118 protein-coding genes and 1 pseudogene (2 of these 119 cut by a window edge) are annotated in these 115343 nt (G+C 41.7%); 30 read left to right on the forward strand and 89 right to left on the reverse strand.

The features are described from left to right. From CVD23_RS00790 to CVD23_RS00830, 9 genes are all read right to left on the reverse strand, one after another. Positions 1 to 845, reverse strand: the 5' portion of a protein-coding gene (locus CVD23_RS00790; protein ID WP_180955487.1) for an aldehyde dehydrogenase family protein. It extends 652 nt beyond the left edge of the window; the window shows 845 of its 1497 coding nt (coding positions 1-845); its start codon is at positions 843 to 845; the stop codon falls past the left edge of the window. Between the two features lie 68 nt (positions 846 to 913). Continuing rightward, positions 914 to 1357 (reverse strand): hypothetical protein, encoded by a 444-nt coding sequence (locus CVD23_RS21740; RefSeq protein ID WP_180955463.1) that lies wholly within the window; start codon positions 1355 to 1357, stop codon positions 914 to 916. Between the two features lie 72 nt (positions 1358 to 1429). After that, positions 1430 to 2443 carry a phosphotransferase enzyme family protein gene (locus tag CVD23_RS00800; RefSeq protein WP_101664738.1) on the reverse strand — a complete coding sequence of 338 codons (1014 nt, stop codon included), beginning with the start codon at positions 2441 to 2443 and terminating at the stop codon, positions 1430 to 1432. A gap of 21 nt (positions 2444 to 2464) precedes the next feature. Continuing rightward, positions 2465 to 3727: a class-III pyridoxal-phosphate-dependent aminotransferase gene (locus CVD23_RS00805; protein ID WP_101664740.1), complete on the reverse strand. Its 1263-nt coding sequence runs from the start codon at positions 3725 to 3727 to the stop codon at positions 2465 to 2467. Positions 3728 to 3791: 64 nt separating this feature from the next. Next, positions 3792 to 4568, reverse strand: coding sequence for a DeoR/GlpR family DNA-binding transcription regulator (locus CVD23_RS00810; protein WP_101664742.1), 777 nt, complete (start codon positions 4566 to 4568; stop codon positions 3792 to 3794). A 75-nt stretch (positions 4569 to 4643) separates the two neighbouring features. Then, entirely contained in the window at positions 4644 to 5402 is a 759-nt protein-coding gene (gene fabG / locus CVD23_RS00815) for a 3-oxoacyl-ACP reductase FabG (RefSeq protein ID WP_101578732.1), read from the reverse strand. A gap of 547 nt (positions 5403 to 5949) precedes the next feature. Next, positions 5950 to 6561, reverse strand: coding sequence for a flavin reductase family protein (locus tag CVD23_RS00820; protein ID WP_101664744.1), 612 nt, complete (start codon positions 6559 to 6561; stop codon positions 5950 to 5952). A 10-nt stretch (positions 6562 to 6571) separates the two neighbouring features. Next, the gene (locus CVD23_RS00825; protein WP_101664746.1) at positions 6572 to 7660 is read right to left on the reverse strand and encodes a tartrate dehydrogenase; all 1089 of its coding nucleotides are present in this window, start codon (positions 7658 to 7660) and stop codon (positions 6572 to 6574) included. A 243-nt stretch (positions 7661 to 7903) separates the two neighbouring features. Further along, entirely contained in the window at positions 7904 to 8305 is a 402-nt protein-coding gene (locus CVD23_RS00830) for a VOC family protein (protein ID WP_308314909.1), read from the reverse strand. A gap of 138 nt (positions 8306 to 8443) precedes the next feature. On the opposite strand from CVD23_RS00830, the gene CVD23_RS21745 reads away from it, so the two are divergent. Then, positions 8444 to 8617, forward strand: coding sequence for a hypothetical protein (locus CVD23_RS21745; RefSeq protein ID WP_180955468.1), 174 nt, complete (start codon positions 8444 to 8446; stop codon positions 8615 to 8617). Positions 8618 to 8622: 5 nt separating this feature from the next. Beyond that, entirely contained in the window at positions 8623 to 9210 is a 588-nt protein-coding gene (locus CVD23_RS00835; protein ID WP_101664748.1) for a lysophospholipid acyltransferase family protein, read from the forward strand. 659 nt (positions 9211 to 9869) lie between these two features. Here the strand turns inward: CVD23_RS00835 and CVD23_RS00840 are convergent. The 7 genes from CVD23_RS00840 to CVD23_RS21750 form a co-directional block, all read right to left on the reverse strand. Further along, positions 9870 to 10895 carry a Gfo/Idh/MocA family protein gene (locus tag CVD23_RS00840; protein ID WP_101664750.1) on the reverse strand — a complete coding sequence of 342 codons (1026 nt, stop codon included), beginning with the start codon at positions 10893 to 10895 and terminating at the stop codon, positions 9870 to 9872. Positions 10896 to 10955: 60 nt separating this feature from the next. Continuing rightward, a complete protein-coding gene (locus CVD23_RS00845; protein ID WP_101664891.1) occupies positions 10956 to 11924 on the reverse strand; it encodes a sugar phosphate isomerase/epimerase family protein in 969 nt (322 codons plus the stop codon). A 32-nt stretch (positions 11925 to 11956) separates the two neighbouring features. Beyond that, positions 11957 to 13153 carry an MFS transporter gene (locus CVD23_RS00850; RefSeq protein ID WP_101664752.1) on the reverse strand — a complete coding sequence of 399 codons (1197 nt, stop codon included), beginning with the start codon at positions 13151 to 13153 and terminating at the stop codon, positions 11957 to 11959. Between the two features lie 211 nt (positions 13154 to 13364). After that, positions 13365 to 14342: a sugar ABC transporter substrate-binding protein gene (locus CVD23_RS00855; protein ID WP_101664754.1), complete on the reverse strand. Its 978-nt coding sequence runs from the start codon at positions 14340 to 14342 to the stop codon at positions 13365 to 13367. A 404-nt stretch (positions 14343 to 14746) separates the two neighbouring features. Next, entirely contained in the window at positions 14747 to 15664 is a 918-nt protein-coding gene (locus CVD23_RS00860; RefSeq protein ID WP_101664756.1) for an AraC family transcriptional regulator, read from the reverse strand. A gap of 415 nt (positions 15665 to 16079) precedes the next feature. Further along, a complete protein-coding gene (locus CVD23_RS00870; protein ID WP_180955470.1) occupies positions 16080 to 17312 on the reverse strand; it encodes an MDR family MFS transporter in 1233 nt (410 codons plus the stop codon). Between the two features lie 456 nt (positions 17313 to 17768). Further along, positions 17769 to 17939, reverse strand: coding sequence for a hypothetical protein (locus tag CVD23_RS21750; RefSeq protein WP_180955472.1), 171 nt, complete (start codon positions 17937 to 17939; stop codon positions 17769 to 17771). Between the two features lie 566 nt (positions 17940 to 18505). On the opposite strand from CVD23_RS21750, the gene CVD23_RS21590 reads away from it, so the two are divergent. From CVD23_RS21590 to CVD23_RS00885, 4 genes are all read left to right on the forward strand, one after another. Next, a complete protein-coding gene (locus CVD23_RS21590) occupies positions 18506 to 18793 on the forward strand; it encodes a hypothetical protein (protein ID WP_142382880.1) in 288 nt (95 codons plus the stop codon). Between the two features lie 11 nt (positions 18794 to 18804). After that, a complete protein-coding gene (locus CVD23_RS00875) occupies positions 18805 to 19758 on the forward strand; it encodes a sensor histidine kinase (RefSeq protein WP_180955474.1) in 954 nt (317 codons plus the stop codon). 581 nt (positions 19759 to 20339) lie between these two features. Further along, the gene (locus tag CVD23_RS00880) at positions 20340 to 20705 is read left to right on the forward strand and encodes a CidA/LrgA family protein (RefSeq protein WP_101664762.1); all 366 of its coding nucleotides are present in this window, start codon (positions 20340 to 20342) and stop codon (positions 20703 to 20705) included. After that, the gene (locus CVD23_RS00885; protein ID WP_101664764.1) at positions 20702 to 21391 is read left to right on the forward strand and encodes an LrgB family protein; all 690 of its coding nucleotides are present in this window, start codon (positions 20702 to 20704) and stop codon (positions 21389 to 21391) included. Before CVD23_RS00880 ends, CVD23_RS00885 begins: the two co-directional genes overlap by 4 nt. A gap of 75 nt (positions 21392 to 21466) precedes the next feature. On the opposite strand, the gene CVD23_RS00890 is transcribed toward CVD23_RS00885, so the two are convergent. Then, positions 21467 to 21898, reverse strand: coding sequence for a VOC family protein (locus CVD23_RS00890; RefSeq protein ID WP_101664766.1), 432 nt, complete (start codon positions 21896 to 21898; stop codon positions 21467 to 21469). A gap of 282 nt (positions 21899 to 22180) precedes the next feature. Further along, a complete protein-coding gene (locus tag CVD23_RS00895) occupies positions 22181 to 22360 on the reverse strand; it encodes a DUF3934 family protein (RefSeq protein ID WP_101664768.1) in 180 nt (59 codons plus the stop codon). A gap of 317 nt (positions 22361 to 22677) precedes the next feature. Between CVD23_RS00895 and CVD23_RS00900 the strand changes: the two genes are divergently transcribed. Next, positions 22678 to 22917, forward strand: a complete 240-nt coding sequence (locus CVD23_RS00900) for a hypothetical protein (protein WP_101664770.1) — start codon at positions 22678 to 22680, stop codon at positions 22915 to 22917. Positions 22918 to 22943: 26 nt separating this feature from the next. Here the strand turns inward: CVD23_RS00900 and CVD23_RS22235 are convergent, their stop codons facing one another. The 3 genes and pseudogenes from CVD23_RS22235 to CVD23_RS00910 form a co-directional block, all read right to left on the reverse strand. Beyond that, positions 22944 to 23486 (reverse strand): NADPH-dependent FMN reductase, encoded by a 543-nt coding sequence (locus CVD23_RS22235; RefSeq protein WP_101577146.1) that lies wholly within the window; start codon positions 23484 to 23486, stop codon positions 22944 to 22946. 18 nt (positions 23487 to 23504) lie between these two features. Beyond that, positions 23505 to 24488, reverse strand: a pseudogene (locus tag CVD23_RS22240) (NAD(P)/FAD-dependent oxidoreductase); the annotation flags it as partial. 67 nt (positions 24489 to 24555) lie between these two features. Further along, positions 24556 to 25176, reverse strand: a complete 621-nt coding sequence (locus CVD23_RS00910; protein WP_101664774.1) for a superoxide dismutase — start codon at positions 25174 to 25176, stop codon at positions 24556 to 24558. Between the two features lie 175 nt (positions 25177 to 25351). Here CVD23_RS00910 and CVD23_RS00915 point away from each other — a divergent pair, with 175 nt between their 5' ends. Beyond that, positions 25352 to 25984, forward strand: a complete 633-nt coding sequence (locus CVD23_RS00915) for a helix-turn-helix transcriptional regulator (protein WP_101664776.1) — start codon at positions 25352 to 25354, stop codon at positions 25982 to 25984. A 217-nt stretch (positions 25985 to 26201) separates the two neighbouring features. Here CVD23_RS00915 and CVD23_RS00920 read toward each other — a convergent pair whose 3' ends face one another. From CVD23_RS00920 to CVD23_RS00945, 6 genes are all read right to left on the reverse strand, one after another. Beyond that, positions 26202 to 26756, reverse strand: coding sequence for a nitroreductase family protein (locus CVD23_RS00920; protein WP_101664778.1), 555 nt, complete (start codon positions 26754 to 26756; stop codon positions 26202 to 26204). A gap of 113 nt (positions 26757 to 26869) precedes the next feature. Beyond that, the gene (locus CVD23_RS00925; RefSeq protein ID WP_101664780.1) at positions 26870 to 27736 is read right to left on the reverse strand and encodes a pirin family protein; all 867 of its coding nucleotides are present in this window, start codon (positions 27734 to 27736) and stop codon (positions 26870 to 26872) included. Between the two features lie 58 nt (positions 27737 to 27794). Then, on the reverse strand, positions 27795 to 28286 hold the full coding sequence (locus tag CVD23_RS00930; protein WP_101664782.1) for a DUF1189 family protein: 492 nt from the start codon (positions 28284 to 28286) through the stop codon (positions 27795 to 27797). Positions 28287 to 28301: 15 nt separating this feature from the next. Next, positions 28302 to 28547, reverse strand: a complete 246-nt coding sequence (locus CVD23_RS00935) for a DUF1450 domain-containing protein (protein WP_101664784.1) — start codon at positions 28545 to 28547, stop codon at positions 28302 to 28304. Between the two features lie 71 nt (positions 28548 to 28618). Beyond that, positions 28619 to 28930: a hypothetical protein gene (locus CVD23_RS00940; protein ID WP_101664786.1), complete on the reverse strand. Its 312-nt coding sequence runs from the start codon at positions 28928 to 28930 to the stop codon at positions 28619 to 28621. A gap of 735 nt (positions 28931 to 29665) precedes the next feature. Then, positions 29666 to 30169, reverse strand: coding sequence for a YbaK/EbsC family protein (locus CVD23_RS00945; protein ID WP_101664788.1), 504 nt, complete (start codon positions 30167 to 30169; stop codon positions 29666 to 29668). Positions 30170 to 30727: 558 nt separating this feature from the next. Here CVD23_RS00945 and CVD23_RS00950 point away from each other — a divergent pair. The 5 genes from CVD23_RS00950 to CVD23_RS00970 all read left to right on the forward strand — a co-directional run bounded on the left by CVD23_RS00950 (position 30728) and on the right by CVD23_RS00970 (position 34263). After that, a complete protein-coding gene (locus tag CVD23_RS00950; protein WP_257987816.1) occupies positions 30728 to 30931 on the forward strand; it encodes a thioredoxin family protein in 204 nt (67 codons plus the stop codon). A 529-nt stretch (positions 30932 to 31460) separates the two neighbouring features. Further along, positions 31461 to 32003, forward strand: a complete 543-nt coding sequence (locus CVD23_RS00955; RefSeq protein ID WP_180955476.1) for an NADPH-dependent FMN reductase — start codon at positions 31461 to 31463, stop codon at positions 32001 to 32003. Positions 32004 to 32220: 217 nt separating this feature from the next. Beyond that, complete coding sequence (gene cidR, locus CVD23_RS00960) at positions 32221 to 33111, forward strand: cidABC operon transcriptional activator CidR (protein WP_101664790.1); 891 nt, start codon at positions 32221 to 32223, stop codon at positions 33109 to 33111. 248 nt (positions 33112 to 33359) lie between these two features. Next, positions 33360 to 33878 carry an acyl-CoA thioesterase gene (locus CVD23_RS00965; protein ID WP_101664792.1) on the forward strand — a complete coding sequence of 173 codons (519 nt, stop codon included), beginning with the start codon at positions 33360 to 33362 and terminating at the stop codon, positions 33876 to 33878. A gap of 16 nt (positions 33879 to 33894) precedes the next feature. Beyond that, positions 33895 to 34263, forward strand: a complete 369-nt coding sequence (locus tag CVD23_RS00970) for a hypothetical protein (protein WP_101577133.1) — start codon at positions 33895 to 33897, stop codon at positions 34261 to 34263. Between the two features lie 221 nt (positions 34264 to 34484). Here CVD23_RS00970 and CVD23_RS00975 read toward each other — a convergent pair whose 3' ends face one another. The 3 genes from CVD23_RS00975 to CVD23_RS00985 are packed head-to-tail and all read right to left on the reverse strand — an operon-like array spanning position 34485 to position 37997. After that, positions 34485 to 35684, reverse strand: coding sequence for an iron-containing alcohol dehydrogenase (locus tag CVD23_RS00975; RefSeq protein WP_101664794.1), 1200 nt, complete (start codon positions 35682 to 35684; stop codon positions 34485 to 34487). A 16-nt stretch (positions 35685 to 35700) separates the two neighbouring features. Next, a complete protein-coding gene (ahlS, locus tag CVD23_RS00980; RefSeq protein ID WP_101664796.1) occupies positions 35701 to 36549 on the reverse strand; it encodes an AhlS family quorum-quenching N-acyl homoserine lactonase in 849 nt (282 codons plus the stop codon). Positions 36550 to 36563: 14 nt separating this feature from the next. After that, entirely contained in the window at positions 36564 to 37997 is a 1434-nt protein-coding gene (locus tag CVD23_RS00985; protein ID WP_101577130.1) for an aldehyde dehydrogenase family protein, read from the reverse strand. A gap of 202 nt (positions 37998 to 38199) precedes the next feature. Here CVD23_RS00985 and CVD23_RS00990 point away from each other — a divergent pair, with 202 nt between their 5' ends. After that, the gene (locus CVD23_RS00990) at positions 38200 to 39888 is read left to right on the forward strand and encodes a sigma 54-interacting transcriptional regulator (RefSeq protein WP_101664798.1); all 1689 of its coding nucleotides are present in this window, start codon (positions 38200 to 38202) and stop codon (positions 39886 to 39888) included. A 70-nt stretch (positions 39889 to 39958) separates the two neighbouring features. On the opposite strand, the gene CVD23_RS00995 is transcribed toward CVD23_RS00990, so the two are convergent. The 11 genes from CVD23_RS00995 to CVD23_RS01045 form a co-directional block, all read right to left on the reverse strand. Beyond that, positions 39959 to 40483 carry a 3-phenylpropionate/cinnamic acid dioxygenase subunit beta gene (locus CVD23_RS00995; RefSeq protein ID WP_101664800.1) on the reverse strand — a complete coding sequence of 175 codons (525 nt, stop codon included), beginning with the start codon at positions 40481 to 40483 and terminating at the stop codon, positions 39959 to 39961. Continuing rightward, positions 40480 to 41832 carry an aromatic ring-hydroxylating oxygenase subunit alpha gene (locus tag CVD23_RS01000; protein ID WP_101664802.1) on the reverse strand — a complete coding sequence of 451 codons (1353 nt, stop codon included), beginning with the start codon at positions 41830 to 41832 and terminating at the stop codon, positions 40480 to 40482. The genes CVD23_RS00995 and CVD23_RS01000 overlap by 4 nt, the downstream gene beginning before the upstream one ends. A 113-nt stretch (positions 41833 to 41945) precedes the next feature. Beyond that, positions 41946 to 43310: an MFS transporter gene (locus CVD23_RS01005; RefSeq protein ID WP_101664804.1), complete on the reverse strand. Its 1365-nt coding sequence runs from the start codon at positions 43308 to 43310 to the stop codon at positions 41946 to 41948. 316 nt (positions 43311 to 43626) lie between these two features. Then, positions 43627 to 44835, reverse strand: a complete 1209-nt coding sequence (pobA, locus tag CVD23_RS01010; protein WP_101664895.1) for a 4-hydroxybenzoate 3-monooxygenase — start codon at positions 44833 to 44835, stop codon at positions 43627 to 43629. Continuing rightward, positions 44835 to 45683 (reverse strand): extradiol ring-cleavage dioxygenase, encoded by an 849-nt coding sequence (locus tag CVD23_RS01015; RefSeq protein ID WP_101664806.1) that lies wholly within the window; start codon positions 45681 to 45683, stop codon positions 44835 to 44837. The genes pobA and CVD23_RS01015 overlap by 1 nt, the downstream gene beginning before the upstream one ends. Positions 45684 to 45819: 136 nt before the next feature. Further along, entirely contained in the window at positions 45820 to 46005 is a 186-nt protein-coding gene (locus CVD23_RS01020) for a 4-oxalocrotonate tautomerase (RefSeq protein WP_101577117.1), read from the reverse strand. Between the two features lie 22 nt (positions 46006 to 46027). Continuing rightward, positions 46028 to 46816 carry a 2-keto-4-pentenoate hydratase gene (locus CVD23_RS01025; RefSeq protein WP_101577116.1) on the reverse strand — a complete coding sequence of 263 codons (789 nt, stop codon included), beginning with the start codon at positions 46814 to 46816 and terminating at the stop codon, positions 46028 to 46030. 15 nt (positions 46817 to 46831) lie between these two features. After that, entirely contained in the window at positions 46832 to 47857 is a 1026-nt protein-coding gene (gene dmpG, locus CVD23_RS01030; RefSeq protein WP_101577156.1) for a 4-hydroxy-2-oxovalerate aldolase, read from the reverse strand. Positions 47858 to 47865: 8 nt separating this feature from the next. Next, a complete protein-coding gene (locus tag CVD23_RS01035) occupies positions 47866 to 48762 on the reverse strand; it encodes an acetaldehyde dehydrogenase (acetylating) (protein ID WP_101664808.1) in 897 nt (298 codons plus the stop codon). A gap of 22 nt (positions 48763 to 48784) precedes the next feature. Then, a complete protein-coding gene (locus CVD23_RS01040; RefSeq protein ID WP_101664810.1) occupies positions 48785 to 49561 on the reverse strand; it encodes a 2-keto-4-pentenoate hydratase in 777 nt (258 codons plus the stop codon). Positions 49562 to 49579: 18 nt separating this feature from the next. Next, a complete protein-coding gene (locus tag CVD23_RS01045; protein WP_101577113.1) occupies positions 49580 to 51043 on the reverse strand; it encodes an aldehyde dehydrogenase in 1464 nt (487 codons plus the stop codon). A 282-nt stretch (positions 51044 to 51325) separates the two neighbouring features. Here CVD23_RS01045 and CVD23_RS01055 point away from each other — a divergent pair, with 282 nt between their 5' ends. Both CVD23_RS01055 and CVD23_RS01060 read left to right on the forward strand, forming a co-directional pair. Then, complete coding sequence (locus CVD23_RS01055) at positions 51326 to 52105, forward strand: IclR family transcriptional regulator (protein ID WP_101664813.1); 780 nt, start codon at positions 51326 to 51328, stop codon at positions 52103 to 52105. A gap of 41 nt (positions 52106 to 52146) precedes the next feature. Beyond that, on the forward strand, positions 52147 to 53085 hold the full coding sequence (locus CVD23_RS01060; RefSeq protein WP_101664815.1) for an amidohydrolase family protein: 939 nt from the start codon (positions 52147 to 52149) through the stop codon (positions 53083 to 53085). A 372-nt stretch (positions 53086 to 53457) separates the two neighbouring features. On the opposite strand, the gene CVD23_RS01065 is transcribed toward CVD23_RS01060, so the two are convergent. The 7 genes from CVD23_RS01065 to CVD23_RS01095 form a co-directional block, all read right to left on the reverse strand. Further along, positions 53458 to 54183: an HAD family hydrolase gene (locus CVD23_RS01065; protein WP_180955477.1), complete on the reverse strand. Its 726-nt coding sequence runs from the start codon at positions 54181 to 54183 to the stop codon at positions 53458 to 53460. Then, positions 54173 to 55687 (reverse strand): CehA/McbA family metallohydrolase, encoded by a 1515-nt coding sequence (locus tag CVD23_RS01070; RefSeq protein ID WP_101664819.1) that lies wholly within the window; start codon positions 55685 to 55687, stop codon positions 54173 to 54175. Before CVD23_RS01070 ends, CVD23_RS01065 begins: the two co-directional genes overlap by 11 nt. After that, positions 55687 to 56934 carry an ABC transporter substrate-binding protein gene (locus CVD23_RS01075; protein ID WP_257987830.1) on the reverse strand — a complete coding sequence of 416 codons (1248 nt, stop codon included), beginning with the start codon at positions 56932 to 56934 and terminating at the stop codon, positions 55687 to 55689. The genes CVD23_RS01070 and CVD23_RS01075 overlap by 1 nt, the downstream gene beginning before the upstream one ends. Before the next feature lie 76 nt (positions 56935 to 57010). Beyond that, on the reverse strand, positions 57011 to 57916 hold the full coding sequence (locus CVD23_RS01080) for a carbohydrate ABC transporter permease (protein WP_308303552.1): 906 nt from the start codon (positions 57914 to 57916) through the stop codon (positions 57011 to 57013). Positions 57917 to 57930: 14 nt separating this feature from the next. Then, a complete protein-coding gene (locus CVD23_RS01085) occupies positions 57931 to 58764 on the reverse strand; it encodes a carbohydrate ABC transporter permease (protein WP_101664897.1) in 834 nt (277 codons plus the stop codon). A gap of 262 nt (positions 58765 to 59026) precedes the next feature. Further along, positions 59027 to 59785: a DeoR/GlpR family DNA-binding transcription regulator gene (locus tag CVD23_RS01090; RefSeq protein ID WP_308314910.1), complete on the reverse strand. Its 759-nt coding sequence runs from the start codon at positions 59783 to 59785 to the stop codon at positions 59027 to 59029. 331 nt (positions 59786 to 60116) lie between these two features. Beyond that, positions 60117 to 60491, reverse strand: a complete 375-nt coding sequence (locus CVD23_RS01095; RefSeq protein WP_101664825.1) for a hypothetical protein — start codon at positions 60489 to 60491, stop codon at positions 60117 to 60119. A gap of 216 nt (positions 60492 to 60707) precedes the next feature. Between CVD23_RS01095 and CVD23_RS01100 the strand changes: the two genes are divergently transcribed. The 3 genes from CVD23_RS01100 (at position 60708) to CVD23_RS01110 (ending at position 63867) form a co-directional block, all read left to right on the forward strand. Beyond that, entirely contained in the window at positions 60708 to 61487 is a 780-nt protein-coding gene (locus CVD23_RS01100) for a DeoR/GlpR family DNA-binding transcription regulator (RefSeq protein ID WP_101664829.1), read from the forward strand. Position 61488: 1 nt separating this feature from the next. Then, positions 61489 to 62364 carry a Cof-type HAD-IIB family hydrolase gene (locus CVD23_RS01105; protein WP_101664831.1) on the forward strand — a complete coding sequence of 292 codons (876 nt, stop codon included), beginning with the start codon at positions 61489 to 61491 and terminating at the stop codon, positions 62362 to 62364. A gap of 243 nt (positions 62365 to 62607) precedes the next feature. Then, on the forward strand, positions 62608 to 63867 hold the full coding sequence (locus CVD23_RS01110; RefSeq protein ID WP_101664833.1) for an MFS transporter: 1260 nt from the start codon (positions 62608 to 62610) through the stop codon (positions 63865 to 63867). A gap of 60 nt (positions 63868 to 63927) precedes the next feature. On the opposite strand, the gene CVD23_RS01115 is transcribed toward CVD23_RS01110, so the two are convergent. The 15 genes from CVD23_RS01115 to CVD23_RS01180 all read right to left on the reverse strand — a co-directional run bounded on the left by CVD23_RS01115 (position 63928) and on the right by CVD23_RS01180 (position 79809). Further along, positions 63928 to 65040 (reverse strand): alcohol dehydrogenase catalytic domain-containing protein, encoded by a 1113-nt coding sequence (locus tag CVD23_RS01115; protein ID WP_101575364.1) that lies wholly within the window; start codon positions 65038 to 65040, stop codon positions 63928 to 63930. Positions 65041 to 65074: 34 nt separating this feature from the next. Next, the gene (locus tag CVD23_RS01120) at positions 65075 to 66226 is read right to left on the reverse strand and encodes a CapA family protein (protein ID WP_180955479.1); all 1152 of its coding nucleotides are present in this window, start codon (positions 66224 to 66226) and stop codon (positions 65075 to 65077) included. 83 nt (positions 66227 to 66309) lie between these two features. Next, positions 66310 to 67152 (reverse strand): alpha/beta fold hydrolase, encoded by an 843-nt coding sequence (locus tag CVD23_RS01125; RefSeq protein ID WP_101664837.1) that lies wholly within the window; start codon positions 67150 to 67152, stop codon positions 66310 to 66312. Between the two features lie 17 nt (positions 67153 to 67169). Further along, positions 67170 to 68063, reverse strand: coding sequence for an ABC transporter permease (locus tag CVD23_RS01130; protein WP_101575361.1), 894 nt, complete (start codon positions 68061 to 68063; stop codon positions 67170 to 67172). 14 nt (positions 68064 to 68077) lie between these two features. Then, positions 68078 to 69031, reverse strand: a complete 954-nt coding sequence (locus CVD23_RS01135) for an ABC transporter permease (protein ID WP_101575360.1) — start codon at positions 69029 to 69031, stop codon at positions 68078 to 68080. A 68-nt stretch (positions 69032 to 69099) separates the two neighbouring features. Continuing rightward, positions 69100 to 70731 (reverse strand): ABC transporter substrate-binding protein, encoded by a 1632-nt coding sequence (locus tag CVD23_RS01140; protein ID WP_101664839.1) that lies wholly within the window; start codon positions 70729 to 70731, stop codon positions 69100 to 69102. Positions 70732 to 70757: 26 nt separating this feature from the next. Next, positions 70758 to 71978 (reverse strand): dipeptidase, encoded by a 1221-nt coding sequence (locus CVD23_RS01145; RefSeq protein ID WP_101664841.1) that lies wholly within the window; start codon positions 71976 to 71978, stop codon positions 70758 to 70760. Positions 71979 to 72030: 52 nt separating this feature from the next. Beyond that, complete coding sequence (locus CVD23_RS01150) at positions 72031 to 73101, reverse strand: ABC transporter ATP-binding protein (protein ID WP_101664843.1); 1071 nt, start codon at positions 73099 to 73101, stop codon at positions 72031 to 72033. After that, complete coding sequence (locus CVD23_RS22245; protein ID WP_257987832.1) at positions 73088 to 73603, reverse strand: oligopeptide/dipeptide ABC transporter ATP-binding protein; 516 nt, start codon at positions 73601 to 73603, stop codon at positions 73088 to 73090. The genes CVD23_RS01150 and CVD23_RS22245 overlap by 14 nt, the downstream gene beginning before the upstream one ends. Positions 73604 to 73609: 6 nt before the next feature. Next, positions 73610 to 74092 (reverse strand): ATP-binding cassette domain-containing protein, encoded by a 483-nt coding sequence (locus CVD23_RS22250; RefSeq protein WP_257987823.1) that lies wholly within the window; start codon positions 74090 to 74092, stop codon positions 73610 to 73612. Positions 74093 to 74125: 33 nt separating this feature from the next. Beyond that, the gene (locus tag CVD23_RS01160; protein ID WP_101664845.1) at positions 74126 to 74902 is read right to left on the reverse strand and encodes an IclR family transcriptional regulator; all 777 of its coding nucleotides are present in this window, start codon (positions 74900 to 74902) and stop codon (positions 74126 to 74128) included. A 294-nt stretch (positions 74903 to 75196) separates the two neighbouring features. After that, entirely contained in the window at positions 75197 to 76543 is a 1347-nt protein-coding gene (locus CVD23_RS01165) for a glucoamylase family protein (RefSeq protein ID WP_257987825.1), read from the reverse strand. A gap of 150 nt (positions 76544 to 76693) precedes the next feature. Next, a complete protein-coding gene (locus tag CVD23_RS01170; RefSeq protein WP_373270844.1) occupies positions 76694 to 77512 on the reverse strand; it encodes a carbohydrate ABC transporter permease in 819 nt (272 codons plus the stop codon). Positions 77513 to 77573: 61 nt separating this feature from the next. After that, positions 77574 to 78461, reverse strand: a complete 888-nt coding sequence (locus tag CVD23_RS01175; protein WP_101664848.1) for a carbohydrate ABC transporter permease — start codon at positions 78459 to 78461, stop codon at positions 77574 to 77576. Between the two features lie 79 nt (positions 78462 to 78540). After that, on the reverse strand, positions 78541 to 79809 hold the full coding sequence (locus CVD23_RS01180) for a sugar ABC transporter substrate-binding protein (protein ID WP_101664850.1): 1269 nt from the start codon (positions 79807 to 79809) through the stop codon (positions 78541 to 78543). A 533-nt stretch (positions 79810 to 80342) separates the two neighbouring features. Between CVD23_RS01180 and bglX the strand changes: the two genes are divergently transcribed. The 3 genes from bglX to CVD23_RS01195 all read left to right on the forward strand — a co-directional run bounded on the left by bglX (position 80343) and on the right by CVD23_RS01195 (position 86957). Further along, on the forward strand, positions 80343 to 82508 hold the full coding sequence (gene bglX / locus CVD23_RS01185; RefSeq protein WP_101664852.1) for a beta-glucosidase BglX: 2166 nt from the start codon (positions 80343 to 80345) through the stop codon (positions 82506 to 82508). A gap of 27 nt (positions 82509 to 82535) precedes the next feature. Beyond that, positions 82536 to 85859, forward strand: coding sequence for a GH36-type glycosyl hydrolase domain-containing protein (locus CVD23_RS01190; RefSeq protein WP_101664854.1), 3324 nt, complete (start codon positions 82536 to 82538; stop codon positions 85857 to 85859). Positions 85860 to 85991: 132 nt separating this feature from the next. Next, positions 85992 to 86957, forward strand: a complete 966-nt coding sequence (locus tag CVD23_RS01195) for a LacI family DNA-binding transcriptional regulator (RefSeq protein ID WP_101664856.1) — start codon at positions 85992 to 85994, stop codon at positions 86955 to 86957. 145 nt (positions 86958 to 87102) lie between these two features. Here the strand turns inward: CVD23_RS01195 and CVD23_RS01200 are convergent, their stop codons facing one another. The 3 genes from CVD23_RS01200 to CVD23_RS21755 all read right to left on the reverse strand — a co-directional run bounded on the left by CVD23_RS01200 (position 87103) and on the right by CVD23_RS21755 (position 88952). Further along, entirely contained in the window at positions 87103 to 87549 is a 447-nt protein-coding gene (locus CVD23_RS01200; RefSeq protein ID WP_101664858.1) for an SMI1/KNR4 family protein, read from the reverse strand. A 298-nt stretch (positions 87550 to 87847) separates the two neighbouring features. Further along, a complete protein-coding gene (locus CVD23_RS01205; RefSeq protein WP_101664860.1) occupies positions 87848 to 88264 on the reverse strand; it encodes an immunity 70 family protein in 417 nt (138 codons plus the stop codon). A gap of 13 nt (positions 88265 to 88277) precedes the next feature. Then, on the reverse strand, positions 88278 to 88952 hold the full coding sequence (locus CVD23_RS21755) for a hypothetical protein (RefSeq protein WP_180955481.1): 675 nt from the start codon (positions 88950 to 88952) through the stop codon (positions 88278 to 88280). A gap of 127 nt (positions 88953 to 89079) precedes the next feature. Between CVD23_RS21755 and CVD23_RS01215 the strand changes: the two genes are divergently transcribed. After that, positions 89080 to 89787: a YhfZ family protein gene (locus CVD23_RS01215; protein WP_257987834.1), complete on the forward strand. Its 708-nt coding sequence runs from the start codon at positions 89080 to 89082 to the stop codon at positions 89785 to 89787. A gap of 143 nt (positions 89788 to 89930) precedes the next feature. On the opposite strand, the gene cax is transcribed toward CVD23_RS01215, so the two are convergent. Continuing rightward, positions 89931 to 90971 carry a calcium/proton exchanger gene (gene cax / locus CVD23_RS01220; protein ID WP_180955489.1) on the reverse strand — a complete coding sequence of 347 codons (1041 nt, stop codon included), beginning with the start codon at positions 90969 to 90971 and terminating at the stop codon, positions 89931 to 89933. A gap of 253 nt (positions 90972 to 91224) precedes the next feature. Continuing rightward, entirely contained in the window at positions 91225 to 91959 is a 735-nt protein-coding gene (locus CVD23_RS01225) for a DsbA family oxidoreductase (protein WP_101664867.1), read from the reverse strand. 193 nt (positions 91960 to 92152) lie between these two features. Here CVD23_RS01225 and pepT point away from each other — a divergent pair, with 193 nt between their 5' ends. Beyond that, positions 92153 to 93385, forward strand: a complete 1233-nt coding sequence (gene pepT / locus CVD23_RS01230; protein WP_101664870.1) for a peptidase T — start codon at positions 92153 to 92155, stop codon at positions 93383 to 93385. 270 nt (positions 93386 to 93655) lie between these two features. Here pepT and CVD23_RS01235 read toward each other — a convergent pair whose 3' ends face one another. The 3 genes from CVD23_RS01235 to CVD23_RS01245 form a co-directional block, all read right to left on the reverse strand. Continuing rightward, complete coding sequence (locus CVD23_RS01235; RefSeq protein WP_101664873.1) at positions 93656 to 94426, reverse strand: SDR family NAD(P)-dependent oxidoreductase; 771 nt, start codon at positions 94424 to 94426, stop codon at positions 93656 to 93658. A 283-nt stretch (positions 94427 to 94709) separates the two neighbouring features. After that, positions 94710 to 95090, reverse strand: a complete 381-nt coding sequence (locus CVD23_RS01240; protein WP_101664875.1) for a Uma2 family endonuclease — start codon at positions 95088 to 95090, stop codon at positions 94710 to 94712. 94 nt (positions 95091 to 95184) lie between these two features. After that, on the reverse strand, positions 95185 to 95895 hold the full coding sequence (locus tag CVD23_RS01245) for a pseudouridine synthase (protein WP_101575326.1): 711 nt from the start codon (positions 95893 to 95895) through the stop codon (positions 95185 to 95187). A gap of 132 nt (positions 95896 to 96027) precedes the next feature. Here CVD23_RS01245 and CVD23_RS01250 point away from each other — a divergent pair, with 132 nt between their 5' ends. Then, the gene (locus CVD23_RS01250; RefSeq protein ID WP_101575325.1) at positions 96028 to 96252 is read left to right on the forward strand and encodes a hypothetical protein; all 225 of its coding nucleotides are present in this window, start codon (positions 96028 to 96030) and stop codon (positions 96250 to 96252) included. Positions 96253 to 96356: 104 nt separating this feature from the next. On the opposite strand, the gene CVD23_RS01255 is transcribed toward CVD23_RS01250, so the two are convergent. Continuing rightward, positions 96357 to 97973 carry a putative polysaccharide biosynthesis protein gene (locus tag CVD23_RS01255; RefSeq protein ID WP_101575324.1) on the reverse strand — a complete coding sequence of 539 codons (1617 nt, stop codon included), beginning with the start codon at positions 97971 to 97973 and terminating at the stop codon, positions 96357 to 96359. Between the two features lie 214 nt (positions 97974 to 98187). Here CVD23_RS01255 and CVD23_RS01260 point away from each other — a divergent pair, with 214 nt between their 5' ends. Beyond that, positions 98188 to 99456 carry an NAD(P)/FAD-dependent oxidoreductase gene (locus CVD23_RS01260; protein WP_101575323.1) on the forward strand — a complete coding sequence of 423 codons (1269 nt, stop codon included), beginning with the start codon at positions 98188 to 98190 and terminating at the stop codon, positions 99454 to 99456. Positions 99457 to 99688: 232 nt separating this feature from the next. On the opposite strand, the gene CVD23_RS01265 is transcribed toward CVD23_RS01260, so the two are convergent. From CVD23_RS01265 to CVD23_RS01285, 5 genes are all read right to left on the reverse strand, one after another. Beyond that, complete coding sequence (locus tag CVD23_RS01265; RefSeq protein WP_101575373.1) at positions 99689 to 99874, reverse strand: sporulation protein Cse60; 186 nt, start codon at positions 99872 to 99874, stop codon at positions 99689 to 99691. A 68-nt stretch (positions 99875 to 99942) separates the two neighbouring features. Further along, positions 99943 to 100452, reverse strand: a complete 510-nt coding sequence (locus CVD23_RS01270) for a hypothetical protein (protein WP_101575322.1) — start codon at positions 100450 to 100452, stop codon at positions 99943 to 99945. Continuing rightward, positions 100427 to 100918, reverse strand: a complete 492-nt coding sequence (locus tag CVD23_RS01275) for a hypothetical protein (RefSeq protein ID WP_101575321.1) — start codon at positions 100916 to 100918, stop codon at positions 100427 to 100429. Before CVD23_RS01275 ends, CVD23_RS01270 begins: the two co-directional genes overlap by 26 nt. Before the next feature lie 149 nt (positions 100919 to 101067). Beyond that, entirely contained in the window at positions 101068 to 101373 is a 306-nt protein-coding gene (locus tag CVD23_RS01280) for a rhodanese-like domain-containing protein (RefSeq protein ID WP_101575320.1), read from the reverse strand. A 17-nt stretch (positions 101374 to 101390) separates the two neighbouring features. Next, positions 101391 to 101936 carry a DUF3267 domain-containing protein gene (locus tag CVD23_RS01285; RefSeq protein ID WP_245917250.1) on the reverse strand — a complete coding sequence of 182 codons (546 nt, stop codon included), beginning with the start codon at positions 101934 to 101936 and terminating at the stop codon, positions 101391 to 101393. A 364-nt stretch (positions 101937 to 102300) separates the two neighbouring features. Between CVD23_RS01285 and CVD23_RS01290 the strand changes: the two genes are divergently transcribed. The 3 genes from CVD23_RS01290 (at position 102301) to CVD23_RS01300 (ending at position 105193) form a co-directional block, all read left to right on the forward strand. Next, complete coding sequence (locus tag CVD23_RS01290) at positions 102301 to 102666, forward strand: DUF485 domain-containing protein (protein WP_101575319.1); 366 nt, start codon at positions 102301 to 102303, stop codon at positions 102664 to 102666. Continuing rightward, a complete protein-coding gene (locus CVD23_RS01295) occupies positions 102663 to 104201 on the forward strand; it encodes a solute symporter family protein (protein WP_101575318.1) in 1539 nt (512 codons plus the stop codon). The genes CVD23_RS01290 and CVD23_RS01295 overlap by 4 nt, the downstream gene beginning before the upstream one ends. 149 nt (positions 104202 to 104350) lie before the next feature. After that, the gene (locus tag CVD23_RS01300) at positions 104351 to 105193 is read left to right on the forward strand and encodes a manganese catalase family protein (protein WP_101575317.1); all 843 of its coding nucleotides are present in this window, start codon (positions 104351 to 104353) and stop codon (positions 105191 to 105193) included. A gap of 324 nt (positions 105194 to 105517) precedes the next feature. Here CVD23_RS01300 and CVD23_RS01305 read toward each other — a convergent pair whose 3' ends face one another. The 6 genes from CVD23_RS01305 to CVD23_RS01330 form a co-directional block, all read right to left on the reverse strand. Beyond that, positions 105518 to 105709 (reverse strand): hypothetical protein, encoded by a 192-nt coding sequence (locus CVD23_RS01305; RefSeq protein WP_101575316.1) that lies wholly within the window; start codon positions 105707 to 105709, stop codon positions 105518 to 105520. A 428-nt stretch (positions 105710 to 106137) separates the two neighbouring features. Then, positions 106138 to 106845 (reverse strand): ABC transporter ATP-binding protein, encoded by a 708-nt coding sequence (locus CVD23_RS01310; protein WP_101575315.1) that lies wholly within the window; start codon positions 106843 to 106845, stop codon positions 106138 to 106140. Then, on the reverse strand, positions 106845 to 107624 hold the full coding sequence (locus CVD23_RS01315) for an ABC transporter ATP-binding protein (RefSeq protein ID WP_101575314.1): 780 nt from the start codon (positions 107622 to 107624) through the stop codon (positions 106845 to 106847). Before CVD23_RS01315 ends, CVD23_RS01310 begins: the two co-directional genes overlap by 1 nt. Beyond that, positions 107599 to 108573, reverse strand: a complete 975-nt coding sequence (locus CVD23_RS01320) for a branched-chain amino acid ABC transporter permease (RefSeq protein ID WP_101575313.1) — start codon at positions 108571 to 108573, stop codon at positions 107599 to 107601. The genes CVD23_RS01315 and CVD23_RS01320 overlap by 26 nt, the downstream gene beginning before the upstream one ends. Positions 108574 to 108587: 14 nt before the next feature. Further along, a complete protein-coding gene (locus tag CVD23_RS01325) occupies positions 108588 to 109466 on the reverse strand; it encodes a branched-chain amino acid ABC transporter permease (protein WP_101575312.1) in 879 nt (292 codons plus the stop codon). 96 nt (positions 109467 to 109562) lie between these two features. Next, positions 109563 to 110741 carry an ABC transporter substrate-binding protein gene (locus CVD23_RS01330; RefSeq protein WP_101575311.1) on the reverse strand — a complete coding sequence of 393 codons (1179 nt, stop codon included), beginning with the start codon at positions 110739 to 110741 and terminating at the stop codon, positions 109563 to 109565. 508 nt (positions 110742 to 111249) lie between these two features. Here CVD23_RS01330 and CVD23_RS21760 point away from each other — a divergent pair. After that, positions 111250 to 111399 (forward strand): hypothetical protein, encoded by a 150-nt coding sequence (locus CVD23_RS21760; RefSeq protein WP_180955485.1) that lies wholly within the window; start codon positions 111250 to 111252, stop codon positions 111397 to 111399. A gap of 259 nt (positions 111400 to 111658) precedes the next feature. Here the strand turns inward: CVD23_RS21760 and CVD23_RS01340 are convergent, their stop codons facing one another. The 6 genes from CVD23_RS01340 to CVD23_RS22660 form a co-directional block, all read right to left on the reverse strand. Beyond that, positions 111659 to 112339, reverse strand: coding sequence for a DUF975 family protein (locus CVD23_RS01340; RefSeq protein ID WP_308303480.1), 681 nt, complete (start codon positions 112337 to 112339; stop codon positions 111659 to 111661). 86 nt (positions 112340 to 112425) lie between these two features. Beyond that, positions 112426 to 113154, reverse strand: coding sequence for an MOSC domain-containing protein (locus CVD23_RS01345; RefSeq protein ID WP_101575309.1), 729 nt, complete (start codon positions 113152 to 113154; stop codon positions 112426 to 112428). 300 nt (positions 113155 to 113454) lie between these two features. After that, entirely contained in the window at positions 113455 to 113694 is a 240-nt protein-coding gene (locus CVD23_RS22750; RefSeq protein ID WP_373270843.1) for a hypothetical protein, read from the reverse strand. Then, on the reverse strand, positions 113610 to 113933 hold the full coding sequence (locus CVD23_RS01350) for a tetratricopeptide repeat protein (RefSeq protein WP_101575308.1): 324 nt from the start codon (positions 113931 to 113933) through the stop codon (positions 113610 to 113612). The genes CVD23_RS22750 and CVD23_RS01350 overlap by 85 nt, the downstream gene beginning before the upstream one ends. Before the next feature lie 596 nt (positions 113934 to 114529). Beyond that, entirely contained in the window at positions 114530 to 115069 is a 540-nt protein-coding gene (locus CVD23_RS01360) for an SMI1/KNR4 family protein (RefSeq protein ID WP_101575306.1), read from the reverse strand. A gap of 21 nt (positions 115070 to 115090) precedes the next feature. Next, positions 115091 to 115343, reverse strand: partial view of an HNH endonuclease gene (locus CVD23_RS22660; protein ID WP_101575305.1) — the 3' portion only. Its footprint extends 77 nt past the window's final position; only the last 253 of its 330 coding nucleotides appear in the window; the start codon falls outside the window, past its right edge — the gene reads right to left on this strand; its stop codon occupies positions 115091 to 115093.

The raw sequence follows: 115343 nt of genomic DNA on the forward strand, positions 1-115343 counted from the left end.
TTTACGGGGGAAATAATATTTTCCACCTTTGCTTTTTCAGCTTCATTAAGAAAGTATGCGCCGTTATTTTTTAACTCTCTAATCGTTATTTCTTTAATATTTCTGTGAACGACAATTGATTGTTCTGTGGCACAAATGGTGCCATTATCAAACGTTTTACTATCGACAATCATCTTTACTGCCTTATTTACATTAGCTGTTTTATCGATATATACTGGTACATTCCCCGGTCCCACCCCGTAGGCTGGTTTTCCAGAACTATACGCAGCTCGAACTAATCCACCTCCTCCTGTTGCCAGGATCAGATTGATATCGTGATGTTGCATTAGTTGGGTGGCCGCTGCCATGGTTGGTGTTGTGATCCAACCGATTAGTCCTTCTGGAGCACCAGCTTCTACAGCTGCTTCGTTACAAATTTTCAATGCTTCTACTGTACAATTTACGGCCGATGGATGAGGGCTTACGACAATCCCATTTTGTGCTTTCAGTGAAATAAGGGTTTTGAAGATGGCTGTTGAAGTAGGGTTCGTAGTTGGAATAATACCGGCTATCACACCGAAAGGATAAGCAACTTCGGTAATTTTCTTAACTGGATCTGTTCGAATCACTCCAACAGTTTTCTGATCCTTAATCGCTTCATAGACACCCATGGAACCTAATTCATTTTTGATCTTTTTATGTTCGACCACACCCATTCCCGTTTCATCTACTGCTAACCGGGCTAAGGATTCGGATGCTTGATATGCAGCTTCCGCCATATTTTTAACGATTCGATCGACTTGTTCCTGTGAAAACTGTTGAAACTTCAATATTGCCTCGTTCGCGCGGCGAACCGCTTCTCTCATTTCCTGGATCGATTTCAAGTCATAGTCCAGTTCAATAATGGGGAACACTCCTTTCACAATCTCTATCGTTAATGATGGCGAAAGAATTTCACCTTAGCATTTCTCAAATCTTTGTCTACATCCGTGTACATTCCGGTTTTTGTTTCCTTTTTAGGAGAGCAATGTTGCGGGTCCTCGTCTGAAAAAGGAGCATGTTCGTGTTCAGAAGGTTTTGCATTTTTCCCTGTTCCAATAGAAGAAGAAATAATCTCCCAAACTTTCAACTCTTCCTCTGTTAGAGGAATCAGTTTTGGGTTTTCATCAATAGAAGATTTCGTTGTTTGTGCTATACCAATAGAAGAAGAAATAGCATTCCATTTCTTCAACTCCTCTTCTGTGAGTGGACGATAATTAGGCTGCACATCCGTGGAAGGATGTCTATCGTTCCAGCTACATTCTAAAGAGGAATGAGAGTTCTCCTTTAGCTCTAAAAGTACCAATCTCGTAATCTTTTCTACTAAGGCCGCATTCATTTTTCTCGCCTCCAATGCGCATACCGATTGCATTTTGTTTAAATTGATGTTGAAAAGCGTTTAGTGCAGAAATTATATTTCTGCATATTGTACATATTTTTCTGCCAAAGAGTCAGTGTCAACTGTAAAACCACTCCCTAATTCCCTGGTCGTTTCATTATCCCGACTGCCGATCCAGGCTATTAGCTGTAATCTGCGCATCATAATAAAAGTAGGGATTTCAAGTTCCTCCTCTTCAGTCAGAGAACGAATCTTTCGATAACCTGTTAACCATGCATCAATTAGCGCATGCACATATGATTTATGTTCGATAAAACTTAACGAGGTAGCCAAATCATAAAGATACCAGCCAAAACCGCAATCATCAAAATCAATCACTTTTATTTGATCGCGTTCAACAAGTAAATTCGCAAGCCGTAAATCTGAATGAATTAATCCATATCGATCAGGCCCTTTTCCAAAGCGATCAAGTCTTTCTTTAATTTTTTCTGATACTTTGGAAAACAATTTCGCTCTTTCAGGTGTAATTGCTAAACCATCCTGCCATCTTCCCCACTTCGGGTTTGGCCCAAGAATGGTTTCATAGTCCCAAGTCAGTCGGCTAAGATGTGTGAGGTTTTTCCTGTTATTGACACTATGTTCATGTAATTGAGCTGTAATTTCACCCAGAAATTCAAATTGTTTGATTAGTTCATTTTCATTATCTTCATCCGGGGCACTGCCTTCTAAAAAAGTGAACAAGGTACAGTAGTATGGGTTTTGTTCATGGTCTACTACCTGAACATCATCACCGTTACTTCCGGAAATAGGTAATGAAACTTTGATAGAAGAGTGTGCATCTATTGATCTCAACCATGCGAGCTCACTTTCAACTTCAGATTTGCTATGGTATCCGGGACGTCCCACCCGCAATACATAATTTTTACCTGTGACGGAATTGTCCACTAGATAGGTAGCATTTTCCGAGTAATTGAGAAGTTGAATCTTAGCTTGGGACAAAAAGGGGTACAAATGGATAGCGCTATTAGCAATTTGATTAAATTTTTCTAACGAATCTTTTAAAGGGTCGACGGATGAATCGCTCATTTTACTTCTCCCTTCTATGCGTTAGTTATAGCTATAAGCCTTTTGTGCTGCCTGTTTAATACTCAGTTCACAGCGCGAAAGCAGTTCATCACAATAATCTTTATCACAAAGCAATCCAGGCTTAAATTGCAGAACCTTATTATCAAGCATCGAATAAATCGCCCACACTCCATTTTTATATAGACACTGCATAACATAAATTGCTCCTTTTGGATGACTGAATTCCAGTCCCATCACAACGCCTAATTGACGAATTCCCACCATAAAATCAGAATATTGCTCTTTGATTGTTTCGAGTCCTGTTCGTAAATAGCGCGCGACAAAATCGACGTTTTGTTTCACTTCCTTGCGTTGTGATATCTCTAAAACCTTCATTGCGACAATACAGCCCAGCTCCGAACCTCCAAATGTCGAGATATGAGCAAAGCCATCCTCATTCATCCAGTTTCCCGCTTTTTTGTTGACCACGGTGGCTGCGATCGGATATATGCCGCCACTGAATCCCTTCGAAGTAACTAAAATATCGGGCTCAACCCCATAGTGTTCGATCCCCCATAGTTTTCCAGTACGCATTAAGCCAGTTTGCACTTCATCAGCGATATAAAAAGAGCCATATTTTTCACACATACTTTTGACGGAAGCGAGGTACCTATTTTCCGGAAGAGGAAAACCGTATGTAGCCGGAATGGTTTCGATTACCACACAGGCAACATCTTCATGACAAAGGACCATCTCCATTGTCTCCAAATCATTAAAAGGCACATGAATAAAATCCTCTGGATTCCCTTCGCTTAAGAAGGGACGGGAATACCGTTCATTTCCCAAAGATACTGCCAGTCCAGTATGTCCATGGTAACCATATAGAATGGACACGATTTTTTTTCGTTTTGTCGCATAACGGGCACATTTTATGGCAACATCTATCGCTTCACTTCCACCACTTGAGAAAATCGAATACTGTAAGCCGTCCGGTGTACATTTAGAAAGATCTTCTGAAAGCTGGGCGCGGGTTATAGCAGGGAAATGGTGGTTTCCAATATCGAATTCATTTAAGGCTTCTTTTAAAGTGGCAATAATTTCTGGATTACGATGGCCCAGATTATATGTCCCGCCATTTAAATGGACGTCCATTAACTTTTTTCCATCGATATCGTAGAAATAATATCCTTCACGTTTTCCCATTACCAAATCAATGCCATCGTTCTGCCATTGCCTTGTTTTCCCAGGATTCCACCATTTAATAGATTGTTCAAGAACAGAATCCTTATTTCTTTGTTTGATCATGGTCTTCTCCCCGCTTCTTTAAAACCAGTTTTGTGTGTTGGTTACAATAAATATCCCTTTATAATTACATTTCATCTGCTATCAAAAGTTCAATTTCTTTTTCAGCTAAAATCTTTTTCCATTCCTCAGGGCAACTCTTATCGGTAATGATCATTGACGCATCTGTTAAGGAACACATATAGGCGAAGGTCGTTTTTCCGAACTTGGAATGATCAGCCAGTATAAAGACATCGTCAGCACGTTCAATCATTTTCCGGGAGATGCTTGATCCGCTGATATCATAGTCTGTAATTCCGTTGACCGTTGAGATTCCCCCTGCAGATATGAACGCTTTATTTGCCTTCAGCATCTCAAGCATCCTTTCAGAGAGGGGGCCGCTGGTGTATTTTTGATTTCCTTCAAATTCCCCGCCGGTAAAAATCATACGACCTTTAAATACTTCCATGGCTATCAACATAACAGGAATAGAATGGGTAATCAGTGTAATATCATTTTTATTCGCTAAGTGATGAACAATTTCTAATGGTGTGGTCCCATTACCTATCATGATAATGTCACCATCTTCAACCAATTGCGCCGCCGTCCTGCAAATGGCTTGTTTTTCTCTTATATTAATAGTTGTTTTTTGGTCAAAGGGTAATTCCCAACTATTGATCTTCGTTTTTACAGCTCCTCCATAAACCTTCTTCAGTATTCCTTCTTTTTCAAGCCGATCCAAATCACGCCGGATCGTTTCATCGGAAACCTGAAGTTTATTGGCCAGTTCCCGGACCTGCACCTTTTCTTCTCTTGCTAAAGCTTCCAATATCGTTATTTTGCGTTCCTTAAAGGATAATGACATTTTTAGTACCACCTATTACGTTAATGAATTGGAGCACTAAACATTTCAACAGCTATTAAAAATATCACTATTTTTTTAATTTTCAGGTAAAATTTGACCGCCATCAACAATGATCGTCTGCCCTGTGATAAAGCCTGCTTCCTTTGATGCTAAAAATAGCGCAGCATAACCGATATCTTCGACACTCCCTAATTTTTGCATTGGAATGGCAGATGCCATCTCTTGCAGATAATCATCCCCTAAACCTTCTAATCCTTCCGTAAGTACATTTCCTGGCAGCACCGCATTGACCGTGATATTATCACCAGCCAGCTCCAATGCCGCTGTTCTCATAAAACCCAGTTGTGCTGCCTTGCTCGCTGCATAGTGCGACCAACCCGCGTAACCGGTAACAGGGCCAGTAATCGAAGAGGTAATCACGATACGTCCATATGTCGCTTGTTTTAGGTATGGTATACACGCTTGTACAGCATGCAAAGTTCCCTTCGCATTAGTATTCATGACAGTATCCCAATCTTCGGTTGTCATTTGCTCAAGGGTTACTGAAGGAAAGATTCCGGCATTCGCACATAACACATCGATGCTGCCAAATGTTTCATTGACCTGTTTAGCCACTGCCTCCATGGATCCACGGTCTGTAACATCCCCACAAAGTGCATAAACTTTGCCATTCCCCCGATTAAGTTCAACTGCACATGCTTCTGCAGCAGCAAGATTTCTTGCAACAATCGCCACATTCGCTCCATGATTCGCAAAAGTCCGTGCGATTCCTTTTCCAATCCCTTTACTGCCGCCAGTGACGATAACAGTCTTTCCTTTTACAGAATCAAACATATGAACAACTCCTTTTTACATTTATGTTGGGTTATTTTAAAAAACCACATCATGCCATGGGAATCTATAAATTTTTGTTGGATGTTTTGTGTATTGTTGTTGATTTCAGTTGATAGTAATGTGTATGAGTGTTGATTACTTAATATTCCGACAACTTGTAACTTCCGTATGTAAATAGTGCTAATTATATTTCGTGTGAGCAATACTTTTCGATCGGGTACTAAGTCAGAGGATTGGATGTTTGTGTAGATAACACAGTATTTTAATAAAACTTTACTCAACTATAAATAGAATGCCGAGCTACTCTTGTGTTGATATTAAAAGATCTTATCACTTTCTCATGAAGGTGGTTTGTCAATTGTGTCCCGGGCGCGGTTAGTAGGGTCGTGGCATAATAATGGAACGAAGGGATGTTTTCTTACTAACTAGAAAAAGAGGATGTTTCAAAAGCTAAGCTTTTGGAACACCCTCAAAAAATTATTCGCTATGTACTCCTTTGTATACTTCCGAGGCAGTACGGTTTTCTGGTTTGTTTAGCTATATCAGGCTACTTCGGCCTCTTGATCGAGAAAACTTTTCCTATTGTGGCATAGTCGTTGCCTGCCAGGCGGCTGACAGCAGCAAGCATATCCTTGTTGATTCTGCCCTGTTCATATAAATCATTTTCGATATGATACTGGACAACCCGGCCGATCAGCAAGTCGCATGCTGGCTCTCCTTTTGTACCACCCAACTCCAGAAAATCTTCGAGCACGCATTCAAAACGTATTTTTGCTTCCTTTATTCCTGGGACCGATATTTTATTACTTTCTGCAGGTGTTAATCGAGCCAGAGATATTTCGCTTTCAGCGGCTGGCAGGCTCGCAGCTGTGATATTGATTCTTTCAACATTTTCCTCATCCGTAATATGGACGACGAATTCGCGATTTTGAATAATGTTGCGTGCAGTATCCTTTCGAACTCCTTGTTTTCTTTGAATAGAAAGAGAAATTAACGGAGGGCTGGAAGCAACAATATTAAAATAGCTGAACGGAGCCCCATTCAATACACCCTCCTTAGAAACTGATGTGACAAAAGCAATCGGCCTTGGAATAATGCTGCCGGTTAAGAATTTATAATTTTCTTTTTCCTCCAAAGTGTTCGGGTCTATAGAAAGCATGCGTTACCTCCTATCCATTAATTGATTCGGTTTTAAGGCTGCGTAACTTGCCTGTAACAGCTTCGCCTACTTCCATTGTAGTAGATTGGCCGTCCATATCAGGAGTCAGCGCTTGCCCTTCAGTCAACACCTGTTCAATAGAGTTAAGCACTTCTTTTCCCCATTCTTGATGACCGAAGAAATCCAATATCTGGCTGGCAGACCAAATAGCCGCTAAAGGATTGGCGATATTTTTTCCTGCAATATCAGGTGCAGATCCGTGAATTGGCTCAAACATGGATGGGAATTGACGGCTAGGGTTAATATTTGCACCAGCCGCAAGGCCCAGCCCGCCTGCAATGGCCGCCCCTAAATCTGTAATAATGTCGCCAAACAAATTGGAAGTCACCACAATTTCAAAACGCCATGGCTGTTTAACGAAAAACATGGCGGCTGCATCAACTAGGTAAGAATATGTTTTAACATCTGGATATTCTTTTCCGACCTCGTCAAACACCTGATCCCAGAATACCATCGAATAATTCAACGCATTGCCTTTGCTGATACTGGTCAGCGATTTTCCTTGCTTTCGGGCCTCTTCGTATCCATAGCGAATGATTCTCTCCACTCCAGTTCTTGAAAAAACACCGGTTTGCAAAACCACTTCATGAGGCTGATCTTTAAAAAGCCAATCCCCGGCACCAGCATATTCACCCTCACTGTTTTCTCTGATGACCAGCATATCAATCTGCTCTCGGGAAACATCCTTTAGAGGACATGGTGCTCCTTCCAGCAATTTGATCGGGCGAAGGTTTACATACTGATCGAAACCCTTGCGGATTTTCAGCAAAAGCTCCCACAGGGAAATATGGTCAGGAACGCCCGGATAACCAACAGCACCAAGGTATATTGCATCATAGTCCTTAAGCTGCTCCAGCCCATCATCCTCCATCATTTTTCCATATTGGCTATAATATTCACATCCCCAAGGAAAATAAGTAAATTCAAATTCAAAGCTGGCATCCAATTCTGCCACTTTATTTAATACCTTAATTCCTTCTGCCACTACCTCCGGCCCGATACCATCTCCCGGGATTACCGCGATTCTGTACTTTTTCATCATACGTCTCCTATCCGGTTTTGATTTATCCCTTTATTAGTCAACGGGATGACGAGCATTACGCCATCCCTGTGTTGCTTTTAACCAATCTTTCTATCCTTAAAATTTACCTGATAACAGATGCCCGGCGTTTGGAACCTCTGCTTTTAAATTTAAACCCTCGCATCCGCGCCCTCGATATTTAAGTGAAAAGCATGTTCAATGAGATTGTTCGGATCCAGTCATTCTACCTCCAAGTTAACCTTATCTATTTCCCAGGTTTAACTGCCATGTCACACCAAATTTATCAATGACCCAACCGTATTTTTCACTGAATGGATATTGAGCTAACGGCATAAGCACTCCGCCATCTAGTGATAGCTTTTCATATACTTCATCAATGTCATCCTCAGAATCACATGCTACGTATATTGAGATAGCAGGAGTAAACGTAAAGTCATGCTTAACATTGCTATCTATACACATAAACTCCTGTCCGTTCAGTGAGAAAGTAGCATGCATCACTGTTCCTTCTGCACCAGGGCCAGCTGCTCCATAGCGGGCAATACCTAGAATTTCTGAATTTTTGAATACAGTCGTGTAAAAACTCATTGCTTCTTCAGCTTTGCCATCGAACATTAAAAAGGTAGTAAATTTTTGCACTATCCATCAAACTCCTTCTATATGTATATGTTTTCTTTATTTTATATCAAAAGGGGATTAATGCTCCAATTCGTAAAAACTTTCTTTTTTAATACCTAGTACTAATACTTAGTGATAAAATAAATAATGGAGGTATACGATATGGTTCAATCTCACGCAGTATTATCACTACGGTTTTATATGTATAAGCTTTATGCCCGGGGGTCTAACTTAGCCGGGAAGATAAACAAGCATGACAAAATTGTTCTTTATGGTATTGGCAGAGGATTCACTGAAAATGGAGCATTAACTAAATTGGAATTGTTAGGTGGATGAAAAATATGTATAGAATTATCACGAACATACTAAAAGTCATATTAAAAATGCGAGGAGCATTTATCATTGTTAACAAAGAAAATCTACCGAAAAATCCAGGTTATATAATTGCCTGTACACATCGGGGATGGGTCGATGTTGTCGCTCTTGGTGCTGCCATCTTGCCTGAACAAATTCACTTCATGGCTAAAAAAGAATTATTTCGCAATGCATTGTTTTCCCGGTTCTTAACAGCTATAAATGCCTTTCCGGTAGACCGAAAAAATCCGGGAACAAGCAGTATTAAAATTCCTATTCAATTATTAAAAAGTGGGAAAAATGTTGGGATATTTCCCTCTGGAACCCGAACATCGGAGGAAGCTCCACTAAAAAGAGGAGCAGTGACAATTGCCAAAATGGGAAAAGTTCCAATAGTACCAGCGGCCTATTCAGGACCCACCAATCTGAAAGAATTGTTCACTAATAAGAAAATAAAAATTATAATTGGAAATCCGCTGATCTTTGAATATGAAAATAATAACAGAGATGAAATTGATGACAATACAACGAGGTTATCAGAGGTATTTAGGGCGCTTAAAAAAAGTATTAATTAAATCAGTCTTTAAACAAACATATTAGGTTATTAAATTTCACATTAGGCTTATACACTTCTAGGTTAATGAATTTTATAAAGCAATTTTTCGACTGAAAACGCACAGTTATTCTCATATCCTCCTGCATAATTCTGTGTATTTGGCAACTTTTTCCGTTTTTCTGGTTAGCTCATTACATTACGAAATTTACACGGGTAACAACATAAATAAAAGAATTATTATACAAGCCAACTATTTTCTGGACGAAACGATGTATTAATTGTAATACAACAAAACATACATAAATTGAGCTGCCTAACCTTACTATCATAGCTGATAGGTTAGACAGCTGATATGTTCCTATATATTTCATTTATATAATGTTTAATTTGAAAATTTAACTCCAAACATTCTATCAATACCCTTAACATTCCTGTTATTTAACTTTCTGAATCTCCTACAAATGATCCAAGTTCTAATGATTTTGTTAATTTTTCTGGTTGATTCTCTATCAAAACAAACGAAGCCGAACAAATCCGGTTCGATATGTTCGGCACTAGGAAAATACATGTCATTTAATTTTAATGAAGCAACGCACTTACATCACTCAAAATACGCTCAAGATTCCAATTCAGCTTCTTTGGTTCTTCATCACCAAGCACCGCAATGCTACGCTACAATCATTGCAAAACAAAAAATTTATCATAGAATGCAGGACGTTCCGGCATTGTAATTGGCACGATCTCACCTGTGTGCTTTGCTTTTACACAAGCATCAGCCGTCACGGCGACAACAAAACCATCCCAGGCTGATGGACCATGCATTTCGCCTTTTACAGTTGAATTAATCCATTCCTGGAGCTCAGTATCATAGGAATCGATAAAGCGATCCTTCCAATCTACTAAAATTTCGGTTGATAGTTTTGCTTCACTGCGCAAAAGAACACTCAATGGCTCAGGTAAATTTGCCGTGCCCGTTTCACCAACGACCTGGCATTGGATATCGTATCCGTATTGGCAATTGACGAAGATTTCTGTGTCAATTCGGATTCCCTGCTTTGTTTCCAATAAAACAATATGCGGATCCTGAAGTCCTTTATCTGCAAGGGTAGTGTTTTTTGGCAGGATCACCTGGGCAGAAACATAATCGTCATTGAGCAACCATCGCAAAACATCTATTTCATGTACAAAAGCATCTGTAATTGCCATATCACCACTGAAGTTTGAAACAGATGGAGCACGATGCGCACAATGAACCATCAGCGGCGCCCCGACTTTTCCATTATCTACGACATTTTTCAATGCACGGTAACCTTTATCGTACTGCCGCATAAAACCTACTTGAACCAGCTGTTTGCCATGTGCTATCTCTGCATCAACGATTCTTTTGCAGCCTTCAGCAGTCGTGGCAAGTGGTTTTTCGCAAAACACAGGTTTTCCTGCAGTAATGGATGCGAGCACAAATTCTTCATGTGAAGGGCCCCAGGAAGTGACCAGAATTCCATCCACGTCAGTAGCATTAATGACATCATGCCCATTTTCATAAACCTTCGCATTGATCTTTTCGTTTTCAACTACTGCGCGAGCTTGTGCTGCATTAATGTCTGTGACGGCAACAATCTCCGCTCCTGTTAACGAATCAGTGATTCTCCGGATATGATCCTGTCCGATTGCACCTGTTCCGATTACGCCCAATCTCAATGTCATCATAATTCCCTCCTATGTTCAGCTTTATATATTTGATCATAAACACATGACCACAACCGGTTAGAACGTTTTCTGTGCCATGCGTATTTCAAATTCTCTTGGTAACGCTTCTTTGAGAACATGCATTGATTTTTTTACACCGGTAAGAGGATTCATCGTTAAATCTTCCATTTCAAGAACGACCGGACCATCATAGCCAGTCATTTTCACGACGGTGAAAAATTCCTTCCACCAGCTCACATCATGCCCATGTCCCAGTGCGACGTAATTCCATGAACGTGTCGCAAAGCTCTCCATCGGTTTAACATCAAGAAGCCCATGGACGTCATTGATTCCTCTTTCTATTCGCACATCTTTAGCGTGGATATGGTATATAGCACTACCCAATGCCCTTGCGGCGAGGATCGGATCGCTGCCCATCCAAAATAAATGACTTGGGTCAAAGTTCATTCCAACCATATCGCCAACTTGGTTTCTTAACTTAAAAAGTGTTTCCGGGTTGTAAACTAAATTGTTTCCCAAGTTTTCAATCGCAATTTTTTGAACGCCATGGTCTTTTGCCAGCTTCGCAGCTTTTTCCCAGTATGGGAACGCAACCTCATTCCATTGCCATTCTAAAATTTCATCATGGCTGGGCAGGAAAGTATGCGTGATCCAATTCGGTGTCGCGTCTTTTGGGCCGCCGCCAGGGCAACCGGACATCATGACAATTGTTTTTACTCCCAATAACTCGGCAAGCTGAAAGGTTTTTTCAACTACCTCCTTATGTGCTCTTCCTACTTCAGTTGGGTCAAGCTGATTGCCTGAACAATTCAAAGCGACTATTTCAAGACCCCTGCTTTTTATAGCGTTTAGAAATCTGTCCCGTTGATTTGCACTCTCGATCAGCCCTTCCAAATCAACATGTGGCGCTTTGGACCAGTTTCCGCACCCCAACTCAAGTGCTTCAAACCCTAAATCAACACATGTATCAAGCATTTCTTCCAACGGCATACAGCCCAAAATATCCGTAACGAGACCGGCCTTCATCACTACAATCTCCCCCCTCATATTCAATAACTTTAACTTCCGCTATTTAAGCTAATAGATTTGTAATGTTCTTCACTGTTATTCCAAAACACAACCAATAAGGCGGCCAGCAGGCCCAATATGCCGGCAAAATAAAACCCGGCCGCTATTCCCATCATTGAATTCAATACACCTGCAAGAAATGGACCGGTAAACATGCCGATTGCATACAATGCCTGGTATGTCCCCATTGCTGTTGCTCTTTTTTCATGTGAGATAGATTCGATCGCCATTCCTAACAGCAATGGGAAAAGTAGTCCGAGCGAGAAACCATTAAAAGCTTGGACCATGCAAAGCCATATTTTTGAATCAACAAATGGTGTGACGAATGTAAAAAATGAAGTTGCCAAAAATGCGATCTTCAAGGATTTCCATTGACCAAAAATCGGTACAACTACCTTCCCCATAAAAAGAGTTGCGATTGCATGGGGAATCATAAACGAAAACACGATTAGACTAATATCACTGGCCTGAAGACCAATGTTTAATGCAAAGGCAGGGATGAAACCAAACATGGTAGTAAAAATGATACTGTGCGCCAAAATCGACAATAATGATATCTTAAGCAACAGCGGTTCTCTCATGACGGAGATTAGATCTTTTATTTTAACCGGCTCCCTCACTATTCCTTCCTTTGGCTCATAAATGAAGAAGGAGAGTGCGGCACCGATGATACTCACGATCCCGCCTACCCAGAATGGAACGTGCCATCCCCATTCAGTTGCAATATAACCACTTACACTCATGCCCAGGAGTTGCGCCAGCACAATAACAAACGAAATGCTGCCCGTAGCACGATGAATTTCCCGATCAGCAAAATAACTGGAGTATAGTACAGTGAAAGCAACCCAGGTTGCTGCGGCAACTCCGGCGAGGGAGCGCGATAAAAGTACCAACCCCAAGCTATCAGTCAATGCAAATAGCAAACAACTAAATGCACTTGTTAACATCCCAAAGATGATAAATGGCCTTCTTAATTTGATAAGATCAGAACAAATCCCAATCGGAAGCCGAAATATAAATTGCATGAGCCCATAGCTGCTCAAAACTATACCAATAAAAGTGTATTTGCCTCCCATTGATTCAATATAAGGAGACAAAATAGGAACATAGATAAAATGCGAAAACCAAAGAATAAATGAGACTAGCAAAAATACAAATCTGTTTGTTTTTGAATTCAGAGTACTCATATGATCCACTTCCATCTATGTCGCTTTTCTACGTTTTTTGAAATCTATAAATGTGTTCAATGGGTTTTCTTTTATCTGAAATTCCGCACAGTTTCCTGAAGATGTTCGGTATTAATTAACTAGTAATAATATTCAATCTATCTAAACCATTAAAGATTTGATTCCAGCGTATCCGTAAAATTGAAGCCATTATTACTCTTGCAATCAACGATTATTTATAAATCTCTGCGTACTCTTCTACATTGTCTGGCGTTACCAATTTATAAGGAACGATCACATCTTCGACTGGTTCACCGTTTGCTGCTTTTACAGCTGTTTGTATACTGCCCACTCCTTGGCCAATCGCATCCTGGAAGACGGTCACTTCGAGTTTGTCGGATTGCATAAATTCTAAAGCAGCTGGTGTGGCATCGACTCCCGCAACTATCACTTCATCAAGTTTCCCATCTGCTTCAAGAGCCATAATCGCTCCGATCGCCATTTCATCGTTGTTAGCCACAACGGCATCTATTTTTTTACCGGAATGCAACCAGTTTTCCATTAACGTTAACCCTTTTTCACGGTTCCACTCAGCAGTATCTTCCAAAACAACTTTCATTCCCGGATTCTTTGCAATGATTTCCTTGTTTCCATCTGTTCTCATAATTTCCGCTTCATGTCCCATTTGTCCATGCATAATGGCGATATTGCCTTTACCGTCAAGCAATTTGGCCACTTTTTCCATTTGCAGCAGACCGGATTCAATAGATTCTGAACCAACGTATGCAGTAGCATCTTCTACACCGTCAAATGTCTGGTTTGAGACAATAATTGGGATGCCAGCCTCATTGACTCGTGCCAGTATATCTACTGCTGCCACTGTATCTACGGGAGTAAATATGATAGCATCCACCTTCTGTGCAATAAAATTTTCAATCTGGTTCATCTGCTTTGCACTATCATTTTGCGCATCGCTGTACATAAACTTGAAATCGGGATGATTTTTCTCTTCTTCCTTCATCGCATCGATCATGTATGTCCTGAATTCATCACTGAAATTTTGCAGAGAGATCCCAATCACCTTTTTATCACCAGCCCCACCTGATTTACCTTCGACTTTGGAAGTCGTTTGTTCCCCACCGCTGCAAGCAGCTAAAATAAATACCAAAATCAGATAGAAAGTAGTCACTTCTTTTTTACTCAGTTTCATACATATATTCCCCCTTTGTTATGTTGTAACAATCATATTGGCTAAACCGTATAACCTTGAGATTCTCCATCCCATCCACTATTACAAGTCTGTTCTAAGGCAGAACGGCATACTTACTATAAATGCCACACCGTTTTGTATTTTTAAGACATCATGTAAAATAAGCACTTCATTTACAACACTATGATCATTCCTCCCCCCACCAGATAAACATTAATGTAATCGCTTACTTTTCATGCAAAAAAATAAAATTCATTATTTATAATAGTGATTGTAGGGCAATAAGGCATTCACTGTCTTTGTACTATAAAGACAACTATTTGCACTATGAAGACATCTTCTATGTGATCCCTTCATTAACAAGAAATCCCCCACTTCAAATGCATACCTAAAAGTGGGAGATTTCAATTAGCTTCATCATTATATGTGGTTGTTTTCAAGTCTGTATAGAGAGCACGAAAACGTCCAGGTGACGAATTCAGTGCAGAAGTAAATACGCGCGTAAAATAATGAACAGTTGTAAAACCAGTTTTTTCAGCAATATCTTTGATCGACAAGTCTGTGGTTTTCAGTAATGTAGCCGCTCTCTGAATCCTCTCATTTTGAACATACTCCGAGTAACTTACACCTAATTCCGATACAAATAATCGTGACAAGTGCCGACCGGAAATATGGAAATGACGAGCCGCATCAGTAAGCTTTAACGATTGTGATAGATTATCTTTGATGTAAAGTGTAGCTTGATTAAGCAGAGGTGAACACGCTTCGGGCAATATCTTATGATGATGATCATTATGTGAGTAATGTACAAAAGTTTGCAGTAACGAGGCAATCAGCGAAAAAGCCAAGTTATTTAAAATTTCTTCAAAAAAAATATGCTCAAACTTTGTTGATTGAATAAGCATAGATTTCCAAAGCAATGCAGCGGTCGTATCATCTTTTACCTCTATACTCACTCTGGAACAAGTCTTGGCTTCCTCCATGATCCTGATCCATTGTTCGCTTGATTCTGATTCTATTAATTCAAATGCAACATACAGGAGAAACAGTCCTTGTTCGCTTTTTATTTGGTGTAAAACGTCCGGCCTTGAAAGAAACATTGTGTTTTCCTGCAGTGAATGGGTCTGGCCATCGTCTAAATATTTTCCCTTACCTTCAACTACATAACATATTTCAAAAAAAGAATGTTTATGCCGCAGGTTATCATAATGCTTTGGCATAACGCCCCAATAATGCACGTGAATAGATGCTCCATTTTGTTTTAAATGAGTAGCATATTGATTCAAATGGATCTTCCCTGAAGTAAATTGAGTTAAATCCAAAATAAATCCCCCTTGTTTTTTCAATGAGCGGCTGGACTTTCATCTATGAATACAGCAAATAGCAAATAGCTTGGTTTATTCTGCTCGTTGTATAAGATTATACCGTGTTTAGTATCTTGATATATATCAATGGAAAACAATAATTCAGTAGCTTGCTTTGTATCTACAATTTCATGTCTGGTAAAATTTTTGAAAGTAGAATCCGGAAAAGCATCACGGTAGCATTTTTATCCCCAATGACTAATAAACTCCTTTCAGTTTTTGGGGATAAATGGGATTTACTTGTTAACCTGCCCCTTTTGTTTACATAAAAAAACGCCTGGAAATGGCATCTGTTCTTCAATTATATCTCCCGTTACTTCGATCAGAAACCTGTTCTCAAAAAAATTTCTATTAAAGAGCGTGATTAAAAATGTCATTGCACATAAATTTTAAAAAGTTGAATATAGAGGGCTAAACTAATTAACGCACAGACGAGTATGACGCTGAAAACGCCCATTGGAGCCACCCATGCAGATAAGAAAACTGTCAAGGGAGCTAAAAATCTTCCAATAGTGAATTGTAATCTGGAGGCGCCCATGTATTGCCCTCTGGCGTGCTCAGGAGCGTAATCACTGACAAAGTTATTTATCACCGGAGCACGAACGATTTCTCCAAACGTAAAAACGATAGTGAGTACAAACATTAACCAAATGTTAGTCGTTAGTCCAACTGCAAACATCCCCACTCCAGCCAAGATCGATGAAAGAATGAACACGTCTCGATCTCTCCAATGTTTTAACCATTTTGTAACAGGCAAGACAAATAGAACAAACAATAGCCCATTCAACCCCAACATCCATCCCAAAACTTCTGTGCTAGTAAGCATAAACGACCAATCATTCCAAGTGAACAGTGGTTGCGACGGGACATAATCGGTTACATATATTGCTAAATACAGATCCAATTGCATAATTGTGATAATCGAAAAGACGCCTGCCAAAATATAAAGGACAAATATTTTATCACGAAAGATGATTCCATAGCCTTTCCATTGTTCTTTAATCGAAGTTGAAATGGCATTCAATTGAACTACCTTTTTTGTGGTATTTGGCATAGTTTCATGAATTTTCAGAAATATAATAATAGAGTAGAGCAGCATGACGATTGTACAAGTCCACAATAGTTCACTTCGATAATGAAAGAAAAAAAATGCCCCCAATGCAGGCCCTAATACAGCACCAATATTATTAGCCGTAATAAAAGTGGCAAAAACCTGCTTCCGATCCTTGTCGGGTACTAGATCAGCTACCATCGCATCGCTGGCAGGTCCATAAAGGGCGCCTCCTAATCCAACTCCGATAAATGCGAAATAATTAACCCAATGTGAACTGGACATGGCAAACAATGCGAACATAACCATCTTCAGGGAAGAACCTAGCAACATGACAGGGCGACGTCCCAACCTGTCTGTTAGATCACCTCCGACCATGCTGCCAAGGATACCTATTAGTGGCGGAATCGTCATCAACATCCCTGCCATGTGATTGCCTAACGCTTCGCTAAAGTAGACCGCAATAAAAGGAAAGTACATCCAATATAATAGGTTGAACAGCCCCTCGCCAATTAATCGAATTTTTAAATTGGCATTCCATAATTGCAACTTCAATAAATTCCCCTCTTTTCTAACGTAAACGTTCATATACTTCAAGAAACGCTTACCACAATTTCTCGGCCAGGTATCCATATAATAAAATATTCGCAAAATTATATATAGACTTATAATTTTTTTTAATTTATACTAATAATATAGAAGTTGAGGTTACGCACTTTTAATTTGAATGTCCCACAAAACGAACATTTGTTCGAAATATAAAAGACGCTCTTTTAGAGAGCGTCTTTTTTTCATGATATGGAGACTGTTAAATGTTGACTAATTGCACCCGTTTAGCTTAAAAAAATGTGTTCTCGGTTGAAGTGCTGGATTTTAGGCATAGGAAAATCCCTTATGTCATGACAAATAGGGATTTTCTGCATTTTAATGGAGTTAGGGAAATGAACTATTTTCACTTATTCAAGCAAAGCCTCCGTTGGTTTGAATAGAAATAGGATCTTTATACAATCATTATTGTCTAGTGCTTTCCCCTATTTCCGGTACGTACCGACCGTCACCTTTTCGTATTTCATCGTCATTCGTTGTCACCTCTACCTGTGCCGCGACCTCCGGATTACCAAGTGCAGCTGCATCGGGATTGCGCCCACTGATTTTTTGAACCTTATCTTTTCCTTGTTCCATAATTCATCACCTCCCTGTTTTTTTAATGTAACCCTGATGATGCTTTTTATAATTTATTAATCAAAAAAGGATGTGTAGCGTGGCTGAACTAATCTGCCTCCATTAAATGAGAAAAATCACTTTGCACACCAAATAAAAATCCCCAATGCAGAGCATTATAAGGTTTAGCTTTCTTGATAAATTACATTTTTTCTCTTTATTTAGTGAACGCATTGTTTTTTCATTTTGCATAATTGACAATGATAGCAGGCAGTCAGGTTTAGGAAAAAATTCTTTGGTGATTTTATATGAATCAATGAAGTTAAATCCAAAAGCTGTTCATCGCTTCGTGTCCAACCTTTGTATTTTTTAAGCAACTTCTAAGCCACATTGCACTATCTTTCTCTCACGATAAATTCTACAGTAGAATCATATCCTTCCCCTTGTTGGCAGAGAGAAATATGATATTGCTATAACAAAACTTTTAAAGATGATTGCCTTAAATGAAAAATAATGTATTAAAATAGAGTAGAGAAATTTCTTGACAGAAATGTGAACAAATGTTGCAACATAAAGGGGTAGACATGATGAGCTTCCAGTATAACAATATCCTTCTCCAAATGTTAATGGTGCTGTTCCCGATTATTCTTTATCTGGCACTAACAAATGATAGACAAACAATTAAAAATGAACATTCCTACTGGGGATACATTTGTGCCATTACAATGGGTTTATCTATTGCATTCTCCGTTAAACTAGATGATGGAATTTTCCTTGATTTAAGGATGGTTCCATGGTTTCTATCTTTTATTTACGGCGGCACTGCCGTAGGAATCCATGTAACTATATTTTCTTTGTCATCCGCTTTGTTATAGGCGGAACCGGAATGATACCAGCCTTTATTGTGATGTTCTTATCAAGTTATGTTATGTACAGATTCCGCAGTCGTTTTCATCATTGGGGACGAAAAAAGAAAATCTTGCTATCGGTACTTTTCCTTGTTGTTTCATCCGCGTCAATTCCATTTCTTGGAACGATCTTGCTTGAACAGCCAATTAACTTCGTTAGATTAAGCAGCTATGTTTGTTTTGTCATTGCAAATGGCATAACAGTGTGGCTCACCATCCACCTGATGGAATCTTATCGGGAGAAAAAGAAGCTTTTGAAAGAAATCAGAAAAAATGAAAAACTACATGTAGTAGGACAAATGGCTGCAAGCGTTGCTCATGAGATAAGGAACCCTATGACAAGTGTACGGGGTTTTATTCAACTTCTATCATTATCCAAAAACATGAGCACTGCTGAGAGGGGCTACCTAAACGTCTGCCTCAACGAATTGGACCGGGCAAACGCAATCATCTCTGACTACCTTGCATTTGGAAAAATCCAGGATATTGAAAAGCTTTGTCATGTGGATGTTTCCTCGGAAGCAATACAGTCGATTAAATCACTCTCATCCTATTCGGTTCTCCACGGTGTTCATGTATCCGTGGACATTTGTGACCGTGCTGTTGTGATCGGCACCCCTGGCAAACTGCAACAGATGTTCGTGAATCTTATAAAGAATGCTATTGAAGCAGCAAGTCCTAATGGACATGTAAATGTGAAAATACATACGTACAACCAACAGGTGGAAATCATGATAGCTGATGATGGTGAAGGAATGAGTGCACAGCAGATCGAAAACCTCGGATTGCCTTATTATTCTACAAAAGAGAAAGGCACCGGACTTGGATTAATGGTTACGCTGCAAATCATCAGAGAGATGGGCGGACATTGGAAAGTGTCAAGTCATTTAAATGAGGGCACCATGTTTACAATTATGATTCCTTTATTATAAGCATTGGAATCATGATTAGTTGTAAGCGTGGCATTCGAGCAACAAAAGATATTGATTATAAACATGAAAAAGAAGGCTGATCTAAGATGCGTGAATTTTGTTCTAGTTTCCTTTTAATGACCGGGTAGGTAACTCTATCGCTTGGGGCGTATATTTTTTCGTCTGGGCCATTTTTATGTTCTATGCACTTCCATTGGCTGCTTGCGTGTTAGGTTCTGGATGGCTTTGTCTATTTATTTCCAAAAAGCTTGATCCTAAGCCTTCAGCAAAAGCGAAATGACTAAAAAAGAACAGTGCATTTGTCAGTAATACTACGGTTATGTCACTTTCAACAAGTTCGGTGTGTGTTCAGAGCTTTCCAAGACAATGACTATCGTTCCCTTACATACATCCTAAACCCCCCATCAACAAGATCCCGCCAAGCGTTATAACCTATCTTTTATATTCACATGTAAGATTCCCTTCCAATATTTTGATGGCACTTCAATAAACCATGTTAGATTTTATAACAATTTTAAGGAAATGAATCTTCAAGTGCTTTAAGCTATTAACATATCTTTTTACAGGATGGAGGGCAGAACGTGAGGCTAAGTTGGCTTCTTCAGCTTTTGGTTATTTCAGGATTCTTGCTGCTTGGCTATAGTATAGTCGCTGTCTTTCGCATTCAGTTACCGGGTAGTGTCGTGGGCATGATATTACTGTTCGTTTTCCTGTTAACCGGTATTATTCGACTCGATTGGGTAGAAAGCGCAGCTTCATTTCAGTTAAAGCATCTGACACTACTGTTTATTCCACCCATTGTCAGTCTCTTTTTATCCCCAAGTTTGCAACAAATCATGCGTTGGAACATCGTCCTTATTCTAGTTGTGAGCAGCATGTGCTGTTTATTGGGCACAGCTTTCTTCGTAGAATGGTATGAAAAAACAAAAAGGAGAAATGGACAATGATTACTTTTACCGGATTGTTATGCATTGTCTTCACCCTATTATGCTACCTGTTAGGCTTCCAATTGTATCGTAAATATAAAAAAGATTGGCTAAATCCGTTATACACTGCACCTGTGATCTTGATTATTTTATTGTTTGCCTGTCATATCCGTGGGGACACTTATCAGCAAGGAAGCCTCGTTTTTAATAAGCTTTTGGAACTTGCGGTCGTCTCTCTAGCTGTTCCGCTATACAAACAATGGTCGTTCCTAAAAAAGAACTTTAATAAAATCTGTTCAGGAGTTGTTTGCGGCACGGTGCTGGGGATCATCTCTGTCATTGGGTTGGCGCAAATATTCCATTTAAAGCAACAGTTACTGGCGTCTTTAATCCCCCGATCTGTCACACTTCCAATCGCTCTAACCTTATCAAATGAGCTGGGAGGTTATACCTCAACTACGGTATTCTTTGTGATTTTTTCAGGTCTCGTTTCCTTAACCATTGGTCCAAAATTATTAAAGCGATTGGGAATACGCAGCAAAGCCGCCAAAGGATTGGCCATGGGCACATCAGCACAAATGCTTGGGGCAAACCGTTCACTGCTTTGGGGTGAAGAAGAAGGGGCAATGGGCAGCGTAGCAATGACTACCTCTGCATTGTTTCTTTCCGTTATAGTGCCAATCCTGCCGCTGATTTTGAGAATGTGAATTGATTAAAAGAGCTGCCGAAGCAAGCAGCTCTCACTTTATTGAAATATTGGGATAGCAAAATTGATACTCAAGCTATTTGTTATCAACAACCTGTGTAGAAATTTGCCAGGTTACACCGAATTTGTCTGTTATTTGTCCATATGATGGGCTCCAGAATGTCTCTTGAAGCGGCATAATTACTTGGCCACCTTCTTGTAGTTTTTCGAATACTTCTTTTGATTTTTCTACTTCGGTTATGGTAATCGCTATCGTGACTTGTGATCCAAGGTGATATGGTTGACCTGGAAATGTATCAGAAAGCATTAGATCTGTATTACCAACTTTCAAATGTGCATTTAATACAAGGTCTTTTGCTTCAATTGGAGTGGGGTAGTCTGGATTTTCAGGCATATCTCCAAAAGTTTGAAGTCCCAAGACTTTTGCATCTAAAGCATTTTCATAAAACTTTACAGCTTCTTGCCCATTACCATTCAAAACTAAATAAGGATGAAGCCCTAAAATCATACTGGACACCTCTTTTTTATTAATTTTTAACCATAACAGAACTAATGTTCTTATGTATATTACCATATATTACATTTGTTTGCAATAACCTTAATTAAAATTTGCCCCTCAAAAGAGTTGTGAAATTATAACTCTTCATACTATGGTTCAGCAGTCGATCTTGAAGATAAAACTTTATTAAGTGTAAAGCAATTGAACCCTGTGAGTTTCAATAATGAAAGCTGCTAAAACGTAGCCGTATCTTTAAGTAGCCACGAGAGTAATTTATTGGTTAGTAAGCAATCACTGTTTATCCAAACCGTCAATATGATCGCTGGTCGTCTTTGTACCCTCACGATTTTTAACACCTTTGCTTTTATAGGGTTTGGCACTCTTTGCTTTGTTTGAACTAGCTTGCCAGCGAGTCCACCCCTTCTTACCTGTTCCTCTGCCTGTTCCGCCCTTACCTTTTGCTTTACTCATTTAATCATCTCCATTATGTCTTGTACGTAGTTTAGCTTCTCGGTTAGTCTTATCCATTTTAATTGGGTAAAAACCAAACGTAATGAAATATAACATATAACAGTCAGCTTTTCTACTGACGTTGCAAACTAATCTCATCAATCCATGTGTACTGAAGGAAACATGAAATATGATAATCATTGTATTTACGCATTGGCATTGGACATATTACAGGTTTATTTTATGAACTGCATCTAAGGCAATTTTGCAAGTGGTTATTGACAAGCACCCGCCATTTTCAATCTAATTCGGGCATTAAAATAATAGGGGGGCTACGCGTGATATTATCTCTGACGGACTATATCTGCATTTTTATTCACCAAACGGATTTAACGCTTATGAATAACATAAAAAAACTGCACCTTTACCTTACTGATGAAGGAAAAGAGCTGGGCGACACCATCATTCCAGTGACTGAAGAGTTTAACAGGCTGGTTACCAGTGGTATAACGGCGGATGAAATCTACGAAGTCAAAAGAATTCTTTCAAAGATGAAACTGAACGTCTTATATAGATGAGAGCTGCAGCTTCGCAGCTCTCTTTTTCATCCTCTATTGGAAAGGGTTTTTTGCAGAAAAATCATTTCTTCAGCCAATTGTTTAATGCGGCTGTTCACATCCGCAGTGACGATTTCACTATGTTCATCAAAATCGGAATTGTGGACGAACACATTTCCCAGTGGCACTACGCCTTTCAAGTATGTGAGGATTGGTTTTAGCTGGTATTCCATGACGAGGTAGTGCTTGTCGGTGCCCCCCGTTGTCACCATGCCGGTCACTTTTGACTTAAAAGCTTCCATTGGAAGATGGTCGAAAAGATTTTTTAAAGCTCCAGGAATGGAGGCCTGGTAAATCGGTGTCCCGATGACAAGGAAGTCGGCAGACAAAACCGTGTTCACTACCTTCACCGTATCCTCGTTGTAATAGCTAAGCGGTGTACCTTTTACAAATTCTACTTCATAATCTTTCAAATCAACCAATTCGATATCGATGGATGAATCGATGGATTTAGCTGCCCACAGTACTTCATGGACGGCCTTTGACGTTTTTGAACCGATCAGCGAGCCTGAGACCCCAACAAGTTTCATTTGCTTGTCCTCCAATTTGAATACACTTGTGCTGTGAAGCGGCTGGACCCTTGAAGACGGATCAACATATTTTTTCGCATTATTGATCGCAATCGGTGCTTCACCGAGGCCTACCGCAATTAATTTTACCTTGCCTTCATAAGTCGCAATATCTCCTGCAGCATAAATCCCTTTAATATTCGTTTCCATTTTGGAATTGACGATAATGGAGTTTTTCTCCATCTCCAGCCCCCAGCTCTTGATGAGGCCAAGCGAAGAGATGCTGCCGTAATTCACAATCACGTGGTCTACTTCAATTATTTCTTCGTTTCCATCTTTGTCAGCCAGGACAACCTTTTCAATCCTTTCACTGTCTCCGGCCAGCTCTTTTACCACATACGGTATTTTTACTTCGACACCTGACTTGTATAGATTCCCGATGCTGCTTTCATGCGCTTTAAAGCCTTCTCTGCGATGGCAGAGCGTCACTTTTTCAGCAATTTCATCAAGCATCAATGACCAGTCAAGGGCAGAATCTCCACCTCCGCATACCAGTACTTTGGAATCCCTAAAGTCATGTAAATTTTTAACGGAGTAATGAAGATTTTTTCCTTCATAAAAATCAGCACCCAGGGCAGTTAATCTTCTCGGTTCAAAGGCCCCTATTCCACCAGTGATAAGAATGGATTTTGTAAAATGCTCTCCCTTATTGGTCGTTAACCGGAAGCTGCCATCTTCTTGTTTCTGAACCTCCAAAACCGTCTCATTTAAGCATATTTCTGGTGAAGCATACTGGGCCTGGTCAATCAGGTTTTGGATAAACTCTTTTCCAAGTACTCTCGAAAAACCGCCAATATCGTAAATATATTTATCAGGATAAAGCTCGGCTACCTGCCCGCCCAGCTGGCCAAGACTGTCGATAATTTTAACAGACATACTCCGCATGCCGGCATAGAAAGCCGAAAATAAACCGGCCGGCCCGCCGCCAATGATGGTAATATCGAATTCATTATATGTACTCATAAGGCTGCTCCTTTTTCATTCCACTAATGAATAAGGTGCCAAAAAGGCACCTCATTCAAAAAATCAATTATTTTTGTGCAGTCTCGAACTTTTCTGTTACAGCATCCCAGTTGATGATGTTAAAGAAGCTTGCAATATAATCAGGTCTTCTGTTTTGGTAGTTCAGATAGTAGGCATGCTCCCAAACGTCGAGGCCAAGTATGGCAGTCTTCCCTTCCATAACCGGGTTGTCCTGGTTTGGCGTGCTTGTTACTTCAAGCTTGCCGTTCTCACCGGCAACCAGCCATGCCCATCCAGAACCAAAACGTGTTGCGGCAGCTGCAGAGAATTCTTTTTTGAAGTTGTCAAAGCTGCCAAATGCTTCGTTGATCGCTGCTTGCAGTTTGCCTGAAGGCGCATTGTTTTCTTTAGCAGGAGCAATCACTTCCCAGAACAGGCTGTGGTTCAGGTGCCCGCCGCCATTGTTCCTTACAACAGTTCTAACCGCCTCCGGAACAGCATCAAGGTTCGCAAGCAGTTCTTCAAGAGATTTTCCCTGGAGTTCAGGCTTGCCTTCAAGCGCAGCATTCAGATTGTTTACATATGTTTGATGGTGTTTGCCATAGTGGATTTCCATTGTCGTCTTGTCAATATGAGGCTCCAATGCGTTGAAATCATACTTTAAAGCTGGCAGTGAATAAATTGTCATTATGTAATCCCCCTAAGAATTATATTTTTATACCTATTAGTATAATAAGTACAGTTAAATAATATAAGATCCCATCCTGAAAATCAAATGGTTTGTCTGCGATGTCAATAATTTATACTTTATGGTATAATTAATATGTAATCTTAAATTTTCTCTCCACAACGGAGGTAATAATATGAATCCTATTCCAAAGAGCACGAAAGAGAAAATTCTTGATTTGCTCAAAAAGGAAGAATCCTTGACGGTCAATGATTTAACGGATCGTCTCCAAATTACCCATATGGCAGTACGAAAGCACCTCATCAGCCTTGAAAAGGATGGCCTGATTGCCTCAAAGGCAATCAAGCAGCCGATGGGAAGGCCGCTCCAATCGTACATGCTATCCAGTAAGGCCCAAGGACATTTCCCCAAAAATTATGAAGGCATTAGTGTTGAATTCCTTCATGACATAAAAGAAATCCATGGCGAAGAGTCGGTTGAGCTTTTATTTAAAAAAAGGGAGGACCGTCTCACCCGCGAATACAGCAGCAGGATCGGGGATAAAACTACTGCATTTGAGAAGCTTAACGAGCTGGCTGACATTCAAAACGAAAAAGGCTATATGGCTGAGCTGGCCCAAGTTGATGAAAACACCTTCGAATTGACCGAATATAACTGCCCAATCTTCTCTGTCGCAAGGGATTTCAAGGTCGCTTGCCGCTGTGAGACCGAGCTGTTTAAAAACATCCTCGGCACGGAACAGATCAATAGAACCTGCTGCCAGACAGATGGCGACAGCCACTGCAAATTTTTATTTAAAATAAACTGAGGAGCATACTGCGGTATGCTCCTCGTTTTTTTACGCGGCTAGTTTTAAATATTGAAAGCCGTTTTAGCCGTGCTCTTTCATGCACATCGGGTTCATTGCCACAGCTGGTAGTTGATGCAGCAACTTTTCACGCATGTTTAATTAAATCGAGACTGCAGTGCGGGTTTTTATAATAACGCCGATAATGGCTAGACTGGGAACCCCGGTCCCTCGCAGCCTATTTGATCCACTTTGTGACTGGCTCAAATGGTTTGCGCTTACCTTCGGGCGGGCTCGCTAACGGATAGCCAAGATAAAGGAATCCAAGTACTTCGCCTTTCTCAGACAGGCCAAAAAACTGTTTCATCAGCGGGTCATATGTTGGCTTTCCCGTTCTCCATACCCCGGCAAGACCAAGGCTATGTGCCGCCAGCAGCATGTTTTGAATGCAGGCGTATACCGCTCCATATTCTTCGACGTCAATCGCTTTTGGGTTGTCGCTTGGCTCAACAGCTACCGCGATGATTGCAGGAGCCCGAAATGGCTTCTCTTGGACTTTCTCCAGCTTTTTCGAATCTGTTTCACCGTTATTCCGGACAATTTTGAGGAGAACATCCCCCAGCTGTTTGCGGCCCTCACCCGTTAGGACAAAAAATCGCCATGGCTCTGTCCGGTGGTGGTTTGGAGCCCAAGTACCAGCTTCTAAAATTCGCTCAATGTCCGCTTCCGGTACAGCCTCATCCTTTACAAGCCCAAAGCTTCGCCGCGTCTTGATTGCTTCCAGTACATCCACGTAATCTCATCCTTGTCAAAAATATTTAGTGGCGGTCCGAATTTTTCCTCAAACCTCATTTTGCATCATAAACAGGGACTTTTCCTTGCTGCATGCTAAACTAGCAGGAGTCCTTAAACAGCCGGTGGCCCAAACTTTCCAAGCCGGAAGTCGCGATAAGCCTGCTTGATTTCTTCCATGGTGTTCATAACAAACGGGCCGTACGGAACGATCTCTTCCTTAATCGGGGTGCCGGAATAGACAAGCACCTTGGAACGCCTGCTGTTTGATTTAATGACAAGCTCGCTTGTATTATTCTCATTCCCGCCATCGTTAAAGGTTAACGTGCCAACGCCATGTTTTTTTAAATTCACCTGGTTGCCCCCAAAGTCCATATCTCCTGATAGCACATAAACGAAAGCATTGTGAGTTTCAGGCAGCTTGTGGACATAGGTTACCCCGTTATCCAGGGAAATTTCAGACAGAGTGATTGGGACAAGGGAATTCAGCGGGCCCTTTACACCGGCAATATCCCCTGAGAATACTTTTACAGAACCACCCTCGAAGTTTACCGTGGGTGCATCCTCGCTGTAAATATTCTGGTAGGTCGTTTCCGTATTCTTCAGGTGCTTCGGCAGGTTTAGCCACAGCTGCAGGGTATGCGCAATATCGTTATCCACGCCTTCTTCCGCATGCCTTGCTGCCCAGCCGGCATTCATATACTGCACATCACCTGGCTCAAGAATGTCTCGCCCGCCGGCATTATCAATATGCTCCAGTCGCCCATCCACTACATATGTAACAGTCTGGAACCCTCTGTGCGGGTGATCGGAAAACGTTCCGCGCTTAAACCAGTCCTCGGCCATTAAAACAAACGGATCAAAGTCTGCCCAGCGGTCGACAGGCAGGATCCATCCCTTTTGGATAGAAGGAAAACCAACTTCCTCATATTTAACATACCAATGATCTTTAACATTTCTTTGTAAAATTTGTTCTGCCAAATTTGCCACTCCTTTTTTTGATGATCTTTTTTTATAATTTTTGTTTTTAAAAATTTATCTATCTCCATTTGCCGCCGCTTCTTTCCACGCTTTTCGGGTAAACACTGATCATTCTGACCATGTTAACACACAGCATGATAAAAACAATAAATGTAACAGCGGGATTAGACCCAATAAAAAAATGGGCAAGGGCCGCGGCAATCATTGGCTTTGTTAAAGCAAATATGGTCATTTTCCAAAGCAACTGAAATTTTAACTTTCTTTGCAAAAGTCTGCTAAGTACCAGGCCACACCCTGCCAGAAAGGTGAGTCCCGCTAATCCGTAAAAAAACATAAAAAACGGATATAAGATAAGCACCTGGGTGATATAAAGACTTTGATTTCCCTGACTTGCATGAAAAAGCAAGTCCGTTTCCACAGGAAGCAGCATAACGATCATGAGTATGAAAAAGTAAAGAATCGTACTTTTCATATCTAATTTGTTCAACCGCACTACAGCTGCCTTTTTCGGAAATAACAAGCAATCCTTCAATACGGTAATGTATTTCATTTCATCGTCCTTTATTTATGCATAAACAGCCAATTCTGCCTCAATGTACTGTTTAATCAGCTCCAGGCATTCCTCGGCAGTTTTTGCAAATATCCGCTTGCCGTTTACGATTGCATACGGCCTTTTGGCACACATTCCGCAGAAGGAAAGGCAGCTGTTTTCAATTACCGCAACTTCCGGGTATCCTGTTTCCAAAATTTCTTCCAGGGGAATTTCCGTAATCAGACTGCCATCACAAATTTCAACAACAACAATTCCCATTGCGCTTCCCCTCCTTGTCATGAGTATTGGCACTTTCTAAACTTAAAGGTATAAAAACCGGATGCAAGTTCCTAGAGAATTGTAGCCGTAAGTTTCAGCTTCTTCCCTTCATGCTTTACCAGGAGTTCAATGATATCATCATCTTCGACGAAAAAATCATTAACATATTTCAGCCCCCTGTGAAACTGCTGTGTTCCTTCAAAGTAAAACACCTCAGCAGTTCCCTTGACTGTTTGGGAAAACTCGAAGCCGCAGTCAATATGCAAAGTGACCATCTTTCCATTAAATTTGCTAAACACCTTTGAGACGGGCTTGCCATCAATAAGTAAAACATCTGAACCTTTATGCTGCTGGACAGTGATAACCCCTGCTACTTCTGTCATACGGCTTCCTCTATTGTAAAATATGGTTGTTACAGCAACTAATTTATTTTTTATACCTTTTAGTATAAAAATATGATTCTATTACATCATAGTTAAAGGAAAAATGCAATCCATAGGAGGTTCTTCATCTATATTTAGTTTCCGAATATCCAAATAAGTCTCCCCCAAAGAACTGTTTTTTCTTTCATTTTATCATTTCTTATTCACCAACCTGCCCGTTCGCGGATAACGAAATTTACATAAAAAAACCGCAATTGCTTGGCGGTTTAAGGAAGGGTTTATGATGATTCATTTTTTGTATAGATATGATACCCGATTACTTTCTCGACAATCTGAAACGAGTTGCTCAGCAACTCTTACTTGTTATGATTCTTTTTCCATAAGGCGGTTGCGATAGCGTTAAAAAGATTACCAAGAAACTCGAGGATAGTGCTCATCGAATGATACCTCCAGCCTATTATCATTAATTGCCTTTGTTTGTTCAACGATGAAGAGAAAGAAAGGTTACAAATCTTATTTAACTAGCGCAACTTAAGAAGCTCCCGCCTGAAGAAATTTATTCTAAACGCATTACAATCTCAAGTCCTGTAGGTTTGTCCTTAAAGGGAGTGCTATATTCTCTAAAAACCAGGTCAAATCCTGACATATCGTCCGGTAAAGGTGGAGACACAGTGAAGTTGTAGTTAAGGTGTCTTGCGGAACCGCCTCCATCAGTAACTCGGCAATCATATTTGATTAAAGAGCTACCTGTTCCCTTAACTCAGCTTCATCCCAACCTTTACAAACATCTACCCATTCCTTTGCAAATGAATATTGAAACAACTCATCAATAGTCAGTTCTATCGCAGAATTGGTGCTGCCGCAGGCCGGAAAAAGAGTCTTGAAGCGTTTCATTGAGACATCCAAGTAGACATCCAGTTCATTTTTCAAACCAAACGGACAAACCCCGCCGATCGCGTGTCCGGTTTGATCCAATACTTCATCAGGCATGAGCATACGTGCTTTGAAGCCAAATGCATGACGAAATTTCTTGTTATCGATTTTTGCATCTCCGGCAGCGACGATCAAGATGGGTTTCTCTTCTTGTCCCCTGAAGGATAATGTTTTTGCAATACGAGCAGGAATGACACCAATTGTGTCAGCTGCCTGCTCAACCGTAGCGCTCGATGTTTCAAACTCCATCACATCATCTTCACGATTCCACTGAGTAAAATGGGCTTTTACACTTTCCAAAGACATCTTATTCATCCTTCCCCTATCGGTGTTATATAGAATCATAACACAACTTAATTGGAAAAAAATGAAGAGGATCTTGGAAAAGCTAAGCAATGATGAGTTTTAATGCTAAGGTCCCGTACATACATAATCACTTCTTACTACCTTTTTGCTCCTCTATTCCCTGGTGAGTGGCTGTATGCCGGATAGTTTCTTCCATTTGCCGGTGTTTGTCAGATTGTTAACTCTTAATCGCATGTTTGACATTGAGTCGTGTCGATTCGCATTTGCTTTGCCAACTTCTTTTGTATGTAAGGTAGCAAACAAGTCAATAATTAGAAAGGGAATCGTTGACGTTTGATTCCCACAAACGAATGGGTACTTTGATAATGTCAGCTGAATTGGGCTGCTCTTAGATGTTCCTGGTTATATTACAGTTTGATCAACGATTTCAGATTAAAGAAGAGGTGAATCATGATGGTCAAGGCAATACAAAACGCTGATTACGAAGCACTTGTGGAAAATGCGGACAAACCAGTTATTCTGGAGTTTGGGGCGGATTGGTGACCGGGCTGCCGACAATTGAGGCCGGTGGTCTCTGCGGTTGCTGAACAGGAAACAGACGTGGATTTCTTTTATGTTGATGTGGATCAAGCACCTGATTTGGCTAGCAGGTTTGGTATCATGAGCATTCCAACCCTTGTTCAAATTAAAAATGGAAAAGAAACAAATCGCTCGGTAGGTTTTATGCCTGAGGAGCAAGTAAAAGAATTTGCTCTCTCATAAACAATCCTATTTTACGCGGACCTGCTTTATGGAGCACTTTGCGTTCCAATCTGGCAGGTCCTTCATACTTTTTTTCAAGCCTGTCCGTTAAAAAGCTTAATTTATACATTAAAGAGCCTATACAACAATTCCAAGCCTAACCAACTGTTTCCCGTCTCAAAATAATAATTTTTACTTGTTTCACTATCGTAAACTGTTGGCATGGATTTTTTCGTTTTGATAAATGCCTTATGATTTATTTTCCCAAAATATAGATTTATTCTTCAAATACTTTCATGTACAGTCACCAACCTCAGTAAATAAAAACTGCCGCACGTCCGTAAGAGTTACCTGCTTTTTAAAAGGTTTTAATTTAATTTTTTGACAAAGTAATTTTAGTGGTATAATATTATCTCGAATTCAAAATATTTTAATTCGAGATAATTATAATATTTTGAGTTTCAAAGAAATGTTGAATTATAAAGAGGTGTATGGCGTGGGGTTTTTGAGCAAATTAATTGGTACATCAACCACCAAGGAGGAAATAGCAATGGAAAAATTAAATATCGGAATTATTTTAGGAAGCACACGTCAAGGACGTGTCAGCCCTCAAGTTGGCAACTGGGTAAAGGAGATTGCTGACAAACGTGGCGATGCAAATTATGAAATCGTAGATATTGCGGACTTCAAATTACCATTTGTAGGCGAAGGTACTGGTGAAGAACCTGGATTAAAAGCATGGCCAGAAAAGCTTGCAAACTTGGATGGATTCGTATTTATTGTCCCAGAATACAATCACAGCATTACAGGAGCATTAAAAAATGCACTTGATTCAGCACGGGATGAATGGCACAATAAAGCAGCCGGTATCGTAAGCTACGGTTCCACAGGTGGTGCACGTGCAGCTGAACATTTACGCGGAATCTTAGGAGAATTACTTGTTGCGGACGTTCGTGTACACCCAACATTGTCTTTATTTACAGATTTTGAAAACTTCGCTGAATTCAAACCTGCTGATTTACACCTGAATAATGTCAATCTTATGCTTGACCAAGTGATCGCATGGAGTGGAGCATTAAAAACTTTACGATAAAAACATAGAAATTTACAAAGATGGGGGGTGATCATTCACCTCCCTTTTTTGTGCGGTTAGCATTAAATATTAAAAAGACACCTGATTGTTCGACAAGGTAAACAGTTCCTTCAATTTTTCAACCTATAGAAAACTGTGGCTTCATGATAAAATAATATATTAATAATCTATCTTTCCAGCTTTTATCCCCATAATTCTCACAAGCAGGTGTACGATATTGGATATCAAGCATTTACAATATTTTATTGAGGTTTCAAATTTTAATAGTTTCTCACGTGCGGCGAATCATTTATTCATCACGCAACCAACCATTAGTAAAATGATTAAAAATCTGGAGATAGAGCTGGGAGTTGCTCTTTTTGACCGATCTCGAAAGCAATTGGTCTTAACTGATGCAGGACGCATTATTTTGGAGCAAGCGCGATTAATTGACAAAGCGTTTAAGAATTTAGAAATAGAATTAGACAATCTGACAGGACTAAAAAAGGGGCATATTCGCATCGGTTTGCCACCAATATTTGATGCCCAGTATTTTCTTAAAATAGTTGGCATTTTTCACGAAAGATATCCTCAGATCACTTTTCAATTGGTTGAGGATGGTTCAAAGAAAATCGAAGAAGCGGTAGGAAACAATCTTCTCGATGTTGGTGTGATTGTTCTTCCGACTAAAAACGACATCTTTGACCATTTCTCTTTTATGGAAGAAGACCTAAGGCTTATCCTTCATCCATCGCATCCATTAGCAGAACGAGAGGAAGTAAATTTAGCTGAATTGGCGAAGGAATCGTTCATATTGTTTAATAAGGACTTTGTCCTAAACGACCGAATTGTTTATTCTTGCAACAATGCAGGCTTCAATCCACACGTTATTTCGGAAAGCTCACAACGATTTTTTATTGAAGAAATGGTCGCAAACAAATTTGGTGTTTCCCTGCTGCCGGAAAGTGTTTGCAAGGATCTAAATAAAAATGTAAAGTCAGTCAAAGTAGTGAATCCATCAATCAGTTGGAATCTGGCGATTATATGGGGTAAAAATCAATATTTATCCTTTGCTGCGAAAGAATGGCTGCAGTTCATGAAACAACAGCTTAAACTCGGTTATCGATAAACGTGTAATAAAAATATTCTTTGCTGAAAACGGTTCTTCTTATAGAGCCGTTTTTTTCATTCAACTGATCTATATACATGTTGCATACGTGTAAGTGTTTACATAGATAACATCTATACTAATCATAAAATATAACAATTTTACTAACCGAACAATGCGGCGTAAACTTTTGACAAGCAAGAAAAACCTTTTAACAAAGTGGATATAGTGTTTATTCAGCTAGAATCCGGATGAAAGGAAGCTATTTAATGAAAGCAAAAAAAGTGAGCGAAAGCCGTATTGTCAATACCGCGCAAGTATTATCTTGCGACTTAAATAACTACAATACATTGTTTGGCGGCGTCTTGATGAAAAAGCTCGATGATGCCGCAACTTTATCAGCCCGCAGGCATTCCAGGGTTAAAGAATGTGTAACTGCATCCACGGATTCAATCGATTTCTTATGCCCTATTCATCAAACTGATTCAGTCTGTGTGGAATCGTTTGTCACATACACAGGAAAAAGCTCCATGGAGATTTTTTGCAAAGTTATTGCCGAAGATATGATGAATGGCGAGCGTCGGATCGCTGCTACGGCATTTTTGACATTTGTAGCTTTAGATGATAATAAGCGGCCTGTTGAAGTTCCACATGTCTTACCAGAAACAGAAGAAGAAGAATTCCTCTTCAACACAGGTAAAGACAGAGCAGAAATGCGTAAATTCAGAAGACAAAAAAGTAAAGAATTAGCTGAGTATATTTCACTGGAAAAACCATGGGACAAATAATAGGAGGATGAATTTGATGCTAACTTTATGCAGTATTGATGAGCTAACAACCACCAAACAAGCCCTGGAGAAGTTAAAAAAGGACCATCCAAACCTTTTTGGAAAACTGTTGGATATCGTTAATCTTACGCGTGCATTGCATTTTAAATATCATTACATGGGAAGTTTAGTTATGGGTGAGGATCCTGGCCAAGCCGTCCCAAATTATGTATATGGCTCTGTACTGCGCTTGTATAAGAAAGAGTTGCAAAAATTAAAAGATGACGATGATTTCCCAGTATTACAAAAAACTTTTTCTGAATTCAGTAACACCGGTTACGCAAAAATCAGTCTTTTAGTACTCGGTGAAACACCTGAATCATTAGCCTCTTCTGGCATCAGGTAACTTGCCTTGCAACGACCATAAAATTGGAATACGCCGTTATAACCAACGTGACCCTTTTTCCATTATACATGATTGTTAGTGGTGATAAATTTGTACTCTATAGGGACAGATAACAGTGCAGGGAGACAAAGAATCGGTATTAATCAAAAAAACGCCATGAGGGCGTTTTTCCGTAAGATATATTTCTGTGGCAAACAACCAAAACAGATCCACTAAAATACTTATTGCAGAATCTTACGTCCAGATGGCTCTGTCACTTTACCGACATATGCAGACTGATAGATTTTGAAAATATCCTCCTTGTCTAAAGGCAAAGGACTCCTGGCCAATAGCCGCTTCTGCTTTACTCCATCTTCGGTCAATTTTTCAAGCGCACTTTCCGGAATTCCAAATCCCTGTAATGTTTGCGGGATTCCTACGTCTGCTACCAGTTTTTCAAGCTCCTCTACACATTTGTATGAAGCCTCTTCATCGGATAAATAAGCTGAATTTCCTCCTAAAGCGTTCAGAATATCAGCCATCCGTTTCGTGCAGCTGCTTCTTATATACCCCATCACATATGGCAGAAGGACAGCATTGGATTCGCCATGCGGAATATGGAACTGGCCTCCGAGGGGATACGCAAGTGCGTGGACACCTGCAACCCCGGCATTGAAAAAGGCAAGTCCGGCAATATAGCTTCCATCGCTCATATCGATGCGTGCTTGTTTATTTTGCCCGTCGGCCACCGCTTTCCTGATCGAGCGGCTAATCAAACGAATCGCCTGGAGGGCCAAACCGTCCGTTGTGGGATTGCCGTTGACAGACACATATGCCTCAATTGCATGGGTTAGTGCGTCAACACCCGTTGCGGCCGTTACATTTGCTGGCATCGTAACCGTCAACTCCGGATCGACAATCGCTGAATCTGCCAGCAAATAATCATGGGTGACCACATCTTTCGTGGTTTCCAAAGACAGAACCGCTATATTTGTCACTTCTGAACCGGTACCCGATGTAGTCGGAATCAGGATTTTCGACAACCCTTTTTTGGAAACTTGCTTTGTGCCTGAAAGATTTAGGTAGTCTGCTACCAAACCTTCATGTTCCGATAGAACAGCGGCAAGCTTGGCAAGGTCGAGCGCACTTCCGCCTCCCAGTCCAATGACGAGGTCGAATCCCCCCTCCCTTGTATATTTGACGAGTTTTTCGCCCACTTCAAGAGGGGGTTCCGGCTCGATATCAGTATAAATATCAACATCAAATCCTTTTTGCTTCAATGGACCGGTTATACGGTCAGTCAAGCCTATTTGCTTAAGTACGGGATCTGTCACCAGTAAAATGCGCTTGGCCCCGTATTTTTCGACCTCCGGAATGAGCTGCTCTAAAGAACCCCATCCGGTGTAACTTAATGGTGTAAATACGAGCTTTGAAAAAGCCATATTAGGCCCTCCTTCCTTATTCGTAATAACCCTCTGTTGATTTGCGAAAATTCCTGAATTGTTCCGAATCGTGCCCGAACCATACCTGTGATTTAGTTTCCGACGAAATCCTGCGTATCTTTTCCACTGTTTTTGCATAACCGAGTGAGTCATAAATGATCCCCGGCGGCTTGATTGGCGGTCCGTAGCTTTCTGCTGTGTAAATGGCGTCCGATGCCAGAATGATGCCACCCATTTCCGGCAGCTGGAGGTGAAGCCCGATCATTCCCCACGCATGCCCGCTTCCAAAGTTCAAAACCTTCACTCCGTCTGCCAGAACGAGATTGTCCTCGTCTCGTTTCACGGTCCTCCATTGCAAGTTGTTCTTGATCCATGCATCAATATCCCCCCAAATGTAGGCACCTTCTTTTTGATTACGTGCATACGATTGGAGCGTACCGTTCAGTTCATCTTCATGAACGATAATGGTAGCATTCGTAAACATTTCCAGGCAGCCAGCATGGTCCAAATGGAGATGGGAGGCAACTACAAATTTAATGTCTTCCGGCCTGACCCGCAATTGCTCGAGCCGGTTGTGCAGGTAACATTCCTCATTTGCCGTCCATGGAAACGTCTGCTGGGTCGCCTCAGTCCATCGTCCTTGTGGCCCCATCGACTCCGGATTGCAGGCAGTGTCGAATAGGATTTTTCCGGCAGGATGGTCAATAAGCACTGTATAAATAGGAAACTCGACAAATTCAGTTTGCGCGTTCGGTTTTTTGAGCGTCGCCGGATTGTGCATGGCAATCAACCAGTTCTTATCCATTTGCATTCTTCCATTATCCATTACGTACAGCTTTGGATGTTGTTTAATAGTGTTGCACATCCGTATATTCCCCCTTATAAAAATGTTTTTACAGAAACAAATTTTAATTCCGTCATTTCCTCAACGGCGTACTTAATTCCTTCACGCCCATAACCGCTCTCCTTTACACCGCCGTACGGCATATGGTCGACCCTGAACGTCGGAATATCATTGATGATAATAGCACCGGACTCAATCTTTCTTGCGGCATAAAACGCTTCATCGATATTTGTGGAATAAACTCCAACATTCAAACCATAGACTGAATCATTGACAAAACCAATCGCTTCATCCAAATCTTTATACGGCATGATCGACACAACTGGTGCAAAAACTTCCTTGCAGGCAACTTTCATTTTTCCGTTGACATCAAGTAAGATTGTTGGCTCAAATACCGTATTTTGTCTGCTTCCTCCGAGCGCTACTTTGGCACCTCCTTCTTCTGCCTCCTTGACCCAAGTTTCAATCCGGTCAATTTCCTTGCTGTGGATCATCGCGCTGATATTCGTATTCTCATCTAAAGGATCGCCGATTTTTAAAGTTTTCGATTGTTCAGTAAAACGCTTACAAAAATCTTCATAAATATCTTCGTGAACATAAATCCGTTGCAATGAAATACATACCTGTCCTGAATAAACAAAAGCACCTTCCACACATCTTGAGATGACCCGTTCAAGTGGAACGTTTGGCTGGACAATGACCGCCGAATTGGAACCCAGCTCCAGCGTTACTTTTTTCAATCCAGCTTTCGCCTTGATGTCTTTTCCAACCTCCGCACTGCCTGTAAAAGTTACCTTTTTTACCCGATTATCCGTGACCAGAGGATCCCCAATCTCGGCACCACTTCCAGTCACGATCTGCAGAGCACCTTTTGGCAGGCCGGCTTCATCAAAAATTTCGGCCATTTTCAATGCGCTTAAAGGAGTTTGATTAGCAGGCTTTAAAACGACCGTGTTCCCGGCTGCAAAGGCCGGTCCGAGTTTATGGGCTACAAGGTTAAACGGGAAGTTAAAAGGTGTGATTGCTGCTACTACCCCGAGTGGTTCCCGCCATGTCATCCCCAGCCGATTTTCACCACCCGGTGCAGCGTCCATCGGAATGGTCTCACCGTAAATCCGCTTCGCCTCTTCAGCGGCAAATTGGTACGTAACGATTGTCCTGTCAATTTCTCCGCGTGCTGTCTTGATTGGTTTGCCTGCTTCCTGAGCAATGATAGTAGCCAATTCCTCTTTTCGCTCACGCATCAATTCAACGACGCGGTATAGAATGGCAGACCTTTGATGTGCAGGCATCTCCTTCATTTGCTGAAAAGCCTCATAAGCCCCTTCAATCGCAACATTTACATCAGCAGTATCAGCCTTGCTTATATTTGCAAGTAAAGCGCCGCGGTATGGAGAATAAAGCGGATATGTACGATCCTTTACGATCCATTCTCCATTAATAAATAGCCCTTTTGTCGTCGCATTCAAGTTATCCCCTCCTTAATATTTGTCATCATTTATTAATGCAATAATTATGCCAATGTGATCATTACTGAAAACTAAAGTGATTGTTCATCCCTGGCTGTTGAAAAAATTCACCAAAAATAAAGGAATCATTGATAATCTTCTAGAATTAAAGTGGTGATAATATTCACTGTTTTCTGAAAATATTCACCAGAGGGGTGTTTAAATGGAAACGCAAAGCTTGCTTCATTCCATTCCGTGGGAAAACATTCTTTCATCGATGCATAATAGTGTCCTCGTCGTTGATGATCACGGAACCATCAGGTTTATGAATTCCTCTGCGAGAGCTTTGTTTCAACTCGAGGCTCAAAGTTGGGAAGGCCGAAGCATTGAAAAACTTGTTCCAAATCAAAAAATTATGAAAGTTTTAAAAAACGGCGACAGCTTTATTGGTGAAAAGATCGTCATTAACGGAAAGCAGTGCATGGTCAATCGTACTCCTTTATATGAAGACGGCAATCTCATTGGCGGAATAAGTGTCATTCAGGATATCTCCGAAATTGAACAATACCGGAATTTGCTGAAACAGTGGGAAGCGGTTTTGGAGTTTTCAACCGATGGAATTTATGTCGTGAACAGTGAAGGCATTACGATTTATGTCAATAAAGCTTACGAGGATATGACCGGCTTTGACCGTAAAGACCTGATCGGCAGGCATATGAAGAAATTAATGTTGAACGGCTATATCGATCAATCTGTGTCCCTGCTCGTTCTGGAAAAGAAACAGAAAATCTCAATCATACAAAAAATCGGCGGCAAAAAAGATGTCATTGTAACCGGGAACCCGGTTCTGAATGATTCTGGTGAAATTGAGTTAGTTGTAACGAGCGTCAGAGATATTACGCAACTGAACGATATCAAGCATGAATTATTAAGAGCCAAAACCTTTTCACAATTTCATGATCACCGCTTTTCCGTGAAGATACATGACTCTGATCAACACGTCGTCTTCCAAAGCGAAAAAATGAGCGAGGTCCATGACAAGGTGAAACAGGTCGCTCCCTATCCAACCAGCATTCTTTTATCCGGGCCCTCAGGGGGTGGAAAAGAGGTATTCGCTAATTTGATACACCATTACAGCACGAGAAAAAATGAACCTTTCATCAAAGTGAATTGCGGTGCGATTCCTGAGCAGCTGTTGGAATCGGAACTATTCGGTTATGAAAAAGGCGCATTTACCGGGGCGAATAAGGATGGGAAAATCGGCCTGCTTGAACTTGCCGATGGCGGAACCGTCATGTTTGATGAAATTGGTGAAATGCCGCTCACGATCCAGGTGAAGATGCTTAGAGTCATCCAGGAAAAACAGATTATAAGACTTGGTGGAATAACACCAAGAAAACTTGATATCCGAATCATTTCGGCCACCAATAAAGACTTAAATAAACTTATTGAAAAAGGAGATTTTCGCGAAGACCTATATTATCGGCTCCAGGTAGTCGAAATTCATATTCCTCCTCTTGTCGAACGGCAGGAAGATATCCTTTTATTGGTTGATCATTATTTTTCGTATTTCTGCCAACAGTTCCGCATTGAAAAGCGCTTGTCTGAAGAGTCCAAAAAAATCCTTCAGTCTTACCATTGGCCCGGCAACGTAAGAGAACTCCGGAATCTGATGGAAAATATGATTGTTTCTATTCCAGCAAATCTCATCGAGCCACATCATCTGCCCGTGCATGTTTATAGCCAGGCAGATTTTGAAAAGCCATTAACACTCAAACAAAAAGTCGAAAATTATGAACAGCGAATCGTCTATGACACGATAAAGAAGCATCCTTCTTTAAGAAAAGCAGCTGTAGAACTTGGTATTGACCATTCAACACTAGTCAAGAAAATAAAGAAATGGAGGAACTAAAAAAAGGGCCTGACCCGCGCTGCTTTAAAGCATTAACGCAGCGGGGGTCAGGCACCTAAAACATCCACAATTATAAAAACATGCTCATATTCATTGTCGTGATCACGGACTGATCAGGATAAATGGTTCTTGCAGCGATTTTCCACTGGTTATCCACTTTTCGGATTATGTCATGTCTTTCTCCAAACATCTGCTCAATGTCAAGAGTTGAGCCTCTGCTGCGCTGGAAAAGGAAATAACTTCTCACTTTGAATTCATCAGGGTTAGCTGTGCTTTCGATCATAACATTGGTAATGAAATGTCGTTGTCTTGTGGCCGGGTTTTCAACCCATGCCGATTTTGTGTATAACCGATGCACCCTTGTCGTTAATGATTTTTTCGTTTCTTCAAAAAATGATATATCCTTAGCAATATCTTCTACTCCAACACCTTCTACTGTTTCGCGCAAAGGCATCCTGTATTGAAGATCATCCGCTAATAATTCCAGCCACTCTTTATATTTACGATTATCTAAAAAATAGGCTTCTTGATAAAGAAAATTGGTGAGTTCATAGTGTAATTGATAGTTTATTTTGTCCTGTAGTTCCGTGCTCATTTGCTTTCCTCCAATACAAAAAGATCTTTGGAGATGAGCTTAAGCCACTGTTCATGCATACTTCTCGATAGTGCATCAATATAGGTTGTTGGATAGGCTATACCTGGCCCGGGGAAATTCGGATCTGGTTCAACCCGATTGAATCCCATTAAATAGTTGCTTACACTATTATAATTCAACTCTTTATCCCGCATCATTAAACCTTTACTTACTTCGACAATACGCGCCCACGTTTCGGTGTCATCTTGTTCCAATGTCCCGGATGGACCAAATGAGCCTAAATATCCTTTGTATGCAGCTTCTTTATATTCTTCGGGAGCTGCTTTATCAATCAAGAACCAGCACCATACTTCTACCCGGTCAGGCGCTAACGGCCTCCACATCCTAAAATTTAGATAGTTGTGTAAATCTCCTTCAGTGCCATGAATCGGACTTACAAATGATAGATTTGGATAGACGCCTCCTACAAACACCGTTACCCTTGACTGAATGTCGAGCTGCTCTTGAGTTAAATTTCTCTCAAACATTGGCCACATCGATTCTGGCGTACCCTGGAATGGGACCCTGGCTTTACCGGTTTTAGAAGTAATGACATTAATGCCATGGGCATTTTCCATGACAACCTGATGCCCATAGCCGGCATAAAGAGGGTCTTCAGGACTTATCCCCATTTCAACGGTTGAGCGATGGGTAGTTTGTACATGATAAGGATCAGCAGCAAAGTTTTCGGCAGTTGCTTTCCAGTTGGCTTTGGCCACCCAACGCTGCGGAAGGCCTCTAACTTCCATGCCACCGTCGCTCCTGCCCAGCATTAAGTCAAAATACCATTTCATTTCTCCTAAGTATTCTTCCAAAGGTTCCGCATGCGGATCTAAATTCCCAAAAATCATTCCTTGGTAGATGCCAACCTGGGGAATTTTCCGAAGTCCCCATTCAGATTTATCCATTTCTTCGCCGTATATTTTATTGCCTGCGACAATTCCGATGAGCTCTCCTTCAAGATTATAGCTCCATCCATGATAAGGGCATGTAAATGTTTTTTTATTCCCCCGGTCTGCTGTGCATAATTGCGTGCCGCGATGTGTACAAGAATTTAGGTACGCCTTTATCTCTCCATTCCGATTCTTTACGAGTAAGACTGGATCATTTACCATCCACCTGGTCACATAACTGCCAGGCTCCTTTAATTCTGTTTCATGTCCTAAGAATTGCCAAGTATGTCCAAATATCTTTTCCATTTCCAGCTGATAAATATCCGGGTCAGTCAACACCCATTGGGGCAATAACCCTTCCTTCATTTTATCTTCTAAAATATGAAATGCTTTTTCATCCAATGTCTTTCTAATCATCGCACGATGCCTCCTTCTCCTATAAAACGCCAACCGCCTTGCATAGATTCCAGAGTTTATATTGCTCCATCAAGTAAACAAGGCGTTTAAGCATTATAGTAAAAATAATCACATTAAACGTTCACAGGGGCCTTTATTTTAATTTCCGACCGCTCTTCCTGGAGTTTATCAAAGCTGCCATACTTCTCTTTAACCAGCAAGAGGGCTACAGCTCCGACAATGCTTGGAATCGCAAAAGCAATGAAAGCATTCTGCGGAGCAATCCCTGCAGCCAGGATAAAAGCAATGAGAGTAGGAGCCAAAATTGCCCCAATCCGTCCAAATCCCAATGCCCAGCCCATTCCAGTTGCACGTGCTTCCGGTGGGTAGTATTCCGCTATATATGGATTTGTCAGGTTCATATTACCTACCGTACATGCTCCACCGATCATGATCAATATATATAGAAGGAATAAATTAGAAGTTAAACTCAATGAAACAAAACATATGGCACCTAAAGCATATAGACTGATCAGAACTTTTTTATGACCAATCTTTTCAGCCAGGTAGCCTCCCACTAAGGAACCCAGCACCTGCCCGAAGCACAGCACGAGGTTAAAAGATAAACTTGAGGTCAGGCCATACCCGGATTGCTGCATAATTTTAGGAAGCCAGGTATTCAATCCATAGACCATCAGGAGACAACTGAAAACAGCCAGCCAAATAGCGAGGGTGCTTGCCGTCCGCTTGTTTTCAAACAGTTTTTTGACAGTCGATCCTTTGAAAGCTTTTTGTCCACTTGAATACTGGAAAGAATCACTTTCTTTATAATGTCCAGCTGGGTCAATCCGATTTAGTACCAAGGAAAGCTCCTTAGCTTGATTTTTCCCAACTTTATAAGACAGAGATTCTGGGAAAAATTTAAAATAGAACGGCAATGTCAGAAATGGTATGACTCCAATCCAGTAAATAATTCGCCAGTCTGTCTCTGGAACCAGATACATGCCGATAAGGTTCGCAAGAATCCCTCCGACCGAATAGCCGCAATACATAGTCGCAACGATAAGTGCCCTGTTTCTTTTAGGAGAATATTCGGTCATGAGAGAGATGACCATTGGCATTAATCCGCCCATTCCAAGTGCGGCAATAAACCGCATAACGGTAAAAAATGTAGGGTTCGGTGCCAGGCCTGCAGCTAATGTAAAAATACTGAAAAGGACCATACAAATCGCCAATACCCTTTTCTTTCCAACTTTATCCGCAAGCGGACCAAATACAAATGCACCAATCATCATGCCGACTAGAGAATAGCTGCCCACAGCCCCGGCCTGAACGGGCGTAAGGCTCCATTCTTCCATTAACCACGGCAAACTAACTCCGTACATGGCAATGTCAAAACCATCAAACATAATGGCATAGAAACACCAGAGATAGATAAGCAAATGAAAGCGGTTAAATTTACTGGCAGCGACAACTTCTGATGGGTTTATAGTACGCATATTAACACTCCATTCCATTTTTATTCAAAGCACATAAGACATTACGATCACCTAAAATTGTAAGCGTATACATAAAACTGCAATAAATGGATCTTTGCAACACCTTCTCCTTCGTAGATTGGTATTCTTACAATGATAATAGTAGCTTTATAGAAACCGCACAATCGTAGTGTTCCACTATATGCAACAATTTAAAATTTTTTTAATTTTTTAAAATTAACTAAAGGAGCAGCGTTTGATCTTTATAATCACTTTCCTGCAATAAAAAAATGCATCCCTACAAAGCGAATGCTGCGCTTTAGGATGCAGTAAAGAATTATATAATCGCTCCAGTCTGCAATGGCATAAATGGCATTTCAAATGGCAAACCCACATAGTTTTCTGCGAGTGAGGTGGCTGCCGCAGAGGAAGAGGTTACATACTCCAGTTCTGCCAGCTGGATGCCGTATTCGAATGGGTTATGATTAAAGTTCCGATGTAAAGTGGTTGTCATCCACGACGAAAACCGCTGTGCCTTCCAGACTCTGCCCAAGCAGATTTCTGAATAGCAGCCCAGAATTTCCTGTTTGCCCTCATGGAAAAATTCACTCAACCCACGTGATAGTACGAGAATGTCTGCTACAGCGAGATTTAGACCTTTCGCCCCAGTTGGCGGAACGATATGGGCTGCATCCCCGGCCAGGAACAATCGCCCGTGTTGCATCGTTTCACAGACGAAACTCCTCATTGCAACTATGTTCTTTTGGAAAATCGGACCGTCTACCAATTTCCAATCTCCAGTATCGACCCTGGCATGCAGCTCTGTCCAAATCCGATCATCGGACCAGTTCGCGATGTCGTCTTTTGCATCCACTTGCAGATAGTGACGCTGTATTTCTGGTGAACGGGTACTGAGCAAAGCGAAGCCACGTTCGTGATGTGCATAGATTAATTCAGGGTTTGCTGGAGGAGTTTTGGCGAGAATGCCGAGCCAGCCAAACGGGTATACCTTTTGTTTTTCGCTCCGTATACTGTCCGGAATAGTTCGCCGGCTCGGACCGTGAAAACCGTCGCATCCTGCAATAAAATCACTTTCAATTTCGTGCGTCTCCCCTTCCATAATAAAATGGATCTTTGGAGACGCAGTATCAATGTCATGAAGACTGACATTACGGACACTGAAATAGATTTTTCCGCCTGCCTTGATTCGCGCATCAATCAAATCCTTGATTACTTCATGTTGAGCGTAAACGTTGATGCTTTTGCCACCAGTCAGCCCAAAAAAGTCGATCCGATGCCTTTTCCCATTGAACTGCAATTCAATGCCTTTGTGGACCTGTCCTTCCCTTGCCATTCGTTCACCAACACCCGCTGCTTTCAAAACATCCATAGTTCCCTGTTCTAGCACTCCTGCTCGGATCGTGGCTTCGATGTCTTGACGAGAACGATGTTCGAGGACAATCGAGTCAATGCCCTGTAAATGTAAAAGATGTGAAAGAAGAAGACCGGCTGGGCCGGCCCCGATGATGCCAACCTGTGTTTTCATCATTTGGCAAGTACGCTCTCTTCCTGGGTTTCTACAGTGACAAGTGCGCTTTTGGCAAATGTGATCAGCGCATTCCAGCTGCCTGATGATTGCCCGTCAGCTAAATAAACCGGTTCGGAGCCTTCCTCAATCATGCTGAATAACATGGCAAGATGGCGCCCTCCTGATTCCACTTTCGCCATTCCGGCATACTGCGGAAGCATGTTATACGCAGCTTGATAATCCTTGTTCATCACGAATTCAACGAACTGCTTATCGAGGGCATGTTCGGCTACGGTCGGCTTGTTATGTCTCCCGCGAACTAAATTATGTGATAAGGCTCCGCTTGAAACGAAAACGATCTTTTTGTCACTTTTCCGTAAAACCTTGGCAATCACTTGCCCCCATTTATACGTTTCCTCAAGACTCGCAGCTAATGTCACCGATAAATTGATAACGGGAATATCCTCCTGTGGCACAAGATAGCGCAATGGTACGACACTGCCGTAATCCCAAACATAATAAGGATCATTCACTCCCTGGACTTGAAGGCCGGCATCCTGCCCGGCTTTGACCAATTCGTCGGCAAGGTCTGGATCGCCCGGGTAATGATAAGGAACATCCTTGATCAGGTCGGGGGCTTCGATAGCTGTTAAAATACCATTATGCTCCGGTGTGCAGTCAACGTAATGGAAGAAAGTCGATGGCCAGTGGCAAGAAACAAGCACAATCGCATCCGGCTTCAACCTGTAAATTTCTTTAGAAACATCTTTCATGGCGGAAACCATATCCTTTTGAAACTCAGGAACCTGGTCTTCGTGACAAATACTAGGAACATGGGGCACCAGCATGCTTAACTCAATCGTCATAATAACCTCCCGTTTAAATAAATATCGATAGAAGCAAACGCTTACAATAATCAACAAAAAAAGATGAAGCTAATTTTTTTCACAGTTGGCATAATCAGCCATTTTGATATTGTATTGAAGCCTTGAAGGTTGTCAGCTATTGCTCTGACATTGGCTTTCCAGCTTTTCCCCAGTGTGTTTTGGGAATTTCGGTTACTAATACCCTGATATTTTCTTTTGGCGCATCCAATGTTTCGGAAACAGTGTTTGTCACATTCTCAATGATTTCGGAGATTTTCTCTCTTGGTCGCCCTTCCTGGATCTGAATATTAATAATCGGCATCCAATCCTTCCCCCTTCTTTATCTATTCGATGACGGTGAAAGAAACTTCCCCTAGTCCATCAAATTTTCCGCTGACAACGTCACCGTTTTGCAGCATCACAGCGCCTGTTATCGCTCCTGATAAAATCACATCGCCTTTGCGCACTTTTTCTCCTTTTCGGGACAGCATGTTTGCAAGCATTGCAATCGATTCAGCAGGATGGCCGAGGACGGCCGCGCCGGCTCCCAACTCCTTTAATTCGCCATTGATTGAAAGGACCGCTCCGACTAAATCCAATTCAAACTGCCCTGGTTTCTTCGGCGATGTTCCGAATACGACCCTTGAAGTGGACGCATTGTCGGCGATGACATCAGGCAAAGTGAAATTAAAATTTTCATAGCGGCTGTCGATAATTTCAAGTGCTGGTATGACGTAATCCGTTTTAGCAAGGACATCGGCTCCTGTTACACCAGGCCCTTCAATATCTTCACCAATCATAAAAGCAATTTCCGCTTCCACTTTGGGATGTATTAACTCATTCAAACGAACCTTTCCGCCGTTATCGATCAGCATGTAATCAAATACATAACCATAGATCGGTTCGTTGACATTCATTTGCTTCATTTTTGCTTCGCTTGTTAAGCCCATTTTCGGGCCGATGATTCGTTTTCCCTGTTCTAATTTTATGTTAACGATTTCCTCTTGAACGAGATAGCCTTCCTCCACCGTCAGATCGGGCTTCAGTCTTGCGGTAACTTTTTCAACTTCCCGTTTGTCTGTTTCGGCTGCCTCTAAATATTTGGCTATATCCTTGTATTCCGCATTGATCATACTTTTTCCTCCTCTTTACACACGAACGCCAAGCTTTTTTCTCGAGATCTCTGCCGCAACATCGACGATCATGTCTTCCTGGCCGCCGACGACATTTTGTTTACCGAGCTCGATTAAAACATCACGAGAGTCAATGCCAAACCTTTTCGCCGCCCGTTGCGCATGCAATAAAAAGCTTGAATAGACTCCTGCATAGCCAAGAACGAGACTGTCTTTTGTGATTTCCTGCGGTTTTTCTAAAATTGGTGCCACTAAATCTTCGGCAATATCCATCATCTTGTAAATATCAATTCCTGTGTTAATTCCCAGCTTTTCGAGAACGGTCACCAACACTTCTGTTTGTGTGTTGCCGGCTCCGGCTCCCAGGCAGCGAATGCTGCCGTCGATTCTCGTTGCCCCTTCTTCGATCGCCGCCAGGGAGTTTGCCATAGCTAAAGACAGATTGTTGTGTCCGTGGAATCCGATCTGAACCGATAAACTATTTTTAAGTGCCCTGATTCGTTCCTTCACTTCATGAGGCAAAAGGGCTCCGGCCGAGTCCACAACATAGACTGTATCCGCTCCATAGCTCTCCATTAATTTCGCTTGTTCAACAAGCTTTGCTGTTGGCGCCATATGTGACATCATTAAAAATCCGACCGTCTCAAGCCCGAGGTCCTTAGCTAACGCAATATGCTGCGGGGCGACATCGGCTTCGGTCACATGCGTGGCGACCCGCGCCATTTTAGCCCCCAATCGGGCCGCTTCCTTTAACTCAGGCATTGTGCCGATTCCCGGCAAAAGCAATACAGAAATTTTTGCCCTCTTAACTGATGATGCTGCGGCTTCGATTAACTCCATTTCGTTGGTCAAAGATAGGCCGTATTGTAAAGAAGAACCGCCCAAACCATCTCCATGGGTGACTTCGATATAAGGCACATTTGCCTCATCCAGAGCTTTCGCCACTTTTGTAACTTGATCGACTGTGAATTGGTGGCCGACCGCATGGCTGCCATCCCTTAACGCAACTTCGGTAATGATTACGTCTCTCGTTGAGTCCATATTTCCGCTCATCCCCTTCCTTGAACAACCGCCTGTGAAATCCTGTGCTTCGCCCATTCCTCTGCAACCTTTACTGATGCAGCTGTCATGATATCGAGGTTGCCTGAATACTTCGGAAGGTAATCCCCGGCACCTTCCACTTCAATAAAAACAGTAACTCGGTTGCCATCAAAAATCGGCTCTTGCCTTAATCTGTATCCAGGAACATATGACTGTACTTGTTTTTCCATTTCCCTTATCGATGCGCTGATAGCCGCTTCATTCACGTCAACACCTTCGACCAGCACGTGAACAGTGTCTCTCATGATAATCGGTGGCTCCGCCGGGTTCAGAATGATGATCGCCTTGCCTTTTTTAGCGCCGCCAATTTTTTCAATGCCACGGGCCGTAGTTTGCGTGAATTCGTCGATATTGGCCCTCGTACCGGGCCCGGCACTTTTGCTCGAAATCGTTGCAACAATTTCGGCATATTCGACCGCTTGGACCCGATCTATGGCATGGACGATCGGAATCGTCGCCTGCCCCCCGCAGGTAATCAAGTTGATATTATCCGCGTTCAAATGTTCATTGATATTGACGGACGGCACGACAAAAGGACCAACTGCCGCAGGCGTTAAATCAAGTACCTGCTTGCCCGCTTCCCTCAGTAATTTCGCATGCCTGATATGCGCCTTCGCCGAGGTCGCATCAAAAACGATCTCGGCAAGATCCGGCCTTTCCAAAAATCCTTTAATCCCAGTATCGACTGTTTCGTATCCTAATTCCCTTGCCTTTTTCAATCCATCCGAATCAGTATCAATTCCGATAACGGTTGTCAGTTCAAGCTGCTCTGACCTCCCGAGCTTTAACATTAAATCGGTTCCAATATTTCCCGATCCAAGCACTGCCACTTTTACTCTGCTCATAAGGGCACCCCTTTCCTTTTGTTTAAAAATTCACTGTAACTTCACCAATGTGGGCAAACCTTGCTGTAAACCGATCTCCTGCCCTGGCTTCGACTGCCGCGGACAGCGCACCTGATAAAATCACTTCGCCCGCACGAAGCGGAATGTCAAAATCGGCTAAACGATTTGCTAACCAAGCTACACAAGTGGCCGGGTTCCCAAGTGCAGCTGCTCCGACACCGGTATTGACGATATCACCATTTTTCGTCAACACCATGCCAATCAATTTAAGATCCACTGCTTCTATCTTGGTTGGCTTGCCACCAAGCACATAGAAACCGGATGAAGCATTATCAGCAATTGTGTCCGGAAGCTTAATCTTCCAATCTTTAATCCGGCTGTCGACAATTTCCAGAGCCGGAACGATATAGTCTGTTGCCTGGAGGACATCAAGGGTTGTGACATTGGGTCCTGTTAGTTCTTTTTTTAAAATAAAGGCGATTTCCGCCTCCACTTTAGGCTGCAGCACCTGTTCAATCGAAATGGTGCCTTGATGTTCCACCGCCATACTGTCCAATAAATGTCCATAATCGGGTTCATCAACGCCAAGCAGCTTCTGCATCGCTACGGACGTCAGTCCAATTTTTTTACCGACAATCCGATTGCCTTGTGCAACTTTTTTTTGAATGTTTTCAAGTTGGATATGATAGGCTTCTGTAATGGTGAGCTCCGGATCCTGCGAAGTGAGCGGAGTGATTCCCGTTTTGTTTATTTCTGCTTCTGCCAGCTGACCGGCAAATTGATTTGTTTTACTGGCCAATGATCTGACTCCCTTCTCCTATAATTTAATGGTGATGTTGGATAGTTCAGAGTAAAAATCGATACTGTGCATACCACCGGTCCTGCCAATGCCGCTATGTTTCATACCTCCAAAAGGTGTTCTCAAGTCACGCAAGAACCATGTATTGACCCAAATAATCCCCGCTTCAATTTGGTGCGCAACGCGGTGGGCACGCTTCAAGTCATTTGTCCAGATTGTCGCACTGAGGCCGAAGTGTGTATCATTCGCCTGCATGATTACTTCTTCCTCCATATCAAACGGCGTTACGGTAACAACCGGCCCAAAAATCTCTTCACGGACACAGCGTGAATTCCGATCCAATCCGGTAATAATTGTCGGCTCAAGAAAATACCCTTTTGTGAATCCTTCCGGCCGCTTTCCGCCAGTCAGGATGGTCGCACCGTCATTGCGGGCGATATCGATATAACTATTGACACGATCATAATGTTCTTTGCTGATTAATGCGCCTACATTTGTATCATCATCAAGCGGCTGGCCTACTTTTAACTCTTTTACTTTGGCCGTGAACTTTTCAAGAAAGTCTTCATAGGCAGGACGTTCTACGTAAATGCGGGAACCGCACAGGCAAACTTCGCCTTGATTGATGAAACTCGATTTGATCGTTGTTTCAATCACTTCATCCAAATCGGAATCGGCAAAAATAATGTTCGGATTTTTCCCACCCAATTCATATGATAGTTTTTTCAAAGAATCTGCCGCCGATTTCATGATCGCAGAACCTGTTCCCGGTTCGCCGATGAATGAAATCGCGTCAATATCAGGATGTTCGGAAATCGCCCCGCCTGCAGAATTTGGCCCGAATCCGTGGACAAGATTGACGACTCCATCCGGTACGCCTGCCTCTTTACAGATTTCCATGAGTACAGTTGCGGTCATCGGTGTCCATTCCGCTGGCTTAATGACTGCAGTGTTCCCCATTCCTAAGCACGGAGCTAATTTCCAGGTAAGCAGCAATAAAGGCAGGTTCCACGGCTTGATGATTCCAACGACACCAACAGGACGGCGGTATGCATAGTGGATTGCCTGGTCGTCCTGCTGGTACGCATCCGTGCCAATCGACGTAATATAATCGGCGAAGAAATGAAAATTAAAAGCCGCTCGGGGAACATCAATCTTATTTGCGAGCGAAAATGGTTTGCCAGTATCCAACGACTCCAAATGAGCGAGTTCTTCCTGCCTTTCAAGGATCAGATCACCAATGCGACGAAGAATTTTTGAGCGCTCTACTAGAGTTGTATTTTTCCACGGACCGTTCAATGCTCTCCTCGCAGCTGCGACTGCATAATCCACTTCTGCTTTGCCGCCTTCGGCAACCGTTCCCAATACTTCTTCTGTAGCAGGATTAATATTTTCAAATGATTTTTGATTCTGTGATTCTACAAATCTTCCGTTAATAAAATGCAAACAATTAATAGCTCGTACTCTTGTTTCTACTTGCATGATGTCAGGCCTCCATAATTTTGATTATTTTCACAATATTATGATAACACTTCCTTTTTTCGCCTACAATGCGATCGTTGCTCTATATGAAACAGGAGATATTTTTATTGAATTTAATTTTTCCAGCGTAACACCGCATGAATTCAAGCTTTTCAGCAGATTGTTTTTTAAATTTTTAAAATATTCTCTTTTCAAACTGAAATTTTTTTGTTATATTTTCGACTACATAGCAACTGAAATAAAATTGTTGTGGATAATGAAACTGGATTAGAAGGAGGAATTATGTTGGCGCTGAAAAAAGAAGAGGAAAGCCACCTTTCATCCGTGAAAAATGCCCTCCGTATTTTACGGAGCTTCACAATGGATGAGCCTGAAAAGAAAATAAGTGACCTATCAACAGCCCTTGGCCTAAATAAAAGCACGGTCAGCAGGACGATGGCAACCCTCGCCAGTGAAGGCTTTGTTTATAAAGACCCGGAAACAAAAAAGTATCGCTTGGGACTGTCAATTCTTTCGTTAAGCGGTATCGTCAATAGTAACATGGACGTATACCGCGAGTCACAGCCGATTTTGAACAAACTTGTTGAAAGCATTGGTGAAACTGCCCACATTTCTGTAATGGATCACTTAGAAGTGATTTACTTGCAAAAAGTAGAATGCAACCATCCAGTCAGATTTTTAACCCATGTCGGCAGAAGAAATCCTCTATACTGCACAAGTTCAGGCAAAGTACTGCTTGCTTACTCAAATGAGGATACGATTGAAGCCGTTATGAATAAAGGCTTACAACAGTTTACTAAAAACACAATCACAGATCCGCAAAAGTTACGCACCCACTTAAAACATATAAAAGAAAACGGCTTTGCTTTCAGCCTCGAAGAGTTTCTCGAAGGCGTAAATTCAATTGCCGCACCGGTTTACGATTATAAAGGCAGGGTGATTGCCGCCATATCTGTCGTCGGGCCAAAGCAAAGAATCCAGCAGCACAAAGTGCAGGGACTTGCGAAAAAGGTTGTCAGCGCAGGCAAGGAAATTTCAACGAGAATGGGCTATTGGAAATAAGTATCATTTGCTAGATTTATAGAAAATGGAGGCGGATTGCCATGCATGATTTCCACACTCATTTCATCCCGGAAGATGTTCTAACATGGCTAAAAGACAATCAGGAATTGGTCAATGCAAAATGGGTAAAGGAAGCTGAAAATAAAGAAGATTTTTTAGTAGTTAACGAAAAATGGGGATTCGAATTAAAGAAATTATTTATAGACGATCAACTTTTCCTGGCAGAGCAAGAAAAAGCAGGCGTACTTCATTCACTTGTCTCGCCGGTCCCCCAGCTGTTTATGTATGATTTCCCTGTGGAAATCACAACTGATATTGCAATTGTATATAATCACGCTTTAGCTCGCTGGTCGTCACAATCAGAACCTGAAAGAATATCCGCACTCGGAACAGTTCCGCTTAATGAGCCCGGGAAAGCAGCGCAAATACTGCATCAAGCGATGAATCTCGGACTGAAAGGGGCGATCATCGGGCCTGGTCATGCCGGTCATATGCTGTCGGATGACTTTTTCACACCGCTTTTTGAGGAAGCAAATCGATTGAACGCGATCCTGTTCATCCATCCGTTGCTATGTGATGACCCCCGCTTAAAAAGACGAATGATGCCCAATCTGATCGGAGTACCATGGGAAACAACTGTGTGTGCGACAGATATTTTGCTAAGCGGACTAATCGATCAGTACCCGAATGTAAAAATCCTGTTTGCCCACGGCGGAGGCTTTCTTCCCTATCAAATCGGCAGACTCAACAAAGGATACGAACAATGGCCACTCGTTTCCAACAAATTGAAAGCGCCTCCATCCGAATACTTGAGTCGTTTCTGGTATGATACCGTACTGTGGAATCAGGACAGCCTTGACTTTTTAGTGAAAACAGTCGGCGAAGACCGCGTTGTTCCAGGTTCCGACTTCCCGTTTGACCTGTCCGTTTGGCCGCCAGAAGGGAAGTACAGAAAAAGGGTTCAGTTAATGCTGGATTAACTAATTGTAGACTCCGTTTAAGTGAAAAAAAACCTCAAAGCGGAGTCTTATTTTTTAAAAGCAAGAGGTTTTCAACATATCTAAACAAATCATTTCAAGAGTTTTTATAATTAATTGAGTAAATTTCACAATGTAACAAGCAAAACCGAAAAACGAATGAAATTGTCTAAATTAACAGGAGTATGCCGTAGGAAACGAATAATACTGTCTTAATTATAAATAACCGTTCGTTTTTCAGTTAAAGAATGCTTTTATGAAATTCACTCAATTAACGAAAAAAGAGAATCAGTAAAAGCAACCTGATTCAAATTTCTCATAATTCTTCTGAATATTACACAGTGAAAGAGCTATCGTCTACTCTAACATTTCCCTTTAATCCCAAATGAACTTATCATTTTTATTAATAAGGTGCTCAACATTCGGGATGACAAAATCAGCGAGTTTTTGCAGTTCTCCTTCAGAACCAACACCTGAAAGTACGGCTATTCCATAGCCTGCGTTGCTGTTTTTGGCTGTTTGCAAATCAATCACTGTATCTCCGACGACAGCGACTTCTTCTGTCTTAAACCCAAACTTTTCGCAAAATTTTTCCACCACTTGAGAACCTGGCTTTTTCTCATATAAATCAGCTGTGCCCAGAAATTGCACTTCGTTTCTAATGCCTAAATGTTCTAAACAAAGAGTAGTAGTTTCATAGTCATCTGCTGTAGCAATTCCTATTACGATTCCTTTTTCCTTTAGTGCTGAAAATGTGAGAGATAGATCACATACAGGCTGTACATACTCGATAGATTTTTTCGTCTTTTCTAATAGATGCTTTGAGAGCCACTGATGCAAGAATGGTATATCCTTAGGAAGCACTGCTTGAAAAGCATTGGCAATATCCAAAGAAGTCCCGCTTGCCAAATGCCCCTTCTCATCAACTTGTCCGTCTCTTAAACCTATCGAAATAGATAACTGTTTCCTTAGATTTAAATTACATGTTTCACCGATCATCTCAAGTAAATTATCGATTACGTCATCAATTACTTTATTCCAAATGGATCCGAATTTTAATAAAGTACCATCTTTGTCAAATAAAATACCTTTAATCTTCAAAATCAGGTCCCCCTGCGTGTTGCATGAGCTCTCCCCATGTCTGAACGGCCGGCTCTTTTCTTCCGTAATAAACAGGATTCGTAAAAGCCAACAGATTCCCATCAATTGAGCGGATTTCTATCCGCAGCCAATGGTAAGATTTATCTTCCCAGTTTACTTCATAGCTGGATGAAAGGCCCCTTTCTTCGTGAACCTTTTTCCCGTCTTCAATCCAGTGGACCATCATATCTTCTGTATCGTATTGTAAAGTGATCTTACAAAACGCTTTATTTCCGTTTTGGTCCATCGCAGCTGTTAATTCTTCACCGATTTTATAATAGGTCTCTCCCACTTGAGCCGAGAAATCAATAACAGGGCCACGGGATACATAGACATGTCCTTTTTTAACATTTTCCAAAATCGCAGAAGCGGATAAACATTCTGCCCATACATATGTTCCAGGATCTCCTATTAAGGAAGGCTCTCCGTCCTGCTCATAGCTATCATCTGGCAGCAAGTGAGAATCTGAACCACCAATTCCTGTAATCGTATACCCTTCGTTCCAGATATGAGACCAAAATAGAAGAGCTTTTTCTGTTGCCTGGACATTCGCCCGGAAAGTGGGATCATTCCATATTTCTATGCTATCAATCACTGAAAGCGGTGTATGCTCCATTTGCCACTGCCATGGAACAAGAAAAGGGTGATTCATTGAGCAAAGAGCACCTGATTGGTTTGCTTCTTTCAAAATGTTAGTTATCCCTTGCTCGGTTTCTAATCCGCCATCTTTCCTGTTTGGGCGATAATCAACCCATTTTTTTACTCCTAAAGCGTTCCAATGACCTTTTGTAGATGTGATTTCGACTCCCGGAATCACTAATGGTTGTCCCTCGGCCCATGACGTGGAGATAATGTTATGGTCCGTAGCTACAAAGAAATCAAGCTGCTGTTGTTTAGCCATTTTCAGATTGGCTTCTTGTGTCATGCTGCCATCAGATAAAATCGTATGGGTATGAAAATCTCCTTTATACCATCTTTCTTCCTTATTGATGGCTTCATCCCAATTATATGAATTTAATACAAGACCATTAGGATCATACTCAGCCCACTTATGAGCCCCAAACGGTACAATATCTTCTGTTTTGACAGGCAGCTCTTGACTGCCCGCTTCGCACACAATTTGATAATCCAATTCTTTTTTTACTATGTTACTTGTCGGTTTGTCTGTTACATATACTTCTAATGTCCATTCTCCTAAAGGCAGCGGTCCAGGCAGTGTTGCTGCACTTGAATGACGAGCATCTTGATGCAGCATAACGTCTTTAGGTGATTTCCCGTACATATATTGCAAACGCAGAACTCCATGCGGGTCAAATAAAAGCATGCTAAACCAGCAGGCTCTGCTTGTTTCGACTTCAAAATGAATCCAATTCATTTTTTCTGTAAGAGTAAAATGATGATAAAAGATAGGGAGCTGAGATTCATTACTTATTTTTTGTTTAAACTGATGTGTTGTGGTAATCATTATTTACCAGCCTCATCTAATGCCTTCTGTGCTTCCTCTTTCGCTTCTTTTAGCGCTTGTGTTGCAGGAATGTTTTCAATTTCTACTTTATCTGCGGCTTTTGAAAGAGCATCTAAAATCTTTCCGCCTGTCGGGTCAATAAAACCTGGTGTTGCATGCTGTGCTTGTTCTAGCGGAACAAGGATTTGTGGATTTTTTTGTGAAAACTCTTTATACGCCGGAACTTCTGTAGCTGATTGACGCACGGCGATGTAGCCTGTTTTCATAGACCAATCTGCAGTAACTTCAGAGCTTGTGAAGTATTTCATCCATTTATATGCTGCTTCTTGTTGTTCGCTTGACGCTTTTGCAGGAATAACCAGCATTTGTGCGTCTGCCTGTGGAGCTGCTTGATGGTCTTCCCAGCCTGGCTGCGGATAAGCTGCAATTTTAGTAAAGTCCAAGTCTCCCTGATCCCCGCTTGAGCCTGTATAACCGGCTGCACGATCCTGCATCACATCATCAATTGTCTTATACCAATATTCCCAGCCTTGTCCACCGTGGTGAATGCGCATTGTTTTATCTTCGTGAATGGTTTTGCGGAAAAACTCCCATGTGTTCACCCATTCCTCTGAATCGATCATCACTTCTTTGCCATCGTTACTTAAGATTTTTCCTCCAGCACTCAACGAAGCATCAATTAAGTTAAGACTTCCCCACATTGGTTCCCAGCCGAAAACTCCTTGTTCTTCCTTCAGCTTTTTAGCCGCGTCCCCTAACGATTCCCAGGTATTCAAAGCAGAAGGATCAATCCCTGCTTTTTCAAGCATGTCCTTTCGATAATAAAGTACTTGTGTTGTGCCATAAGCCGGTAATGCGTATTGTTTATCATTTGCTTTTCCTAAATCTAAAAATGTAGGTATAAAATCTTCTACGCTAGATTCCTTATCTTTCTCAATGAAAGACTCCAGCGGAGCTAATACTTGTTTATTTGCTAAAGTATTTGCAGTTGCATGTTCCAATAAAGCGACTGCAGGTGTTTCACCTGAAGCACTTGCTGCCTGCAGCTTTTGATACGTTTCCGTATAATCCGCTTGGGCGATTCCCTTAACTACTACTTCATTCTGAGATTTGTTAAAATCATCAATTTTTTGTTTCATGTTATCGCCTAATTTGCCGCCAAGTCCGTACCAAAATTCAATTTCAACCGGACCATTGCTGTTTGTTGCCTCTTTATCCTTGCATCCTGCTAATAGAGATAAAGACATGACTCCTGCTGCGCAAGCGAGTACCGATTTTTTCAAAAAACTTTTTTTCATGCTTCTCATCCTCCGTTTATCGTCTTTAACCTTTTACACCGCGATCATTAATACCTTTGATGAACCATTTTTGTGCTACAAAGAACAGTAGCAGAAGCGGAGCAACCGCGAATACATTTGCCGCCATAACTAAAGGCCACTTAATTCCATATGCCCCGCCTTCAATGAAGAATTGGCGAAGTCCAATCGTAATCAAAAATTTATCCTGGCTTTTTAAAATTAACGAAGGCCAGAGATAGTTATTAAACATTTGAACAAAGCTTATTAAGCTAAATGTTAAAAAAGACGACTTTGTCATTGGAAATAAAACCTTCCAAAGAACGGTCCAATGACTCGCTCCGTCCACCTTTGCCGCTTCAACCATTTCTGCAGGTACTTGTAAAAATGCTTGTCTGATAAAAAAGATACCGAAAACGCTGACTGCGTTTGAAATAATCATGCCTTGATAGCTGTCAAGCATATTCAGTTTTGATAAAATCACATAACTCGGAACATACGTTGCCGCAGCAGGCAGCATATACACCGCTAAAATAAGAGCAAAGAGCATCTTTTGGCCTTTAAATCGAAATTGAGTAAAAGCATAGGCCATCATAGCTGCGCTAATAATTTGAAACAACACAATCGCAGTTGCAGTAAACATACTGTTGAACATATACAATCCAAAAGGAGCGCTGTTCCAGGCCTCTATAAAATTTTGCCACTGTGGTTTCGCAGGCCAAAACGAAGGCGGGAACTTCCAGATTTCGTCAGTTGTTTTGATAGCACTTACCAGCATCCACAAAAACGGGAATGCCGTCATCACACTGAATAAGATTAATAAAATATGACGTACTGTTTTTTTCATCATTTTTGAAAATGTAAGTGCTTCTCTTATCTGAAGTTTAGGAGACTCTTCTTTTGCCACAACAACAACCTCGTCCAACTTTGTCACCTGCTTTCTCTTTTTTAGTAATGAACCCAACGTTTAGAAGTCAAGAACTGAATTGCTGACAATAAAGCAGTTATCAGTACTAATAGCGTTGCAACCGCTGTTGCTTGCCCCATATTGAACTGTTCAAATGCCAGCTGATAGTACATATAAAGCAGCGTTCTTGTACTCCCTGCCGGACCGCCTTGAGTTAATACTTGAATCTGGTCATAGGCTTGTAACGCATCAATTGTAGTCACAATCAATAAAAAGAACGTGGTTGGAGAAATCATTGGAAGGGTTATATGACGAAATCTTCTCCACCTTGGCGCCCCATCGATTGATGCTGACTCATACAAATCAACAGGTACGCGCTGCAGTGCTTCTAAATAGAAAATCATCACCCAACCGATCCCCTTCCACACCGTTACAATAATTACTGCGGGCATAGCCCATGTTGAACTTCCAAGCCAATCTATTTTTGGTAGTCCCAATGCGGAAAGAAGAAAGTTGAGAAGTCCGACTTCCGGTTGGAAAATCCATGACCAAACAATGGATACCGCCACCATCGGAGTTACCCAGGGCGAAAATAAAATTGCTTTGTAAACTGTACTTCCTGCTACCTTTTTATTTAGTGCTAAAGCTAGTCCTAGTCCAATTGCCATTATTGGTACTACTGTAAATACCACAAAGGACAGGGTATTTAAAAGTACCTTGTAAAATTCTTTGTCTGTAAACAAACTGCTATAGTTTTCTAACCCGACAAATGACAATGTTGGACTTATGTAATCCCAGTCCGTAAAACTAATAAATAGTGATACTGCCATTGGAATAAACCAAAATAACAGTAAAAGTATAAGAGCAGGCAACATAAAAAGTAAGATTGTAAGAATTTGTTTATATTTACTCTTCAGCAACTAACGCACCTCCTAAATTCAACAAATCATCATTTTTTATCACATTTTCACTCATTTCTCCACAATAGTACACAAATATTGTTAATTAATTATTAATAGACAGTAAATTATTGTGATTTATATGTAAAAAACAATCATTTCCTCATTTTTACAACTGTTAACAAAAAAAAGAGAGGAAAAGTTTCATGAACTTTTCCTCTCTGGAAAATGACGCATTTTATTTATTTACAATTTCAATTCCTTCTTTTGCATACTTTTGAAATATCTTATTTGTTAACTTCGAATCGGAAATGATACGGTCGATTCGATCAAAATGACAAACCTTTAAGAGAGAAGCAACATCAAATTTGCTGCTGTCTGCTAAAACAATACAGTTTCTAGAGCTCTCGAGCATCTTCATTTTCACCTGGTATTCTCCAATTCCGTAATCTGTCAATCCTTCTGTTAAGGAGATACCGCTTATACTCATAAAGAATGTATCAATATGAAAGCCTTTAAAGAACTCCCCTGCCATATGCCCTACCATGCATAATTCTTCATTCCGAAGGACGCCCCCGGGCATAATAATAGTGTAATGAGGCATCTCAGCCAATTCGTTTGCAATAACTAAAGAATTAGTTAATACTGTAAGACGTTGAAACTCCCCCTTTAACGCCTTAGCAAATTCCGTGTTTGTTGTACTAACGTCTAATGCAATCGATTGCCCTTCTGATACGTAACGTTTCGCAATTTCAGCAATTTCCCTCTTTTCGTCGATGTTCTTCGTTTCTCGAAAAGTAAAGTTCATTTCTTTACTGTTTACATCATCCAATACAGCCCCGCCACGCACCCGCCGTAAATACCCTTCCTTCTCTAAATACTCCAAATCTCTACGAACAGTTTCAGTAGAAACGCCAAACATGCTAGTGACCGAAGATACTTTTAACGATTTATTTTTACCTAACAGTTCTATGATTTTTTCGTGACGGTCATGCACTAACAAATATTTTCACCAACTTTTTGTCAATGTTATATTTTATAAATAACACATATTCACACAAAACCACAAGAAGTTTTGTTGTGATCAAGATAAAAAATCAAAAAAAGGGGCCTGACCCCCACTGATTTATAGCATTAACGCAGCAGGGGGCAAGCACCTATTAAAAATTTGAATAGACGTGGATGTAATATAAATGAGGAAATACTTTCAGTCGAAGTTGGTAGTGTAGTGTACAAGGGATCTTTTGCTTATCTCAGAAATTCCTGTCCGCAAACAGCAAAACATAAATTCAAATGTTTATCTTACCAATTGTGATAGAATATCACAGCTACGATTTGAATTGAGTCTTCAATTTGACAATTTCTCTTTGGTTGCCAACTGCAATCTGCCAGGTATAATCCTGATCAGCTTTCATTTCATTCAGTTTAACCATTATCTCCCGATGACGGCCATCCATTTCAGTCCTGATAGCAGCTTGACCTTCTTTAATAGCGGTTATTTCGGTTTTCATAGCAGCTTGATCTTCTCTCATGAGGACAAATTCCGATCTCATGGAAGCTTGATCTTCTCTCATGAGGACAAATTCCGATCTCATGGAAGCTTGGTCTTCTCTCATACTTTGTTGCTCTGAACGCACTCCTCCTACCATCGTGATTAAATTTGTGAGCATTTCTTCGATTTTTTCTAGTCTTTTATCTTCCATTTATTTCACCTCCCAAGCACCATTATATATCATTTCCGGATGAAGCTGATTTGATTTTAATAGTTTTCCGTTTAAAATCTCATCTTTATGCGAACCATCTATTCGCACCGAATACTTTGATTTTCACTTACGATTACTTATCACTAATTGGATTTACTTAATATTATAGTATATAATTACTTATAAATACTTAAACAAAGGCAGGTGGGTCTTTTTTTGTACCAAGAGGAACGCTTATTGGCCATTTTGCAATTCCTAAAAGCGAACAAAAGAATCTCTGTTGAACAAATTTGCTCCCTCTTCCAGGTTTCGCGAGATACTGCAAGAAGGGATATTGTCAAGCTTGAAGAAGAAAAGGCAATTGTACGCACTCGTGGCGGAGCTATTTTGCCCACATCGAATCATGCAATAAAGAACTATTCCAGCCGCCTTAAAATGGTGTCTGAAGAAAAACATGTGATCGGTCAAAAAGCAGCCTCCTTAATTTATCCCCATGACCGGGTGATACTGGATGCCTCAACGACTGTGCAGGCCTGTGCTGAACATCTTGGACACATTGATTGTACGATCATAACCAATTCCATTAACCAGGCAGAAGTGCTGTCATCCAAGTCAAAAGTAAACATCCAACTGCTGGGCGGAAAACTGCACAAGGAGCATCGCTTTCTTTACGGGGCCTCAGTGCTGGAAAAACTCTCGGAATACCATGTTGATAAAGCATTCATCGGTGTTGTAGGCATTTCGGAAAAAGGCTTAACCATCGCCCATGAAGAAGATGGGGGAGTAAAACGGAAAATGATGCAACAAGCTGACCAGGTTATTGTGTTAGCCGACCATACAAAACTGGGGATCACCGATTTTTACAGGTTTGCTGGACTTGAAGATATTGATTTGTTAATTACCGATAAAACCCCGCCTAAGCCCTTTAGGGAATTATTAAGCAAATACAATGTTGAACTTTTAACGCCTGATGAAGACATAGAGGGAGATGACTAAAATGGTCAAATTAATTGCTGTCGATTTGGATGGTACTTTGTTGAATGAAGAAAACCGGGTTAGCGAAAAGAATTTGGAATCGATTAAATACGCACAATCAAAGGGGATCGAAGTGGTGATTGCTACAGGGCGCGCCCATTTTGATGTCCAAACCATCTTTAAGGATACTGGTGTAAAAACCTGGATCATCGGTGCTAATGGAGCAACGATCCATCAACCCGACAGGAAGCTCCTTCATTCTGTACCAATTAACAAAGATGATGCAGTCTATATTCTGAATTGGCTTGAACAAGAAGAATTCTATTATGAAGTTTTCAGTAATGATGCTATTTTTACGCCACATAACGGACGGGAGCTTATGGCAATCGAAATGGACAGAGCTCTTTCCGCAAACCCTGATATAAATGCCGAGGTGCTCGAGGATGCCGCCAAGAAACAATTCAGCCAAACAGGATTTTCTTCTATCACATCATACAAGGATCTTTTTGAGTCAAACATAGATATCTATAATATCCTTGCCTTTTCGTTTGATTTGGAGAAGCTGAAAAGAGGGTGGGCACAATTCGAGTCTTTGCAGGACTTGACGCTTGTGTCCTCTGCCAAACATAATTTCGAATTGGAACATACTGATGCATCGAAGGGGATTGCCCTTAAAATTCTCGCCAGTAAATTAAATATCCCGTTAAAAGATACAGCCGCTGTAGGCGACAGCTTCAATGATTTATCGATGTTCAAAATTGCAGGCAGAAGTGCGGCAATGGGGAACGCCCATCAACAAATTAAAGATGTTTGTGATGAGGTGACCCTTTCGAATGATGAAGACGGAGTTGCCCATTTCATTTATTCTTTGATCCGGAATACCGAATCTGTTTCGTGATTATTTCTAAGTTTGTCGATCGCGTTCATCATGCAGAAACTAAGGGCAGAAATTTTTATTAAGATAATGATTATTTGAAAAGCAGTGAGTTGATTGAAAACTCACTGCTTTTCTATGTTTCCTAACCCGACATGACAAATACAATTGTCTAAATTGAACAATTAATTGTTATTTTCAATTTTACTGATTGGCTGTGAATGGGTTATCATAAAAAAACTGATAGATACGGAGAGGAATTTTCGGATGGGTAAAAAAATACATTATGCCTGGATCATCCTGGCGGTTTCCTTTATTGGTGTGTTAGCCGCTCAAGGAGTTCGCTTTTCGTTTGGGGCTTTTATGGCGTCATGGGAAGATTACTTCTCTACCAATCGGGGTACTGTGTCAGCGATATCGTTTGTTAGTTTTCTAGTCTTCGCGGTTTCTCAGCCTATCGTTGGGAGGCTGATTGACAAACTTGGAGTCAGAAAAGTTTTTGTTATCAGTACGTTTATTGTAGGTGCCTCGACTCTGTTAAGCTTCTTTGTCACTTCTGTTTGGCAGTTATTTGTTTTGTACGGAATTATCGCTTCTCTCGGTTTTGGCGGAGCTTCAGGGGTAACAGCTTCCGTTGCTGTGACGAAGTGGTTTTTGAAAAAGCAAGGGTTAGCATTAGGATTGGTTGAAGCGGGCTTTGGCGCTGGACAAATGGTGATCGTCCCCAGTTCATTACTTTTAATTGACGCTCACGGCTGGAAGTGGACGGTCATGATTTTAGGTGTGTTCCTGATCCTCGTTATCTGTCCAATTCTTGCGATTTTCCTAAAGTCTGAACCATCCAAAGCAGGGTTAACCGCGTTGGGATCTGAAAATACGATCAACGTCGGTTCGAGCACGGCAGAGCATAAGCCTGTAAGTAAACCTAATCTGGCAAACCGGAAATTTTGGTTTCTACTAATCCCTTTTTTCATTTGTGGAGTCACAACCTCCGGTTTAATGGATACACATCTCATTCCATTTACTCAGTTTTGCGGGTTCACTCCTGCAGTGACGGGCGCTGCTGTCAGCACGTTGGCTGCTTTTAATATTTTCGGAACGCTGGTTTCCGGAATTCTCGCCGATCGCTGGAGCAACAAAAAAATCCTGGCATTCCTTTATTTTACCCGTGCTGCCACGATCGTTTTCCTGATGATATTTTCGAGTGATCCCGGACTTTTGAAGCTGTTTCTCGACTATCCCGTTTTGTTGTTTGTCTTTTCAATTTCCTTTGGGTTGGTAGATTTCGCAACCGTACCACCAACGATTAAACTGTTGTCGGACTACTTTAAAGACCAATCTGTCGGCTTGCTAACAGGATGGCTATTTATGAGCCACCAGCTGGGAGCTGCTTTAGGCTCGTTTATTCCCGGGCTCTTGTTCGACCAAACAAATAGCTATCAGTTATCGTTTATGATTGCTTTTGTGTTGCTGGTTGTGGCAGGAATATTTAGTGCTCTGCTGCCAAAAGTACCGCAACACAGATAAACAGGAGCGATAGTCGTCGACTATCGCTCCTGGCTTTGATTTTTAAAGTTTTAAATGACGTTATTCAGCTACCTTTATGACTATTTTTCCGAAATGTTTGCGTTTATCCAATTCGATCTGTGCTTCTGCAATTTTAGCCAAAGGGTAAACGGCATGTACTTGAGGTTTAAGCTTCCCTAGCCACACATAATCCGTTACTTGCAGGAAGTCTTCCCAATTACCCATTGGTGCTCCTAAAACCTGGCGGTGCCATTGATAGATTTCGCGGATGCTAATCTCGGGGAAGTCTCCGGCTGTAGCTCCGGAGAGAACTAGTTTACCGCGCATTTTCAAGCAGTTAAGGCTTTTGCGAATCGTAGGGGCACCTACTGAATCAAAGACTATGTCAACACCCTGACCATCTGTCCATTTCATTACTTCGTCTTGCCAGTTTCCATGGGAATCAAACATCGTTGCAGCTCCCATTTCAAAACCTTTCTGCCGTTTCTCTTCACTTCCGGCAATTCCACATACAGTGGCTCCTGCTGCAACGGCAATATCCAGTTGCGCTGAACCAAGACCTCCCGACGCACCAATCACCAAGACGCGGTCTGACGGTTTTACCTGCCCTACCGTTATGACTCCTCTCCATGCTGTTGTATAAACGGCAGGAACAGCTGCAGCCATTTCCGATGATATATGTTCAGGGATTGGGATTATATTTTTAGCGGGTGCGACAACATATTCTGCCAGCCCTCCCCATAGATGTTCTCCAATAATTTTATAATTGGGGCACATGCTTGGTTCGCCATCTCTGCAATAGCGACATTCACCACAACCAAAGGACGGATTAATAAGGACCCGATCTCCTGTCTTTGGGCATGAGGCACGATCTGACGAACTCGGGCCGTATTGTGCCACTGTTCCAACAATATCCACCCCGGAAATATGGGGTAATGTGATTTGCGGAACTCCCGGTCCCTTCAGGCCTTCCCGGGCGAAGACATCTAGATGGTTTAAGGCTGTCGCTTCCACTTTGATTAACACTTCATTAAGCCCGGGTTTTGGTGTATTGATTTGCTCGATCTTAAGTACTTCTGGACCTCCATGCTCCCGAATCACAACAGCCTTCATTTTTTCGGGAATTGTTCCCTTTTCATGGACAACATTTTTCAATACAAAATTTTCGGACATACGGACCCCTCCTTTTTTAAAAGAAAAACATTACCTATTTTGAATACGGAGCGACAGTGCTGTTGACCTCCAACACTACTGTTTGGTTCACTAATTTAGTTTCTGTTCCGCGTTTTTTTGAAAATTGTTGTAGTCTTTCAGAGACCTTTTGTCTTTGTTCAAGCGTCCCTTCTACTGGTTCACCGATTTCATCTAACATGGCCGGATGCATGATCACTTGCTTCAGTGATAGGTGGTTGCTATCCGGTTCCGATTCCAAGATTAGTTCTGCTAAACAGCTTTGAATATTTTCCGGTAATAAGGAAGGAGCATAGGGTACATGAAAAGTAGACTGATCAAAACCATGGGGAGAATGCTCTGGGTGAAAAATATAGTTACCAAGACTGTAAAGAACAGGTACCTCTTTTTCTACATTAGAATTTGGTTTATATGTTTCAATGCCGTAAGGTGCATGTGAGTGATGGCCCAATATCACATCTACACCAGCGTCTACAACCCGTTCAGCCATTACCTTTTGATACTCTGCAATCGGGTCTTGCGGAAGTGAACTCCATTGTGGAGGAACACCCCAATGCAAAGCCAGGATCACAAAGTCTGTCTCTTTACGCAGGAAAGCTATTGACTCTTCCAGTAATTTTAAATCATCTTCAACTGGCTCGGTTTGTACCCAGGGCGGTGTACCTGGCTGCTCATCGAGAATACTGGAATCTACCTGAAATGAACTTTTGACGCGGACACTTGCAATTCCCGGCCGGTTGTTTAGAGCTTGGAATCCAGGAGGTACTGTCGAAGACCAGGAAATAAATCCGATCTTATGGCCATCAACCTGGAAAATGTAAGGCTTGCTTGCTTCCTCCAAGTTTTTGCCCGCACCGGTATGGCCAATCATGGCCCTATCGAGAAATTCACACGTTTGCTCCAGGCCTTCTTTCCCCCAGTCGAGCATATGATTGTTGGCAAGCGATACTGCCGTTACATTTAAGTCCTTCAACCACGTTGCTGCATCAGGCGGCTGCTTCATCCGAATCAACTTATCAGCTGGCGGTCCGGGATTCTCAACAATCGGAGCTTCCAGATTGGCTATTCTAATGTCCGCCTCATCCCACATCCCTTTCCAGATGTCCGTTTCCGGCTTAAAAAGAAAAGCAATATCTCCTACTGCTGCGATACGGATTTTCTTTGTCATGTTATACCTCCTCCTATCATCTCTATGAAACGATTTTTTCAAAGACCATGTTCGGGCAGTCTTTTTAAAAATGAAAGACATAATTATACATTTAAACTTTGTTTCGCAAGAAAATGGCGCACTAGATTGAGGTATTCTTCATTTTCTTCTAATTGCGGAGAGTGACCGCTGTTTTCAAAAATGACTAACTTTGAATTAGGGATAGTTTTTGCAATCAGTTCAGAACATTCTACAGGTGTAATCCAGTCATGCCTGCCGACTGTAACGAGGGTTGGAACTGAGATTTTATTTAGATCAGCGACTATGTCGAAATCGGCTTTGTTATAGCGAAATGCAAAGTTATGAGTCTCATAGCGATAATAAATAGACTTTATTCTTTTCTTGATCGCCTCTGCATCGACAATGACCGTATAAAGAGGCTGAATCGCTGCGAACATTGCCTTGAGCTCTTCATTTGAACCTACTTTTCCATCGAAGAGACGGCGAATTCCGTCTTCGGTTATTCCCGGCAAATTACTTTCCAAAGCACGGTCGACCGACAACTGATCAAATTCACTATTTGCAGCCGTATCACGCAGCAGGACGTGGGTAACGTGTTCCGGATAGCGAAGTACATACTCTAATGTTAGAAATCCACCATATGACCCACCAAGTATTTTAATTGGCCCCCCAACCAATTCCTTTCTCATTGCCTCAATATCACTGGTCCACTGTTCATGAGTAAATGGTGGTTTTCCCTCTGATCGTCCCGATCCGCGCATATCCATAAATACAAGCCGATATTGGTCACCAAGAGCAGAAAAAGCCTTGATATCACCGCGGCAATCTCCCAATCCGGGAGCACCGTGAATGAAAAAAATTGTCTCGCCGTCCTGCTTTCCATGGACTTCGTAGTAAATCCTATTATCGTTGATGGTGATGAACATCTTCATTCTCCTTTACTTCATTTTTTTACATACCGCGGATCAAGTGCATCCCGCAAGCCATCCCCTAAAAAATTGTAAGCAAGCACAACAACAGTGATCGCTGCTCCCGGTAAAATCCCCAATATTGGAGCAGTCCATATATATTGCTGGGAGTTCTGCAGCATATTCCCCCACGTTGGCGTTGGCGGCTGGATTCCTAAACCTAAGTAACTAATCGCACTTTCGGTTAATATCGCCCAAGCAATTGTTAAAGTTCCCGAGACAATAATCGAAGGGACAATTTGCGGAATGATATATTTGAGCAAAATCCGGGATGATTTTGCACCCGAAGCATTGGCGGCCTCGACAAACTCATATTCTTTCCACCTTAAGGTTTCTCCATATACGACCCTGGCAATTTCCATCCAGCCTGATAAAGCGATGACAATTACGACCATCAGCGGGCTTGTTCCAAGGACAGTCAATGCAACCAACACAAAGAAAAAGTTTGGAATGGCCATCATTGCTTCCGTTAACCGCATTAGAACCGCCTCAACCGCTTTGCCAAAGAACCCTGCACAAGCTCCGATCGAAGTACCGATCAACAACGAACATAACATCGAAGCCAAGCCAACCAGTAAAGTGACTCTTCCTCCATGAAGCATTCTTGAAAAAACATCGCGGCTTAAATCATCCGTACCAAAAGGGTGCTGCAGCGTCCAACTCGCCAATGCTCCTGATTGCGTTAATTCCTCAGGTGTTAGTGGCCAAAACAACGGTCCAAGAAACACGATGAGATGAATGATGAACAGGAACCATAAAGAAAAATAGGCGACTTTGTTTTGGCTTAGCCTATTTAAAATGGTCACTTTCTGTTTCTTTGATTTTGCTGCGAGCTTGCTTTGATATTGGATATTGGTGGATGTCTCCATTCAATCTCACCTCCCTATGCGGATACGTTTTTAACTCTTGGATCAATCCGTGAGTACACAAGATCAACCAGCAAATTGCTGATCACGACGATGATCGTGATGACAACCGTCACTCCCATCACGAGCGGGTAATCTCTTCCTTTTGCTGCCTCAATGACTAAAGTGCCAATCCCGGTCCACCCAAAAATGGCTTCGGTAATAACCGCGCCGCTCAAGAGTCGGGGGATTAGGACACCGATGATCGTGACAACCGGGATTAACGCATTGCGCAGTGCATGAACGTATAGAACAACAGACTCTTTTGCTCCCTTTGCCCGGGCTGTCCGAATGTAGTTTTGCGATATGACCTCAAGCATCGAGGATCGGGTAAAACGTACAATATTAGGGAGTACCGTTGTCGTTAAGATGAGTACAGGCATGATTAGATGGGCGATCCAACCCCATAAATCAAACTCAGATCCTCTTGGCCCGACACCCGATGATGGCAACCAGCCAAGTTTGATCGAAAAAAACAGGATCAGCATTAATCCGAGCCAGAATGCCGGCAACGATAATCCGATTACACTAAAAAAATTAATCACATGATCCTGGGCCCTACCACGCTTAATCGCAGAAATAACTCCCAGCACGATGCCAATCGTCACTGAAAAAAAGATCGTAAAAAAGGTGAGCTCAATCGTATAGGGCAGACGGTCCGCAATACGCTGAATGACAGGTTCACTTGATGTGAAAGAAACGCCAAGGTCTCCCCGGGCAGCATCTTTAATCCAGGTAAGGTAGCGAATATAAACCGGCTGGTCGAGACCCAATCGTTCTTCCATCGCTTCACGTTCTTCCGGGGATGCTTCCATGCGCATCGTTGCCGCAGGTCCGCCTGGAGCAAGGTTGATAAGAAAGAATGTTATGAGTGTTACAATCAATAGCAGAATAATGCTCTGGCTCAATCGATGAAGTAAAAAACGTGGCATATGATCTCCTCCTTTCGAAAAAAGCTTGGAGAGAAGTGCGCTTTTTTTATTGCGCACTTCTACAATCCTTACTCCTCTAAATACCATTCATGAATATAATGAAGTGAATCGCCAAAACCAAGGTTTGGAACGCCTTTAAGTTTTTTAACCTGCACAAGAGCCTCTTGCGGATACCAGAGGAAAACATATGGCAACTCTTCTGCCATTAGTTTTTGAGCTTCTATATAACTCTTTTTCCTTTGTTCAATATCACTCGTTTGTGCACCCTCTTCAAGCAAGCGGTCCAGTTCAGCATTTTTGAATGCTGGTAAATTAAATCCTTTTTCAATACTGGCTGAGTGCATATAAGCAGAAAGGTCAGGATCTGCCGGATATCTCCACCAGTTTAAACTCATTTCGTAATCACGTTTTACAACAACCTTCTGCACCATTGAATTCCATTCCATTGTTTTTAAATTGACGTCAAGACCTACTTTACCGAGATATTGTTGCACCAATTGCGAGATAGCTTCAAGATCTCCCTGAATCCCAATTTCAAATTCAATTTCGAATGGTTTGCCGTCCTTCTCGACAATCCCATCACCATTTGTGTCTGTCCAGCCTGCTTCAGCAAGCAGTTCCTTTGCGCGTTCAGGCTCATAATCAAAACGCGGAACATCATCTGTATAATATTCTTTTAACGCTGGAGCAATCCCGGCATTGGCGATTGTTCCATACCCTTTTAATACCGTATCGATGATGTTCTGACGGTCAATGGCATGGGCAATAGCTTGCCTTACCCGCTTATCCTGAAACTGTTCAAGATTCTGGTTCAACATTAGCCAGAAGAAACGCGGTGTTTCCCTGCCGCTGACAATGACTCCTTCAGACTTTTCGATTCTCTCAATAGCTGAAGTATCTTCTAAAGCAAAGATTGATAGTTCCCCACTCAATAGCTGGGCAACGTGGGTATTCGCATCTGGAAGCACCTTGTACTCGACTTCATCAAGCAGCGCTTTTTCTCCATAGAAATCGTCGTTCCGTTCCAGTACCACTTTTTGGCCGGATGTGTAGCTTTTTAACTTAAATGCACCGGTGCCAATCGGCTTTGACTTATTAAAGGACGTTAAATCCCAGGGATCCACTCCTTCAAAAATATGCTTTGGAATAATCTCGGTGTTAAAGCTTAAATAGGCTGGTAACGCAGCTACCGGACTTGTCATATGGAATTTGACCGTATGTTCATCCACTACTTCCACCTTTTCAAGCTTTTGAAAGTAGGAAGCATTGTTTGCTCCCAGATTCTTGTTTAAGACAATTTCATTAAAAGTAAAGGCAACATCTTCGGCTGTAAATTTTTCACCATCATGCCAGAGCACATCATCTCTTAGTTTGAAAGTCCAGACAAGTTCGTCCTCTGTCGTCTCCCAGCTAGTGGCAAGATCAGGAGCCGGAACCAGGTCTTTTCCCGGCTGTGTTAAACCCGAAAATAAAACCCTGTTGACGACATTTGATTCAGCGTAGGCATTTGGATGCCACGGATTAAAAGTCGGATCTGCTACAATCGGAATCGAAACTTTTCCGCCTTTCTTTGGTTCACTGCCTTTTGCTTCCTCATTCCCACTTGGTGCAGTGGAACTCTCACTGCCATAAGAGCATGCAGCAAGAAGCAATACTGAAATCAAGAGGGTCAAAAATGTTTTCCATCTTCTTCGCTCCATTTTTTATCTTCCCTTCTCCACAAAAATTATTTGGCCCAGGTTGCTTCTAATACCCGGAAAATATTTGCCCCGATCACCTTGCGGATATCTTCGCGGCTGTAACCATGTTTCACAAGCCATCGCAAAATGTTAGGAAAACACTCAGCCGGATTTTCCAATCCTTTTACATATTCAACCTTCTGCATATTTGGCATCTGCGCACTTTTAATAGAAAGCTGTCCGGATAACAGATCATGTACACCGACATGATCTCCAAACAGGGTATCGGGACCGAATGCGACATGATCGATCCCGACTAAATTAGCGGTGTATTCAAAATGCTCCATAAAAGATTCAATATTATGTGCAGGATGGTTATGAGTGATAGTCGAATGTGGAGCTGCTTCAATCCCAATGACACCGCCCTTTTCTGCACAAGCCATTAAAACATCATCAGGCTTTAACCGTTTAGTGTCCCAAAGTGCACGGGCACCTGCATGATTGATCGTCACCGGTTTGTCGCTTTCTTCAATTGTGTCTAACGATGTTTTATCACCCGCATGTGAAACGTCAATCGTAATACCCAATTTGTTCATCCGCTTCACAGCTTGTTTCCCGAATACAGTTAAACCTCCATCATTAGGCTCTCTTAATCCAGCGCCCAACTGATTTGCTTCGGAATAGACAATACCCATTGTCCGGATCCCGAGTCCGTATAAAACATCAAGTCTGTCAAGCTCGTTTTCTATCATTGTTGAAGATTCCAATGCAGCGACAAAGGCTATTTTCCCTTCTTTTTTTGCCCGGTATAAATCCGAAATGCGCTCAGCTTTGATCACCATATCCTGGTGGGCAATGTCACTGAATCGAATCCCAATATCGTGGATGACATCCGACCATTTCCAACCTGCCATCGATGTAATCATCGCCGTACCATCCATAAAGTTTTCAAAAATGACATCCAAGCCAGATTGGCTTAATGCTTCATATCCGGTCCAGTCCCTGCCCTGGCGTCTAAATTCATAGAACTCTGACAAATCCTCCGGCATAACAAAAGTATGTTCATGCATAGAAACAATATGGTCTTCATTTAAAATGGCCTGAACTTTTTCCTCTTGTTCTTCCGTAACCGGATAAACGTACGGCTCTACTCGATCATTTTCTCTGGAAAGTTTATAATCTTTATAATCAATCCCGGCTTCCAAATATTGAAACGATTTGTATCCATCGTAGATTTTTTTATTTGCTTGCTTTAGTATTTGGGACATATCCAAATCTCCTTTATTTGTTATTAAAAAATTACAGAATATTGAAAATTCTTCAAATAGAAATTTTCTCTTGTTCATTTGTCTTGGACATGATTGCTTCTTTAAGCGACTGTCCTCTCTCTAACGGGTAATGACAAGAAACGAAGTGGCTGTTGCGGATTTCTACTAGTTGTGGTTGTTCGATTGCACATCGTTCTGTTGCAAGCGGGCATCTCGTCCGAAAACGGCAACCGGATGGTGGCGACGCAGGGGATGGCACTTCCCCGGTTAAAACGATCCGCTCCTTTTTATTACGAGGGTCAGCTTCCGGAACAGTAGATAGAAGCGCTGCTGTGTAGGGATGAGCGGGACTCTCAAAAATATCATCTGTCCCGGCAAGCTCGACCAGCTTTCCAAGGTACATGACACCGACTCGATCAGATATATGCCTGACAACGTTTAGGCCGTGCGCTATAAATAATAACGTTAGCCCCAGTTCCTTCTTAAGTTTCATTAGCAGGTTGATGATCTGCGATTGAACCGAGACATCAAGCGCTGAAACAGGTTCATCAGCAACAACAAACTCCGGGTTTAATGAAAGTGCTCTCGCGATTCCGACCCGTTGCCGCTGTCCGCCGGAAAATTCGTGAGGGTAGCTGTTATAACGGCTTGAGTCCAATCCAACAAGCTCAAGCATCTCTTTTACTCTTTTTTCTTTTTCATCACCTGTTGCAATACCGTGGATTTCGTACATTTCCCCGATTATTTGGCCAATCGTGAACCGGGGATTCAACGAGCCAAATGGGTCCTGGTAGATAATTTGCATTTGTTTACGGAGTTTCCTAAGTTCCTGTTTTGTGCAGGTTAAGATATTTTTATCTTTAAAAAACACCTCGCCCCCAGTTGGTTTTTGCAGCTGCAGAATGTTTCTTCCGAGAGTGGATTTTCCACAGCCAGATTCCCCGACTAGGCCTAAAGTTTCTCCTTTGTAAATCTCAAAAGAAACATCATCGACAGCCTGAACAACCCTGTGCGATTTGTTGAACAAACCACCTCCTTTAATTGTAAAATGCTTTTTCAGGTTGACAATTCGAAGAAGCGGTTCTGAGTTGTCAAAAGCTTGTTCTTTTCTAGTATGATTCAATAAACTCACCTCCCTTATTTTTGATCAGCAGGTCTACATGCCAGCATGCTACTTGCCTATTATTCTTGAATTCCAAAAGGGGCTGTTCTTGAAAACATTTTTCTGTTGCATATGGGCAGCGCGGTGAAAATCGACAGCCTGCCGGGATTTCGTTTATGCTTGGGATCGAACCCTGGATCGATTGCAGTGGAACACCACGCTCACCATCCATTTTTGGGACGGATTCCAGTAAACCTTTAGTGTAAGGATGATAGGGTTGATTGAAGATGTCGACAGTATTGCCAATCTCCATGATCTTGCCAGCATACATGATAATAATGCGATTTGACATTTCGGCTGCTACGCCTATATCGTGGGTAATTAACATGATGGACATATTTCGGTCTTGCCTTATTTGGCGCAGAAGCTCTAAAATTTGCGCCTCAATCGTGACATCCAATGCGGTTGTTGGTTCGTCAGCGATAAGGAGTTCAGGTTCGGAGGCCAAAGCAATGGCGATCATCACCCTTTATCTCATTCCACCGGATAGTTCATGTGGATACTGCTCTAACCGAGTCTTTGGTTCTGAAATGCCGACCAGTCGGATAAGTTCTTCAGCTCTCTCCATTGCATCCTTGTTGCTGACTTTATGATGAAAACGAATCGCTTCGGCTATCTGTTTGCCAATTGTAAAGACGGGGTTAAGGGCGGTTAAAGGTTCCTGGAATATCATTGATATCTTCGAACCGCGAATTTTTCTCATTTCATCATTACTCTTTGTTCTCAGCTCTTCATTATTAAATTTGATACTTCCATCAAGAATAATGCCATTTTCAAATTCGACGAGCCGCATGATACTCATGGATGCAACACTTTTTCCGCTTCCAGATTCACCTACAATACAGACTGTCTCCCCTCTGTTTATATCGAAGGATACGCCATCAACGGCTTTTAGTACTCCATCTTTTCCTTTATAACCTGTAACAAGATTCTCCACCTCGAGTATCTTCACCAAACAATTCCCACCTTTCTTTAGGAAGATTTTTTAGGACAATAAATTTCTTCTCGATGGAAAGTATACTTTTTTCAAAATGGCATGCAGTTCTGTTTGGGTTCCCCCTAAAATTGGCAAAATCTTCTCAGCTTGTTCAAGTGATAATCGATAACTTGGGCCTGCTACCGATAAAGATCCGAGAATGTGTTGTTTATTATCGAATAATGGTACAGATACAGCTGCCACATCATTAAACGTTTCACCGGAAGTATAGAACCAGCCTCGTTTCTTTATAAGTGCTAGTGTCCCAAGAAATTCTTCTGGCGATTTGATTTGCTGTGACTGTTTATCTATCCCTGCTTGGATAACTTGGTGTTGAATTTCTATCGGCATATGGGCAAGGATTACTTTATGAGATGCCCCGATATATAAGGGAGACCTCCTTCCTACCGATTCCGCAAACCTTACCTGCTGTTCGCTCTCAACGATCTTTACATAAACACCCTCTTGATTATCAAGAACAGTAAAGACAACACTTTCGCCGGTTTCCAGAGCAGCTTTCTTCATAATCGGCTGAATGATTTCAGGAAGGTTAAGTTGTTCTTCCACCACATTGCTTAGCTCGATAAATTTTATACCGAGCTCATATTTATGCGTATCTGGATTACGAAAGACAAATCCTTTTTCTTCAAAGGTTGAAAGAAGACGATGGACAATGGTATGGCTCATATCTAAATTCCTCGCCAGCTCTCTCAAACCCCAGGAAGGTGTTTCATGCGTAAAGACACCCAGAATATCTAACGCTTTGCTAACTGTTTTCGAACTCATTTCGTCACAACCTTACTGGTTCGATAATCGAACCAATATTCTGAATTTTGAAACTTATAGTTATTTTACATTGGGTCTTTAAAAATATCAATCCTATTTTTTAAAAATTTAAAAAGATTGTAAATATGCATATATTTGTATAAAAATGTAAAACATAACAGATCATCATAATAGAAACCTGCCTTTAGGATCTGTAACACTTGCAATTTAAGAGCAATTTAGTCTTATAAAAAATCTCTAAAAAAATAGAGGGTGTACCCAGGCCTTAATTGGGTCACCCTCTCTTTAATTCTGTTATTGAATCGAAAATTCTTCTTTCTTTAATAGTTCCTCAGGCTTGCTGCCAATTTCACTGCTGTGGAAATAATCGCGAATGACTCCATCTTGTGCGTAGTTTGCTATTGATGCCATGATCATCCCCTGGTCGAGAGCTAAATATGCTTTGGCAATATCCCCGGTCACGACATTGACAGAGTCATAAAAGCCATATTTACCATACGTATCTAGTTCTTTTAATGCTTTGATATTTTTATATGCTTCTTTAGGAGCATACTCAAGTGCCAGGAAAGTGGCGTGTGCGGTAACAGTTCCATCATTCTTGTACCCGGATGTACCCAGTGGTGTTGCTGCGAATTCACTGTAGCCTTCTGGTGTGGCAGCTGGTGAAAAGCCCCAGGCAGGATAACCCTTTTCTTTCGCGTAAGCAATTTGAAGCTCCACATGGCGCTTGTTATTTAAACCAAGTGCTTTCGCGCCAAGCTCTTTTTCTTTTAATACGAGTCCTGGCATAAGCCCTTCAAACATGCTGCCGCCCCAGCTTGGCACATAGTTTATTCCTTTGTACTGATAATGTCCTTCAAACACAGTAACGCCATCGTATTCGACGGTTGGCCCTGTTGGAATTTGTGCCTGCCAGTCCCATTCTGCCGGGAGGGTTCGGTACAATTTCCACCAATGGTCTGACGGAACATCGCCTTTGCCGATCGCAATATAGCTGGCGACCCGAGGTTCTGTGTAGAACATGCCGTAATGGTGCCCGGTGAGCTCGCCCCGGTCTACATAATAACCGCCCCGGAATTGGCCGACATTTGGATCGTATAATGGTGTATAATTCATGGCCTCGACAAGCACGCTTGTTTGATCAGCCAATTCTTGATAAGCTTCGCCGGTAACGATTAGACCAGCAGAAAGCCAGCCGTTGTCTACCTGGGAAATAAATTGTCCCCAATCCGTTTTTAAACTCCCATCTGTGTTATACCAGTTATAGAACAAGCCATTCCACTTTGGTAATTTCTCTAAAGTGTTTAACGTTGTTTGTATCTTAGCTACTGCGTCTTTTTTTGAGATGATTCCCATCTGTTCAGCTGATACTGTGCTTAACAAGTACATGCCGATATTCGTTGGGGAGGTGTGTTTGGCCGCATTCTTTTCTCCATCCTGAAAACGTACGGCATCAAAAGTTAGACCTGTTGCCGGATCAGTGAAATCTTCAAAATACCGGTAAGTTTTCTTGGCTATCGATTCCAGTTGCCGATCAAACTCTTTATGTCGATTATCTTTCGCAAAGGCAGCTGGTGAGACTAATAAACTGGATATCAAAAATCCTACCACTACCATGATTACATAGCTTTTTTTAGTCATGTTAAATCTCCTTTCGATATTAATCGAAACGTTTCTATAACATCATATCATTTCAAAATGTAAGCGTAAACATCCATTCACAAAAAAACTACTAAACTACTATTTTTTCACATAAAAAGAACCCCAGCAAAAAACTGGAGTTCCAGGCACTTACTTCATACCAGAAATGGTATATCCTTCGATAATATGTTTTTGGAACAGGATAAAAATGATAATGATTGGAACGACCATAAAGGTTGAACCAGCCATTTGCAGTGCAAAGTTGCCAATGTACTGCCCTTTCAGAAGCGACAAACCGACAGATAATGTATAGAGGCTCTCATCATTCGCAATGATTAACGGCCATAAGAAACTGTTCCAGCCTGCAATAAAGGTTAGAATTCCTTGAACGGCAATGATCGATTTAGACATCGGCAAAACGATCTGTAAAAATACCCGCAGCTCGCTCGCACCATCCAGCCGGGCTGCTTCCAGCAATTCATCCGGAATCGTTGACATAAACTGCCGGAACAGGAAGATCCCAAAGGCTCCAACAAGCCCTGGCAGTACAATGCCAGCCATCGTGTTGGTCAAATGCATTTCATTCAGGATTAAATAAACGGGGATCATCGTAACTTGTCCCGGTATCATCATCGTGGCCAGAACGAGAAAAAACAGTTTGTCCTTGCCCTTGAATTGAAATTTTGCAAAGGCATAGCCAGCCATTGCATTTAAAAACAAACCGACGAACGACCAAAGAACGACGACAATCGTATTTTTTAAATAAACGGCAAAGTTCATGTTCTCAAACAGGTTCTGGAAGTTTTCTAATGTGAATTCGTTAGGCCATAGGGTCGGCGGGATTTGCATTACTTCACTTTCTGTTTTAAACGCGGATAAAATCATCCAGATAAACGGGATTGTAATGAGAATACCGCCTGCTCCCAATACGATACCAACGAGCCATTGCTGGCTTTTTGCCTTTTTCACAGGGTCAAATCCAGATTTGTTCAGCACATTTGTTTTCACAGGTCTCACCTCTCTTCTACCATCAGTAATCTGTATTTTTCTTTTGGAATTTAAATTGGATCAGCGTAATCACAATGATCGCAACGAAAAGGATAAATGAACCAGCGGCAGCATAGCCAAAATTACTGAATTGGAAACCATTGCGATAGATAAACAACGCCACAGAAGTCGTACTGTCAAGCGGTCCTCCGTTTGTCATGACAAATGGTTCTTCGAAGAATTGCAGCCAGCCAATCATCGTTGTAATCGACACAAAGAAAATCGCATAACGCAATAATGGGATCGTAATCTTCGCCAATTGCTGCCAGCCATTGGCCCCATCGAGCTGCGCTGCTTCGTAATACGTTTTCGGGATTCCTTGCAATGCCGCTAAAAAGATAATCATATTGAGTCCAATTGCTCTCCACAGTGCAAGAGCGATCAATGACACCTTTGCCATCGTTGGATCCTGCAGCCACGGCACGGATGGCAGATGCATTAGATTTAATACATAATTAAACAGTCCGAGTTGCGGGTTGTATAAATACGTCCACACAACCGCAACGGCAACGACGTTTGTAATCGATGGCATATAGAAAACGACGCGGAAGGCTTTGAAAATGCGGGCCTTTCCAAAATTAATCAGAAGTGCAATCGCTAATGAACAGATAATGACGAGTGGTACACCAAAAACAACATAAAACAGTGTATTAAAGATTGATTTTAAAAAGATCGGATCACTGACAACATCTTGATAATTCTTTAAACCGATAAAGCTAATCGTCGACCAGTCAGCCAATCCTGCTAAATCAATGTCCGTGAAGCTGATAATTAAAGCAACAAAGATTGGGAAAATTGAAAACATCGTCAACAGGATAATGGCTGGTGCAACGAAGAAATATGGAGTTTTTTTCGAGGTGCTGCTATTCATGGAAAATCCCTTCCTTCTATGCCTTGGTCAATATATTGAACTAGCAGGGAAGCCCTGCTAGTTCAATATATTAATAGGTTTATTCAGTTAACAATTCTTCAGCTTTTTTATTAAAGTCATCCATTTCGGTTTTTACATCTTCTCCACCGCAATAGATTTTCTCAAAGCTGGTTAAGAATGTTTGGGCAATTTTTTCAAACGATGCAATGACAGGCATTGGCTGGGCATTTTCTAATTGCTCACCAAATACTTTGTAATACTCATTTCCCTCTAAAACTTCACTATTCCATGCTTCTTTATTCGCAGGAAGTGAATTTGTAATTTCAAGCCATTTAACCTGTGTTTCTGGTTGGCTCATGTATGCTAGAAACTTCAGTGATGCATCTTTGTTTTTCGTATATTCAAAGACAGAAAGATCAGAGCCGCCAAGCATTGAAGTATTATTTTCTTTGGCAGGGAGGACCGCTGTTGCCCACTTGCCTTCAAGCTCTGGCGCCTGGTCGTTGATTAATTTAACCATCCAAGGACCGCTTATAAACATTGGAAAAATGCCGTCTCCTTTGAATGCCTGAATGATATCCAGGCCAATATCATCAACAGGGGCAGAGCCATCTTTAAAGAATCCATTTAAATATTCGACACTCTCGACAAATGGAGCTTCATTGAAAAGCGGCTTATTTCCATCTATTAATTGGGAACCGTTCTGGCGGGCAAACATGAATGCAAGGCTTTGTTCTTTTGCATCAAGACTGATGCCATATTTATTATCGCCGCGTTCAGATAGTTTTTTAGCAGCAGCGCGCAGCTCATCCCATGCCTTTGGTGCTTCGCTGTAGCCGGCCTCTTCCAATAAATCGGTGCGGTAGTAAAGGACACGGGTATCAACATACCAAGGAACACCGGCCACTTTATCTTCAAATTTTGTTGTTTCAACCGATCCTTCATAAAAATTATCCGCTGCTAATTCTGGATATTCTTCCAGATGCGGTGTTAAATCCAATAAGGCACCGGCAGAAGCAAATTCAGGAATCCAGCTTGTCCCCATTTGCAATACGTCCGGACCTTTTTTCGAGGCTACTGCTGTCAGCAATTTATTGTGGGCCTGGTCCCATGGAATTGCCTGTACTTTAACTTCAATATCCGGATTTTCTTTTTCAAACTGATCAGCAATTTTCGGGAGCGACTTTGCTTCCTCACCCATTCCCCACACATTGATCGTGGTTTTGCCTTTATCGTCTGAAGATGATGAATCGGAAGAACAACCAGCCAGGGCGCCGGAAATAACAACTGAACCTAGTATCGCTGCTGTGATGAGCTTTTTTCTTAAACTGATAAACTTTGGTTTCATGGTAATATCCCCTCGTATTGTGGAATTTTTAAATTTTTTCATCAAAGCTCTTTTTTCTGTGCTGTCGCTTTATTTTAATAATAGCGATGTAAATCAATCAAGAACTGTCTTCAGTATCCTAAGAAATCCATAATTTGAATTACTTATTCATAGCTAGGTGAATCCTCCCCTTCAGTGAAACGTTTCGAAAACAACGAAAAAAATATAATTCGTGTTGATTTTAATAACGTTTCTATTGATCTTAAAAACTGGCCATTGTGTAGACATTTTCATTGAAACGTTTCGATAGAGTTATTATAAGACAGGTTGAAATCGTTTTCAATAGGGTTTTTTTAAAAATATGAACTTTTTAAGAACGAAAATTGTAGAATTCTACCTCAAATGCCTTTTCTACGATAGTTAAAATCATTTTATACCAATCGAAACGTTTCTATTTTTCATTGACTACAAAAAAGAAAGCGCTTATAATCCAACTATACTTATATTCGAAACGTTTCTATAAATCTATTGGAAAAGAATAGTGGAGGTTTGAAATGCGCGACAATCAACTTAATTCTCTTATTCAGCAAATGACGTTAGACGAAAAGATTGCCCAATTAATTCAGCTGGCCACCCCCTTTTATCAAGGTTCCAACTACAAAGGCCAAATAACAGGCCCGATCGTTGAATTGGGTATTACTGAAGAAATTGTTCACAACAGTGGCTCCGTACTGGGAGCTTCAGGGGCAGAAGAAGTGATCAGCATTCAAAAAACTCATTTAGAAAATAATCGGCTCGGCATTCCTCTATTATTTATGGCGGATGTTGTCCATGGCTTTAAAACGATCTTTCCCGTCCCTCTCGCAATCGGCTGTTCCTGGGATTTAGGACTTGCGGAAAAGAGTGCTGAGATCGCCGCTCGTGAGGCGGCTGTCTCTGGAGTGCATGTAACGTTTGCACCGATGGTTGACCTCGTCCGCGATCCACGCTGGGGAAGAGTGATGGAATCAACAGGAGAGGATCCTTATTTAAACAGTCAATTTGCGAAAGCATTTGTGCGTGGCTTTCAAGGATCAGATCTGGAAACTGACAAAAACCGGGTTGCCGCATGTGTTAAGCACTTTGCTGCTTACGGTGCTCCAGAAGGCGGCCGCGATTATAATACCGTCAATATGTCGGAGCGGCAGCTTCGTGAATCATATTTACCGGCATATAAGGCTGCTCTTGATGCAGGCGTTGAAATGGTGATGACCGCGTTTAACACCGTCGATGGGATCCCTGCCAGCGCTAACAAATGGCTGATGCGCGATTTACTTCGGGATGAGTGGAAATTTGGTGGCGTGCTGATTTCCGACTGGGGCGCCGTTAAAGAACTGATTCCGCACGGCGTTGCCGCAGATGAAACGGAAGCCGCCTATAAAGCCATACAAGCCGGTGTTGATATTGAGATGATGACGGCATGCTACGTTAAACATTTAAGGGAGCTTGTTGAAAACGGAGATATTCATGAAACTATTATTGATGAAGCCGTCCTTCGTATTTTAAGGTTAAAAGCGAAACTCGGTTTATTTGAACATCCTTACAGGGCGGCTGATGAAAGCCTGGAAAAAGAAATTGTTATGAGCCATCAGCATCGCCAAGCATCAAGGGAACTGGCCGCAAAATCATGTGTGCTATTAAAAAATGATGGTGTGCTTCCGCTCCAAAAAGACCGAAAAATCGCCGTAATCGGTCCGTTTGCACAAAGCGGAGATATTTTGGGACCGTGGTCATGGTTAGGTTCAAAGGAACAAGCCGTCCAACTGTATGATGGACTAACAGAAAAAGCCGGCTCCTCGTTACTTCTAACGGCAAAAGGTTGCGGAATAGACACAGGAACTGAGGAACAATTAAACGAAGCATTTGATATTGCAAGTCAGGCGGATATAATTGTCCTGGCGCTTGGGGAAGACTCTGAGATGAGCGGGGAGGCTGGTAGCCGTGCCGATATTCGTTTACCCGAAGTACAAATTGAATTGGTCAAAAAGCTAAAGCAACTGCACAAACCGACCGTCGCCGTGTTGTTTAACGGACGTCCTCTTGATCTACACGGTGTGATAGACCATGTGGATGCAGTCCTTGAAGCATGGTATCCGGGCACTGAAGGAGGAGCCGCGATTGCCGACTTATTGTTCGGTGATGTCAATCCATCCGGAAAATTAACGATGTCCTTCCCTTTTTCAGTCGGACAAGTTCCGGTTTACTATAACCATTTTAATACCGGCCGCCCGAAAGACGCACCGGATGCACAGGAGCGCTATGTGTCGCAGTATTTAGATATACCAAATCAACCGCTTCTTCCGTTTGGATTCGGTTTAAGCTATACTACCTACTCTTATAGTGAAGCAAAGCTGTCGGGAGACTCTATCAATCTGGAACAGTCTTTATCCCTTACTATTAAGGTTACCAATACAGGAAAAATGGCTGGTGAGGAAATTGTCCAGCTTTATATACAAGACCTTGCCGGTGAAGTGGTTCGCCCTTTAAAAGAGCTGAAAGCCTTTGAAAAGATTATGTTACAGCCAGGTGAATCGAAAAAGGTGACGTTTACGATTACAGAAGAACAACTTCGTTATTACCATTCCGACTTACAATTTAAAAGTGATCCCGGGGCGTTTATCGCATACGTTGGACCCAACAGTCAACAAGGCCAGGCGCTGCCGTTTCAACTAGTAAAATAGTAAACAAAGGAAAGAAGATGACAACCAATGAACAATGCTAAATTTCAGATTAAAGCAGGCCACTACAATTTCACCTTTTTAACTAGTGGCGATCTTTATGAGGCAACCCATAAAAACATCATGATCAACCAGTGGCTCTCCAATCCAATCGATGGAGCCTTAAATAATCTTTATTTGCGTCTTCATCAGGAATCGGGAATCAAAGCCTATCCGCTCCTTGGTGTTCAGTCAGACAGCAATGTCCGCTATAGCGAAACACAAGTCATTTGGGAAGGTTTTGTCAGCGATATTAAGTATCAGGTCACTTTTACCCTTGCTGAACAAGGCATCTGGTTCTGGGATGTATCAGTGGAGGGGCAGGATGCTGAAGTGGACGTCATATATGGACAGGATCTCGGAATGGCTGAAAAAGGAGCGATCCGTTCAAACGAAGCCTTCGTGTCGCAATACATTGATTACAGCATTTTTGAAGATCATGAAAAAGGATATGTCGTTTGCTCACGGCAAAACCAGCCGCAGCAAGGGGCTTTCCCTTATCTGCAGCAGGGTGCGCTAACGAAAACAATTGGCTATTCTACAGATGGTTTTCAATTCTTTGGTTTATCCTATAAGGAAACGAACCAACCGGAAGTCCTGACGAAGGATTCTCTCGATAATGAGGTCTATCAATACGAATTTGCCTATACAGCATTGCAATCAGAGCGGATAAATTTAGCAGGATCAGCGCGATTTGTCTTTTATGGACTATTTCACGAGGATCATCCGAACGCGATTATTTCTCTGGAACACGAATCAACCATCTTAAAGGTTTGGGAACAGGTCAAATCAGCAACTACAACAACTGGGCAACTGGCAGAGAAATCAACCATTTCTGCTGTGTTTGGAGCACCTATACAGACAACATCTATGACAAAAGAAGACATAAATAAGTATTTTCCTAACCGTCATCAAGAAGAATGGGACAAATCAACTCTGCTCTCGTTTTTTACAGGTACACATGAACATGTAGTGTTAAAAGAAAAAGAACTGCTCGTCGAACGTCCGCACGGCCATATTTTGATGACCGGCCAGAATATCGACAACAAAGAAAATGTACTTACTTCGACATCCTATGTGTATGGAATTTTTAATTCCCAGCTGGTTATTGGCAACACTTCTTTTAATAAAATGCTGACAAACGCCCGCAATCCGCTGAATGTTATGAAAACCTCCGGCCAGCGCATTTATGTCGAAGTCGATGGTGTGTACCGTTTATTAACATTGCCGTCGATGTTTGAAATGGGATTTAACTATGCACGCTGGTTTTACAAAACCGAAACTGATTTACTGATTATCACCAGCTTTACAGTCGTCGATTCGCCGGAATTGCACTTGCAGGTCCGTTCTGCGAGCGGCAAATCATACCGATATTTAGTCACAAATCAAGTTTCGATGAACAACAATGAATACGACGCCCTAGTCCGAATTGAACAAGACGGGAATACGATTTCTTTTTCTGCAAGTGCGGGTTCAGACAGTAAAGAAACCTATCCTGACTTGACCTATCGTTTACAGGTAAAGGGTGCGCAAATCAACCTTTTAGATGAGCGAATGTTTGCCGCGAATCTTCCTCCTCATTCTGCATCGCTTGTCGTACTTGATTTAACTGAAACAAGTGAATGGACCATGATTGTCCAAGGAGCAGTGAATGGTGAGGATTTACCGTTTGTAGTTCGTGAAGCTGACACTGAAATTGAACGCTACCGGTTGTTCTATCAATCTGTCATGAACGGATTCCACCTTGAGCATAAGGATGGAATTGAGAAAATGAATGATTTGGCCTGGTGGTATACGCATAATATGCTTGTCCACTACTCTGTCCCTCACGGCCTTGAGCAATATGGCGGTGCAGCATGGGGAACGCGCGATGTGTGCCAGGGACCATCTGAGTATTTTCTTGCGACACAAAAATATGAAGCTGTCCGTGATATTATCAAAACCGTTTATGCCCACCAATATGAGAGTGACGGCAACTGGCCGCAATGGTTCATGTTTGATCAGTATTACAAAATCCAGCAAGAGGAGAGCCATGGCGATATCATCGTCTGGCCATTAAAACTGCTCGGTGATTATATTGCCGTGACAAGGGACTACAGCATTTTAGAAGAAAAAGTCCCTTATACAAAACGCGGAAGCTTTGAGTTTTCCGAAGAAACAGCGAGCATTCTTGAGCATGCAAAGAAAGAAATCGACTACATTAAAGCGCATTTTCTCCACGATACATTGTTATCATCGTATGGCGATGGCGATTGGGATGACACGCTTCAACCAGCCAATGCGCAATTGAAAAAGTATTTGGTCAGCAGTTGGACTGTTGCGTTGACATATCAAGTTCTCAAACAGCTGGCACAGCTTTTTGAAGAAGTCGATAAACAAGACGCGGCTGAACTCAAAGCTTTATCTTCAGGCATCGAAGCCGATTTCAAACGTTACATTCTCCAGAGCGATGTCATTCCAGGCTTTGTGTTCATGGAGGAGCCCGGCAAAGCAGAATTCATGCTGCACCCAACTGATTCAAAAACAGGTGTCCAATACCGGCTGCTTCCGATGACAAGAAGCATGATTGGTGAACTTTTGACACCTGAACAGGCGGAAGCACATTATCAAGTCATCAAGGAAAAGCTTTATCATGCCGATGGCGTCAGGTTGATGGACCGCCCTGCTAAATATAATGGCGGAGTCAGCACCCATTTTAAACGGGCCGAACAAGCAGCGAATTTTGGCCGTGAAATCGGACTGCAATACGTGCATGCCCATATCCGTTTCGTCGAAGCAATGGCCAAACTCGGCAAAGTTGATGAGGTTTGGAAAGGCCTCGAGAAGATTAACCCAGTCGGGATCCAAGACGTCTTGCCAAATGCAGAACGGCGGCAAAGCAACGCTTATTTCAGCAGTTCCGACGGGAAATTTAAGACGCGCTATGAAGCGCAGGACCGCTTTGACGAATTGCGAGCTGGTTCAGTTCCGGTGAAAGGCGGCTGGCGTATTTATTCGAGCGGCCCGGGAATTTATATGAACCAGCTGATTTCTAATTGTTTAGGAATCCGCTTATCAGCAGGCGACTTACACATTGACCCGGTTTTACCGGCCAATTTAAATGGATTGAAGTTTCATTTTAAAATTCTTGACCGGCCCGTTACGTTTGTCTATCATCTTGGCGGCAATGCTATATGCAGTATTGTTATTAATGGGCGTCCAGTTACCGCGGACCAAGTGTCTAACCGCTACCGTCAGAGCGGGGTGCGGGTTAGCAAACAAATCCTCGACCAGCAGTTATCTGCTGATTCCAATCTAGTCGAGATTTACATGTAAAAAAAAGTGCTGGCAGCAGTTATGTTCGCCGCCTTTTTGTTAAAATTGTTTTGCATAACACATTCTACTAGAAGATACCAAAAACAAGGTATAATAAAAGAAACGTTTTTTGTAAAGATAGGAGAAGGTATCGTGGTTAGTATTAAAGATATCGCGAAACAAGCAGGTGTTTCGATCTCAACCGTGTCGTATGCCTTAAACGGAAGCCCGAAGGTGACAGAAGAAACATCAGCAAGGATTCTTGCAATTGCTAAAGAACTAAACTATATTCCAAATGCTGCAGCCCGATCACTGAAAAAACGGGAAACAAAAATTATTGGCGTGTTTTTAACTGATTATAGCGGAGCCTTTTATGGACAGCTTCTGCAAGGTTTGCAAGAAGCTCTGACCAGCAGAGGGTATGAGTTAATTGTCTGCAGCGGCAAAGAGTCACACCGCTTTCTTCCTGAAAGAATGATTGATGGTGCCATTATCCTTGATGTTACTTTTTCAAGTGATGAGTTGATTAAGTATGCGGACCTTGGCCATAAATTAGTCGTTTTAGACAGGGAACTGGATCACCCCAATATCAATCAAATATTGCTTGATAATAAAGCCGGGGCTACTTTAGCAATTGATCATTTCATTGATAAAGGGCATCGAAAGATTTATGCCGTCACGGGACCCAATATTTCTTATGATTCGCAGCAACGCCTGCAAGCTGTCAGGCAAACAGTCGAGCGCTATCAAGATATTGAATATGAGGAAATCGAGGGCGATTTTAATAAACCTGCGGGAGAGCGGGCTGCACAGCAAATCATTGCAGAATACAGCAAACCCGTCGCCGTTTTTTGTTTGAATGACGAGATGGCGATCGGAATGTACAATTATTTATCAAAAACGGATTATCGGGTTGGTGAACATGTTCATATCATCGGATTTGATAATATCGAGGTGTCACATTATACCGATCCGCGCCTGACAACCATTGATTATTCCAAACGCAAATGGGGAACCCTCGCTGCCGAGCATTTACTCAAGCTGATAGCCAACGAACCGCTGGAAAATGAGCGGATTTATGTATCACTAATTGATGGGGGTTCTGTTGGGACGATGTAACAATCTAAACACTTATAATCGAGCTGATAAGCATACGCAACAGAGCACCGGCCTTTCAATATTTTAATGAGAAGGCCGGTGCTTTTTTAAATATATTTTTAATCGCACTTCCTAGCAAAACGCCAATCAAGAAAATAAAGGCATTTTAAAAATCTTCTTCCCAATTCTCTTTTGCTTCGAGCAGCCTATTTGACAGAAACTCATGAAAATTGTTCGCTCGCTTGCCACTATACCCGGCAACCCTATCCCAAGAAATAATCGGGCATTCATTATTAGAAATAAAACTGGTATCAAGACAATAAACAAATTCTTCACAGTTTTCTATTACGACGTATTCTTCGGGTAAGCACAGCTTTCGAAATCTTTCAGTATTTGATATAACTGAAGGAATTTGTGATTTTCCACAACCTAGTATTTCGACTCCGAATAGCCCGCCCGAACCATAAGATTTCAAGAACCATTTATAACTTTCCGGGAATACAACCCCGAGTTCATCTTCAAGTCTTATAACTTCGGTTTCATTGATACCTCCAGTAAAATCGTCAATATCCGAGTTTTCTTCTATAAATGCAACCAATTCTTCACGAGTCAAAGTAATTCCCCTCCAACTACAGTGTCCAAGCTCTATGAAATAAAGAGAAACTATTAAACTGAGAAAATATGCAAGTTCCTGTTACACTATATGGATTTGAAAAACTGTAAGCACGTTGAACTGCACTTTTAGATGGGAACCATTCCCTTCTATACGATTCTCCTCTATAGATTATTTTCCCTTTCAATATTAATATCTCTTTGGGCTTAAAATAAGACATTTTCATTGTCCGATTAAAGAGTGAAGAGTGTACTCAGTCCAAAAAAACATGAGAGAGATACCCATGGTTTTACAATAATTAAATTTGTTGAATTTTTATATCACATTTATCTTCTTCTGCTACATCCATAGCATTACAAATCACTTCAAAAAACGTCTTCCCGTTAGCAGTTGCAAAATAATCCGCTAAGCTTGTTACTTTTGGACTGATTTTATCCCCCCACGGTGGTTTTTTTGATAAGTCATCAATATCCCATACAACACGTTCTGGCGAGTATTTTGAAAGTTCTTGTTCAATTTCTATTAAATTAGATTTTGCAACTGAGATATCAACCCAATTTAATTTGTCGTTATATAACTCATTCATCAATAATGGGTATTTTGTCCCCCATCCTTCTTTTTCCAAATGATATGAGATTGTTGAAAAGAATGAATGTACAAAATCGCTATGCCCTAATTCGTAGTAAAAACAATCTACTAATAAACCTACAGCCATATAAACTTCACCTCTAATCCATTTTAAATATAATTTCTGCTACGCCTTTTGTTCTTTCATTTATCTTTTGTTTAATGTCTCTCAACACATCCCTTGAGACACTTTGACCTCTCACATCAATAATAACAGATTGATTAGTTTTTTCTGGCAAATCACTTATCCGCTTATTTATTTGCTTTGAGACATTCCTTATTAAGTTTTTTCTACCAGAAGATGTCGTCAATTTATAATTCTTAACTTCTATACTATGCCCGCTGATATAAAAATCTGGTCTCGAACTATTTTTAGTACCATGATTCACTTCATTACCATCCTTAAATGAAACTTGGTCACGATAACCAGGATATTCCGTTCCTACATCAATTTCCGACTGTCTCCATGATGGTCTAGTTTTAGCTATACCCCTGTCAATAACTTCAACCGTGTTACTGCTATTACCACCACTGTTCACCATCCGAACAACCGATTCCTTCGCACCTTCCAACGATTCCCGAACGGTTGTCCGCATCGGACCGACTCCGGCAAGCTGTACCTGAAGATTCGCCGGGACAGGCAGATCTCCCAGCTTTTTCATAACCTGATCAAACCATACCTTCGTGGCAGCCAGTGGTCCTTGGACGACTCGGTTATATACAACACGAAAAGCTTCTGAAACTTTGTTTGGATTCACAACATTTTTCATAGCCATAAAGGCTGCATCTACCACTCTGATGACAGTCTTAATTAAACCAAAAAAGAGTGTCCGAAAAGATTGATTTCGGCACACCCTATGATTATGGTTTTTTATCGAATTTTTTTCCTTACTGATTGAAGCAATCGATTACCTTGTTCTTTGGCAGGCAACTGGCCGTGAGGTTATTTTTGGCGCCTTGGCTTTACCATATACAAACCTTTTAGCCGGGATGGCAACAGGACTTAAACAAGTTTTTACTGTTCAAAATATTCCTTCTTCGTTAGCATTTATGCGCGGTGTAGTTTCTCGGGCGAAAGCCTTAAAAGCAAAACGCAATGATTTTATTGTTTGTTCTAGGTTGTCAGGGGAGACTCTTTGCGAAAATGATCCGGAATTGGAAATTTGGTGTAGATTTGGGCCCGGTACTCATGTGTCCAATCATGTGATATTCAAACCCCAGGGGGCTGAAGAGAATTTTTTTGAAGGTATGAAAGTTTGTGTAGATAAGGACTCACTTGATCAGTTCCAGCTAACTCAAGCCGAGTTCGGACATCTACCAGTAGAATTTTTGGAAGTTGGCTATATGCAGATACCTCATATGTTACAGAGTAGACAGGCTGATGCTGCGGTTTGGAACGTAGATGAGATTGTTGAAAAAAATCTTCCTCTCAGCATGTTCCCTCTGCAAAGTGATCAGGCAAATGATATCCTTCCTAAATGTACAGAGGCTGTGATTGTCATCCAAAAACATTCTGGCGTTGGTAACTTCCTAAACCATATTATCGATCCCGACGAAGTTATCAAGATTCAAAAAAATGTAGTTAACGGGTTGACGCCTCCTGCATTTTGATCGTCGTTATATGATCCTTCAGAAAATTTCAATGAACATAACACCGTCGAAATTTCGACGGTGTTATGTTATGTATTTATATTCTTTTTTTGTAAAACGGTCTCTTCATAGAAAACATGCTGGACAGACCGACAAACTTATTATTACAACAAGAAAAACCCAATACCAATGATAACATATGCCGCCAACATGGTAAGCCCTTCAAACCAGTTGGATTCACCGTCGTTTGAAATAACGATTGTTAAAAGGACTGCCGACACCATAGCCACCAGTTCGGGAAGGCTGAATACGAGTGGCATTGGATTTGGATATAACAGTGAAATCAACACAAGCAGAGGCGCCACAAACATCGCGATCTGCAGAGTGGAACCTACGGCAATTTCAACAGCAATATCCATTTTATTTTTAAAAGCCATAATAATAGCGGATGCATGTTCAGCTGCATTACCGACGATTGCAACAATAATGACCCCAATAAACAATTCGGTCCATCCAAATGTTTCAGCAACAGCTTCGAGCGAATGGACGAGATTTTCAGAAACATACGCTACTGCAAGGGTCGCAATTAATAAAATAGCAAGTGCTTTACCTTTTCCCCATTCAGGTTCCTCTTCGTGATGTTCCGCACCCTTTTTATCATGTTGATATACACCGCGATGTGTAACTAGCTTGAAAAATAATGCAGCCAGATAAAGCCCAATTAAAATGATCGATATTCCGACGCTGAGAGACAAAGTCTTTGTTTCGTTCATATCCATTGAAAATACTTCCGGGATAACAAAAGCAACGACTACCGCGAACATTAAAAGCCCGGAGTTATGTCTGGCATCAAACACGTTAAATTCCTGACGCTTAAACTTAAGGCCGCCAACAAAAAACGATAACCCTGCAACTAAAAGCAAGTTCCCTAATACGGAACCCGTCAGGGAAGCAAGCACAACGCCAACGAGACCTGCTTTTAAAGCAAATATTGAAATGATTAATTCGACCGCGTTACCAAAAGTGGCATTCAACAAGCCACCGATACGAGGACCGGTCACAATCGCAAGGCTTTCCGTTGCCCTTCCCATAAAGCTGGCTAACGCAATGATGGTTAAGCAGTAAATAATAAATAATGCAGTACTTGACCAATGCATAATTGTTCCAACCACCGAAAGTGGAAAACCAATAAATGCTAATGCCATAAAAATCTTATTCGTCACACAATTTCCCTCTCATTCTTTGATAATCTCTTACTCTTTATACCCTTTTATATCATGATTAATCGAAGGGTTGAAATTAATATTACAGATTCTCCGAACGAGAAAGCACGCGCAGGGCCTAGCCCGTCTTTAGGCGTGGGAGTCTCATACAAGTTCAATAATATAATAAATAGACCCTAATTCAAATACCGAATTAGGGCGATTGTTTTTTAATTCGTATATCCTGACTTGCAGACTATTTCTCTCTGGGTGGAACAGCACAGCTGCCGTCAGCACAGAATGCATCGTCGTCAGCCCCGCCTGCTGAAAGATCTTGCAATGTTGGTGTAGGATTTTCTTCTTCCCAGACTTTTTCAAGTGCGCTTGTAAACGTTTCGGTCGGCTGAGCTCCAGATATCGCATATTTTGAATTAATGACAAAATACGGCACGCCACTGATACCATATTGCTGTGCGATTGATTCGTCAATGCGGACTTCATTGGCAAAAGCATTATGATCCTGTAAAGCATTTACGGCCTCTTGGCGATCCAAGCCGACTGCTGCGGCGATGTCTGCAAGCGTTTCGAAATCACTCAAATCTTTCGAGTCTGTAAAGTATGCATTGAGCAGCTTTTCAGTAAGCTGTGCTTCTTTTTCATGGTATTTTGCAAACTTCGCAAGACGATGCGCATCAAATGTATTCGTTGGCTTCATAGAATCAAAATTGAATGTCAGCCCGACACTTGCTGCTTGCTGGCCAACATTTGCATTTGCTTGTTTCGCTTCTTCAACAGTCATTCCATATTTAGCCGCCAGGGACTCGTGAATGCTTTCCCCCGAATTTCGCGGCGCATTTTGATCAAGCTCAAAGCTTTTGAACTCAATCTCAACCTGATCTTTGTGGGGAAACTCCGCCAGCGCCGCTTCTAATCTGCGCTTTCCAATATAACAAAACGGACAAACAAAATCCGACCAAACCTCGATTTTCATGTTTAGCACCTCTTTAACTCAAGATATTTATTATAGTAGCACACCCTTTTCTGAAAGCACTCGACAGATGCTCAAATGACTGGAAAATTAATGGTATCGCCCGATTTTTTTAAAAATGGTTTTGCTTAATGAGAAGAAATTTCCGGATCATGATAATATAAAAACATATCAATAAAAGGGAGATGACCAAACATTGAAAAATGAAATGATTGAAAGATTTGTCTCTTATGCAAAAGTGAACACCCAATCTAATGAAGACAGTGATACCTGTCCTTCTACCCCCGGGCAGCTAACACTTGCGAATATGCTCGTTGCTGAATTAAAGGAGATTGGCATGGAAGAAGTAACAATGGATGAAAATGGTTATGTGATGGCGACACTGCTATCGAATACCGAGAAGCAAGTGCCAACGATTGGATTTTTGGCCCATCTTGATACGGCAACCGATTTTACTGGAGCAGGGGTCAATCCGCAAGTTGTCGAAGCGTATGATGGCAACAAAATTGTTTTAAACGACACTTTACATATTGTGTTATCGCCACAGGAATTTCCTAATCTTGCCGATTATAAAGGGCATACGTTAATTACAACGGACGGGACGACACTTCTTGGGGCAGATAATAAGGCAGGTATTGCCGAAATCATGACGGCGATGGCTTATTTGATCAAGCATCCGGACATCAAGCATGGCAAAATAAGAGTTGCCTTCACACCTGATGAAGAGATTGGCAGAGGACCTCATAAATTCGATGTGAAAGCTTTTAATGCGAAGTATGCTTATACAGTCGACGGCGGACCGATTGGCGAGCTCGAATATGAGAGTTTTAACGCTGCCTCTGCGAAAATTATGATCAAAGGCAACAATATTCACCCCGGAACCGCCAAAGGAAAAATGGTGAATTCTGCAAAAATTGCAATGGACCTGCACAATAGGCTGCCTGCTGCTGAAGCACCTGAATTTACCGAAGGGTACGAAGGCTTCTACCACTTAATCTCCTTCAACGGCGACGTCGAGACAACAAACCTCAAGTATATTATCAGGGATTTTGACAGAGAATCATTCGAGGCCAGAAAAGCAACGATTGAAAGCATTGTAAATGAATTGAGGCAAACGCACGGAAAAGATAGCATCATCCTGGAAATGGCGGATCAATATTACAACATGAAGGAAAAGATTGAACCCGTCAAGGAAATCGTCGACATTGCTTATGAAGCTATGGAAAAATTGGGTATCCAGCCTGTCATCAAGCCGATCCGCGGCGGTACAGACGGTTCACAATTATCCTACATGGGACTGCCGACACCGAACATTTTCACAGGCGGAGAAAACTTTCACGGAAAATACGAATTTATTTCAGTCGAAAATATGGTCAAAGCATCGGAAACAATTATTCAAATCATTAAGCTCTATGAGGAAAGAACTTGAATATATTAAATTTGACCAGGGATTGAGATCCTTGGCTATTGTTACATATGGATTTGCGTCTATTTTGGATATATCGTGCTTTTCACGGGCGGTATAGTGCTACTTGCCGCGAATATATCGTGCCTTTTCGTGGATATCTGATTCTGAACGCACATAAATAGAGTCCCTGCCTACCGAAACTATGGCTAATTACGCACCCACTACTGTGAAGCAACATAGTCACTTAAAAAGGCAACCTCCTTTAAAAAGGAAAGTTGCCTCTGTTTATTGTTATTGAGCTGTAAGCCCTCCATCCACTGGACAGGCAACACCTGTAATGAACGACGCTTGCTCAGAAGCGAGGAATAGAACAAGGTTCGCGACATCCGCAGATTCACCATAACGTTTTAATGGGATCGTTTGTGTCAGTTGTTCTTTCGCAGCCTCAGCATCGTCAGGAGAAAAACCGCTCTCGAGTGACCGCATCATTCGGGTGTTCACCGGAGAAGGGCAAACAGCATTGACACGGACACCGAATTGGGCCACTTCAACTGCTGCCGCTTTTGTCAGACCGATGACGGCATGCTTTGATGCGATATATGCACTGACATTCGGGCTTCCGGATAGACCCGCAACGGAAGAATTATTAATAACTGCGCCGGATTTTTGCTCTTTCATGATGCGCAATACGTGCTTAAGTCCAAAAAATACACCTTTGACATTTACGTTCAGGACAAGATCGAGAGTCTCTGCAGGATAGTCTGTGATGGGAAGTACCTTTCCTTCAACGCCGGCATTGTTAAAGAATACATCAATCGATCCAAATTGTTCGACAGTCTTTTGAACATATTGCTCCACTTCCTCTTCTTTGGAAACATCAGCCGCGACTAACAAATAATTGCCTTCCTGGAGTTCCAGCTCTTTTGCTGTTGCCTTGAGAGTGCCAATATCCAAATCAACTAACACAACTTTCGCGCCTTGATCAGCAAACGCTTTCACCGATTCTTTGCCGATCCCCGCTGCAGCTCCAGTAACCAACACCACTTTGTCAGAAAAACTCACCAAAATTCCTCCTCGTAAAATAGAATGGACCCAACAAAAACATTGTACCATCCCCTTGAACTCCTGAGAGCGTTTGCATGCAAACTCCACATTATTAACACAATTAGCGCGCTCATCGATGTGTGAATAAATTAATTATGTAGAAACAGTAATCAATGTATTTCAAATGATACCTGGACTTCCTAGAAATATATGCGGCCTACACAATTTTTTGGTCTTAAATGGAACCCGAATTTCTTGATGCCACAAAAAAGAAAAACCTTGCTATTTTAACAAGGTTTTTCTAAGAAAATATGCTTCTTAATTCAATTTGAAATTCAGGAAAAGTATGTGTACAAAGCGTATCTTCTTCTCCGAGTACTAGTGGTGTTGCGAACACACCATTATCATCCAGATTATATTGCTCAACAACATTCTCGTTAGGATAAATCAATAAATATTCTTTTACCCCATGCTTCTGATACAGATTTAACTTCTCAATCCGATCACGCTGCCAGGTCGAAGGAGAAAGGACTTCTACAATTAGATCCGGGGCGCCTTTGCATCCTTTATCGTCCAGTTTACTTTCGTCACATATTGCACTAATGTCAGGCTGAATAACATAATATTCCTCGTCGTCGTCTGCAGCAGATAATCTGACAGGATAAGGCGGATCCATCTTCATAAGAGATACCTCCCTTGATTATCCATAGTGTAACATCATTTTGATCGTCTAATCTCGTTTTATAGTATAAAAAGCCCAATTACGTTAAACCCCGCTAATGTTCTATCAGCCCTTCAAGCTCTTCCTCAGTCAACTCGCGATACTCCCCAAGATCAAGGCTGTCATCTAACACTAACGAACCCATCGAAATCCGCTTTAAATAAACAACCCGCTTTCCGACCGCCTGGAACATTCTCTTCACTTGATGAAATTTACCTTCCGTTATTGTCAGTTCAATATCCGACCTCAACCCCGATTTAAGAATGACGAGCTCACCCGGTTTTGTCAGGTAGCCGTCATCAAGTGTAACACCTTTTTTAAACGCTTCAATATCCCCTGCAGTGACCTCTCCATCGATAACCGCAAAATATGTTTTCGGCACATGCTTTTTCGGGGACAACAGCCGGTGCGCTAACTGCCCGTCATTTGTAAGCAACAGCAATCCTTCCGTGTCCTTGTCAAGCCTGCCGACCGGGAACGGTTCAAATACCTGGTCCTCCATTTCGAGCAGGTCAATCACGGTTTGATCTTGGCTGTCTTCTGTTGCGGAAATGACGCCGGGCGGTTTGTTCATCATTAAATAAATGAATTCCTTATATTCGATCACTTCCCCATTCAGGGTTACGGTATCTGTTTCCGGATTTACATGGTGCTTCGGGTCCTTGATTTTTTCATCGTTAACGAGGACTGCTCCGTCCTTTAAAAGCTTTTTCACGTCTTTTCGGCTTCCATATCCGAGGTTTGCCAGCATTTTATCAATCCTCATTTTTTTACCTCCACAGATTTCTGGGCGTTCGCCAATGGTAAAGTTATAAAAGCAGAACTTCACTCACCAAAAAAACGGCTCTGAATAGACTATTATCATGATTTTAAAATCGCATGATTAGGAGTGGTGAGAGTGCATTATAACTATCGTCAACAAGGTACAGAAGGCTACTTCCCGGCTCCAGGCTATCCGGGTGGTTATCCAGGTTATCCAGGCGGGGGCGCCAACCAGCGTATCGACCGCCTTGAGCGCCAAGTTGAACGGCTCAACCGACAAGTAGACCGCATCAACCGCAGGCTCGACCGGATTGAGAGACAGCTTGGCTACCGTGACGAAACAGATACCTTCAGTTACTAAAAGAACAGGTTCCCGATTTGGGGAACCTGTTTTTAATGTGCCTTGGGATTAAACCCCACTCCTTAAGCATAATCGTGATTCAAGCCAACAGCAGGTGACGGCATTCACATCGGCAATCTCAGCTTCCCTTTTATCTTGTCCACTCTTTCGCCAAATAAAAAGTAGACAAGTCTGGAACGCATGCCTAAGTAAAAATAAACTCCGGCTCCAACGGTGGCACAAATGACTAAGATTATGACCGATTGCATCTTTGTCTCCGGACTAAGCACCAGCGTCACCAAATTGTAAGTAACAGCAGTGGCAGCCAGCATCAGCCCCGTAAACAACACGATTAGCAAGCCGCGTCTCAACACAAGCCGAAATCGATAATGGGCAAATGCCTTAATCACGAACATATTAATTAAAATGGCTACTGTGTAGCCGAGCGCTGTTGCTAAAACTGCACCCTGCGTTTCCATAACTTTAATCAGCGGAATATTTAAGCTTAATTTTACAAGCAGGCCGACAAGCAAGCTTAACAAGGTAAAACGCTGTTCGTTTATTCCTTGTAAAATCGCCGCGGTTACCGAATAGAGTGCAAATAAAATGGCTACTGGTGCATATGTCACCAGGACCTGCGTTCCAAGCGGATCATGTTTATAAAACAACGTATAGGCTGGTTCCGCGAGCAGTGAGAGTCCAACAACAGCTGGCAGTGTTAAATACAGCATGACCTGGAATGTTTGGTTCAACTGGCGGTTCAAGCTGGTCCGATCATTCTCAACAAAGGCCTTTGTGATGCTCGGGACAAGCGTCAGCGAAAAAGCGGTCGCCAGTGACACGGGAATGATCACAAGCTTATGAGTTTGATAATTTAAAATCGATAAAGCAGTTTCTGATTGTTTCGCCAGGCCAATTGTCGCCATCGCCCTGTTAAAGGTCAGCAAATCAATAAATTGAAAGAGCGGGTTGGCGATTCCGACAAGCACAAACGGTACTGCATAAATAATGATTTCCTTATATATGTCCGGCAGCGAAATATCGACCGTTGCCTTATCATGCGTCAATAACTCATCAAGATGCGGCTTTCGTTTGTACCAGTACCATAACAGGACAAAAAGGCTGCCGATCGCGCCAATGAATGCGGCGAACGTCGCCACGCTGACCGCAGACGTCAGGCTTCCATCCATCATTTTGTAGACGATAAATGCTCCTGCTAAAAGAAAGACAATCCGGACGATTTGTTCGACAACCGTCGAAACAGCTGAAGGACCCATTGATTGGTGGCCCTGGAAAAATCCCCTGATCAGGCTCATAAACGGCACAACAATCAAGGCGAAACTGACAGCCCGGATTACTGTGGTAACATCAGCGACACTGGAAACAAAATCTTTATCATTAATAATAATCTCAGCCAGTGCCGGCGCTCCGAAATACAATATTACAAACGATATAATGCCGCTGATTGCCATGACAACGAGCCCTGATTTAAAGAGCCTCCTGCTGACCGCATATTCTTCCAGAGCATTATACTTTGAGATAAATTTTGAAACAGCGAGCGGCACACCGGCTGTCGCGATGCTGATAAAAATGGTGTATGGAATATATGAATATTGGTATAGAGCCGTCCCCTGGTCCCCGACAATATCGTAAAACGGTATTACATATAATAGACCGAGAACCTTGGAGAGAATCGTGCCCAAAGTTAAAATAAAGGTTCCGCGCAAAAGTTTAGACGACATAAAATCCCTCTCTATATATGACACAACCGTTTTTTTCTAAAAAAGCAAAGCCAGTTGCGGTATATTTATAAAAAAATTGCACTATTAGTAGTTTACATCTCTTTTGTGCTCTGCGCCAGTTGCAGCCGGAAAAGCTGGTTTTTACTTTCCGGTTTTTTTCATGCTAAGATGGAAATGTTTAAATATGTAGATAAATGACGAAGTTGGTGAAATGATGAAATACGATGTCACAATCGTGGGCGGCGGACCATCGGGGTTAATGGCTGCGATCTCGGCCGGCGAACAGGGGGCTAAAGTTCTGCTGATTGATAAAGGAGACAAGCTCGGGAGAAAGCTGGCAATTTCCGGGGGAGGCCGCTGCAATGTTACCAATCGGCTGCCGATCGACGAAATCATCAAGCATCTCCCTGGTAATGGCCGTTTTTTATACAGTGCGTTCTCTATTTTTAACAATGAAGATATTATTGCTTTCTTTGAAAAACTTGGCGTCGAGCTGAAAGAAGAGGATCATGGCCGGATGTTTCCAGTTTCAGATAAAGCTCAGTCTGTAGTTGACGCGTTATTAAGAAGGCTAAAGGAATTGAAGGTTGAGATCAAAACAAACTGTCCAGTCAAAGATGTTCATTATCAGGATAACCGCACTTCTGCCATTGAGCTGATTAGCGGCGAAAAAATCCATACCAGTGCAGCCGTGATTGCAGTAGGCGGCAAGTCGGTTCCCCATACAGGATCGACAGGGGATGGCTATCCCTGGGCTGAAAAAGCCGGGCATACGATTACGAACCTGTTTCCAACCGAGGTGCCAATCACGTCGAGGGAACCATTTATTAAGGAAAAAACCTTGCAGGGTTTGTCATTGCGCGATATTTCGTTAAGCGTGCTCAACCCGAAAGGCAAGCCGCTCGTGACGCATAAAATGGACATGATCTTCACGCATTTCGGGATCAGCGGCCCGGCGGTCCTACGCTGCAGCCAGTTTGTTGTTAAAGCAAAGGAAAAGTGGAAGCTAGATGAGGTGACGATGAACCTCGATGCACTTCCTGAAAAAAAAGAGGAACCGCTTTTTCAGGAAATTTCTGCTCTTATCAAAAGTGAACCGAAGAAAGCAGTCAAAAATATCTTAAAAGGCTTGCTTCCGGAACGGTATTTGCTATTTTTGCTTGAGGTAAGCGAAATCGATGCGAATGAACAGGGTGCGGTTATTTCACATGAAAAAATCCGCACTTTTGTGAAAAACATTAAGCAGTTTCAATTTGAAGTTAACGGAACGCTTCCTCTTGAAAAAGCGTTTGTTACAGGCGGCGGCGTGTCCATTAAGGAAATTGAACCGCAAACGTTGGCTTCCAAGCTGATGGATGGGCTTTATTTTTGCGGTGAAATTCTCGATATCCATGGTTACACAGGCGGGTATAATATCACCTCCGCCCTTGTCACAGGCCGGCTAGCCGGGAAAAACGCTGCCGAATTCGCTCTTTCCAGATGAGGCAGTTGAATCGACAGGATTAGAAAATCGATTGGAAATTATTTAAGCGAAAAATGGAAGGAATTAAGCGATGCCAACGGTTATTCAAGAGAAAACTCCCCGGAATTAAGCGAAAAAAACGATTATTAAGCGAAACCAACGAATAATTAAGCGAAACGCCTTGTTGACCGACTTAGAGAAAGCCTTCAAAATTGGAAAATGTGCCTACACTAAAAATGAGCCTGACACCATGTCAGGCTCGATAAATGACCATCGCGGAAAAGCAATAGATTTGTTCTTCTTCGTCATCTTCAGGCATCGCTGCCACGTTATACTTAATATCGACAAGTTTATTTTCATCCAATCTTTCCAAAAAACGATTCATATCATACTCTAAATCTTTTTCATGCTCCTGATCAAATACTTTTACTTGTATCAAAGCCCTCTCCCTTTCAATCTCTTTTTTTACCAGTTTTAACAGCCAACTCATTTTTTATACTTTTTCCACTAAAAAGGAGCGATTTTTGATTGATATGAATGAAACAATTTTTTTATAAAAACATAGCTGGTGCCAAAAACAAGCAGATAGGTGAAAAAGGAATAAATCTGATGCCACCTGAGGTATTGGAATACAGAAAAGTAAACGGCAATCACCTCCAGTGTGACTGATAAGGTCGACCAGCCACAGACAAATAAGACCGCATTTAAGTCCTTGGGCTTGAACTGATAAATTATCAGGGAAAAGCAGTAGCCGTAGAATGGATAATGCCAACCGTAAACGATTAAATCAAAGATATCAATGGAGGAACGATCCATCGTATCGTATAAATTAAACGGATGATCTGCCCCGATGATGTGGTCAACAGTTAATCCAAGAAAAAAGAAATACATAGAAATCGTCACGATTACTAGCTTTGGTAACGGCTTTTTCAACCATTTGCAGAAAAAGATCAAGCCCAAACCGGTAATTATAACAAACCACTCATTCTCATCAAAGCGGATCGGCGTCAGCAGCATGTCGAGTGCGCTCCTTTCGGATAGCCATATCAACAAAGTAGGCAAACATATAGTAGAGGGCGATCACGCTACCCCAATACACCATGCTCGTAAGGAAACTCCACTCCTTGTGAACGAGCACACCGTCTGCCACGAACATGTTCTCGCCGCCAATGCACAGCAGTAACAGGAGAAATAACAGAATAAGCTTTCTGCTTGCTGCCTGTTCGGTATAGTGCAGATAGATGAACAAAAACAAAGCCGGAATCGTAAAGATTTGTACAAAATGGTACGTAATAAAACTGAGCGGAGATTTCATAATTTCTATGGCGTTCATGTTGTATTCCATTAAAAACATTGGCAGCTGGATCACAATCGACACAAAAAGCCAATGAGTCACTCCCAAAAACAAATATATATCAGGATCTCTGCGCAACGCATAACACAGAATCAACGTTACTAACAAAACAACCCAAAAGCTTAACATATGCAAGCTCTCCTTTAAATCAAAAACAGTTTCCTATAGCTTTCTCAAGGCATGGTCGAAATATCCATGGATGGAACTGTGCTCGGTGCAGCAAGACTGAAGCAAAAAATAAAACCGACTCTCACAGTGAGAACCGGCTTTCCGTGTTTTTATTCTGTTTCCCCTTCCCATTCGAGCATGCCGCCAACCATATTGCGAACATTGTAGCCTTGGTCCTTCATATAGTAGCAGACATTTTCGCTCCGTCTGCCTGAACGGCAGATGAAGATGTATTCCGTATCTTTGTCAAACTTATCGAGGTTGTCCGGAATCGTACCCATGCGAATATGCCTTGCTCCCGGAATCATTCCTTGCTCGACTTCTTCATCCTCCCGGACATCGACAAGCTCTAATTTATCTCCAGATTCGAGCTTCTTTTTCAGTTCTTCCGTTGTAATCTTTTCAATTGAATCCATCATGATCTCTCCTTTGTTTATTGTTCATAAACCGTAAATTGCGGTTTGGTTGGATGGTCTTTAACGAGTGTATTTGAGCGGTACTTGCGGATCTTAAAAATAAACGCAAAATCCCCGGTACAGCCGCCTATCAAAAAGGCGCCGAGCAGTGTCAGAAAAACTTCGTCAAGCATGACGCCGATAACAAACGGCAACAGGCCCGTTACTAAAAACGGCAGCCATAAAGCGATTTTCATCGCTTTTACCGTAATCATCTGCTTGCTGTGCGCGTAGGCAATCCCCTTTTTGAAATCTACCCCATATGCTATCTCATTCCACGGCACTTTTCCAGCAAAGTGAAAGCCAATCATATGAAAAAATTCATGAACGATGACGAGAACCATTAAACAAAGAGAGAAAAGGATAAATCCTAAAGTAGTGACTGTAAAATTGGCCGTCCCGTGAAATGCACTGTGGAGAACTGCAGTCATGATCATCATCAAGATCGATAACAAAAGGGAATTCACCATTACTACAGGTATCGAAAATGTCACGACTTTGCCGGAATTTTCTGTCTGGTTCACACAATCACTCCTAAATGATTATTTTGCCATTTTTAATTTAATCATAACCGTTATAAATACTATGTTAAAGCAGAATTTCCGATAATGCAGTCAGTTTACGTTAAATAATGCTGCATAAAATATAGACCGAACAGATTAATGTTGCGAAAAAAACGTATCGCAACATAGCAAAATTTGACTTTCCACAAACTGTTTAAGCACATCTCACCCTAGCAATTTAAGCTATTTAATCACTATTTTAGCTATGTGTCGAAAGTTTCATATGGTTTAGAATTTACAAATTTTTCAGATAATAATATAATAGAGACTGTATTAAATTTGCCAGGGACATACCTGCGCATTTTACGTTCAAAGGGGGATTTGTATGGGATTAAATCAAAAAAGTGTAACCGATCTAAAAAGGGAACAATGGGCTGCATCACTCGATTATTCGAAGATTGCTAAATCCTCGTCTTTTCAGAGGCTGCTAAAGAGTAAGAAGAATTTCATTCTGCCTTTTTCTTTGTTTTTTCTCGCTTTTTATTTTACTCTTCCGATTTTGACAGCGTATTCAAAGGTTTTAAACAATCCTGCTGTCGGGGCAATCAGCTGGGCGTGGGTGTTCGCCTTTGCACAATTCATCATGACGTGGACTCTCTGTATTATTTATTCGAATAAAGCAGCGGGTTTTGACAAGATTGTTGAGGAAGTTATTGAAGAAACAAGGGGTGCAAGGAGGAAAAACGCATGAACACGCTGGCATTTACACTCTTCTTATTGATTGTTGGCCTAACACTGGTCATTACCTATTATGCTTCAAAGCGGACGAAGACGACCAGTGATTTTTATACAGCCGACAGCAGCTTAACAGGCTGGCAAAACGGACTCGCAATTGCCGGTGATTATATGTCGGCTGCTTCTTTCCTTGGTATTGCCGGGATGGTCGCACTTTCCGGATTTGACGGGTTTTTCTACAGCATCGGCTTTCTTGTTGCTTATCTGGTCGTGTTATACATTGTTGCCGAGCCGCTTCGCAATCTTGGAAAATATACGATGGCTGACATGATTGCCGCTCGTTTTGATGATAAAAAAGTACGCGGTGTTGCTGCCCTCAATACGATCACAATCTCAATCTTTTATATGATCGCCCAGCTCGTAGGCGCTGGCGGATTAATTCATCTGTTGCTTGGGATTGACTATGTTTATTCGGTATTAATCGTCGGTGTATTGATGACCGTTTATGTGGTGTTTGGAGGAATGACAGCAACAAGCTGGGTCCAAATCGTCAAAGCGATGCTATTGATGATTGGAACCTTCATTATTTCCGTCATTGTGTTCGCCAAATTTGATTTTAGCGTGATGAATATGTTTACACAGATGAAATCTGCTACTCCATTGGGGGAAGCCTACTTAAATCCAGGCAACAAATTTACGAATCCGCTCGATAACATTTCGTTAAATCTTGCGTTGATTTTAGGCACGGCTGGCTTGCCACACATTTTGATTCGCTTCTTTACCGTAAAAGATGCGATTACGGCCCGGAAGTCTGTTGTTTATGCAACGTGGATTATTGGCGCTTTCTATGTGATGACGATTTTCCTTGGATTCGGAGCAGCCGCGTTTGTCGGATATGACGAGATCGTTGCGGCCAATGCTGCCGGTAATATGGCGGCGCCATTGCTGGCAAAAGCTTTAGGCGGAGATTTTCTGTTTGCGTTTGTATCGGCGGTTGCATTCGCAACGATTTTGGCAGTTGTCGCAGGTCTTGTTCTATCCGGAGCCTCAGCCTTTGCCCATGATTTTTACAGCCATATTGTCCGCCGCGGCCAGGCTACCGAAAAAGAGCAAATTGTTGCAGCACGCTGGGCTTCAATCGGCGTTGCAATTATGTCTATTTTACTGGCGCTGTTTGCCCAAAAGCTAAATGTCGCATTTCTTGTTGCGCTTGCATTCGCGGTAGCGGCCAGTGCCAACCTGCCAATTATTTTGTTAACGATCTTTTGGAAGCGTTTCAATACAGCTGGAGCAATCAGCGGAATGCTGGTTGGTTTGTTCAGCTCTATTTTTCTTGTGATTATTAGTCCTAACATCTGGTCTCCTGAGGGCGCGGCAATCCTTGTCGGTGAACCGCTGATCAGCCTGACTAATCCGGGCATCATCTCGATCCCGCTTGGATTTATTGGTGCTATTGTCGGGACTCTCCTCTCTTCGAAGAAGGAAGATGCAAAGAAATTTGACGAAATTCTCGTTAAAGCCAATACTGGTATTCACAATATTTCTCAATAAAGACTCAGGAAGGGGCGGCAGATGCTGCCTCTTTTTTCAATGGATAGGGCAGGTGTTACATACCATTGTTAGTGATCATAAATACTCTTCTTTCTTCATACGATACATTGTATTGCACAATCAAACTAAATTTGGAAAGAAGGTTGGGTATGTTTTATCACATCAAAGAACTGCAATATCAAGCGAAACCAACACGTCCAGATCCCTCTTTTGCAAGACAACTGCAGGAAATATTAGGCGGGCAATTCGGTGAAATGACCGTGATGATGCAGTATCTTCTGCAAGGATGGAATTGCCGGGCAGAGCAAAAGTACCGTGATTTATTGCTGGATTTAGGAACCGAAGAAATAAGCCATGTTGAAATAGTCGCCACTTTAATCGCCCGGCTGCTCGACGGCGCGCCAGCTTCGGAAGTTGAATCGGCTGCAGAAGACCCTTTTGTCAACGCCGTGTTGGGAGGGATGAGTCCGAGGCAGCTGATTGCCAGTGGTCTTGGAGCGCTCCCTGAAGACAGTGAAGGTGTACCATGGAATGGCCGATATACGATTGCGAGCGGTAATTTGCTGGCAGATTTCCGGGCAAATTTAGCGGCGGAATCACAAAGTCGTCTGCAAACTGCCAGGTTATACGAGCTTACAGATGATCCTGCTGTGAGAGATAGCCTCGCCTTTTTAATAGCAAGGGATACAATGCACCAGAATACATGGATGGCCGCGATCGCAGAAATCGAAGCGAAAGAAGGAGTAGTAGCTCCTGGTACTTTCCCAATTGACAGAGAACGAAGAGAGTTTTCCTATAAATTCTTTAATTTGTCCCGTGGAGAAGAAAGCAGTAAAGGCCGCTGGGCGTATGGACCAACCATGGATGGCTGCAGTGTCTTCCAATATGTACAATGTCCGCAGCCTTACGGAGAACCGGCATATCTTAAACCGGCACCACCCCAAGTCCTTGATACTCCTCCTGGTCAACTGCCAAAGATGAATAAATGCTAGGAAAGATTCCAGCGAGTGAGCAGAACTCGAGATTTACGAGCGGAACTCAAGATTTATGAGCGGAACTCAAGATTTACCCCAGCTATGCCTCAGCCAATACTTAAAGCATTCACCCAAAGATCAATACTTACTTCTGTCTTTTAATAAATGGCGGATCTATGAAAAGAGGCAGGATGTGGCCTGCTTCTTTTATCATGACAAACTGTAGTCCATCATAGTTTTCTCTTCATATTTAAATGGATGTTTATTTCTCTTGAATGTTTCAGTAAGGGCAAAGTTCTTTTAAAAAACGCCATTCCGTAGTGGAATGGCGTTTGATTTGGTTTATTTTATTAGAGAAACCCATTTTAGCAGTGGATTTTGTTTTTTATCGGTTATCTTTAATTCATCCATGATGATTTTCTCTTTATGGTTTGCTATCCATTTTTCCAGCTCATGTTTATCATGACAGTGGGTATAGTATGTTTCTCCACCTTTTCCTACAGCGTTAATAACAAACCTACAAGTATTCCCCATAAAGGCCACCTTTTTATGAATTGTATTTCTTCATAAAACATTATAACAGGGAAAAAAAGTTATGCCAGACTTTTTTTTAGACGTAGGATGACATTTCTGGAACGATGGAAATCTCGCCTATTACCGTTTCGCTTAATTAATGATGGTTTTCGCTTAATTCCTGATTTTATCGCTTAAATAACACGAAGTTTCGCTTAATTCCCTTGATTTTTCGCTTAATTAATTTCCTCTTATACCAACCAGGTATTTTAACAATATAATATTTTCATTATTTGTAATATGTTGGTAGAATACACCAATGCAAATCAAGGATTTTAAAAAAAAATCACCAAAGCTATCTTGGATTGTCTCTTTTAATCTCCTTTTTTCAAAAAAGAACTTCATTTAAAATAAAAACGGAGTTAATCCCAGGTAAATGTAGTTCAAACTTAATGCCCGCCCAAATACGCCATTTTAATTTGGTCGCTTGAGTTGAGTTCTTCCGCTGTTCCAGACAAAACTACCTTTCCTGTTTCGATGACATAGGCCCGATTGGCAATCGACAGTGCCATATGGGCATTTTGCTCAACAAGGAGGATGGTTGTTCCGTTCTGGTTTATTTCTTCAATGATTTTAAAAATGGTTTTCACTAGCAACGGAGCAAGCCCCATCGATGGTTCATCGAGCAAGAGAAGCTTCGGCTTGGCCATTAGAGCCCGGCCCATCGCAAGCATCTGCTGTTCCCCTCCCGAAAGCGTCCCGGCTTGCTGCTTTCTCCGTTCATACATGCGCGGGAACAAATCGTATACGCGCTCGAAATCCTTGCGAATCCCGTCTTTATCCTTACGAAGATAGGCTCCCAATTCAAGATTTTCTTCCACGGTCATGTTGGAGAAAACACGGCGGCCTTCCGGCACATGGGAAAGGCCTCTTTTGACAATCATCTGGGCCTGCTTGCCGGCAATCGATTGTCCTTCAAAGACGATGCTCCCTTGTTTTGGTTTTAACAAACCTGATATCGTTTTGAGCAAGGTGCTCTTTCCCGCTCCGTTGGCCCCGATCAACGTCACAATTTCCCCTGGTTCAATATTAAGGGAAACTTCTTTTAGCGCTTGGATATTTCCATAAAATACATTGATGTCGTTAATCTTGAGCATTATGAAACCTCCTCTCCCAAATACGCTTCGATCACCTTTGGATTATTGCGGATTTCTTCGGGAACACCTTCGGCAATTAATTGGCCGTGGTCAAGGACGTAAATTCGTTCACATACTCCCATGACAAGTTGCATATCATGCTCGATCAGCAAAACAGTCAGGCTGAATTTCTCACGAATAAAGGCAATCAAATTCATCAAATCTCTTGTTTCCTGGGGATTCATCCCTGCTGCCGGTTCATCCAATAGTAGCAGCTTCGGGTAAGCAGCCAGCGCCCGTGCAATTTCCAAACGGCGCTGCTGTCCATAAGGCAGGTTCTTTGCTTTCTCATCCTTAAAGCGCTCAAGGTTGAAAATTTTCAAGAAATCGATTGCTTTTTCTTCCATGTCCTTTTCTCCGGCGAAGTGCGAAGGCAGGCGCAACAAAGACGCCGCAACCGAATGCTTGGCGAGCGAATGGTACGCAACCTTTACGTTATCAAGAACCGACAGTTCACTGAATAAGCGGATGTTTTGGAAGGTCCTGCTTACTCCTTTTCTGGTGATTCTGTATGGTGGAAGGTGGTTCAGCTTGTCGCCGTTCATGACGATTTCGCCTTCTGTTGGCACATACACACCTGTCAACAAGTTAAAAAACGTTGTTTTCCCTGCTCCGTTCGGACCAATCAGCCCGACAAGTTCGCCGGTTCTTATTTCAATATTCACATTGGAAACAGCTTTCAAGCCGCCGAATTGGATTCCTGCGTTGTTCACCTTAAGCAACGGTGTTTTTGCTGTCATTTGTCGCACCCCCATCAACAGATCTCCGTTTTTTAAATAAGGATGTAATTTCTTTTGTTCCGAGGAGTCCTTGTGGACGGTACAGCATCATTACAATCAGAACAAGGCTGTAAATAATCATTCTTGTCTCCGAGTAGTCCTGCAGGAACGTCGAAATGATCGTCAGCAAAATCGCTGCAATCACCGCGCCTGACATACTGCCGAGGCCGCCGAGTACAACAAAGATTAAAATATCAAACGATTTTAGAAATCCAAAGTTTGACGGCTGGATGATATAGAAGTTGTGAGCGAAAAGCCCACCAGCGACCCCGGCAAAAAAAGCACCGAGGGCAAATGCAGTTACCTTATAGTAGGTTGTATTGATTCCCATCGCATCCGAGGCAATCTCATCTTCCCGAATCGATATGCAGGCTCGTCCATGGGTTGAGTTTGTAAAGTTCCTGATCACCAACAGCGTTATCAGCATCGCAAAAAATACCCATGGCCACGTCGTTAAAGGTGAAACACGCATTCCGCTCGCCCCGCCGACATAGTCAATGTTTAAAAGGAAGATCCGGACAATTTCACCAAACCCCAAAGTCGCAATCGCCAAATAGTCCCCCTTCAACCTTAGTGAAGGAATCCCAATGATCAGTCCTGCAACTGCTGCTGCCAACCCGCCAACGATTAGCGCCAAACCAAATGGCAATCCCAATTTCATCGTGATGATTGCGGAGGCATAGGCACCGACGGCAAGAAAGCCGGCATGTCCGATTGAAAACTGGCCGGTAATCCCGATGATCAAATGAAGGCTGACCGCGAGGATAATATTAATTGCAATTGAAAATAGCGTATTTTCATAATAAATATTCAAAAGTTCATTCATAAATAAGAACTGGATAATGCCAAATACAGCAATGGCCGCTGCCATTGAAAGCCAAAAGCCTTTTGTTTGTTTGAAAATTGCCATCATGCAGCCCTCCCCTAGACTTTTTCCCTTACATTTTTGCCGAGCAGGCCTGACGGACGGAAAATCAAGATCAGAATAAGCACAATAAATGCCACCCCGTCACGCAACAAGGAAAATCCCGAGGCGCTTACCAAAGCTTCAATGACCCCCAGCAAAAGGCCGCCGATCATCGCCCCGGGGATGATGCCGATTCCGCCTAAAACAGCAGCAACAAATGCCTTTAGGCCGGGGATGATTCCCATTAAAGGTTCAATTTTAATATAGTAGGTCCCGAAAATGACTCCCGCCGCTCCTGCAAGGGCAGAACCGATTGCAAACGTCGCGGAAATGGTCCGGTCGACGTTGATTCCCATTAATTTTGCGGCATCAGCATCATGGGAAACGGCTCTCATTGCTTTCCCAATTTTCGTTTTATGAACGATAAACTGCAGCACAATCATGAGAAAAACGGAGACACCGAGAATGAACAGCGATTGGCTGCTAACTGTAATTCCGGCGAATTCAAGATTTGTTGAAGGAAGAACGGAACCCGGATATGCTTCAGGCTGGGCACCGCGTATGTATATGACTCCGTATTCAATAAGCAGCGATACCCCGATAGCAGTGATCAACGCCGCAATTCTTGTAGCATTTCTGAGCGGCTTATAAGCAATCCGTTCAATCAATACTCCAAAAATAGCACAGACAGCCATCGATAACAGCATCGCCGGGAAAAAGCCAAGCTCCAGAATTGTAATCGAATAAAAGCCCACAAAGGAACCGACCATAAACACATCGCCATGGGCAAAATTAATCAGTTTTACAATCCCGTATACCATTGTATAACCGAGAGCGATCAATGCGTAAATACTGCCAAGTGATATGCCATTGATTAATTGTTGAATGATTTCCATAACCGCACTCCTGTCTAGAAAAAACTATAATCCCCCTACAAAACTTGAATAGGGGGACAAGGCCCCCCTATTCCGAACTCAGCTCCTGCTGATTTATTATGGGTTTACTTTTGTTTCAAACTGTTGTTCGCCGCCTACATACTTCAAGATTGCTGCCGATTTAATCGGATTATGATTTTCATCAAGATTCATCGTTCCGGAAACAAGCGCTAAATCCTTCGTTTCCTCAAGTGCTTTCTGGATTTTTTCAGGATCGGCACTTCCGGCGCGCTTAATCGCATCGGCAAGGAAATAACCAGTGTCATAGCCAAGTGCTGCGAACGCATCAGGCTTTTTATTTTTATATTTTGCCTGGAACGCTTTTACAAAGTCTTGAATCTTTGGATCTGGATCATTGGAAGAATAATGGTTTGTAATATACGTATTTTCAAGCGCTTCAGCACCGGCGATTTCTACTAGCGTCGGGGAATCCCAACCGTCGCCGCCCATGAATGGTACATCCAGTCCAAGTTCACGCGCCTGTTTGACAATGAGACCCACTTCTTCATAGTATCCAGGTACAAAGACAAATTCCGGATTCTTTGATTTGATTCTTGTTAAAGTGGCACGGAAGTCTGTATCCTTGGCGATATAAGCTTCCTCACCGACAATTTCTCCGCCATTCTTTTTAAAGGCGTCCTTAAAGGAATCAGCAAGCCCTTTGGCATAATCGCTTGCACTGTCAATCAAAATAGCTGCTGATTTAACACCTAAATCTTTCGTCGCAAAGTTAGCGGCCACGGTTCCTTGAAACGGGTCAATAAAACATGTTCTGAACACAAAATCATTTAATTTACCATCAGCACTTGTAATCGTCGGACTTGTTCCTGTCGGGGTTATCAACGGAATCTTGTTTTCCTGGACAATATCCACCTGGCCAAGCGTATTTGTACTTGTTGCTGCCCCGACAATGGCCGCAACTTTATCCTGGCTGACAAGCTTGATCGCTCCGTTTGTCGCTTCAGGAGCTTCGGACTTGTTGTCGACTGGCACCAATTCAAGTTCTTTGCCGTCAATTCCTTCTTTATTAATCTCCTCAATTGCAAGTTTAAGCCCTTCATTAATTGATTGGCCGTATGAAGCTACTCCCCCGGAAAGCTCAAGGTTGGCACCAATCTTAATCGTCTCTCCACCGCTTTCACCTGATGATTTCTCTCCGCCACCGCCACATCCGGCGATTACACCTGCCATTAATAATAAAGACATAAAAATTCCTGCTGTTTTTCTTTTTCTCATCTTTTTGCCCCCCTATTTTTACTCTTGTTCGGATTGATCAAATTGATTTTGAGTCTTATGAAGATAATCAATATTCTGAAAACATTGTACATGATTATTCCCTATTAGTCTATGACAAAAATACGAAATATAAGAGGGTTTTCTTTTAAAATTATCCATGTAAAGGTCGCGGTGCTATCAAAATCCCAGCCAACTTTTGTTGATTTGCTCTGTTAAAAGAAATTGTTGATTTTTGATATCTCAGCTTTGTGGCCTGTTATTATTTTTATCTTGTTTTCTGTCTAGAGTATGTGTTATCACGATCTATCATTTGTCACTGAAATTAAGTGATCCTTGTCGACTTTGGAACCATTAAGTTCAAACCCGAATGTAAAGCAACGGCTGTTTTTTATAGCCAGAAAAGGAACAGAGCATTTACGATCGAATACTTGACAGAGCCGATTTCTGTTCATTAAATTGGGGTAATCCAGGGAATCAAGTGAAAAGCAGAGGCATTGAGGCGAAAGAAATGAAGATTGGAAAAAAGAGTTTTATGAACCGTGGCGGGATTATTGATCACAACAGCAGATCCTATAAGCGGTCTTTGAAATTTTTCCAGTGGAATGCAGAACTGCGAGGGAGAATATCCGACTTTTATGAAGCAACAGCAGATTTATGAGCGAATTTCTGAGTTTATGAGCGGAACCCAGATTTATGAGGTTTTTCCGATTTTATGAGCGGAACGCCAGATTTATGAGAAGTTCTACTGATTTATGAGCGCAACGCCATATATCAGCCAAATTCCGAATATATGAGCGAATTCGGAACTAAGTGAAAATGAGTTGTGTATAAGCCCAGCCATAATTTGCAACGATCAGGAAACTAAAAAAGACCCAAAATACGAAGTTTACAAGCCTTCATACTTTGAGTCTTTGCTTTTATTCATTCACAAGAACAGTATCTTTCTTTGGCTGATCAATTAATTCATTATAAAATGTCGCGCACGCAGCTGAGATATAAGGGCTAATCCACAAAAAGCCGATCCCTAATGAAAGCACGGCAAGAATTCCCCATCCGATGAAGCTCAGGTGCATTAAGAAATATTTCCACTTGTAACCTTTCATTCGCCGTCTGCTCTCAGTGATCGCTTTAATAACGGTATACTCCGGGTGATCTTTCAGCAGGAAAAAGGTTTGCGAATAAGCGATAGCTTTTATAATGCCGGGAATAATCAATAATAAAGACCATAGAACGATAAAAATAAATACCAATATAGAAGCTCCGATTAGCTTAAGTGATGTTTTTCCGTCTTTATAGATCGCAAATACTTGAGCAATTTTCGCAGCTTCTGATCTTGATAGGTTGAGATAAAACCAGGTAGCTGCGATCGTGAGCGGAATTAACACTATCGAGATTACGATATTGGCGATATCCACAGCAACGGGGGTTTGTTCCTGCCACAACCAATTGTTAAAGCCACCGCTTAAGATGACTTCAACAATCGCTGAAACAACCGAATTCACCAAAAATAACAAAAAGGTAAGCAGAACGGCTAATCCCCATTTGCCCTGTAAAGATTTTAAAGCCAATTTCTTGATTTCAGAAATGGTCATATTCATGCGTTGATGTATCCTCCTTTTGTACTAGGAATATACTATCATCTACGTTTTTCGATACAGGGAATGTGAGGAAACAGATGTGTATGTTACATGTTATCGAGCAAGGAAATTTTATCCCCCACGTTAATTTCTCCTGTCTTCAATACTGAGGCATAGACGCCAAAATAATTATTTCTTTTTTGAACGACCGTTTTTAATAAAGTTAGATCAAGCGTGCCATGATCAGGATCCATCGCTATGATCGTGCATCGTTCACAGTGCCTCTTTATTTCCAGTTCCGCCTCCCCGATTAACATTCGCTTTCCAAACCAGCTATCCTCTGTAAAGGGAATTTTTTCAACGAGGGAGATCAGGATGTTCGGGCGAAAACGCCGGTTGTCGACTTTATCTCCCCATAATTCTTCAAGCTTTGCAAGAGATGCATCCGTTGTGAGTAATAGATGCTCTTCTTCAATTGCTCCGAGTGGAACATGCTCCGGTCGATACTGGATCGGCGCAATTGTTTTTTTGGATAACATCTCAAGCTCTTTATGCAATGCCGTATCTCCCCACTTATATGTATGGCCAAAAGGAGATTGAATTTTAATAGCTGGGAACTCTGTTAAACTTTCAGGTCCGGTAAATTCAGCATGAAACATGAGCATGGCCGGAAGCTGGGTCGCGGTTAGAAACTTGCCCGGTCTTGTTTCATCCAGAAAGGCATGGCTGCGATCCCCATAGAGACCGTATGATTGAATCGTAGTTTTTTCAACCTTCTCGCCCCGAAAGGATTTGACAGGATGGCGGATAATCTCCTTGATTTCTCCAATGACCATATTTACCCCTCCTTCCTCTACATTTAATTTTGAACCTGCAGCATAAAAACCATTTTACGGAAAGTGTATTCGGGCAAACAGTTTTTTAGTATACGAAAAATTCAAATGAAAGCAGGCCAAAGTCGGAAATAGGCCTGCTGGTTGTTATGTTGCTTTAATGCAACTGCGCATTGGAACCTTATTTCAGCAATTGTTTCATCTTTTTTGCCGTAAAACTATTCATCCGCAGCCAATCCAAGTCCGGATCTGAGCTGGCGAGATTTCTGAAGTAGTCATTTCCCATGTTTTTCACTGCAAATTTCAGATGCCCGAATGCTTCCAGGGCATCATAGCCAAGGACGGATAAGTACATGCCTTATTATAGTGGGCCATTAAAAATCCTTCTTCCATCTCTAACAGTTCGTCAATAACCGCAAGTGCTTTGGCTGTTTTTCCCTGGCGGTGGCAAAGAACACTTACTTGATTGTAGCCCAGTAGGAATTGAGGTTGCAGTTGAATGGAGATCCTTGCGAATTCCTCTGCTTTTTCAAATTGCTCCAGCTTCTCATAGACCCGGCTGCTTTCATAATAAACTCATAATCCTTTGAATCTGCTTTAAGCGCTTTTTCGAGATGGAATTCAGCCTTATGAAGAAGGTTCAGATCGTTATACAGCTTGCCTAAAAAATAATGGGCAATGGCATTTCCAGGCTGTTCGTCCAGGCAGTCCTGCAACAGCTTTTCAGCTTTCTGAAGCTCATCGCCCTTGTCTGGAAATTCTTCCTCAATATGTTTATTCACAAGGAGCTGTGCATAATAACTGCGCCATATCGAAACTCCATTTTTTCGCGAGAAAACGGGCGGCCTCGGCCATTGATTTTTCCATTTGTCCCTGGGAGCTGTAATATTCATATAACCAAATAAGCGTCTTATCGTTATTCGTGTCGAGGGAATAACTGCCTTTATATAGTTCGATCATTTTTCTTTCAAACATTTTTATTTGTTTCATATGTTTTAGCTTATTTAACCAGGAAGAGTTTTTCAGCTCCAACAAATGTTGTGCCAAGTTAGTAAATGGACACACTTTCATAATACCCTTTGTTTATCGCCATGAGCTTGTACGATCTCATTAGTTTATTGCCTATGCCATGTCATAATACCCCTGCCATGTAAAAGTCATCTCGCCCCTTTCTCGTTCTTGTTCATTTCTCCATGTATTCAAACGATACTCCATGATGGTACAACCTTCATGAGTTATGAATTTCATAAGTAACATTACTCACTTTGACCCAATTATTTATCCCTATATTTTCATATGCAAAATTAGATAAAAATCTAAAAATAAGAAGAACGGCTATCCCGAAAGATAACCGTTTTATTAATTAATAATTCTTACTCTATTTATCTGAGTTGTTTTCTAACTCTTTTAAAAAATCTGGGTCAACCCATACTTTTTTCACTTTGTATCCTTCTTCTTTTGATTCCTGTATGTCATCTCTCTCAATAGAATTTAAAAATTCATTAAATGTTTCTGCAATAAAATACAAATCATTAATAGTTATTTTTCCTTCATCGTATTTAAGTTCTTCTTCATGATCCGAAAAGTAAACATATCCATATCTATCTTCTGATAGATTTAAACATACCAAATTCCCGCCTGCATCTCTTCCAATTGGAATACAAGTATTAGGTATTCTATTTTTATATGTTTCAAATTGGCTTATTAAATCATCGTCAGACCCTAATCCACACATAGATGTCAAAATAAACTTTTGCTCTCCATTTTTAAAATAACTACTAATGCTATTTTTTACATAGCCACCATTATGGTGTCGCAAAAATTCAATGTAATCATTTGGTAACTCATAACCAATTTTTTTAGAAAATGCGATTAATTCATTTTCATTAAATCCTTCATTTGAAACTATGTTAATCATAAAACACCTCCGCTATTTCTGCTAAGGTCTTAGACCTTTATTAATTAATGAAGCACCACCAGTGTGCCTTACTGCTCCATGAATCTCACTTGGAACCAACATCATTGTTTTTCCATCTTCTACATGATGCCATGTATATCCTGCTGGAGTATTTTTGAGACCTAATACCTCATTAGCTTTTTTAAAATCATAATAATGGTCGCCGATTAATCCCTCTATTTCTAATTTAGCTTTTGAATAAGGACTGAAACCAGGAAAGCCATCTTTCGAAAAC

Origin of the sequence: Bacillus sp. V33-4 (assembly GCF_002860225.1) — a bacterium.
Taxonomy (GTDB): Bacteria; Bacillota; Bacilli; order Bacillales; family Cytobacillaceae; genus Bacillus_BJ; species Bacillus_BJ canaveralius.

Bases quoted from the DNA above. Each gene is read 5' to 3' on its own strand.
- CVD23_RS21740 (WP_180955463.1), bottom strand. From the start codon at position 1,357: ATGAATGCGGCCTTAGTAGAAAAGATTACGAGATTGGTACTTTTAGAG.
- CVD23_RS00800 (WP_101664738.1), bottom strand. From the start codon at position 2,443: ATGAGCGATTCATCCGTCGACCCTTTAAAAGATTCGTTAGAAAAATTT.
- CVD23_RS00805 (WP_101664740.1), bottom strand. From the start codon at position 3,727: ATGATCAAACAAAGAAATAAGGATTCTGTTCTTGAACAATCTATTAAA.
- CVD23_RS00810 (WP_101664742.1), bottom strand. From the start codon at position 4,568: ATGTCATTATCCTTTAAGGAACGCAAAATAACGATATTGGAAGCTTTA.
- fabG (WP_101578732.1), bottom strand. From the start codon at position 5,402: ATGTTTGATTCTGTAAAAGGAAAGACTGTTATCGTCACTGGCGGCAGT.
- CVD23_RS00820 (WP_101664744.1), bottom strand. From the start codon at position 6,561: ATGCTTTCTATAGACCCGAACACTTTGGAGGAAAAAGAAAATTATAAA.
- CVD23_RS00825 (WP_101664746.1), bottom strand. From the start codon at position 7,660: ATGAAAAAGTACAGAATCGCGGTAATCCCGGGAGATGGTATCGGGCCG.
- CVD23_RS21745 (WP_180955468.1), top strand. From the start codon at position 8,444: ATGGTTCAATCTCACGCAGTATTATCACTACGGTTTTATATGTATAAG.
- CVD23_RS00835 (WP_101664748.1), top strand. From the start codon at position 8,623: ATGTATAGAATTATCACGAACATACTAAAAGTCATATTAAAAATGCGA.
- CVD23_RS00840 (WP_101664750.1), bottom strand. From the start codon at position 10,895: ATGACATTGAGATTGGGCGTAATCGGAACAGGTGCAATCGGACAGGAT.
- CVD23_RS00845 (WP_101664891.1), bottom strand. From the start codon at position 11,924: ATGAAGGCCGGTCTCGTTACGGATATTTTGGGCTGTATGCCGTTGGAA.
- CVD23_RS00850 (WP_101664752.1), bottom strand. From the start codon at position 13,153: ATGAGTACTCTGAATTCAAAAACAAACAGATTTGTATTTTTGCTAGTC.
- CVD23_RS00855 (WP_101664754.1), bottom strand. From the start codon at position 14,342: ATGAAACTGAGTAAAAAAGAAGTGACTACTTTCTATCTGATTTTGGTA.
- CVD23_RS21750 (WP_180955472.1), bottom strand. From the start codon at position 17,939: ATGGAACAAGGAAAAGATAAGGTTCAAAAAATCAGTGGGCGCAATCCC.
- CVD23_RS21590 (WP_142382880.1), top strand. From the start codon at position 18,506: ATGAGCTTCCAGTATAACAATATCCTTCTCCAAATGTTAATGGTGCTG.
- CVD23_RS00875 (WP_180955474.1), top strand. From the start codon at position 18,805: ATGATACCAGCCTTTATTGTGATGTTCTTATCAAGTTATGTTATGTAC.
- CVD23_RS00885 (WP_101664764.1), top strand. From the start codon at position 20,702: ATGATTACTTTTACCGGATTGTTATGCATTGTCTTCACCCTATTATGC.
- CVD23_RS00890 (WP_101664766.1), bottom strand. From the start codon at position 21,898: ATGATTTTAGGGCTTCATCCTTATTTAGTTTTGAATGGTAATGGGCAA.
- CVD23_RS00895 (WP_101664768.1), bottom strand. From the start codon at position 22,360: ATGAGTAAAGCAAAAGGTAAGGGCGGAACAGGCAGAGGAACAGGTAAG.
- CVD23_RS22235 (WP_101577146.1), bottom strand. From the start codon at position 23,486: ATGAAACTTGTTGGGGTCTCAGGCTCGCTGATCGGTTCAAAAACGTCA.
- CVD23_RS00910 (WP_101664774.1), bottom strand. From the start codon at position 25,176: ATGACAATTTATTCACTGCCAGCTTTAAAGTATGATTTCAACGCATTG.
- CVD23_RS00915 (WP_101664776.1), top strand. From the start codon at position 25,352: ATGAATCCTATTCCAAAGAGCACGAAAGAGAAAATTCTTGATTTGCTC.
- CVD23_RS00930 (WP_101664782.1), bottom strand. From the start codon at position 28,286: ATGAAATACATTACCGTATTGAAGGATTGCTTGTTATTTCCGAAAAAG.
- CVD23_RS00935 (WP_101664784.1), bottom strand. From the start codon at position 28,547: ATGGGAATTGTTGTTGTTGAAATTTGTGATGGCAGTCTGATTACGGAA.
- CVD23_RS00940 (WP_101664786.1), bottom strand. From the start codon at position 28,930: ATGACAGAAGTAGCAGGGGTTATCACTGTCCAGCAGCATAAAGGTTCA.
- CVD23_RS00945 (WP_101664788.1), bottom strand. From the start codon at position 30,169: ATGTCTTTGGAAAGTGTAAAAGCCCATTTTACTCAGTGGAATCGTGAA.
- CVD23_RS00955 (WP_180955476.1), top strand. From the start codon at position 31,461: ATGGAAAAATTAAATATCGGAATTATTTTAGGAAGCACACGTCAAGGA.
- CVD23_RS00965 (WP_101664792.1), top strand. From the start codon at position 33,360: ATGAAAGCAAAAAAAGTGAGCGAAAGCCGTATTGTCAATACCGCGCAA.
- CVD23_RS00970 (WP_101577133.1), top strand. From the start codon at position 33,895: ATGCTAACTTTATGCAGTATTGATGAGCTAACAACCACCAAACAAGCC.
- CVD23_RS00975 (WP_101664794.1), bottom strand. From the start codon at position 35,684: ATGGCTTTTTCAAAGCTCGTATTTACACCATTAAGTTACACCGGATGG.
- ahlS (WP_101664796.1), bottom strand. From the start codon at position 36,549: ATGTGCAACACTATTAAACAACATCCAAAGCTGTACGTAATGGATAAT.
- CVD23_RS00990 (WP_101664798.1), top strand. From the start codon at position 38,200: ATGGAAACGCAAAGCTTGCTTCATTCCATTCCGTGGGAAAACATTCTT.
- CVD23_RS00995 (WP_101664800.1), bottom strand. From the start codon at position 40,483: ATGAGCACGGAACTACAGGACAAAATAAACTATCAATTACACTATGAA.
- CVD23_RS01000 (WP_101664802.1), bottom strand. From the start codon at position 41,832: ATGATTAGAAAGACATTGGATGAAAAAGCATTTCATATTTTAGAAGAT.
- CVD23_RS01005 (WP_101664804.1), bottom strand. From the start codon at position 43,310: ATGCGTACTATAAACCCATCAGAAGTTGTCGCTGCCAGTAAATTTAAC.
- pobA (WP_101664895.1), bottom strand. From the start codon at position 44,835: ATGAAAACACAGGTTGGCATCATCGGGGCCGGCCCAGCCGGTCTTCTT.
- CVD23_RS01015 (WP_101664806.1), bottom strand. From the start codon at position 45,683: ATGACGATTGAGTTAAGCATGCTGGTGCCCCATGTTCCTAGTATTTGT.
- CVD23_RS01020 (WP_101577117.1), bottom strand. From the start codon at position 46,005: ATGCCGATTATTAATATTCAGATCCAGGAAGGGCGACCAAGAGAGAAA.
- CVD23_RS01025 (WP_101577116.1), bottom strand. From the start codon at position 46,816: ATGATCAATGCGGAATACAAGGATATAGCCAAATATTTAGAGGCAGCC.
- dmpG (WP_101577156.1), bottom strand. From the start codon at position 47,857: ATGGACTCAACGAGAGACGTAATCATTACCGAAGTTGCGTTAAGGGAT.
- CVD23_RS01035 (WP_101664808.1), bottom strand. From the start codon at position 48,762: ATGAGCAGAGTAAAAGTGGCAGTGCTTGGATCGGGAAATATTGGAACC.
- CVD23_RS01045 (WP_101577113.1), bottom strand. From the start codon at position 51,043: ATGCAAGTAGAAACAAGAGTACGAGCTATTAATTGTTTGCATTTTATT.
- CVD23_RS01055 (WP_101664813.1), top strand. From the start codon at position 51,326: ATGTTGGCGCTGAAAAAAGAAGAGGAAAGCCACCTTTCATCCGTGAAA.
- CVD23_RS01060 (WP_101664815.1), top strand. From the start codon at position 52,147: ATGCATGATTTCCACACTCATTTCATCCCGGAAGATGTTCTAACATGG.
- CVD23_RS01070 (WP_101664819.1), bottom strand. From the start codon at position 55,687: ATGATTACCACAACACATCAGTTTAAACAAAAAATAAGTAATGAATCT.
- CVD23_RS01075 (WP_257987830.1), bottom strand. From the start codon at position 56,934: ATGTCTTTATCTCTATTAGCAGGATGCAAGGATAAAGAGGCAACAAAC.
- CVD23_RS01085 (WP_101664897.1), bottom strand. From the start codon at position 58,764: ATGTTGCCTGCTCTTATACTTTTACTGTTATTTTGGTTTATTCCAATG.
- CVD23_RS01095 (WP_101664825.1), bottom strand. From the start codon at position 60,491: ATGGAAGATAAAAGACTAGAAAAAATCGAAGAAATGCTCACAAATTTA.
- CVD23_RS01105 (WP_101664831.1), top strand. From the start codon at position 61,489: ATGGTCAAATTAATTGCTGTCGATTTGGATGGTACTTTGTTGAATGAA.
- CVD23_RS01110 (WP_101664833.1), top strand. From the start codon at position 62,608: ATGGGTAAAAAAATACATTATGCCTGGATCATCCTGGCGGTTTCCTTT.
- CVD23_RS01115 (WP_101575364.1), bottom strand. From the start codon at position 65,040: ATGTCCGAAAATTTTGTATTGAAAAATGTTGTCCATGAAAAGGGAACA.
- CVD23_RS01120 (WP_180955479.1), bottom strand. From the start codon at position 66,226: ATGACAAAGAAAATCCGTATCGCAGCAGTAGGAGATATTGCTTTTCTT.
- CVD23_RS01125 (WP_101664837.1), bottom strand. From the start codon at position 67,152: ATGTTCATCACCATCAACGATAATAGGATTTACTACGAAGTCCATGGA.
- CVD23_RS01130 (WP_101575361.1), bottom strand. From the start codon at position 68,063: ATGGAGACATCCACCAATATCCAATATCAAAGCAAGCTCGCAGCAAAA.
- CVD23_RS01135 (WP_101575360.1), bottom strand. From the start codon at position 69,031: ATGCCACGTTTTTTACTTCATCGATTGAGCCAGAGCATTATTCTGCTA.
- CVD23_RS01140 (WP_101664839.1), bottom strand. From the start codon at position 70,731: ATGGAGCGAAGAAGATGGAAAACATTTTTGACCCTCTTGATTTCAGTA.
- CVD23_RS01145 (WP_101664841.1), bottom strand. From the start codon at position 71,978: ATGTCCCAAATACTAAAGCAAGCAAATAAAAAAATCTACGATGGATAC.
- CVD23_RS22245 (WP_257987832.1), bottom strand. From the start codon at position 73,603: ATGATCGCCATTGCTTTGGCCTCCGAACCTGAACTCCTTATCGCTGAC.
- CVD23_RS01160 (WP_101664845.1), bottom strand. From the start codon at position 74,902: ATGAGTTCGAAAACAGTTAGCAAAGCGTTAGATATTCTGGGTGTCTTT.
- CVD23_RS01165 (WP_257987825.1), bottom strand. From the start codon at position 76,543: ATGACTAAAAAAAGCTATGTAATCATGGTAGTGGTAGGATTTTTGATA.
- CVD23_RS01175 (WP_101664848.1), bottom strand. From the start codon at position 78,461: ATGAATAGCAGCACCTCGAAAAAAACTCCATATTTCTTCGTTGCACCA.
- CVD23_RS01180 (WP_101664850.1), bottom strand. From the start codon at position 79,809: ATGAAACCAAAGTTTATCAGTTTAAGAAAAAAGCTCATCACAGCAGCG.
- bglX (WP_101664852.1), top strand. From the start codon at position 80,343: ATGCGCGACAATCAACTTAATTCTCTTATTCAGCAAATGACGTTAGAC.
- CVD23_RS01190 (WP_101664854.1), top strand. From the start codon at position 82,536: ATGAACAATGCTAAATTTCAGATTAAAGCAGGCCACTACAATTTCACC.
- CVD23_RS01205 (WP_101664860.1), bottom strand. From the start codon at position 88,264: ATGGCTGTAGGTTTATTAGTAGATTGTTTTTACTACGAATTAGGGCAT.
- CVD23_RS21755 (WP_180955481.1), bottom strand. From the start codon at position 88,952: ATGGCTATGAAAAATGTTGTGAATCCAAACAAAGTTTCAGAAGCTTTT.
- cax (WP_180955489.1), bottom strand. From the start codon at position 90,971: ATGGCATTAGCATTTATTGGTTTTCCACTTTCGGTGGTTGGAACAATT.
- CVD23_RS01225 (WP_101664867.1), bottom strand. From the start codon at position 91,959: ATGAAAATCGAGGTTTGGTCGGATTTTGTTTGTCCGTTTTGTTATATT.
- CVD23_RS01240 (WP_101664875.1), bottom strand. From the start codon at position 95,090: ATGAAGATGGATCCGCCTTATCCTGTCAGATTATCTGCTGCAGACGAC.
- CVD23_RS01245 (WP_101575326.1), bottom strand. From the start codon at position 95,895: ATGAGGATTGATAAAATGCTGGCAAACCTCGGATATGGAAGCCGAAAA.
- CVD23_RS01255 (WP_101575324.1), bottom strand. From the start codon at position 97,973: ATGTCGTCTAAACTTTTGCGCGGAACCTTTATTTTAACTTTGGGCACG.
- CVD23_RS01260 (WP_101575323.1), top strand. From the start codon at position 98,188: ATGAAATACGATGTCACAATCGTGGGCGGCGGACCATCGGGGTTAATG.
- CVD23_RS01270 (WP_101575322.1), bottom strand. From the start codon at position 100,452: ATGCTGCTGACGCCGATCCGCTTTGATGAGAATGAGTGGTTTGTTATA.
- CVD23_RS01275 (WP_101575321.1), bottom strand. From the start codon at position 100,918: ATGTTAAGCTTTTGGGTTGTTTTGTTAGTAACGTTGATTCTGTGTTAT.
- CVD23_RS01280 (WP_101575320.1), bottom strand. From the start codon at position 101,373: ATGGATTCAATTGAAAAGATTACAACGGAAGAACTGAAAAAGAAGCTC.
- CVD23_RS01290 (WP_101575319.1), top strand. From the start codon at position 102,301: ATGGGATTAAATCAAAAAAGTGTAACCGATCTAAAAAGGGAACAATGG.
- CVD23_RS01295 (WP_101575318.1), top strand. From the start codon at position 102,663: ATGAACACGCTGGCATTTACACTCTTCTTATTGATTGTTGGCCTAACA.
- CVD23_RS01300 (WP_101575317.1), top strand. From the start codon at position 104,351: ATGTTTTATCACATCAAAGAACTGCAATATCAAGCGAAACCAACACGT.
- CVD23_RS01305 (WP_101575316.1), bottom strand. From the start codon at position 105,709: ATGGGGAATACTTGTAGGTTTGTTATTAACGCTGTAGGAAAAGGTGGA.
- CVD23_RS01310 (WP_101575315.1), bottom strand. From the start codon at position 106,845: ATGCTCAAGATTAACGACATCAATGTATTTTATGGAAATATCCAAGCG.
- CVD23_RS01315 (WP_101575314.1), bottom strand. From the start codon at position 107,624: ATGACAGCAAAAACACCGTTGCTTAAGGTGAACAACGCAGGAATCCAA.
- CVD23_RS01320 (WP_101575313.1), bottom strand. From the start codon at position 108,573: ATGGCAATTTTCAAACAAACAAAAGGCTTTTGGCTTTCAATGGCAGCG.
- CVD23_RS01325 (WP_101575312.1), bottom strand. From the start codon at position 109,466: ATGGAAATCATTCAACAATTAATCAATGGCATATCACTTGGCAGTATT.
- CVD23_RS01330 (WP_101575311.1), bottom strand. From the start codon at position 110,741: ATGAGAAAAAGAAAAACAGCAGGAATTTTTATGTCTTTATTATTAATG.
- CVD23_RS21760 (WP_180955485.1), top strand. From the start codon at position 111,250: ATGAAGATTGGAAAAAAGAGTTTTATGAACCGTGGCGGGATTATTGAT.
- CVD23_RS01340 (WP_308303480.1), bottom strand. From the start codon at position 112,339: ATGAATATGACCATTTCTGAAATCAAGAAATTGGCTTTAAAATCTTTA.
- CVD23_RS01345 (WP_101575309.1), bottom strand. From the start codon at position 113,154: ATGGTCATTGGAGAAATCAAGGAGATTATCCGCCATCCTGTCAAATCC.
- CVD23_RS01360 (WP_101575306.1), bottom strand. From the start codon at position 115,069: ATGATTAACATAGTTTCAAATGAAGGATTTAATGAAAATGAATTAATC.